Origin of the sequence: Marinomonas maritima, from assembly GCF_024435075.2 — a bacterium.
In the GTDB taxonomy this organism is placed as follows: domain Bacteria; phylum Pseudomonadota; class Gammaproteobacteria; order Pseudomonadales; family Marinomonadaceae; genus Marinomonas; species Marinomonas maritima.
Map to the genome: position 1 here is coordinate 1158872 of NZ_JAMZEG020000002.1, position 115343 is coordinate 1274214.

General features: G+C 42.9%; 108 protein-coding genes, 20 tRNA genes, 1 other RNA gene and 1 pseudogene (2 of these 130 running past the window's edge). 25 read left to right on the forward strand and 105 right to left on the reverse strand.

What is annotated here, in order from left to right:
* The 27 genes from M3I01_RS11390 to thrS form a co-directional block, all read right to left on the reverse strand.
* Nucleotides 1-1237, reverse strand: the 5' portion of a protein-coding gene (locus M3I01_RS11390) for an OmpP1/FadL family transporter (protein WP_255895996.1). It extends 68 nt beyond the left edge of the window; the window shows 1237 of its 1305 coding nt (coding positions 1-1237); it begins with the start codon at nt 1235-1237; its stop codon lies off the left edge, out of view.
* Between the two features lie 364 nt (nt 1238-1601).
* Nucleotides 1602-1678, reverse strand: a tRNA-Asp gene (locus tag M3I01_RS11395).
* Nucleotides 1679-1728: 50 nt separating this feature from the next.
* Nucleotides 1729-1804: transfer RNA gene (locus tag M3I01_RS11400), tRNA-Val, on the reverse strand.
* Between the two features lie 57 nt (nt 1805-1861).
* Nucleotides 1862-1938 (reverse strand) — tRNA-Asp (locus M3I01_RS11405).
* A 50-nt stretch (nt 1939-1988) separates the two neighbouring features.
* Nucleotides 1989-2064 (reverse strand) — tRNA-Val (locus M3I01_RS11410).
* A gap of 58 nt (nt 2065-2122) precedes the next feature.
* Nucleotides 2123-2199 (reverse strand) — tRNA-Asp (locus M3I01_RS11415).
* A 50-nt stretch (nt 2200-2249) separates the two neighbouring features.
* Nucleotides 2250-2325: transfer RNA gene (locus M3I01_RS11420), tRNA-Val, on the reverse strand.
* 51 nt (nt 2326-2376) lie between these two features.
* Nucleotides 2377-2450, reverse strand: a tRNA-Asp gene (locus tag M3I01_RS11425).
* Nucleotides 2451-2591: 141 nt separating this feature from the next.
* Nucleotides 2592-2668: transfer RNA gene (locus M3I01_RS11430), tRNA-Asp, on the reverse strand.
* Nucleotides 2669-2718: 50 nt separating this feature from the next.
* Nucleotides 2719-2794, reverse strand: a tRNA-Val gene (locus M3I01_RS11435).
* 57 nt (nt 2795-2851) lie between these two features.
* Nucleotides 2852-2928 (reverse strand) — tRNA-Asp (locus tag M3I01_RS11440).
* 50 nt (nt 2929-2978) lie between these two features.
* Nucleotides 2979-3054 (reverse strand) — tRNA-Val (locus M3I01_RS11445).
* A gap of 58 nt (nt 3055-3112) precedes the next feature.
* A tRNA-Asp gene (locus M3I01_RS11450) sits at nt 3113-3189 on the reverse strand.
* Nucleotides 3190-3239: 50 nt separating this feature from the next.
* Nucleotides 3240-3315, reverse strand: a tRNA-Val gene (locus M3I01_RS11455).
* Nucleotides 3316-3362: 47 nt separating this feature from the next.
* Nucleotides 3363-3438: transfer RNA gene (locus tag M3I01_RS11460), tRNA-Thr, on the reverse strand.
* Nucleotides 3439-3485: 47 nt separating this feature from the next.
* Nucleotides 3486-3561: transfer RNA gene (locus tag M3I01_RS11465), tRNA-Thr, on the reverse strand.
* 48 nt (nt 3562-3609) lie between these two features.
* Nucleotides 3610-3685, reverse strand: a tRNA-Thr gene (locus M3I01_RS11470).
* Between the two features lie 48 nt (nt 3686-3733).
* Nucleotides 3734-3809: transfer RNA gene (locus M3I01_RS11475), tRNA-Thr, on the reverse strand.
* A 53-nt stretch (nt 3810-3862) separates the two neighbouring features.
* Nucleotides 3863-3938 (reverse strand) — tRNA-Thr (locus M3I01_RS11480).
* Nucleotides 3939-3951: 13 nt separating this feature from the next.
* Nucleotides 3952-4028 (reverse strand) — tRNA-Pro (locus M3I01_RS11485).
* Between the two features lie 276 nt (nt 4029-4304).
* A complete protein-coding gene (locus M3I01_RS11490; protein WP_112139407.1) occupies nt 4305-4601 on the reverse strand; it encodes an integration host factor subunit alpha in 297 nt (98 codons plus the stop codon).
* A 4-nt stretch (nt 4602-4605) separates the two neighbouring features.
* Nucleotides 4606-6990 (reverse strand): phenylalanine--tRNA ligase subunit beta, encoded by a 2385-nt coding sequence (gene pheT / locus M3I01_RS11495; protein WP_275565077.1) that lies wholly within the window; start codon nt 6988-6990, stop codon nt 4606-4608.
* 22 nt (nt 6991-7012) lie between these two features.
* Nucleotides 7013-8008 carry a phenylalanine--tRNA ligase subunit alpha gene (gene pheS / locus M3I01_RS11500; protein WP_255895998.1) on the reverse strand — a complete coding sequence of 332 codons (996 nt, stop codon included), beginning with the start codon at nt 8006-8008 and terminating at the stop codon, nt 7013-7015.
* A 129-nt stretch (nt 8009-8137) separates the two neighbouring features.
* Complete coding sequence (gene rplT / locus M3I01_RS11505; protein ID WP_112139413.1) at nt 8138-8494, reverse strand: 50S ribosomal protein L20; 357 nt, start codon at nt 8492-8494, stop codon at nt 8138-8140.
* 46 nt (nt 8495-8540) lie between these two features.
* Nucleotides 8541-8735 carry a 50S ribosomal protein L35 gene (gene rpmI, locus M3I01_RS11510; RefSeq protein WP_255895999.1) on the reverse strand — a complete coding sequence of 65 codons (195 nt, stop codon included), beginning with the start codon at nt 8733-8735 and terminating at the stop codon, nt 8541-8543.
* 92 nt (nt 8736-8827) lie between these two features.
* Entirely contained in the window at nt 8828-9361 is a 534-nt protein-coding gene (gene infC / locus M3I01_RS11515) for a translation initiation factor IF-3 (protein WP_255896000.1), read from the reverse strand.
* Between the two features lie 8 nt (nt 9362-9369).
* Nucleotides 9370-11307 (reverse strand): threonine--tRNA ligase, encoded by a 1938-nt coding sequence (gene thrS / locus M3I01_RS11520; protein ID WP_255896001.1) that lies wholly within the window; start codon nt 11305-11307, stop codon nt 9370-9372.
* A gap of 240 nt (nt 11308-11547) precedes the next feature.
* Between thrS and M3I01_RS11525 the strand changes: the two genes are divergently transcribed.
* On the forward strand, nt 11548-12174 hold the full coding sequence (locus tag M3I01_RS11525) for an O-methyltransferase (RefSeq protein WP_255896002.1): 627 nt from the start codon (nt 11548-11550) through the stop codon (nt 12172-12174).
* Nucleotides 12175-12268: 94 nt separating this feature from the next.
* On the forward strand, nt 12269-12967 hold the full coding sequence (locus tag M3I01_RS11530) for a GIY-YIG nuclease family protein (RefSeq protein WP_275565078.1): 699 nt from the start codon (nt 12269-12271) through the stop codon (nt 12965-12967).
* Between the two features lie 83 nt (nt 12968-13050).
* On the opposite strand, the gene M3I01_RS11535 is transcribed toward M3I01_RS11530, so the two are convergent.
* The 4 genes from M3I01_RS11535 to ppiC form a co-directional block, all read right to left on the reverse strand.
* Nucleotides 13051-14397, reverse strand: coding sequence for a class II 3-deoxy-7-phosphoheptulonate synthase (locus tag M3I01_RS11535; protein ID WP_255896005.1), 1347 nt, complete (start codon nt 14395-14397; stop codon nt 13051-13053).
* 43 nt (nt 14398-14440) lie between these two features.
* Complete coding sequence (locus tag M3I01_RS11540; RefSeq protein WP_255896006.1) at nt 14441-15052, reverse strand: helix-turn-helix domain-containing protein; 612 nt, start codon at nt 15050-15052, stop codon at nt 14441-14443.
* A gap of 83 nt (nt 15053-15135) precedes the next feature.
* Nucleotides 15136-15564, reverse strand: a complete 429-nt coding sequence (locus M3I01_RS11545) for a TIGR01244 family sulfur transferase (protein ID WP_255896007.1) — start codon at nt 15562-15564, stop codon at nt 15136-15138.
* A 24-nt stretch (nt 15565-15588) separates the two neighbouring features.
* Entirely contained in the window at nt 15589-15867 is a 279-nt protein-coding gene (gene ppiC, locus M3I01_RS11550) for a peptidylprolyl isomerase PpiC (protein ID WP_112139429.1), read from the reverse strand.
* Between the two features lie 139 nt (nt 15868-16006).
* Here ppiC and M3I01_RS11555 point away from each other — a divergent pair, with 139 nt between their 5' ends.
* A complete protein-coding gene (locus tag M3I01_RS11555; protein WP_255896008.1) occupies nt 16007-16804 on the forward strand; it encodes a response regulator transcription factor in 798 nt (265 codons plus the stop codon).
* Between the two features lie 60 nt (nt 16805-16864).
* Here M3I01_RS11555 and mutT read toward each other — a convergent pair whose 3' ends face one another.
* The 33 genes from mutT to tsaE form a co-directional block, all read right to left on the reverse strand.
* Nucleotides 16865-17245, reverse strand: coding sequence for an 8-oxo-dGTP diphosphatase MutT (gene mutT / locus M3I01_RS11560; protein WP_255896137.1), 381 nt, complete (start codon nt 17243-17245; stop codon nt 16865-16867).
* Between the two features lie 5 nt (nt 17246-17250).
* Entirely contained in the window at nt 17251-18471 is a 1221-nt protein-coding gene (argJ, locus tag M3I01_RS11565; RefSeq protein ID WP_255896009.1) for a bifunctional glutamate N-acetyltransferase/amino-acid acetyltransferase ArgJ, read from the reverse strand.
* Nucleotides 18472-18486: 15 nt separating this feature from the next.
* Nucleotides 18487-21189 carry a preprotein translocase subunit SecA gene (gene secA, locus M3I01_RS11570; RefSeq protein WP_255896010.1) on the reverse strand — a complete coding sequence of 901 codons (2703 nt, stop codon included), beginning with the start codon at nt 21187-21189 and terminating at the stop codon, nt 18487-18489.
* A gap of 144 nt (nt 21190-21333) precedes the next feature.
* Nucleotides 21334-22251, reverse strand: a complete 918-nt coding sequence (lpxC, locus tag M3I01_RS11575) for a UDP-3-O-acyl-N-acetylglucosamine deacetylase (RefSeq protein ID WP_255896011.1) — start codon at nt 22249-22251, stop codon at nt 21334-21336.
* A 106-nt stretch (nt 22252-22357) separates the two neighbouring features.
* The gene (gene ftsZ / locus M3I01_RS11580) at nt 22358-23587 is read right to left on the reverse strand and encodes a cell division protein FtsZ (RefSeq protein ID WP_255896012.1); all 1230 of its coding nucleotides are present in this window, start codon (nt 23585-23587) and stop codon (nt 22358-22360) included.
* 39 nt (nt 23588-23626) lie between these two features.
* On the reverse strand, nt 23627-24898 hold the full coding sequence (ftsA, locus tag M3I01_RS11585; protein ID WP_112139441.1) for a cell division protein FtsA: 1272 nt from the start codon (nt 24896-24898) through the stop codon (nt 23627-23629).
* Between the two features lie 75 nt (nt 24899-24973).
* On the reverse strand, nt 24974-25648 hold the full coding sequence (locus tag M3I01_RS11590; RefSeq protein WP_275565079.1) for a cell division protein FtsQ/DivIB: 675 nt from the start codon (nt 25646-25648) through the stop codon (nt 24974-24976).
* 9 nt (nt 25649-25657) lie between these two features.
* The gene (locus M3I01_RS11595; protein ID WP_255896014.1) at nt 25658-26611 is read right to left on the reverse strand and encodes a D-alanine--D-alanine ligase; all 954 of its coding nucleotides are present in this window, start codon (nt 26609-26611) and stop codon (nt 25658-25660) included.
* 1 nt (nt 26612) lies between these two features.
* On the reverse strand, nt 26613-28034 hold the full coding sequence (gene murC, locus M3I01_RS11600) for a UDP-N-acetylmuramate--L-alanine ligase (protein WP_255896015.1): 1422 nt from the start codon (nt 28032-28034) through the stop codon (nt 26613-26615).
* Complete coding sequence (gene murG, locus M3I01_RS11605; RefSeq protein WP_255896016.1) at nt 28031-29104, reverse strand: undecaprenyldiphospho-muramoylpentapeptide beta-N-acetylglucosaminyltransferase; 1074 nt, start codon at nt 29102-29104, stop codon at nt 28031-28033. The genes murC and murG overlap by 4 nt, the downstream gene beginning before the upstream one ends.
* Nucleotides 29101-30300: a putative lipid II flippase FtsW gene (ftsW, locus tag M3I01_RS11610; protein WP_255896017.1), complete on the reverse strand. Its 1200-nt coding sequence runs from the start codon at nt 30298-30300 to the stop codon at nt 29101-29103. The genes murG and ftsW overlap by 4 nt, the downstream gene beginning before the upstream one ends.
* A complete protein-coding gene (gene murD, locus M3I01_RS11615) occupies nt 30297-31646 on the reverse strand; it encodes a UDP-N-acetylmuramoyl-L-alanine--D-glutamate ligase (RefSeq protein WP_275565080.1) in 1350 nt (449 codons plus the stop codon). The genes ftsW and murD overlap by 4 nt, the downstream gene beginning before the upstream one ends.
* Before the next feature lie 9 nt (nt 31647-31655).
* Entirely contained in the window at nt 31656-32738 is a 1083-nt protein-coding gene (mraY, locus tag M3I01_RS11620; RefSeq protein ID WP_176335095.1) for a phospho-N-acetylmuramoyl-pentapeptide-transferase, read from the reverse strand.
* Nucleotides 32739-32752: 14 nt separating this feature from the next.
* On the reverse strand, nt 32753-34099 hold the full coding sequence (locus M3I01_RS11625; RefSeq protein WP_275565081.1) for a UDP-N-acetylmuramoyl-tripeptide--D-alanyl-D-alanine ligase: 1347 nt from the start codon (nt 34097-34099) through the stop codon (nt 32753-32755).
* The gene (locus tag M3I01_RS11630; RefSeq protein WP_255896022.1) at nt 34089-35555 is read right to left on the reverse strand and encodes a UDP-N-acetylmuramoyl-L-alanyl-D-glutamate--2,6-diaminopimelate ligase; all 1467 of its coding nucleotides are present in this window, start codon (nt 35553-35555) and stop codon (nt 34089-34091) included. The genes M3I01_RS11625 and M3I01_RS11630 overlap by 11 nt, the downstream gene beginning before the upstream one ends.
* Nucleotides 35556-37319, reverse strand: a complete 1764-nt coding sequence (locus tag M3I01_RS11635; protein ID WP_255896023.1) for a peptidoglycan D,D-transpeptidase FtsI family protein — start codon at nt 37317-37319, stop codon at nt 35556-35558.
* Nucleotides 37316-37594 (reverse strand): cell division protein FtsL, encoded by a 279-nt coding sequence (gene ftsL / locus M3I01_RS11640; RefSeq protein WP_255896024.1) that lies wholly within the window; start codon nt 37592-37594, stop codon nt 37316-37318. Before ftsL ends, M3I01_RS11635 begins: the two co-directional genes overlap by 4 nt.
* Entirely contained in the window at nt 37587-38525 is a 939-nt protein-coding gene (gene rsmH, locus M3I01_RS11645) for a 16S rRNA (cytosine(1402)-N(4))-methyltransferase RsmH (protein ID WP_255896025.1), read from the reverse strand. Before rsmH ends, ftsL begins: the two co-directional genes overlap by 8 nt.
* Nucleotides 38522-38977: a division/cell wall cluster transcriptional repressor MraZ gene (mraZ, locus tag M3I01_RS11650; protein WP_112141695.1), complete on the reverse strand. Its 456-nt coding sequence runs from the start codon at nt 38975-38977 to the stop codon at nt 38522-38524. Before mraZ ends, rsmH begins: the two co-directional genes overlap by 4 nt.
* A gap of 263 nt (nt 38978-39240) precedes the next feature.
* Nucleotides 39241-39589: RNase P RNA component class A (rnpB, locus tag M3I01_RS11655), an RNA gene on the reverse strand.
* Nucleotides 39590-39666: 77 nt separating this feature from the next.
* On the reverse strand, nt 39667-40974 hold the full coding sequence (locus M3I01_RS11660) for a HAMP domain-containing sensor histidine kinase (protein ID WP_112139463.1): 1308 nt from the start codon (nt 40972-40974) through the stop codon (nt 39667-39669).
* Between the two features lie 15 nt (nt 40975-40989).
* Nucleotides 40990-41679, reverse strand: a complete 690-nt coding sequence (locus M3I01_RS11665; protein WP_255896028.1) for a response regulator transcription factor — start codon at nt 41677-41679, stop codon at nt 40990-40992.
* Between the two features lie 209 nt (nt 41680-41888).
* A complete protein-coding gene (locus M3I01_RS11670) occupies nt 41889-43187 on the reverse strand; it encodes an adenylosuccinate synthase (protein ID WP_255896139.1) in 1299 nt (432 codons plus the stop codon).
* A gap of 38 nt (nt 43188-43225) precedes the next feature.
* Nucleotides 43226-44401, reverse strand: a complete 1176-nt coding sequence (locus M3I01_RS11675) for an ATP phosphoribosyltransferase regulatory subunit (RefSeq protein ID WP_255896029.1) — start codon at nt 44399-44401, stop codon at nt 43226-43228.
* 12 nt (nt 44402-44413) lie between these two features.
* Nucleotides 44414-44611 (reverse strand): DUF2065 domain-containing protein, encoded by a 198-nt coding sequence (locus tag M3I01_RS11680; RefSeq protein WP_255896030.1) that lies wholly within the window; start codon nt 44609-44611, stop codon nt 44414-44416.
* A 115-nt stretch (nt 44612-44726) separates the two neighbouring features.
* Entirely contained in the window at nt 44727-45608 is an 882-nt protein-coding gene (gene hflC / locus M3I01_RS11685; protein WP_255896031.1) for a protease modulator HflC, read from the reverse strand.
* Nucleotides 45608-46855, reverse strand: a complete 1248-nt coding sequence (hflK, locus tag M3I01_RS11690) for an FtsH protease activity modulator HflK (protein WP_275565082.1) — start codon at nt 46853-46855, stop codon at nt 45608-45610. Before hflK ends, hflC begins: the two co-directional genes overlap by 1 nt.
* Before the next feature lie 40 nt (nt 46856-46895).
* Nucleotides 46896-48185, reverse strand: a complete 1290-nt coding sequence (hflX, locus tag M3I01_RS11695; protein ID WP_275565083.1) for a ribosome rescue GTPase HflX — start codon at nt 48183-48185, stop codon at nt 46896-46898.
* A 35-nt stretch (nt 48186-48220) separates the two neighbouring features.
* Nucleotides 48221-48466 (reverse strand): RNA chaperone Hfq, encoded by a 246-nt coding sequence (hfq, locus tag M3I01_RS11700; RefSeq protein ID WP_112139478.1) that lies wholly within the window; start codon nt 48464-48466, stop codon nt 48221-48223.
* A gap of 89 nt (nt 48467-48555) precedes the next feature.
* A complete protein-coding gene (gene miaA, locus M3I01_RS11705; protein WP_255896032.1) occupies nt 48556-49488 on the reverse strand; it encodes a tRNA (adenosine(37)-N6)-dimethylallyltransferase MiaA in 933 nt (310 codons plus the stop codon).
* Between the two features lies 1 nt (nt 49489).
* Nucleotides 49490-51400, reverse strand: a complete 1911-nt coding sequence (mutL, locus tag M3I01_RS11710) for a DNA mismatch repair endonuclease MutL (protein WP_255896034.1) — start codon at nt 51398-51400, stop codon at nt 49490-49492.
* A gap of 51 nt (nt 51401-51451) precedes the next feature.
* A complete protein-coding gene (locus M3I01_RS11715; protein ID WP_255896035.1) occupies nt 51452-52780 on the reverse strand; it encodes an N-acetylmuramoyl-L-alanine amidase in 1329 nt (442 codons plus the stop codon).
* Nucleotides 52781-52866: 86 nt separating this feature from the next.
* Complete coding sequence (gene tsaE, locus M3I01_RS11720) at nt 52867-53337, reverse strand: tRNA (adenosine(37)-N6)-threonylcarbamoyltransferase complex ATPase subunit type 1 TsaE (RefSeq protein WP_255896036.1); 471 nt, start codon at nt 53335-53337, stop codon at nt 52867-52869.
* A 148-nt stretch (nt 53338-53485) separates the two neighbouring features.
* Here tsaE and M3I01_RS11725 point away from each other — a divergent pair, with 148 nt between their 5' ends.
* Nucleotides 53486-54142: a sulfite exporter TauE/SafE family protein gene (locus tag M3I01_RS11725; protein ID WP_255896037.1), complete on the forward strand. Its 657-nt coding sequence runs from the start codon at nt 53486-53488 to the stop codon at nt 54140-54142.
* 150 nt (nt 54143-54292) lie between these two features.
* Here the strand turns inward: M3I01_RS11725 and orn are convergent, their stop codons facing one another.
* Nucleotides 54293-54850 (reverse strand): oligoribonuclease, encoded by a 558-nt coding sequence (orn, locus tag M3I01_RS11730; RefSeq protein WP_255896038.1) that lies wholly within the window; start codon nt 54848-54850, stop codon nt 54293-54295.
* A 74-nt stretch (nt 54851-54924) separates the two neighbouring features.
* On the opposite strand from orn, the gene rsgA reads away from it, so the two are divergent.
* Nucleotides 54925-55959 carry a small ribosomal subunit biogenesis GTPase RsgA gene (gene rsgA / locus M3I01_RS11735; RefSeq protein ID WP_255896039.1) on the forward strand — a complete coding sequence of 345 codons (1035 nt, stop codon included), beginning with the start codon at nt 54925-54927 and terminating at the stop codon, nt 55957-55959.
* On the opposite strand, the gene M3I01_RS11740 is transcribed toward rsgA, so the two are convergent.
* Together M3I01_RS11740 and motA are read right to left on the reverse strand one after the other, a co-directional pair.
* Nucleotides 55956-56864, reverse strand: a complete 909-nt coding sequence (locus M3I01_RS11740; protein ID WP_255896040.1) for an OmpA family protein — start codon at nt 56862-56864, stop codon at nt 55956-55958. The genes rsgA and M3I01_RS11740 overlap by 4 nt on opposite strands.
* 33 nt (nt 56865-56897) lie before the next feature.
* Nucleotides 56898-57752 (reverse strand): flagellar motor stator protein MotA, encoded by an 855-nt coding sequence (gene motA, locus M3I01_RS11745; protein WP_255896041.1) that lies wholly within the window; start codon nt 57750-57752, stop codon nt 56898-56900.
* 121 nt (nt 57753-57873) lie between these two features.
* Between motA and M3I01_RS11750 the strand changes: the two genes are divergently transcribed.
* The gene (locus M3I01_RS11750) at nt 57874-59358 is read left to right on the forward strand and encodes an HDOD domain-containing protein (RefSeq protein WP_255896042.1); all 1485 of its coding nucleotides are present in this window, start codon (nt 57874-57876) and stop codon (nt 59356-59358) included.
* Nucleotides 59359-59382: 24 nt separating this feature from the next.
* Nucleotides 59383-60243: an archaetidylserine decarboxylase gene (gene asd / locus M3I01_RS11755; protein ID WP_255896043.1), complete on the forward strand. Its 861-nt coding sequence runs from the start codon at nt 59383-59385 to the stop codon at nt 60241-60243.
* A gap of 80 nt (nt 60244-60323) precedes the next feature.
* Here asd and secF read toward each other — a convergent pair whose 3' ends face one another.
* From secF to queA, 5 genes are all read right to left on the reverse strand, one after another.
* Nucleotides 60324-61238, reverse strand: coding sequence for a protein translocase subunit SecF (secF, locus tag M3I01_RS11760; RefSeq protein WP_255896044.1), 915 nt, complete (start codon nt 61236-61238; stop codon nt 60324-60326).
* Between the two features lie 9 nt (nt 61239-61247).
* Nucleotides 61248-63098, reverse strand: a complete 1851-nt coding sequence (secD, locus tag M3I01_RS11765) for a protein translocase subunit SecD (RefSeq protein WP_275565084.1) — start codon at nt 63096-63098, stop codon at nt 61248-61250.
* Nucleotides 63099-63178: 80 nt separating this feature from the next.
* Complete coding sequence (gene yajC / locus M3I01_RS11770; protein WP_255896046.1) at nt 63179-63505, reverse strand: preprotein translocase subunit YajC; 327 nt, start codon at nt 63503-63505, stop codon at nt 63179-63181.
* Nucleotides 63506-63575: 70 nt separating this feature from the next.
* A complete protein-coding gene (gene tgt / locus M3I01_RS11775) occupies nt 63576-64694 on the reverse strand; it encodes a tRNA guanosine(34) transglycosylase Tgt (protein WP_449405572.1) in 1119 nt (372 codons plus the stop codon).
* 32 nt (nt 64695-64726) lie between these two features.
* Nucleotides 64727-65788, reverse strand: coding sequence for a tRNA preQ1(34) S-adenosylmethionine ribosyltransferase-isomerase QueA (gene queA / locus M3I01_RS11780; protein ID WP_275565085.1), 1062 nt, complete (start codon nt 65786-65788; stop codon nt 64727-64729).
* A 158-nt stretch (nt 65789-65946) separates the two neighbouring features.
* Between queA and M3I01_RS11785 the strand changes: the two genes are divergently transcribed.
* A tRNA-Leu gene (locus tag M3I01_RS11785) sits at nt 65947-66031 on the forward strand.
* A gap of 102 nt (nt 66032-66133) precedes the next feature.
* Nucleotides 66134-66340, forward strand: a complete 207-nt coding sequence (locus M3I01_RS11790) for a DUF2986 domain-containing protein (RefSeq protein ID WP_255896048.1) — start codon at nt 66134-66136, stop codon at nt 66338-66340.
* Between the two features lie 31 nt (nt 66341-66371).
* On the opposite strand, the gene M3I01_RS11795 is transcribed toward M3I01_RS11790, so the two are convergent.
* The 4 genes from M3I01_RS11795 to M3I01_RS11810 all read right to left on the reverse strand — a co-directional run bounded on the left by M3I01_RS11795 (nt 66372) and on the right by M3I01_RS11810 (nt 69328).
* On the reverse strand, nt 66372-66725 hold the full coding sequence (locus tag M3I01_RS11795) for a VOC family protein (protein ID WP_255896049.1): 354 nt from the start codon (nt 66723-66725) through the stop codon (nt 66372-66374).
* A 7-nt stretch (nt 66726-66732) separates the two neighbouring features.
* Entirely contained in the window at nt 66733-67620 is an 888-nt protein-coding gene (locus M3I01_RS11800; protein WP_255896050.1) for a DMT family transporter, read from the reverse strand.
* A gap of 127 nt (nt 67621-67747) precedes the next feature.
* Entirely contained in the window at nt 67748-68794 is a 1047-nt protein-coding gene (locus M3I01_RS11805; RefSeq protein ID WP_255896051.1) for an NAD(P)H-dependent flavin oxidoreductase, read from the reverse strand.
* Nucleotides 68795-68812: 18 nt separating this feature from the next.
* Complete coding sequence (locus M3I01_RS11810; RefSeq protein WP_255896052.1) at nt 68813-69328, reverse strand: NADPH-dependent FMN reductase; 516 nt, start codon at nt 69326-69328, stop codon at nt 68813-68815.
* 102 nt (nt 69329-69430) lie between these two features.
* Here M3I01_RS11810 and M3I01_RS11815 point away from each other — a divergent pair, with 102 nt between their 5' ends.
* Entirely contained in the window at nt 69431-69880 is a 450-nt protein-coding gene (locus tag M3I01_RS11815; RefSeq protein WP_255896053.1) for a GtrA family protein, read from the forward strand.
* Nucleotides 69881-69898: 18 nt separating this feature from the next.
* Here the strand turns inward: M3I01_RS11815 and M3I01_RS11820 are convergent, their stop codons facing one another.
* From M3I01_RS11820 to M3I01_RS11830, 3 genes are all read right to left on the reverse strand, one after another.
* The gene (locus M3I01_RS11820) at nt 69899-70906 is read right to left on the reverse strand and encodes a pirin family protein (RefSeq protein ID WP_255896054.1); all 1008 of its coding nucleotides are present in this window, start codon (nt 70904-70906) and stop codon (nt 69899-69901) included.
* 221 nt (nt 70907-71127) lie between these two features.
* On the reverse strand, nt 71128-72384 hold the full coding sequence (locus tag M3I01_RS11825) for a sensor histidine kinase (protein ID WP_255896055.1): 1257 nt from the start codon (nt 72382-72384) through the stop codon (nt 71128-71130).
* Nucleotides 72381-73061, reverse strand: a complete 681-nt coding sequence (locus M3I01_RS11830; RefSeq protein ID WP_275565086.1) for a response regulator transcription factor — start codon at nt 73059-73061, stop codon at nt 72381-72383. Before M3I01_RS11830 ends, M3I01_RS11825 begins: the two co-directional genes overlap by 4 nt.
* A 153-nt stretch (nt 73062-73214) precedes the next feature.
* Here M3I01_RS11830 and M3I01_RS11835 point away from each other — a divergent pair, with 153 nt between their 5' ends.
* Nucleotides 73215-74225 (forward strand): glycosyltransferase family 2 protein, encoded by a 1011-nt coding sequence (locus M3I01_RS11835; RefSeq protein WP_255896057.1) that lies wholly within the window; start codon nt 73215-73217, stop codon nt 74223-74225.
* On the forward strand, nt 74225-75652 hold the full coding sequence (locus M3I01_RS11840; protein ID WP_255896058.1) for an ArnT family glycosyltransferase: 1428 nt from the start codon (nt 74225-74227) through the stop codon (nt 75650-75652). The genes M3I01_RS11835 and M3I01_RS11840 overlap by 1 nt, the downstream gene beginning before the upstream one ends.
* 95 nt (nt 75653-75747) lie before the next feature.
* Here M3I01_RS11840 and gbdR read toward each other — a convergent pair whose 3' ends face one another.
* Complete coding sequence (gbdR, locus tag M3I01_RS11845; protein WP_275565087.1) at nt 75748-76866, reverse strand: choline metabolism transcriptional regulator GbdR; 1119 nt, start codon at nt 76864-76866, stop codon at nt 75748-75750.
* Between the two features lie 388 nt (nt 76867-77254).
* Complete coding sequence (locus tag M3I01_RS11850; RefSeq protein WP_255896059.1) at nt 77255-78382, reverse strand: hybrid-cluster NAD(P)-dependent oxidoreductase; 1128 nt, start codon at nt 78380-78382, stop codon at nt 77255-77257.
* Between the two features lie 295 nt (nt 78383-78677).
* On the opposite strand from M3I01_RS11850, the gene M3I01_RS11855 reads away from it, so the two are divergent.
* The 3 genes from M3I01_RS11855 (at nt 78678) to M3I01_RS11865 (ending at nt 81504) form a co-directional block, all read left to right on the forward strand.
* Complete coding sequence (locus M3I01_RS11855; RefSeq protein WP_255896060.1) at nt 78678-79952, forward strand: aromatic ring-hydroxylating oxygenase subunit alpha; 1275 nt, start codon at nt 78678-78680, stop codon at nt 79950-79952.
* A gap of 206 nt (nt 79953-80158) precedes the next feature.
* Entirely contained in the window at nt 80159-80692 is a 534-nt protein-coding gene (locus M3I01_RS11860; protein WP_255896061.1) for a YbhB/YbcL family Raf kinase inhibitor-like protein, read from the forward strand.
* Between the two features lie 32 nt (nt 80693-80724).
* Nucleotides 80725-81504: a helix-turn-helix transcriptional regulator gene (locus tag M3I01_RS11865; RefSeq protein ID WP_275565088.1), complete on the forward strand. Its 780-nt coding sequence runs from the start codon at nt 80725-80727 to the stop codon at nt 81502-81504.
* A 48-nt stretch (nt 81505-81552) separates the two neighbouring features.
* Here M3I01_RS11865 and pssA read toward each other — a convergent pair whose 3' ends face one another.
* Together pssA and M3I01_RS11875 are read right to left on the reverse strand one after the other, a co-directional pair.
* On the reverse strand, nt 81553-82890 hold the full coding sequence (pssA, locus tag M3I01_RS11870) for a CDP-diacylglycerol--serine O-phosphatidyltransferase (RefSeq protein WP_255896064.1): 1338 nt from the start codon (nt 82888-82890) through the stop codon (nt 81553-81555).
* A 151-nt stretch (nt 82891-83041) separates the two neighbouring features.
* Entirely contained in the window at nt 83042-83560 is a 519-nt protein-coding gene (locus M3I01_RS11875) for a cysteine hydrolase family protein (protein ID WP_255896065.1), read from the reverse strand.
* Between the two features lie 88 nt (nt 83561-83648).
* Here M3I01_RS11875 and M3I01_RS11880 point away from each other — a divergent pair, with 88 nt between their 5' ends.
* On the forward strand, nt 83649-84614 hold the full coding sequence (locus M3I01_RS11880) for a GlxA family transcriptional regulator (protein ID WP_255896066.1): 966 nt from the start codon (nt 83649-83651) through the stop codon (nt 84612-84614).
* On the opposite strand, the gene M3I01_RS11885 is transcribed toward M3I01_RS11880, so the two are convergent.
* Nucleotides 84611-85564 (reverse strand): LysR substrate-binding domain-containing protein, encoded by a 954-nt coding sequence (locus tag M3I01_RS11885; protein WP_255896067.1) that lies wholly within the window; start codon nt 85562-85564, stop codon nt 84611-84613. The genes M3I01_RS11880 and M3I01_RS11885 overlap by 4 nt on opposite strands.
* A gap of 130 nt (nt 85565-85694) precedes the next feature.
* On the opposite strand from M3I01_RS11885, the gene M3I01_RS11890 reads away from it, so the two are divergent.
* Entirely contained in the window at nt 85695-85937 is a 243-nt protein-coding gene (locus M3I01_RS11890; protein ID WP_255896068.1) for a DUF1127 domain-containing protein, read from the forward strand.
* A gap of 141 nt (nt 85938-86078) precedes the next feature.
* Here M3I01_RS11890 and M3I01_RS11895 read toward each other — a convergent pair whose 3' ends face one another.
* The 5 genes from M3I01_RS11895 to M3I01_RS11910 form a co-directional block, all read right to left on the reverse strand.
* The gene (locus M3I01_RS11895) at nt 86079-86582 is read right to left on the reverse strand and encodes a DinB family protein (protein WP_255896069.1); all 504 of its coding nucleotides are present in this window, start codon (nt 86580-86582) and stop codon (nt 86079-86081) included.
* 257 nt (nt 86583-86839) lie between these two features.
* A complete protein-coding gene (locus tag M3I01_RS18585; RefSeq protein WP_394358976.1) occupies nt 86840-87103 on the reverse strand; it encodes a type II toxin-antitoxin system RelE family toxin in 264 nt (87 codons plus the stop codon).
* The gene (locus M3I01_RS11900; protein ID WP_255896070.1) at nt 87090-87323 is read right to left on the reverse strand and encodes a ribbon-helix-helix domain-containing protein; all 234 of its coding nucleotides are present in this window, start codon (nt 87321-87323) and stop codon (nt 87090-87092) included. The genes M3I01_RS18585 and M3I01_RS11900 overlap by 14 nt, the downstream gene beginning before the upstream one ends.
* A gap of 116 nt (nt 87324-87439) precedes the next feature.
* A complete protein-coding gene (locus M3I01_RS11905; RefSeq protein WP_112139555.1) occupies nt 87440-87817 on the reverse strand; it encodes an MmcQ/YjbR family DNA-binding protein in 378 nt (125 codons plus the stop codon).
* A gap of 138 nt (nt 87818-87955) precedes the next feature.
* Nucleotides 87956-88198, reverse strand: a complete 243-nt coding sequence (locus M3I01_RS11910) for a MarR family winged helix-turn-helix transcriptional regulator (RefSeq protein WP_255896071.1) — start codon at nt 88196-88198, stop codon at nt 87956-87958.
* A 451-nt stretch (nt 88199-88649) separates the two neighbouring features.
* Between M3I01_RS11910 and M3I01_RS11915 the strand changes: the two genes are divergently transcribed.
* The 3 genes from M3I01_RS11915 to M3I01_RS11925 all read left to right on the forward strand — a co-directional run bounded on the left by M3I01_RS11915 (nt 88650) and on the right by M3I01_RS11925 (nt 91950).
* Complete coding sequence (locus tag M3I01_RS11915) at nt 88650-89423, forward strand: winged helix-turn-helix domain-containing protein (RefSeq protein ID WP_255896072.1); 774 nt, start codon at nt 88650-88652, stop codon at nt 89421-89423.
* On the forward strand, nt 89420-91009 hold the full coding sequence (locus M3I01_RS11920; RefSeq protein WP_255896073.1) for an ATP-binding protein: 1590 nt from the start codon (nt 89420-89422) through the stop codon (nt 91007-91009). The genes M3I01_RS11915 and M3I01_RS11920 overlap by 4 nt, the downstream gene beginning before the upstream one ends.
* A gap of 215 nt (nt 91010-91224) precedes the next feature.
* Nucleotides 91225-91950 (forward strand): hypothetical protein, encoded by a 726-nt coding sequence (locus M3I01_RS11925; RefSeq protein ID WP_255896074.1) that lies wholly within the window; start codon nt 91225-91227, stop codon nt 91948-91950.
* Nucleotides 91951-92217: 267 nt separating this feature from the next.
* Here the strand turns inward: M3I01_RS11925 and M3I01_RS11930 are convergent, their stop codons facing one another.
* Nucleotides 92218-93048, reverse strand: a complete 831-nt coding sequence (locus M3I01_RS11930) for a helix-turn-helix domain-containing protein (RefSeq protein WP_255896075.1) — start codon at nt 93046-93048, stop codon at nt 92218-92220.
* 210 nt (nt 93049-93258) lie between these two features.
* Between M3I01_RS11930 and M3I01_RS11935 the strand changes: the two genes are divergently transcribed.
* Nucleotides 93259-93744 (forward strand): YHS domain-containing (seleno)protein, encoded by a 486-nt coding sequence (locus M3I01_RS11935; RefSeq protein WP_255896076.1) that lies wholly within the window; start codon nt 93259-93261, stop codon nt 93742-93744.
* Between the two features lie 380 nt (nt 93745-94124).
* Here M3I01_RS11935 and M3I01_RS11940 read toward each other — a convergent pair whose 3' ends face one another.
* The 5 genes from M3I01_RS11940 to M3I01_RS11960 all read right to left on the reverse strand — a co-directional run bounded on the left by M3I01_RS11940 (nt 94125) and on the right by M3I01_RS11960 (nt 99030).
* Complete coding sequence (locus M3I01_RS11940) at nt 94125-94565, reverse strand: acetyltransferase (protein WP_255896077.1); 441 nt, start codon at nt 94563-94565, stop codon at nt 94125-94127.
* A 286-nt stretch (nt 94566-94851) separates the two neighbouring features.
* The gene (locus M3I01_RS11945; protein WP_255896078.1) at nt 94852-96474 is read right to left on the reverse strand and encodes an alpha/beta hydrolase; all 1623 of its coding nucleotides are present in this window, start codon (nt 96472-96474) and stop codon (nt 94852-94854) included.
* 154 nt (nt 96475-96628) lie between these two features.
* Entirely contained in the window at nt 96629-97504 is an 876-nt protein-coding gene (locus M3I01_RS11950; protein ID WP_255896079.1) for an MYG1 family protein, read from the reverse strand.
* Nucleotides 97505-97969: 465 nt separating this feature from the next.
* Nucleotides 97970-98656, reverse strand: a complete 687-nt coding sequence (locus M3I01_RS11955) for a hypothetical protein (protein WP_255896080.1) — start codon at nt 98654-98656, stop codon at nt 97970-97972.
* 50 nt (nt 98657-98706) lie between these two features.
* Nucleotides 98707-99030, reverse strand: a complete 324-nt coding sequence (locus M3I01_RS11960) for a hypothetical protein (RefSeq protein WP_255896081.1) — start codon at nt 99028-99030, stop codon at nt 98707-98709.
* Nucleotides 99031-99129: 99 nt separating this feature from the next.
* On the opposite strand from M3I01_RS11960, the gene M3I01_RS11965 reads away from it, so the two are divergent.
* Entirely contained in the window at nt 99130-100023 is an 894-nt protein-coding gene (locus M3I01_RS11965) for a LysR family transcriptional regulator (RefSeq protein WP_255896082.1), read from the forward strand.
* Nucleotides 100024-100552: 529 nt separating this feature from the next.
* Here the strand turns inward: M3I01_RS11965 and M3I01_RS11970 are convergent.
* Nucleotides 100553-101689 carry an alkene reductase gene (locus M3I01_RS11970; RefSeq protein ID WP_255896083.1) on the reverse strand — a complete coding sequence of 379 codons (1137 nt, stop codon included), beginning with the start codon at nt 101687-101689 and terminating at the stop codon, nt 100553-100555.
* 305 nt (nt 101690-101994) lie between these two features.
* On the opposite strand from M3I01_RS11970, the gene M3I01_RS11975 reads away from it, so the two are divergent.
* The 3 genes from M3I01_RS11975 (at nt 101995) to M3I01_RS11985 (ending at nt 104306) form a co-directional block, all read left to right on the forward strand.
* Nucleotides 101995-102921, forward strand: a complete 927-nt coding sequence (locus tag M3I01_RS11975) for a LysR family transcriptional regulator (protein ID WP_255896084.1) — start codon at nt 101995-101997, stop codon at nt 102919-102921.
* Nucleotides 102922-103117: 196 nt separating this feature from the next.
* The gene (locus tag M3I01_RS11980) at nt 103118-103690 is read left to right on the forward strand and encodes a Crp/Fnr family transcriptional regulator (protein WP_255896085.1); all 573 of its coding nucleotides are present in this window, start codon (nt 103118-103120) and stop codon (nt 103688-103690) included.
* Nucleotides 103691-103799: 109 nt separating this feature from the next.
* Complete coding sequence (locus M3I01_RS11985; protein ID WP_255896086.1) at nt 103800-104306, forward strand: YgjV family protein; 507 nt, start codon at nt 103800-103802, stop codon at nt 104304-104306.
* A gap of 20 nt (nt 104307-104326) precedes the next feature.
* Here the strand turns inward: M3I01_RS11985 and M3I01_RS18605 are convergent.
* The 9 genes and pseudogenes from M3I01_RS18605 to M3I01_RS12025 all read right to left on the reverse strand — a co-directional run.
* Nucleotides 104327-104464: pseudogene (locus tag M3I01_RS18605) on the reverse strand (IS30 family transposase); the annotation flags it as partial.
* 34 nt (nt 104465-104498) lie between these two features.
* Nucleotides 104499-105380 (reverse strand): xanthine dehydrogenase accessory protein XdhC, encoded by an 882-nt coding sequence (gene xdhC, locus M3I01_RS11990; protein WP_255896087.1) that lies wholly within the window; start codon nt 105378-105380, stop codon nt 104499-104501.
* Nucleotides 105377-107740, reverse strand: coding sequence for a xanthine dehydrogenase molybdopterin binding subunit (xdhB, locus tag M3I01_RS11995; protein ID WP_255896088.1), 2364 nt, complete (start codon nt 107738-107740; stop codon nt 105377-105379). Before xdhB ends, xdhC begins: the two co-directional genes overlap by 4 nt.
* The gene (gene xdhA, locus M3I01_RS12000; protein ID WP_275565089.1) at nt 107733-109268 is read right to left on the reverse strand and encodes a xanthine dehydrogenase small subunit; all 1536 of its coding nucleotides are present in this window, start codon (nt 109266-109268) and stop codon (nt 107733-107735) included. The genes xdhB and xdhA overlap by 8 nt, the downstream gene beginning before the upstream one ends.
* Nucleotides 109269-109775: 507 nt before the next feature.
* Nucleotides 109776-111536, reverse strand: coding sequence for an ABC transporter ATP-binding protein (locus M3I01_RS12005; RefSeq protein ID WP_275565090.1), 1761 nt, complete (start codon nt 111534-111536; stop codon nt 109776-109778).
* Nucleotides 111537-111538: 2 nt separating this feature from the next.
* The gene (locus M3I01_RS12010) at nt 111539-113314 is read right to left on the reverse strand and encodes an ABC transporter ATP-binding protein (protein WP_255896093.1); all 1776 of its coding nucleotides are present in this window, start codon (nt 113312-113314) and stop codon (nt 111539-111541) included.
* Complete coding sequence (locus tag M3I01_RS12015) at nt 113304-114332, reverse strand: siderophore ABC transporter substrate-binding protein (RefSeq protein WP_255896094.1); 1029 nt, start codon at nt 114330-114332, stop codon at nt 113304-113306. Before M3I01_RS12015 ends, M3I01_RS12010 begins: the two co-directional genes overlap by 11 nt.
* A complete protein-coding gene (locus tag M3I01_RS12020) occupies nt 114332-115105 on the reverse strand; it encodes an iron ABC transporter ATP-binding protein (RefSeq protein ID WP_255896095.1) in 774 nt (257 codons plus the stop codon). Before M3I01_RS12020 ends, M3I01_RS12015 begins: the two co-directional genes overlap by 1 nt.
* Nucleotides 115102-115343: the end of an iron chelate uptake ABC transporter family permease subunit gene (locus M3I01_RS12025; RefSeq protein WP_255896096.1), read on the reverse strand. 706 nt of this gene lie beyond the right edge of the window; 242 of the gene's 948 nt are visible here — the last part of the coding sequence; the start codon falls outside the window, past its right edge; it ends in the stop codon at nt 115102-115104. Before M3I01_RS12025 ends, M3I01_RS12020 begins: the two co-directional genes overlap by 4 nt.

Genomic DNA, 115343 nt, shown 5'->3' on the forward strand with positions numbered 1-115343 from the left:
CTCGACCCTTATCTTCAGTCAAGTTTGTACGATTTACGGACACATCCTCAATCATCACGTGAGTAAAGGCAAAGGTAGCAGATGTCATGTCATTGAAATCGTAAGTACCACCAACTGAGATCCATTTACGATCACCATCAGGCGTTCGAGCAGAACGATACTCATTTGTTACAGGTGAATTATCCATCGCCACACCTGTACGTAAGGTCAGCTTATCAGAGTAATCATAGGTCAAACCCGCTGAGTACATCCACTGATCTTCAAAGCCAAAGGTGAGCACTGAATTATCTTGATTGCTATCGAAGTCTATATTTAGGCCATCAAGAGAGCCCCAACCTGTTCTTATTGCCGATAGACCAAGAGTTAATTTAGGCGTTAAATCTTGCTCTAAACCTAAGGTAAGCACAGAAGGTAGCGTTACCGAATCACTTACATTCGCATCGACTAAACCTTTAGCGGTAGACAAGCCGGTAGAAACCCCCGTATATTTAACATCACCTTTAAAATCAAAATCCACTTCACTTCGATAACCCAAACCAATTCTAGTTCCTTTTTTAGGCTCCAGAGCAACACCTAAGCTGTAGCCATAACCAGTATCATCAGCTTCAATTCGGCCAATACCTTCTCCTCCTGCTAGCGCAACAGTAGACCCAACTCCAGATTCTAAAACAATCTCAGCTTTATGAACCTGCACACTAGCACCAACGGATACCCAATCATTCATACGGTGGGCTAACGAAAAGCTCAAAGCGATATCTTGTACAGCCGTTTCAGTTGCATGAAAACGTCCAGCCCAATCTTGACCATAATCACCTGACAAACCAAACGGAACATTCAATGAAATGCCCGCCACTGTCTTATCCGATAAAGGCTTAGCAAGATAAAAAGAAGGCACTAACGTATTATCAACAGAGTCGCTGTTTGTGGAAGATCCGGCTATAGATGATCCCCCAGCGGCAGTAGCATTATTGGCAGAAATATTTGTCACATCCATACTTGGCATGACATAAGCCCCCGACACAAAAACCGTTGTATCTTGGGCATTAACAAAGAGCGCAGGGTTCCAGAAACTGGCAGAGATATCTTCATTAGAAGCAGCTACACCCGCTAACGCTTTACCTGAGGCTGTCGCACTATGATCATTTAGAGCAAACCCCGCTGAATACGCGGAAGATGCAGCAGCCACAGAGGCGGCAACAAGGCTTGCTCTAAACAAGAATTTTGAGGAGGTAGTCATAATAAGCTCCGTTATTATTTTTATTGGGAATTTTATTTTCTATTATCAGATCAATTATACGCTTCTATTATAAAAGCCCATAACCTGATATTACCAGTAAGTATTTCTTCCGCAATACAATATTGAAAAAATATCACACTAATATGGATAAAAATCACAAAAAATAGCTTAAGAACAAAAAAGAGAAACCATTCAAGGTAAGGAAAACGAGGAAAATATAGAGCATAAATAATTTAAACGGTCTGAATAGAAGAATAGACCCTAAGGCAAAGAATTGATATATACGGAATGAATTGAACGAATGAAAGGCTTGTAAAACGGTACGCTTTGCCATTAAGCACATCACTATAAAAGCAACATGAAATGGCGGAATGGACGGGACTCGAACCCGCGACCCCCTGCGTGACAGGCAGGTATTCTAACCAACTGAACTACCACTCCAACACGATCTAGTTCTTTTGCTTGTTTGACCAAGCCCACTGTCTAGTAAGTGGTGGGTGTGGAGAGGTTCGAACTCCCGACATTCGCCTTGTAAGGGCGACGCTCTCCCAACTGAGCTACACACCCGTTTGTAAAACGGTAACGCTTTGCCATTGAGCACATTGCTATAAAAACAACATGAAATGGCGGAATGGACGGGACTCGAACCCGCGACCCCCTGCGTGACAGGCAGGTATTCTAACCAACTGAACTACCACTCCAACACAATCTAGTACTTTTGCTTGTTTGACCAAGCCCACTGTCTAGTTAGTGGTGGGTGTGGAGAGGTTCGAACTCCCGACATTCGCCTTGTAAGGGCGACGCTCTCCCAACTGAGCTACACACCCGCTTGTAAAAACGGTAACGCTTTGCCATTGAGCACATTGCTATAAAAACAACATGAAATGGCGGAATGGACGGGACTCGAACCCGCGACCCCCTGCGTGACAGGCAGGTATTCTAACCAACTGAACTACCACTCCAACACGATCTAGTACTTTTGCTTGTTTGACCAAGCCCACTGTCTAGTAAGTGGTGGGTGTGGAGAGGTTCGAACTCCCGACATTCGCCTTGTAAGGGCGACGCTCTCCCAACTGAGCTACACACCCGTTTGTAAAACGGTAACGCTTTGCCATTGAGCACATCACTATAAAAGCAACATGAAATGGCGGGACTCGACCCGCGACCCCCTGCGTGACAGGCAGGTATTCTAACCAACTGAACTACCACTCCAACACGATCTAGCTTGTTTGACCAAGCCCCTGTCTGCGTGATTCGCCTTGTAAGGGCGACGCTCTCCCAACTGAGCTACACACCCGTTTGTAAAACGGTAACGCTTTGCCATTGAGCACATCACTATAAAAGCAACATTAAATGGCGGAATGGACGGGACTCGAACCCGCGACCCCCTGCGTGACAGGCAGGTATTCTAACCAACTGAACTACCACTCCAACACGATCTAGTCCTTTTTCTTGTTTGACCAAGCCCACTGTCTAGTAAGTGGTGGGTGTGGAGAGGTTCGAACTCCCGACATTCGCCTTGTAAGGGCGACGCTCTCCCAACTGAGCTACACACCCGTTTGTAAAACGGTAACGCTTTGCCATTGAGCACATTGCTATAAAAACAACATGAAATGGCGGAATGGACGGGACTCGAACCCGCGACCCCCTGCGTGACAGGCAGGTATTCTAACCAACTGAACTACCACTCCAACACAATCTAGTACTTTTGCTTGTTTGACCAAGCCCACTGTCTAGTTAGTGGTGGGTGTGGAGAGGTTCGAACTCCCGACATTCGCCTTGTAAGGGCGACGCTCTCCCAACTGAGCTACACACCCGCTTGTAAAAACGGTAACGCTTTGCCATTGAGCACATTGCTATAAAAACAACATGAAATGGCGGAATGGACGGGACTCGAACCCGCGACCCCCTGCGTGACAGGCAGGTATTCTAACCAACTGAACTACCACTCCAACACGATCTAGTACTTTTGCTTGTTTGACCAAGCCCACTGTCTAGTAAGTGGTGGGTGTGGAGAGGTTCGAACTCCCGACATTCGCCTTGTAAGGGCGACGCTCTCCCAACTGAGCTACACACCCGCTTGTTACCTAACATCAATAAACACGTACTTTACTTAGTAAAGTCGTGGTGCCGCCACCAAGAGTCGAACTCGGGACCCTCTGATTACAAGTCAGATGCTCTACCAACTGAGCTATAGCGGCATTACATGACGCAGCTCACTTTTATATAAACTTCTTTTAAGAAGAAGTGGTGCCGCCACCAAGAGTCGAACTCGGGACCCTCTGATTACAAGTCAGATGCTCTACCAACTGAGCTATAGCGGCATTACATGACGCAGTTCACTTTTTATATAAACTTCTTTTAAAAAGAAGTGGTGCCGCCACCAAGAGTCGAACTCGGGACCCTCTGATTACAAGTCAGATGCTCTACCAACTGAGCTATAGCGGCATTACATGACGCAGTTCACTTTTTATATAAACTTCTTTTAAAAAGAAGTGGTGCCGCCACCAAGAGTCGAACTCGGGACCCTCTGATTACAAGTCAGATGCTCTACCAACTGAGCTATAGCGGCTTTAATAAAAGCAAAATCTTTTTTTATCCTACAAGAGGACTATGACCAAAAAATGGTGCCGCCACCAAGAGTCGAACTCGGGACCCTCTGATTACAAGTCAGATGCTCTACCAACTGAGCTATAGCGGCATTTCTCAAGTTTTGGTCGGGACGGCAGGATTTGAACCTGCGACCACTAACACCCCATGCTAGTGCGCTACCAGGCTGCGCTACGCCCCGATGCAGACAACAACTATGTCGCTGTCAGCGGGGGCGTATATTACTATAACGAATTGAAAAGGGAAGACTTTTATATATTTTTTTTTGATTTAATCACGCAATAACAATTAAATAGATACATCGCTTAAACATTGATCTAAGTATCATTCCTCTTAACTCTTCAATAGCAACGAGATAAGACACCCCACCAATCAAACCAATATAAAAAGCAGCATTAAAGGACAGCTAGACACAAAAAAACCATCCAAAATGGATGGTTTTTTAAAAAAAGAAAAACTATTCTTGCATATAGTCTTCTACTTTTGACTTAAGCTTTTGCCCTGGCCGAAAAGTAACTACCGTACGTGCAGTAATTGGGATCTCTTCTCCCGTTTTAGGGTTTCGACCTGGACGCTGACTTTTTTCACGCACTTCAAAATTTCCAAAGCCAGACAACTTAACTTGCTGCCGCTCTATTAGTGAATTACGTACGACATCAAAAAAATCTTCAACCAAGTCTTTTGCGTCTTTTTTACTCAGACCAATTGAATCCACTAAATTTTCAGCAAGGTCCGCTTTTGTCAACGACCCCATAAATCTACCCCCTTACAACGGCGCCCAACTGATCAAACAACGCCGCTACAGTTTGTTCGACAGAGTTGTTCACTTCTTCATCACTAAGAGTGTGTGAAGGATGCTGCCACGTCAAGCCCAAAGCGACACTTTTTTTCGATTCATCAATACCTTGGCCCTGATAAACATCAAACACCAAGACACTTTTAAGCGCATCACCTGCAGAACTCAAAATCACTTTTTCTAACTCACTTACAGCAACAGCACGATCAACCAACAAGGCCAAATCACGACGCACTTCAGGGAATTTAGAAACTGCTTTATATTCAGGTAAAGAAGCCTGCAGTACGGCCGACAAGGCAATGTCAAAAACATATAAAGGCTGATTAGCCCCTAATTCTTTAGACAACTGAGGATGCAGCTCACCTATTACACCAACAAACTCGCCATCAACAAAAATATCAGCTGAACGACCTGGATGAAGAAAAACACAACCAGACGGCTCGTAACTCGGCTTGCCACCATCATTCAACGCAAACAACGCTTCAACGTGTGACTTAAGGTCATAAAAATCAACCTTCTCACTATTATGATACCAAGCTTCAGCATCACGAGACCCTGCAATCAGACCAGAAATTTGCTGCTGCTGATCTAACTTATCTAAGGCATCTACAGAACCAATGAAACGACGCCCTGTCTCAAACAAACGCACACGAGACTGCTGACGATTTTGATTATGCAGATAAGCTCTTACCAACCCCGGCACCAAACTAGGACGCATAACGCCCATGTCAGCAGAAATCGGATTCGCCAGTGGCACAGGCTCTATCTCAGGCAAAAACTGCTTACTTAAGACTGGATCAATAAAACTGTATGTCACCGCCTCCTGATAACCCTGAGACACTAGAATGGATCGCAATACTTGAATTTGAGCTTTCGTCTCAGACAAAGGTGTAAAATCCACCGCCGCCTGAGGCATAGAAGATGGAAGATTATCATAGCCATAAATACGCGCCACTTCTTCGATCAAATCCGCTTCAATAGCAATATCAAAACGATGAGATGGCGCTCTGGTCAGCCAAGCCTCATCCGTTACCTCAATCATCTCCAAACCAAGACGAGTCAGAATATCCGTCACAAGGTCTTTATCAATCGACATAGCCAAATATTGATCGAGCTTCTTACGACGCAAAGCCACCACTGCCGCCTCTGGCAATGACGCTTCATTTAACGCATGAGTAATAGGACCAACTTGACCGCCTGCAATCTCAACAACCAATGCTGTCGCACGCTCAATCGCTCGCTCTTGTAGTGTTGCGTCGACACCGCGCTCAAATCGATGAGACGAATCGGTATGTAAACCATAAGAACGCGCCTTACCCGCCAAAGACAATGGTGTAAAGAAAGCACTCTCAAGAAAAATATCCTTCGTTTCTTCGTTAACCCCAGACCCTTCACCACCCATCACTCCAGCAATAGCTAGCGGTGTTTTTTCATCGGCGATAACCAAAGTGTCATTACGAAGCGTTACTTCCTGACCATCAAGCAAGACGATTTTTTCATCTTTATTGGCCATTCGAACAATAATTGAACCCGATAAATTTGCTAAGTCAAAGGCATGCATCGGCTGACCCAACTCAAGCATCACATAATTCGTTATATCTACAATTGGGTCTATAGAACGAATCCCACTACGACGAAGCTTCTCAACCATCCACAAAGGAGTCTTAGCTTTCACATCGACACCACGCACGACACGGCCTAAATAACGAGGGCAAGCATCCATCGCATCCACTCGTACGGGGAAAGCATCATCAATAGCGACATAAGCCGGGGCAACCTTAACAGGCGTCACATCAACCTTGTTTAAAACTCCCACTTCACGTGCCAAGCCAGCAACACTTAAACAGTCACTGCGATTAGGCGTTAAATCAACATCAATAATCTGATCATCAAGCCCTAAAAAAGCACGAAAATCTTCGCCAGCCTTTGCAGATGATGGTAATTCCATAATACCGTCATGGTCATCACTCAAACCCAACTCAGAGGCAGAGCACAACATACCAAACGATTCAACTTGACGAAGTTTGGCTTTTTTAATTTTGAAATCTGCGCCTAATACGGCACCGATTTTTGCAAAGGGGATCTTAATACCGGCACGCGCATTCGGTGCACCACAAACCACTTGAAAAACTTCTATGCCATCAGACACCTGACAAACTTGCAGTTTATCGGCATTTGGGTGAGGCTCAGCGCTGATAATCTCACCTACCACCACACCTAAAAACTCAGAGGCAACAGGTAAAACTTCATCTACTTCAAGGCCAGCCAGAGTAATTTGAGCCACCAAATCATCACTACTAATACTTGGATTGACCCACTCTCTTAACCAATTCTCACTAACTTTCATAAAAACATCCTAGGTCGAGGGGTTACTTGAACTGCTTAAGAAAACGCAAATCGTTCTCAAAGAACATACGCAAGTCTTCTACTTTATATCGCAACATAGCAAATCGCTCGACCCCCATACCAAAAGCAAAGCCCGTGTATTTCTCTGAGTCGATACCCGACATTTCTAGCACTTTAGGATGAACCATGCCGCACCCCAAGACCTCTAACCACGATTCTTCACCTTTACTGTTGGTGCGCATGATATCCACTTCAATAGAAGGTTCAGTAAATGGAAAATAACTAGGGCGGAAACGCACTTTCAAATCATCTTCAAAGAAGACATTCAAAAACTGCTGCAGGATACCTTTTAGATCAGCGAAAGAAATATTTTCGTCAATCAACAAACCTTCTACCTGATGAAACATTGGTGTATGCGTTTGATCTGAATCACAACGATAAACACGACCTGGACAGATAATTCTAATAGGAGGCTGGGTCGTTTCCATTGTGCGCACTTGAACAGGTGATGTATGCGTTCTTAATACTGTCGTTGGATTGAAGTAAAAAGTATCTTGCATAGCGCGCGCCGGATGATGCGCAGGAATATTCAAGGCTTCAAAGTTGTGATAATCATCTTCAATTTCTGGCCCTTCAGCCACATCAAAACCAATCCCCCGAAAAAAGGTTTCTATACGCTCCATCGTACGAGTCACGGGATGTAAACCACCCACCTCTTGACCCTTACCAGATAGAGAAACATCGATAGTCTCAGTCGCCAGCTTGGCATTCAAAGCGGCCTTAGCTAACGCGGCTTTGCGTTCGGTGATCTTTTCTTGAACTTGCCCTTTGGCTTCATTCACCAGCTGACCAAATTTTGGCCGATCCTCTGCAGAAACACTACCAAGCTGTTTCAACAAAGTGGTCAGAGCGCCCTTCTTTCCCAAATAATGCACACGTACATCATCCAGAGCGGACTCACTCTCAGACGCAGCCACTGCGCTAAGCGCATCAGCAAGAATCTGCTTTAGGTTCTCCATTTACACACTCCAAAAAATAAAATAGGGGAAGGACCGTTGGCCCTTCCCCTATCAAAGACTGCATTGAATCATTCGTTCTATTAAGACTATATCTTTCAAGACCGAATCACTCTAAGGCTACGTCAGAAATTAAGCCAAGCTTGCTTTCGCTTTTTCAACGATTGCAGCAAAAACTTCTTTCTCGTACACAGCTAGGTCAGCCAAAACCTTACGGTCAATTTCAATTGCAGCTTGTTTCAAGCCAGCAATGAAACGGCTGTAAGACAGACCATTGATACGTGCAGCAGCGTTAATACGAGCAATCCACAAAGCGCGGAATTGACGTTTACGCTGACGACGGTCACGGTACTGATACTGACCAGCTTTGATAACAGCTTGTTTTGCTACACGAAATACACGACTACGTGCACCGTAATAACCTTTAGCTTGCTTTAAAATCTTCTTGTGACGGCGACGAGCCTGAACACCACGTTTTACGCGAGGCATAATATAAACCTTATACTAATAAATTAATGAACTAAAAAATCTAGACCTAGATGTATGGCAACATGCGTACAATTAACGCTTTGTCACTTTGCGCAATCTTCTTCATAGTACGAAGATGACGCTTACGCTTAGTCGATTTCTTAGTCAAAATATGACTAGTATGAGACTGCTTATGCTTAAAACCATTCGCGGTACGTTTGAAGCGCTTAGCTGCGCCACTGTGTGACTTAATTTTGGACATGATAAAACCACTCTCGCATTCGTTAATGTTAGTGTAATTTCCTAAGAATACGATTCTTAAAACCTAAGTTTATAAAATCGCATTATTTAAAATCACTTCTTCTTTTTGGGGCCTAGCACCATAGTCAATTGACGACCTTCCATTTTCGCAGCTTGCTCTACTGCACCATACTCCTCTAAGTCTATAGCGACTCGATTCATAAGTTGCATACCAAGCTCCTGATGGGCCATTTCACGACCGCGGTATCTTAACGACACCTTGGCCTTATCCCCGCCTTCAAGGAAACGTATCAGGTTGCGGAGTTTTACCTGATAATCCCCTTCCTCCGTCCCTGGACGGAATTTCATTTCTTTAACCTGAATCTGCTTCGCATTTTTCTTTTGAGCCGCTTTCGCTTTCTTTAGCTCAAAAATATGCTTGCCGTAGTCCATGATTTTACAAACAATCGGATCTGAATCAGCAATTTGCACCAGGTCAAGCGTCGCATCTTGTGCTGCTTTAAGTGCCTCTTCAAGCGAGACAACGCCAACTTGTTCACCGTCGACAGCAATTAAGCGCACTTCGGTAGCTCGAATATTCTCGTTGATTAGAGGACGCTGCTTACTAGCGGTACGTCCACGATTCATATTACCTTTTATAGTACTATCTCCACTTCTTGTTTACGGCTACGGCGAGCAACTTCTTTTTGAAGCAAACCTTCAAAATCAGAAAGACTCATCACTCCAAGATCTTCACCAGCACGAGTTCGAACGGCAACTTGTTGCTGCTCAACCTCCTTATCTCCAACAACGATCATGTATGGGACTCGTTGAAGTGTATGCTCGCGAATTTTAAACCCGATCTTCTCGTTTCTCAAGTCAAGTTTTGCTCTAAAGCCATTTGAATTTAATCTTTTTGCCAAATCAGAACAATAGTCTGCTTGGCGATCTGTAATGTTCATGATAACAACTTGTTCGGGTGCAAGCCAGACAGGAAACGCACCTTCTGTCTCTTCAATCAAAATACCAATGAAACGCTCAAGTGAACCCACTATTGCTCGGTGCAACATAACTGGCGTTTGGCGCGAACCATCTTCTGAGACATATTGTGCACTCAAACGAGTCGGCATAGAAAAATCAACCTGAATGGTACCACACTGCCACACACGTCCAATGGCATCTTTCAAAGAAAACTCAATTTTAGGCCCATAAAATGCGCCTTCTCCTGGCAACTCTTCCCAGTCAAGCCCAGCCGAATCCAATGCATGAGCTAAGGCTTTTTCAGACTTATCCCATACTTCATCAGATCCAACCCGCTGCTCTGGACGAGTAGACAATCGATAAATAATATTATCAAAACCAAAGTCAGCATAAACCTCATGTAACAAATCAATAAACTCAGACACTTCTTGCTGAATCTGACCTTCTGTTACAAAAATATGACCATCGTCTTGTACAAAGTTACGAACCCGCATTATACCATGTAAAGCACCAGAAGGCTCATTACGGTGACAAGAGCCAAACTCTGCCATTCGAAACGGCAAATCACGGTAACTCTTCAACCCCTGGTTATAAACCTGAATGTGACACGGACAATTCATCGGTTTTACGGCATAATCACGATTTTCAGAATGCGTAGTAAACATATTCTCGTGATACTTACCCCAGTGCCCAGACTTTTCCCAAAGCACTCGGTCAACAATCTGCGGCGTTTTTACTTCTTGATAGTCATTATCAAGCTGCTTTTGCCGCATATATTGTTCAACAGCTTGATACAAGCGCCATCCCTTAGGATGCCAAAACACCATTCCAGGCGCTTCTTCTTGAAGATGAAAAAGATCTAACTTCTTACCTAATTTACGATGATCACGCTTTTCAGCCTCCTCAATACGAGTCAAATAGGCTTTCAATTCTTTTTTGTCATTCCAAGCTGTACCATAAATACGCTGTAGCATTTCATTATTGGAGTCACCGCGCCAATAAGCACCCGCCAACTTCGTCAACTTGAAATGACGCAATACACGAGTGTTTGGCACATGAGGACCACGACACATATCCATATATTCTTCGTGACGATATAAGCCAACCTCTTTTACAGACTGATCCATGCCGTCAATCAAGGCAACTTTATAGGTTTCTCCGCGATCAACGAATTGCTGACGAGCATCCGCAACTGGAGTCATTTTCTTTACAACATCGTAATCCGTTTTAACCAATTCACCCATACGCTTTTCAATGGCAGCTAAGTCGTCTGGCGTAAAAGGGCGCTCATAAGCGATATCGTAATAAAAACCCTCACCTATCACGGGCCCGATTGCCATTTCTGCGGTGGGATACAACTGCTTAACAGCGTGACCAACAAGATGCGCAAATGAATGGCGAATGATCTCGACACCATCGTCATCTTTTCCAGTAACGATGCTCAATTTGGCATCGTCTGAAATGAGCTCACAAGCATCGACCAGAATGCCATTTATACGACCAGCCACAGTCGCTTTTGCAAGACCAGGGCCGATATCCTCAGCCACCTGCATAACAGTTACTGGGTTTGAAAAAGAGCGTTGACTGCCATCAGGCAAAGTAATTACAGGCATTTTATTCCCCTATCGGAGTCAGTGGTGCTCCATACTAAAGAGCACATGTAAATTTCAGCGCATAAATTATCATTTTTCGATTATTCATGCGAATCTAATTTAAATAACGCTATTATTGTACGCACTATGGCTATTCGCAAAAATCAAGGCCTTTTTATCTCATTCAGCCATAGACATTCTCTGCATGCAGAGTAAAATTACCCTCTGTTTTGCATAGACTTCTATTTACTGAAAGGCCGTATGGATTCCAACAATCTTGATAACTACTGTATTGAGACCACTCAATCAGAACCCGACCTATTAATCGAACTGGTTGAAAAGACCTATTCGGACATGGGTTACCCTAATAAGTTATCGGGAAAAACCATTGGCCGTACGTTGAAGCTTCTAGCAAGGATCGCACAACCTAAACGAGCTCTCGAGATTGGCATGTTTACAGGCTATTCAGCACTATCAATAGCTGAAGGGATGCCAAATGACAGTGAGCTCATTTGTTGCGAAACAAACCCAAGAGCCATTGAGTTTGCTCAATCTTTTTTTGATCGCAGCGCACATGGCAAGAAAATCAAACCGATTTTTGGCCCTGCGCTAGATACGATCAAATCCCTTGAAGGGGAATTTGACTTTGTCTTTATTGATGCTGATAAACGCAATTACCTGAACTATTACGAAGCCGTTTTACCGCTTGTTAGATCTGGTGGCCTTATTATTATTGATAACTCCTTATGGCAAGGAAGAGTTCTAGCCCCAAAAGAAAACAGCGATATCGCTGTCAACCAAGTCAACCGCTTAATTGCGCAAGACAAACGAGTTGAGAATGTTCATCTGAATGTTCGCGACGGTCTTAACATCGTCGTAAAACACTAACCCTATTTCTTATAAGCCCCATTCGCCTTTGGGTCACCTCAGGCGAATGGGGCTTATGTGCTATTAAAAAGATATTACGCAAGAGGCAACGATTTTGGTCGTTTTTAAAATCACGAATAACATCTCTGGGAAGCACTATATTGGTACTTCTTTCAACAGCGGCTTCCAACGTTTTGAGCAATACATTGAAGCAACGAACGAAGGCCTAGATTTCCCCTTATACAATGACATTAGGGAAAGTGGTGTTGAAGCATTCACGGTTGAAGAGCTGTTTGAAACCAGCGACAAGCAAGAACTATATGAATTAGAAACAGACTATATTTCTATTTATAACGGCGAAAGCTTACGTGGCTACAAAATAGCCCAGACAGCTGAAAAAGCCGCCAACCTAAACACAGGTAAAAAAGCACTTTTTGATGCCAATGGCGTATCAACGGCAGAACAACCTAAAAAAACAAGAAAAGCCGCTGTTAAAAAGACCGTAGCGCTCCCAAAAAAAACACTTGAGCCAACACCAACCGCTCACGCCTTCTTTGGAGAGCTCATTGGTGAAGAAAGACTAGACACTCCTACTACTATAGTAACGGAGAAAAAAAAAGCACCAGCTCGAACAAAAAGCAAAGCTAGCACTCAAAAAATGCTGAATGAGGCTGAAAAAACATCAAAAAAAGAACGCGAAGATAAGCTAAAAGCTCAGCAACAGGCCGAGGCAGAAGAAATGGCTCTGATCATGGCAAAAATTGATGTCACCTCCAAATCAGCAACCTCTGCATTTCGCAGACGAAAAAGTTAAGTGATATAAGAGAAACAAAAAAACCAGTTGATTACTCAACTGGTTTTTTTATTTAAACACTTTAACGCCTTATCATAGCCTACCTATGACCTAGCCTTCTTAAGCGTCTCAGAGATCATAAAAGCCAACTCTAAAGATTGATCCGCATTCAGACGAGGATCACAATGAGTGTGGTAACGGTCCGCCAAATCAGCTTCCGTCACTTCAAAAGAACCACCAACACATTCTGTTACATTTTGACCAGTCATCTCAAAATGTACACCACCTGCATAGCTACCTTCTGCACTATGAACCTGAAAGAACTGCTGAACCTCTCTTAAGATGTCATCAACACGACGCGTTTTATAGCCCGTTGATGCCTTAACCGTGTTTCCATGCATTGGATCGCTACTCCAAACCACATTCTTGCCTTCTTTCTGAATGGCTTGAATCAGCTTAGGCATTCCGCTCTCAACTTTATCAGCGCCCATACGAACAATCACATTCAAACGGCCCGGCTCATTTTTAGGATTTAACACATCACACAAACGCACTAAATCTTCAGGATCCATTGATGGACCTGCTTTTACACCAATAGGATTTTGAACACCACGTAAGAATTCAACATGCGCCCCATCTAGCTGACGAGTACGATCACCAATCCAAAGCATATGCGCAGAACAATCAAACCAATCACCAGTCAAGCTATCCTGACGAGTAAGCGCCTGCTCATATGGCAACAGCAACGCCTCATGGGAGGTATAAAAGTCGGTTTCCTTTAACTGAGCCAAACCTGGACCAATGCCGCACGCCTCCATAAACTGCAAAGCATCATCAATTTTTCCAGCAACACTATGAAAACGACTGCCCGCAGGACTGACATTTAAAAAGTCCAAGTTCCATTGATGAACTTGGTGTAAATCAGCGAAACCACCTTGAGCAAACGCTCGAAGTAAATTCATCGTAGACGCACTTTGATTATAAACCTGTACCAAGCGCTCTGGATCAGGAACCCTAGCCTTCTCATTGAAATCGATACCATTAATAATATCACCGCGATAGCTCGGCAACTCAACACCATCGATCACCTCTAAGCCTGCAGATCTAGGTTTGGCAAATTGTCCAGCCATACGGCCAACCTTTACAACAGGACATTTTCCCGCATAAGTAAGGACAACCGCCATCTGCAACATAACCTTAAAGGTGTCACGAATATTATTAGCATGGAATTCAGCAAAACTTTCAGCACAATCACCACCTTGTAACAGAAATGATTGCCCATTAGCAACTTGAGCTAATGCCTTTTTAAGCTGACGAGCTTCACCTGCAAAAACAAGAGGAGGCATTTTTCCCAATGCAACCTCGACCTGAGCAAGATGCTCCGCACTAGGATAAACCGGCTGCTGAAGCGCCGTTTTTTCTTTCCAGCTTGTTAGTTCCCACTGTTTCATAATCTTCTACAACCTTTTTCTACAAATCATTTTTTAATATTTACTAACGAGCAACAACCCAAAGTATTTCAGCGTCTTTTACTGACAACGAAACAACCGCATGTCCCATAGTGGCGTCATAATATACACTATCACCCTCCCTCAGCTCTATCGGCTCATAAAGCTCAGTGAAAAAATTAATCTTACCCTGTAACACCAAGAGAAATTCCTCACCATCATGGCGAACCCATTCCTTAAACTCAGAAAAAGATCGAGCCCGAACTTTTGTTTTAAAGGGCACCATTTTTTTACGACTAATCGAATAATTTAAAAGTTCATGCTCATACGTAGCCGTAGGGTGAGGCTCTCCTTTTCCTTTATGAGTAATATCCCTCCTCCCCGCAATAGAGTGCTCACTCGCCTCAACAAAAAGCTGTGGTAAATCCATTTCCAACCCATTAATTAACTTTTGAACAATAGTAAAGCTTGGCGAAACCTGATCATTCTCAATTTTTGAAAGCGTTGAACGAGCAATACCTGTTCTTTTACCCACCTCCTCAAGCGTCCAGCCTTTCGCAAGACGGATTTCCTTTACACGCTTACCTAGCTCTAACGGCTCGACAAAGCGATCAGGGTCTGAAGCTGTGGCTGTTTCTAATGACGGACGGCTAACCATAATTCTCCAACACTACCTTTTAAAGAAAACACAACTAAAAAACGACAAACCAAATAGTAAGAAAACCCAATCGCCTAAGAATACTAACTTTTCAATAAAGGCTTCATGACCACTATACACCGAGAAAGATCAAAACCCTTTCCAGCAACTTGTGACATCAAGTCATTATAATCACCGCCTTTCCCGCTCTCCAACAACACCCACAAAACTGAGGATCGAGTTCCAGTCCTACAAAAAGCCAATGTTTTTTTATTCTCAGCCAGAGAATTACTTTGAAAATCAACCTGCTCTTGCGACAGCTTAGCCAAATCAATTGGATTATTTACATACTCCATTCCCAACGCTTCGGTTGCGTTACGAATACTTTCACCTAGTGGCTGATCATCCGACTCCGCTTCAGGACGATTATTAATAATCCTTTCAAACCCTTTCGATTTAAGAGCGGCAACTTCCTCTATAAGAAGCTGAGGAGCAACGAAATAAAACTCGTCGAGTTGAATTGGATGGCTCATAACTACTTACCCTTTGAAATTAATTTAAGAGCGGTATAACACCTTAATAAGATGAAAACCAAACTGTGTTTTTATCGGCCCCTGCACTTTAAATAAAGGCCCACCAAAGACAGCTTTGTCAAAGGCCGGCACCATATCACCCTTGCGAAACTCCCCAAGATCTCCACCTTTTTTACCCGAAGGACAGGTAGAAAATTGTTTAGCTAACTTATGGAAATCGGCCCCTTTATCCAACTTAACCTTTAAGGAATCCGCTTCTACCTTTGTTTTTACCAAAATATGACACGCACTTGCCGTCGACATCCGAACTCCTATTACTCAATTTAACTAGATAAAACATGTTAACCTATTTAGTATAATGGGATTAACTAAAAGCTATGATTAATCTTAAAAAAGTATCGGCGCAAAAGCAGTATCAACACCAATAATAGGCGACCTTAACATGAGCAATTATGCAGCAATCGGCGACCTCTCCTTTCTCCTTGTAGAACCTTCTGACACCCAAAAGAAAATCATCACTAAAGCCTTAGAAGAAGCAGGCATCAAACAAATTGAGTACGCGAATAACATTGAAGAAACCATGTCATCGCTATCTTCCTTTCCTCCAGACTTAGTTATTTCCTCAATGTATCTTCCTGACGGATCAGCTAATGATTTAATCGACAAAATTCGAAAAAGTGAAGAAACTGAAGGCCAGCATTTCATGCTAATTTCCAGCGAAAGAAACCGAGAACAACTAGAACATCTTAGGCAATCTGGCGTACTGGCCATATTACCAAAACCTTTCACTAAAAAAGATCTTGAACGCGCCATCCACGCAACTCTCGATCTCATTGTAGAGGAAGAGATTGACTTAGAAATGTTCGACCCAAGAACACTCCGTGTTTTAGTGACAGACGATAGCCGCATGGCGAGAAAGCACATTAGCAAAACACTTAACACAATGGGCATAGAAGACATTCAATTTGCTGAGAATGGCAAAGAAGCCATTGAATTACTTAACACAACAGAATTCGACCTTATTGTTACCGATTACAATATGCCAGAAATGGATGGCAGAGAGCTAACCGAGGCAGTTCGAAAAGACCCAGCATTAGCCCACATACCGATACTGATGGTCAGTTCAAACTCTGAAGATAGCCAACTATCAAATATCGCCCAAGAAGGAGTCGATGCTATTTGCGGAAAGCCTTTCGAGCCAGCTATCGTCAGGCAACTATTAGCAAAAATACTAAACTAAAGGCATAAAAAAAGAGCTTCAAAGGAAGCTCTTTTTAATATTAGGATATCAAAAATAAGTTCAGTAATGCGTCATTAACTCTACAACTATTTGCTTATTCGCTTCAGGAAAGCCATAAGACATCAAATCAGAAAAAGCGACCCAACGGACTTCTTGCCCTTCTTTACCAACTGGCTCACCATCAAACCCTGTAACCTTATAAAAGAATAATTCAACCAACTTATCGCCGTAATCATGAGAAATTGTTTTAAAAAAATCACACCCAGTTATAGAAATTCCACATTCTTCTTTTAACTCTCTTACCAAAGCCGTTTCTACAGATTCAGAAGCCTCACATTTTCCGCCAGGAAACTCCCACAAACCACCTTGATCCTGCTTAGAGTTCCTAAGAGCAACAAATACACTATTATCACGAAGGATAATACCAACAGCCACTTTCACTCGAATCAAGTACGATACTCCGCATTGATAGTGACGTATTCATGAGAAAAATCGGTTGTCCAGACAGTATCAGACGCCTCGCCCATTCCAAGATCAACACAAATGCGAATCTCTTGTGGCTTCATCGCCTGCTTACCATGCTCTTCAATATAATCAGGTGAGCGACAGCCATCGCGAGCAATTTCAAATCCATTAATATGCAGCTGAACTCGATCCACATCTAATCCACTAACACCAGCACGACCAACGACGGCCAAAATCCGCCCCCAGTTTGGATCTGATGCAAATAATGCGGTCTTAACTAATGGCGAATGCGCTATTTCAAAGGCTGTTTTTGTGGCGTCACTTTCGTTAACCGCACCAATAACCTCCACCGTAACAAACTTAGTAGCCCCTTCACCATCACGGACAATAGCATGAGCTAATTCTTGCATTACTTCAGTAAACGCCACAACAAAAGCTTGAGCCAGTGGCTGATCAATAGATGTGACAGCCGAATTACCAGCCATACCCGTCGCTACTGCAATACAAGAATCATTTGTTGAAGTATCACTGTCGACAGTAATGCGATTAAAGCTTTTATTCACAACACTTTTCAAAATTGCCTGGAGAACATCGACATTCATTGCAATATCGCTGCATACATAGCCCAGCATAGTCGCCATATTTGGACGAATCATGCCTGCACCTTTAGAAATACCAGCGATAGTATAAACTTTACCTTCAAATTCGAAGGTACGAATAGACCCTTTAGGTAAAGTATCGGTTGTCATAATACCAACACCCGCAGCATGCCAATTACTACCAGATAAATTAGCAAGGGCAGCAGGAATAGCTGCAATAATTTTGTCTACAGGCAAAGGCTCACCAATAACACCAGTAGAAAAAGGGAGTATAGACTCCACCCTAACATCCACCTGAGCAGCTAAAGCCTCACAAGACTTCAATGCAGCGACAAGACCAGATTTACCTGTACCAGCATTAGCGTTACCTGTATTGATCAGCAGATAACGACTACCAGCCAAACCTAAATGCTTTTGGCAAACACGAACAGGCGCTGCACAAAAAGCATTTTGAGTAAAAACACCCGCTACCGAAGCGCCTTCACATAACTCAAAGATGACAATATCTTTTTTATTAGGTTTTTTAACACCAGCTTCTGCAACACCTATTCTAACCCCTTTAATTTCTGGGATGAGAGGGAAATCGTGTAATCCTACCGCCATTTAAGCCTTCTCCAGTTAAATCAAACTACCGTGACATTGTTTATATTTTTTACCAGAGCCACACGGGCAAGGCTCGTTACGCCCTACCTTAGGTTGCTCTTGAGCTGAATTAGACTCAGAAGGTGTATCAGAAAGAGAATTCAAAGAATCATGAACCATGCTCACTGTCGTTTTTTCATCTTGCTGCCTACGAGACTCCTCTATTTTTTCAGCTTCTTCTGCAGACTGAACCTTTACGCGAGTAACAATTTGAATCACTTCAAATTTAATTTGCTCTAACAAGCCTTGAAATAACTCAAACGCTTCTCGCTTATATTCCTGCTTAGGGTTTTTTTGTGCATAACCACGTAAGTGAATACCCTGCCTAAGCATATCCATCGTCTGGAGATGCTCCTTCCAAAGCGTATCTAGAACCTGTAAAAGGACCTGTTTTTCAAAAGCTCTGAAAGGCTGGACACCAGCAATGGCTTCTTTCGCTTTATAATCATCAATAAAACTGTCAAGTATTTTTTGACGAAGTGGCTCTTCATAAAGTTTTTTATCTTCTTCTACCCATTTAGAAACTGGAAGTGTAAGGCCAAATTCATTACGAGCCTTCTCTTCTAATCCTTCAAGATCCCACATATCGAAGATACTTTGCGGAGGTATAAATTCATCAACGAGCCCTGTGACAACCACTTCCCTCATAGCAGAAATAGCGTCAGATAAATCATCAGAAACCATCATTTCAAAACGTTGACGATAAATAACCTGACGTTGATCATTTGCTACATCATCATACTCTAGCAACTGCTTACGAATATCAAAGTTACGACCCTCAACTTTCCGCTGAGCTTTTTCAATCGCATTTGAAACCATCTTGTGCTCGATAGCTTCGCCTTTCTCCATCCCAAGCGCCATCATCATTTTTTTAATGCGATCAGACATAAAAATTCGCATTAAGTTATCTTCTAATGACAAATAAAAGCGAGAAGATCCTACATCACCCTGACGACCAGCACGCCCGCGCAATTGGTTATCAATACGACGAGATTCATGCCGCTCAGTACCAATAATATGCAAACCACCTGCAGCCAAAACAGATTCGTTACGCAACTTCCAATCGGCTTTCAGAGCATCAATACTATCTTGACTAGCACCATCGCCTAGTTGAGCCAACTCAACTTGTAAATTACCACCCAGAACAATATCCGTACCACGGCCAGCCATATTTGTAGCAATAGTGACAGCACCAGGGCGACCTGCATCAGCAACCGTCTGAGCTTCACGCTCATGCTGTTTCGCATTAAGAACATTATGTTTAATATTTTTTTTAAGAAGATAATTCGACAAAAGCTCAGAATACTCAATAGACGCGGTGCCAACCAATACAGGGCGACCCTCTTTGACTATCTCTTCAATGTCCAACACAATTGCTTCGAACTTGTCTTCTGTTGACATGTAAATCAGATCATTAAAATCTTTACGCTGAACCTGACGATTCGTAGGAATAACAATAACGGTTAATCCGTAGATTTGCTGAAATTCAAACGCCTCAGTATCCGCAGTCCCTGTCATGCCAGAAAGTTTTTCATATAAACGGAAATAATTCTGGAAGGTAGTAGAGGCTAGGGTTTGGCTTTCTGCCTGAATCGTCATCCCTTCTTTTGCTTCTACAGCTTGATGAATACCTTCAGACCAACGACGACCAGCCATAGTTCGGCCAGTGTGCTCATCAACAATAACAACTTGGTCGTCCTGAATAACGTAATCTATATCTTTCTTAAAGATAACATGCGCTTTCAAACAAGCATGGACATGGTGCAATAGAGAAAGGTTACCTGCAGCATAAAGGCTTTCACCTTCACCAAGTAAACCTTGCTCTACTAACCAACCCTCAACAAAGGAGTGGCCATCTTCCGTCAGTTCAATACTTCGTTGCGATTCGTCAAAAATATAATGCCCTGTAGGCTCTTCACCTTCGCTCTCCTCTTGTTTAACTAGAAGAGGAGCAAGCATATTAATTTTACGATACTGCTCAGAACTATCTTCAACCGCACCAGATATGATAAGAGGCGTTCTAGCTTCATCTATGAGAATAGAATCGACCTCATCCACAACAGAGAAGTTTAAATCACGCTGCACACGATCCTCTAAACGAAAAACCATATTATCGCGAAGATAATCAAAACCAAATTCATTATTGGTTCCATAGGTGATATCACATAAATAGGCTGCTTTTTTCTCATCTCTATCTTGACCCGAGAAAACGACACCAACACTCATATCTAAGAATTCATAGAGAGGTCGCATCCAGTTAGCATCACGCTTAGCAAGGTAATCATTCACAGTAACAACGTGAACACCTTTTGATGACAGTGCATTTAAATAAACAGCAAGTGTGGCAACCAGCGTCTTACCCTCACCAGTACGCATTTCTGCAATTTTGCCTTCATTCAATACCATACCGCCGATAAGCTGAACGTCAAAATGACGCATCCCCATTACACGACGACTGCCTTCACGGACTACCGCAAACGCTTCAGACAAAATGGAGTCAAGCGATTCCCCTTTATCAAGACGGTCTCGAAACTCACTGGTTTTTGCAGATAAGTCATCATCCGAGAGCTTTTGAAGGGATTCTTCAAGTTGATTTATCTGTGTAACGACTTTTTTATATCGTTTCACTTCTCGGTCATTCTTTGTACCGACAATTTTTTTAATTACAGTTCCTAACATCTTGAACTCAACGTAGCCAATTAGTAATAAATAGAGTCTACCACGGTAATGTGTGACAAAACATGAAATATCAAGAACCTAAATGCAAAAAAAACCAGGCATATAGCCTGGTTTTTTAAAATACGATCAAGAATTAATCAGTTATTACACACCAACAAAAGCCGGTTCAACATAGGAGATTGGTGTTGTTTGCGCTTCATCTTCATAAACGACGTATTCCCAAGCATCCTGATGCTCAAGTAAAGCTAACAAAAGTTTATTATTTAACGCATGCCCGGATTTATACGCCTTATATTCTCCAATCAAACTATGACCAAGAAGATAAAGATCCCCAATCGCATCTAAAATTTTATGACGAACCAATTCATCTCGGTAACGTAATCCTTCATCATTCAACACACGGTAATCATCAAGAACAATAGCGTTCTCCATATTTGCACCGCGAGCAAGATTATTGTTCTTAAAGTACTCAAGATCTTTCATGAAGCCAAATGTTCTAGCACGACTAATTTCTTTTACAAAAGTTGTCGTCGAAAAATCAAATGATGTGCTCTGAACATCTTCACCAATAGCCGGATGCTGAAAGTCTATAGTGAAAGACAAGCGAAAGCCCGAGTGCGGCTCAAGAGAAGCAAATTTATCACCCTCATCAACTCGAATAGGCTTTTTAACTCGAATGAATTTTTTAGGTGCATTTTGAGCTTCAAGACCAGCCGACTGAAGAAGAAAAACAAAAGGACTAGCACTTCCATCCATAAGTGGAATTTCACTAGCACTCACTTCTACATAAGCATTGTCTACACCCAAACCAGCCATTGCAGATAACAAATGCTCTACGGTACTTACCTTCACATCACCCTGACATAAAGCCGTAGCAAAATTTGTTGACCCAACCGCTCGTGCATCACCATGAATCTCAACAACTGGATCCAAGTCTGTACGAACAAATACAATACCTGTGTTCACAGGTGCAGGTTTTAGTGTCAAATACACTTTTTCGCCAGAGTGTAAACCCACTCCAGTTGCTCGAATAATGTTTTTTAGTGTGTGTTGGCGTACCATTTTATTCCTACATTTTTATGACTAGACACTAATCTTTAAAAAATAGTATCAATAACACATTTTTTATACAATCCAATGCACTTACATTGCATCTTTCTTACTCAAACTAATCAGCTTGACGACGCAAAAACGCTGGAATGTCCAAATACGATAATTTATCGCCACTTGAAATAGAGCTTGAGTCAGCAGACCCATTCTTTTCATCCAAGTTTTTCTCTACCATGTCCACCTTCGTCTTCTGTGAAGGCTTTGGCACAGATTGAGCAACAGTCATTTTAGAATCACTACCTTCAACAACTTGCTCCACCTTAGCCATAACTGGTTGAGAAACAACAGATTCACCTACAGCAGACTTCATTTCAACTGCAGATCGACCTTCTAAACCAGTTGCAACCACCGTGACTCGCATTTCATCACCTACACTAGGATCAATTGCACAACCAATCACGACGGTAGCATCTTCCGATGCATATTCTTCAATAATGCCACCAACCTCTGTAAATTCAGACAAGCCAACTTCCTCGTTAGCTGTGATATTTACTAGCACACCTCGTGCGCCTCTAAGGTTGATATCTTCTAATAATGGATTATGTATTGCAGCCTCAGCCGCTACTCTTGCCCTATCCTCGCCAGACGCAGACCCTGTCCCCATCATCGCCATGCCCATTTCAGACATAACCGTTCTTACATCTGCAAAATCGACGTTAATCAAACCTGGGCGCATGATAAGGTCTGTAATACCCTGAACCGCATTAAACAAAACGTTATTCGCTTCGCCAAACGCTTTTAATAATGTAATATTTTTGCCTAACACAGGCAAAAGTCGTTCATTAGGGACAGTTATTAATGAGTCGACATTTTCACGCAACTCTCTGACACCCTCTTCAGCCACTCTAGCGCGACGACGACCTTCAAATGGAAAAGGCTTAGTAACAACAGCGACCGTCAAAATACCTAATTCACGAGCCACTTTTGCGATAACAGGTGCAGCACCCGTACCTGTTCCACCGCCCATACCAGCCGTGATAAAAACCATATCCGCACCAGTAAGTAACTGGGTGATTTTTTCTTGATCCTCTAAGGCTGAATCTCGCCCTACTTCTGGATTTGCTCCGGCACCCAACCCTTTAGTAATGGTTGAACCAAGCTGCAAAGAAACCCCAGTCTCGAATCCTATTAACGCTTTAGAGTCGGTATTGGCGCAAATAAACTCAACACCTTCCAATCGATTTTCAAGCATATGACGGACAGCATTACCGCCACCACCGCCAACACCTATAACTTTAATCACAGCATTATCTGATAAATTATCTTCGGCTAAATCAAAGACATTCATGGGCTTGTTGCTCCTCAATAAATTCACAATCAATTCTGACTATATATAACTTTGAAACCAGTGTTTTAATTTCTGCCACGCCTTCGTTGCACTGAAGGATGGTCCGATTTCTTTAGGAGCCAGAACTGATGATTCTCGTTTAGTTTGCGTCTTAGACATCATCCGTTTCGAGATTTCGGTTACTTCAGCCTCTTTACTACCATAAACCAATAATCCAACACTTGTTGAATATATAGGGTTATCGACAATGTCAGACATTCCTTTAGTACAATCTGGTAAAGATAATCGAACTGGCATCTGAAATACCTTCTCTGCCAACTCCGCCGCACCTTCCATAAGCGACGTACCTCCAGTAATTACAATACCTGCAGGGATACGCTCCGCATAACCACTGCGTCTTAATTCATCCAGAATTAAGCTGTAAATTTCTTCATATCTAGCTTCAACAACCTCTGTCAAAGCATGACGAGTTATCGATCTTGGTTGACGATCACCAACACTCGGCACTTGCAAAACCTGATCTGTAGATGCCATTGAAGACATCGCACAGGCATATTTCACTTTAATCTCTTCAGCATGCTGAGTTGGTGTACGCAAAGCCATCGAAATATCATTTGTTACCTGATCACCAGCCACAGGAACCACCGCAGTATGATGTAAGGCACCATCAATCCACACAGCAATATCAGACGTCCCTGCACCAATATCAATCAGACAAACACCTAAATCTTTTTCATCTTCACTCAACGATGACTCACTAGAAGCAAGCTGAGATAAAATGACGCCATCCACGCCTAGACCACAACGTTTGATGCACTTCTCTACATTCATTACGGCGTTCACAGCACCAGAAATCAAATGCACATTTGCTTCAAGTCTAACTCCAGACATACCAAGAGGGTCTTTAATACCTTCTTGAGAGTCTATATGGTACTCCTGAGGCAAAATGTGAAGCACTCGCTGATCAGAAGATATCGGTACCGCTTGTGCAGCATCGATAACTCGATCAATATCTTCTTTTTGCACTTCGCCATTTTTAACAGCGACAATACCATGAGAATTTAAGCTGCGAATGTGACTACCAGCCACACTGACATAGACAGAATGTATATTACAACCGGCCATCAATTCAGCCTCTTCAACTGCACGCTGAATGGACTGAACCGTTGATTCTATATTTATAACAACGCCGCGCTTCATTCCTTTTGAGCTATGAGAGCCTATACCGACAATTTCCAAACTACCGTCAGCCAGAACCTCACCAACTAAGCAGATAACTTTCGATGTGCCTACATCCAAACCGACTATCATTTCACCTTCCCGGCATTACGTGTTGTTATGACATAACCCTTATTGCTGTTTAAAAAAGCAACAAACAGGCCAATATCATTTATTTTTTTTCCAACCCACCGCCACCCCATGTGGATAGCGCGCATCGACTGATGTTATTTGGTCTATTCTACCCGATAAATCACTTTTATACACCGCTATAAAGCGTTGTAATCTCTCTAAAATCTCTTCTCTACCAAGCTTAACCTTGACGCCATTGGTGAAAACAATACTCCAAGCACCTCTTGGCTCTAATGTGAGAGTAGCAACACGCAGAGACGTAAATGCGAGCACCTGACTTACTAAGCCAAACTGCTCAAGAACCACATCACTCGAATCTTCAGGACCGTACAGCTTTGTAAGCGGCAATTCAGGGACCTCACGCGGCGTAATCACTACCGCAGAAGTGGATATCAATTGCCGATCCCCCCAGTATGCAAGAGGGGTATATTCATGAACAAGGATCTGCAACGTATTTGGCCAAACTTTACGAATTTCTGCGCTTGCCACCCATTCCGATGACAAAACAACGACTAATGAGTCGGATAGAGAAACACCCAGAAGACTCTGCCCAAGTAAAGAAGAAAAATCTGCCTGCAAATCATCTTCTACTGCATACTTAAAATCGCCTTTTATCTCGATTTTTTGAATAGCAAACCAAGTATCAGGCGAATCATTACTTTGAAAAGAGGCGACTAATATTAACAAGACAGCCCCGATTAACGCTGCCATCCTCATAAATCAATCACGCTCGACTTTACCCCAAGCATTTTGCGCAATCTTCTCCACAAGTGAAGCATAGTCAATCCCAACATAATTAGCTGCCATAGGCACTAAGCTATGGGATGTCATGCCTGGCGCAGTATTTACTTCTAACACCCAAAACACTCCAGCAGAGTCACGCATTACATCAACACGCCCCCAACCAGAACAACCTAACGAACGATAAGCATCAAGTGCCAACATTTGCAGCTCATTCTCATCATCTTCATTTAAACCGCAAGGCAACAGATATTCCGTATCATCCGCTACGTACTTCGCCTCATAGTCATAAAGTTTATGGTTAGGTGCAGGCTTTAGCCCTATAGGCGGATAGGCTACATCGTCGATGACCGTAATCGTAAACTCTGGTCCATCTACAAATTCTTCAACCAATATATCAGAATCATATTCAAGAGCTTTTGAAAGCGCCTCATCAAGTTCCGCTCGATTCATCGCCTTGTTAATCCCAATGGTAGAACCTTCTCTAGAAGGCTTAATAATCATTGGGTAAGACATCTTCTCCTCAATTACATCCGCATCCGCATAATCTACAAAAGATAAATAGGCTGGCGTGGATATTCCAATGCCATGCCAAAATCGCTTAGTTAAAACTTTATCCATCGCAAGACCACAGGCCAAAGGTGAACTGCCTGTATAAGGTTTACCCATCATCTCAAGTAAAGCCTGAACCCTGCCGTCTTCACCTTCACCGCCATGTAGCACAATGAAAGCAAGATCAAACTCAATCGTTTGCAATTGAACAATAGGATCTAACTCAGCATTAGGGCCATAAAGATCAAGCTCTACCACCTGAAAACCTTTAGAACGAAGTCCTTCTGCAACTAAAGGTCCGCTTTGCAGCGATACTTCACGCTCTGCTGAACGACCACCATAAATCACCGCAATCACGGATTCTTTTAGTCTCTTTAACATATCAAATCCCGCTCACTGATAAATTCTTAGATACCGTACCAATATCACCAGCACCCTGTGTAATAAATAAATCACCCTCACGCAAAACGTTACTTAGGATTGAGCGTAAATCTGTTTCGCTACCAACATGGATAGGATCAACATTCCCACGCTGGCGTATACTGCCGCACAAAGAGCGACTATCAGCGCCGTTGATGAGTGTTTCGCCTGCCGAATAAACATCCAGCAACAGTAAAACATCAACTTGGGATAGCACTCTTACAAAATCTTCATAAAGATCACGAGTTCGCGTGTAGCGATGTGGCTGATAAACCATCACTAAACGCTTCTCAGGCCAACCGGCTCGAATCGCTTTAATCGTGGCCAACACTTCACTTGGATGATGCCCATAATCATCAATAAACATCACATTTGAGCCATTAGGAAGCCCTAATGGTTTTTGCTCCTGGAAACGGCGCCCTACCCCTTCAAATCCCATAAGGCCAGCCTGAATAGCCGTTGCATCCACACCCAAGTCTGTCGCCACTGCAATCGTTGACAGTGCATTAAGCACATTATGGCGGCCAGGCATTGGCAATCGAATTTTCAGCGGCTCACCCTCTGGACGATGAGCCAAGAATTCACAATGGCGACCCGTTTGCACGATGTCAGTCGCGTAAAAATCTGCTTCTTGCTCAATACCGTACGTCAAAATAGGACGACTTAATAATGGCAGAATCTCTCGAACATTTTCATCATCTACACACATCACAGCCAAGCCATAAAAAGGTAAATTATGAACAAACTCAACAAAAGCATGCTTAACTTTTTCAAAATCACCGTCATAGGTATCCATATGATCCTGATCGATATTCGTCACGATGACCGTTTGTGGCTGCAAATGAAGAAAAGAAGCATCACTCTCATCCGCTTCGGCAACCAGATACGCACTGACGCCCAATTGCGCATTTGCGCCAGCACTGGTTAAACGCCCTCCAATTACAAATGTTGGAGCTTCGCCTGTCGCGGCCAATATAGACGCCATCAAACTGGTTGTCGTTGTTTTCCCATGCGTACCAGCCACCGCTATGCCGTGTCGGTAACGCATTAACTCTGCAAGCATTTCCGCTCTGCGAACGATTGGAATACGATGCTCTTTACCCCAAATTATCTCTGGGTTTTCAACATTAATTGCCGTTGAAACAACAATGACATGAGCGTCATATACGTTTTCTTCTAAATGCCCCAGATACACCTTTATGCCTAGCTCTTCCAGACGCTCTATTGTAGAAGAAGACTTAAGGTCCGACCCAGACACGCGATACCCTTGATTATGCAATACCTCTGCGATGCCACACATACCAACACCGCCGATACCAATAAAATGGATATTTTGAATACGACGCATAGTAGGAATATCGTACTGAACTTTATTATCAATCATGTTTTTATCAACCTTAAACAGCATGCAACGACGTCTTGCGTCGCATTTGGACGAGCAACGAGTTTCGCCTGCTCGCCCATTTTTAATAATGTCTCTTCACTTTCTACACATTTAGAAAGCAATGAGATAATTTTTTCATAGGTCAGCTGTGACTGCGGTAACAAATAGGCAGCCCCCACTTGCTCTAAATATCGCGCATTGGCAGTTTGATGATCATCTATTGCGTGCGGGTAAGGCACTAAAATTGAAGGCAATCCAGCGACTGCCAACTCACTCACCGTCATAGCCCCAGCGCGACACAAAACAACATCCGCCCAGTAATAAGCCTGATCCATATTCTCAAGATAAGCCTCAACCCGAGCGTCCACCTTTGCGGCTTTATATTGCCCAGAAACCTCTTTAAAATTACGCACCCCAGTTTGATGCCAAACATCCAAACGCTGAGCAGAAGGCCAGTTTAACAAAACTTGAGGGATAACATCATTAATCGCTTTCGCCCCCAAACTCCCGCCAACAACAAGTAAACGTAACGGTCGTGCTACGCTATTTCTCAGCATGCGAACTTGCTGCTCTAAAATATCACTTCGAATGGGGTTACCTACACTAATGGCGTTTGGAATTGCCCCATCAAAAGCCTGCAACTTAAGGTTAGCCACTCTAGATAACAATTTGTTAGTCGTACCAGCAACGGCATTTTGCTCATGTATCACCAAAGGAATGCCCAAAAGTCGAGCCGCGACACCGCCGGGACCAGCAACAAACCCACCCATCCCCAAAACAACGTCAGGTTTAACTTTCTGTAACACTGCAATTGCCTGACCAATGGCATGCAAAACTCTAAAAGGCGCAACCAATAGACCCAACACCCCTTTCCCTCTAACACCTTTAATCGACAAAGAATGCAAAGCAATATCATGATCAGCGACAAGCGCCTCTTCCATGCCACCTTTTGAGCCCAGCCACTGGACATCCATTCCTTTATCTTTAAAAGCCTGAGCGCAGGCCAGTGCAGGGTAGATATGTCCCCCTGTACCGCCAGCCATGATGATAATTTTTTTTACATCGCTCATTTATCGCTCTCTTTAACTTTCACTTCAGCTGATCCTATGGAATCGCAATCACTTTCAGCACGTCGATTTTCAACATCGACTCGCGCAATAACAAATAAACTCGCCAGCGTGATGATCAAGCTACTGCCACCATAACTAATCAAAGGAAGAGTCAATCCTTTGGTCGGCAAAAAGCCCGTATTAACACCAATATTGATGATAACCTGAGCCAAAATCAGAATAGAAAAACCGAAACACATATAAGCAGCAAATGGACGAGATAACGCCATAGCGTTATGACCAATTTTAAACGCCCGACTAACCATTAGGGCAAACAAAACAATCAGCAACAAACCGCCAAACATTCCAGTTTCTTCGACCCAAATAGAAAATACAAAATCGGTATGAGCCTCAGGTAAATAAGACAGTTTCTGCACACTGTTACCCAAACCCAAACCGAACCATTCCCCACGACCATAGGCAATCAAAGCCTGACTCAACTGATACCCTTCATTAAAAGGATCAGCCCACGGGTCAATAAAATTCATCAAACGCTTTAATCGATAGCTTTCCGAAATGGCAACAACCCCTAACATAGCAACCGCAGCGATCATCAAAAGCAAAAATTGATATAAAGGAGCGCCCCCTAAAAAAAGCAACACCATCACCGTACCAAGCAAAACAACAGAAGCACCAAAATCCGGTTCAAAAAGTAAAAACAACAGAAAAACACTACAAAGACAAAGAGGGAGAACAAAACCCACCCAACCCTCTCTCACTCGATCAGCTCTGCGCACCAAATAGCCGGAGACATAAACCACCATGCAAACCTTCGCTACTTCCGAAGCCTGAAGGTTAAATACCACCAAATTAATCCACCGACGACTGCCGTTTACACTTTTTCCAATGCCCGGAACCAGCACTAGAATCAGCAAAATCAACGACAACCCCATCATCAGAACCCCCCATTTTTGTAGCTGACTGGTGGGTAATGACAACAATAAAAAACCTGAGAGTAAACCTAAGACAAGATAAAAAGCTTGTCGGCCCATAAAGAAATAAGGGTGACCATGAAGGCTTTCTGAAATAGAAATAGACGCACTTGACACCATCACCATCCCCAGCGCCAAGATAGAGATAACAGAGGCAACAAAAAGAGTATCAATCCGGGCAAACTCCTGAAGAGACACTCGATCAAACACTTTAAACCATGTCATAACTCAGCAACCAAACGAGCAAAATGCTCACCTCGCACTTCGTAGCTTTTGTACATATCCAAACTCGCGCAAGCGGGTGAAAACAAAACGATCTCACCTTCTTTAGCATCTTGAGAAACACTTGATACAACCTGATCCAAAGAATCAAAACGCTTAACCTCAGTGCCTGACAACATTACCTCGGCGATACGGTCAGCATCCTTACCAAACAAATAAACGACTCTCACAAAATCGGTTACCGATTTCGTTAAAGGACTAAAGTCAGCACCCTTACCCTCTCCCCCAGCAATAAGAAGAATATTCTTTCTTACCACCGAACCTAAACCTTGAAGCGCCGCCAATGTAGCGCCCACATTAGTACCTTTTGAATCATTAATATACGTAACACTATGGAGGGTTCGAACCGTCTCACAACGGTGAGGCAAGCCGCCGAATTCTTTCAGCACATCCCCAACCGCATTCGACATAACATCCACCCCTAACAGCTCAAGCATCGCCAGCGAAGCCAGTACATTAGCGTGATTATGCGAACCTTTTAGGGCAATTTGAGACGTATGATAAAGTCGCTCAACTCCGCGACACAACCATGCTCCATCGCCATCTTTAAGCATACCAAACTCTTTTAAATCAGGACTTTTTGTCGTAAACGCTCGAACAGGGGTTGTATCCGCCAACAGTGGCGCCGTCAGGATATCTTGCTTATTACAAACAGCTGCTTTACAACCACGATAGACTCTTTGTTTTACACGCTGATATTCATAAAGATCCTCATATCGATCCATATGATCTTCAGACACATTGAGAAGACACGCTAAATCAGCCTGAAGTGAATGAGTTGTCTCAAGCTGAAAGCTAGATAACTCAAGCACATAATAATCCGTGTTAGGAGAAAGAAGATCTAAAGCAGGCGGCCCTAAATTACCACCAGCCTTGGCATTTTTACCGCAAGCCTGAAGCAACAAAGCAACTAACGTTGTTACCGTGCTCTTTGCATTGGACCCCGTGATAGCAACAAAAGGGGCATCCACATAATCACGAAATAAATCAATATCACCACGCATGAGCACACCACGAGCCGCTAAGCGCGCTAACACTGGCGTGCGCAATGCAATCCCCGGACTAACATACAGCTCAGTAACACCAAGTGTTTCAAGTACTGCCAGATCACCCGTAAAAATACGATCGTCAGGACAAAATTCTTTTGCTTGCTCTAAGCCTGGGGGATTTTCGCGAGAATCCACCACATAAAAATCAACACCTTTACTGGCTAAAAAACGTACGCAAGACAAGCCTGTCGCACCCAAGCCTACAACGGCTCTCACCCGGTCTGACCCGATTAACGACATGCAAAACTCCTAACGTACTTTTAAGGTGGCTAAGCCTACTAAAACAAGACACACAGTAATAATCCAAAAACGAACAATTACTTTAGGTTCAGCCCAGCCCTTTAACTCGAAATGATGATGAATCGGCGCCATCCTAAATATCCTGCGCTTTGTTAACTTATAAGAAGCAACCTGCAAAATCACAGACACCGTCTCCATCACAAAAACGCCGCCCATAATAAACAGTACCAGCTCTTGACGAACGATGACGGCAATAGTGCCCAACGCAGCACCTAAAGCCAATGAACCAACATCCCCCATGAATATTTGTGCAGGGTACGTGTTAAACCACAAGAAGCCTAATCCCGCCCCAGCCAATGCGGCACAAAAAACAAGCAACTCCCCAGAACCATGTACATAAGGGATTAATAAATAATCAGCAAAGCGGATATTCCCGGTAAGATAAGCAAACACACCCAGCGCACCACCAACCAAAACGGTCGGTAAAATAGCCAAACCATCCAGACCATCGGTTAAATTAACCGCATTACTTGTACCAACAATAACGAAATACGTTAGTACAATAAAAAACACACCCAAAGGAATAGCAACATCCTTAAATAAAGGCACAATCAACGCGGTTTCTGCTGGCGTACTGGCGGTGTAGTACAAATAAAATGCGGCCGCCAAACCAAATATACTTTGCCAAAAATATTTCCATCGACCAGGAAGACCGCGCGGATTTTTCTCAACCACTTTTCTATAATCATCCACCCAGCCTACAACACCAAATGCCAGCATAACCAACAAAACTACCCATACATATTGGTTACGTAGATCCCCCCATAGAAGAGTACTGACAGTGATTGAAAAAATAATTAGCGCCCCTCCCATCGTAGGTGTACCTGCTTTTGCTAAATGAGTCTGAGGCCCATCACTACGAACCGACTGACCAATTTGTAGACGCTGCAACAAGCGAATCACTTTATTACCAATCAAAAGCGAAATGGCCAGCGCGGTAAGAACCCCCAGAATGGCGCGAAGAGACAAGTAGTTGAATACTGTAAAAAATGTATGGTATTTACTTAAATAAGCCGTTAGCAGAAGTAACATTGGTAAGGAATATCCTAATTATTTAATGCTTCAATGACATTTTCCATTTTAGCCGAACGAGAACCCTTCACTAAAATGGCATGTTTTTTATCGAGTTGGCGAACTACCGTCGCCGCCTCGTCATGTGTATTACAAAATATGGCTTTACCCCCCTTACTTCTAAAGGCAATACCGGCAACAGCGGCTATCGGCCCGACACAAATCAAACACGATATACCTTTATTCTTAGCATATAACCCTAGTCCGCGGTGAATCTCATATTGTTGATCTCCGAGCTCACCCAAAGCGCCTAAAATCAACCATGTTTCATCTACTGATTGCATTGCAAGAACATCAATAGCCGCCTCAACAGACGTTGGGCTGGCATTGTAACAATCATTAATTAATAGAGCTCCATTTTTTGTTTTAAGGCGCTCTAGTCGGCCCGAAACAAGCACAGGTGTCGCCAAGGCACCAACCGCGAATTTAAAATCTATTCCTATTACTAACATAGCCAAAACCACAGCCATACCATTCGCTATTTGGTGCAGACCCGCCCCTGCAATAAAAACAGGCAATACTTCGCCATGATAATGGAATGTCGCCTCACTAAACTCTGCACTTAAGCTAACGTCAGAAGCATAAAGACTTGCCGCCGCAGTAAAGCCAAACGAATAAATTGTACGGCCCGCAGCCAAGCCACACCAATAATCAAAATAATCGTCATCCGAATTAAGAATAATCGCCGCCTCAGGTGAAGATCCTGAAATCAACTCGCCTTTTTCTTTTGCAATACCTTCAAGACTACCCAACCCTTCAAAATGACTACCATTTGCATTAGTCAATATAACAACATCAGGCACCGCGATTTTCGCTAATAGCGCTATCTCACCAGAAAAACTGGTACCGGCCTCAATCACAGCAACATCATGCTCCTCTTCCAACTCAAGCAATGTTTGCGGTAGCCCTATCTGATTATTTAAATTGGCGCGTGTTTTTAACACACTTCTACCCACCAATGACTGCGCCAGCCAATCCTTTACAGTTGTTTTACCATTACTTCCAGTAATACAGACAACAGGCCCTTTAAACGCCCCTCTAATCAGACGAGCAATAGCTCCGTAAGCCAATTTTGTATTGGGAACCTTTACATACGCAGGCACATCAAGAGCTTGCTCAGAGACCACGCCAACAGCACCCTCCCGAACCGCTTGTGCCACATAATCATGCCCATCAAAACGATCGCCTTTTAAGGCAACAAAAACACAACCACTGACTATTTTTCGCGTATCCGTCACAACAGCACTGGCAGTATGATCTAAACCGATCAACTCTCCACCGCAAGCCAGTGCGATATCCGAAAGAGCAAGATTAATTAACATAAGACTTCACCGCTTTCAGCGCCTCTTCTTTATCATCAAAATGATGTTTTATACCCTGAATATCTTGGTAAGACTCATGACCTTTTCCAGCAATAAGAACCACATCATTTGGTGTCGCTGATAAAATAGCATTGGCAATGGCAACACGACGATCCGGCTCTACACTAAACAATTCATCATCATGTGTTTGCACCAAAGCATCCAGAAAAATTTGTTCTATTGATTCTGTTCGCGGGTTATCCGACGTCAACCATACATAGTCTGCATTTTGCAGAGCTGCAGCCATCATCAAAGGCCGCTTACCTCGATCCCTATCACCGCCACAACCAAAAACACAAATCAAGCGTCCACTGCAGTGCTCTTTCAATGCCTGCAAAGCGACCTTTAACGCCTCTGACGTATGAGCAAAATCCACAACAATAAGCGGAGCATTAAGCTCTTGCACCTTATCCATACGGCCAGGTGCACCACGTAAAGCAGACACCCCCCTTACTAACGCACCTTTATCATCTGCAATACGCCACATACTTGCTAATGCAGCCAACGAATTCTGAACATTAAAACGCCCTAACAATGGTAAAAAAACGGCATCTTCACCTTCAGGGTGACACAAAATAAAACGACACCCTGTCGGTTCTAATATCAAATCTTTAACATAAAAATCTGCTCTTGAATTTTGCTCACTATAATAATGAGAGTCTGAATCCTTTGCCGCTTCTGCCATAAAAGACGCATAGCTATCGTCGAGACAAAACACAGAATTTGACACACTTTTAAACGCAAACAAACGCTGCTTTGCCAACGCATAAGCCGTCATATCGCCATGATAATCAAGATGGTCACGGGAAAGATTAGAAAAGACAGCTGTCTGAAAAGGCACACCATCAACCCGCCCTTGATCCAATGCATGTGAAGATGCTTCAAATGCAACAAGATCTACACCAGAGCCCGCCATCGCCATTAAAGTAAGGTGTAAGGATAATATATCTGGGGTCGTCTGCTTGGCTTCCGACAAATCGTTTAATGGACCGATACCAAACGTCCCCACTAAACCACTATTTAAACCAATAAACTGCGCCAACTGAGCAATGTAAAAACAAATCGATGACTTACCATTGGTTCCAGTAACAGCGACAATATGTTTCGGCATATGACCAAAATAACTCTGTAAGCAAGCCACTAAAAGTTCAGTCGGATTATCAACAGAGATAAGCTCAATATCATCGCGCCTCAAACACAACCCTGCTGGAACAATAGCCACTTTACAGCCTAATGAAACCACACTGTCCAAATAGTCCCAGCCATTTGTCGCAACCCCTGGTAAAGCGAAAAAAACACACTGTGGGTCTGCCTTTCGACTGTCCGTTTCTACATGGGTATAAATAGCAGAATGCGAGCTATCCCCTAAAGAATAGCCCGCCAAATTTAGTAATTGAATATGAGTCAGTTGTGCCATCTAGCCACCCTGCACCACTTGATAAGGAACCTTTTTAGGCTCTAATCGAACTTCCCTAAGACCCTCAGGTAAGTCAGGGTAAATATTCAGTGTCGTTAACGCGCCCTCCATTACACGCGAGAAAACAGGTGCTGCCACTTCACCACCGTAGTATTCACGCCCCTTGGGATCATTAATCATCACCACCATTGCTAATCTAGGATTAGAAGCAGGCGCCACACCGGCAAACAAAGCAATATATTGATCGTATTCATAACCTTTAGAACCGACTTTATGAACTGTCCCCGTTTTACCAGCAACTCGATAGCCAGGAATTTGAGCGGCCTTACCAGAACCTCGCTGCACAACGCTTTCCATCATTTTAATGACATCTTGAGCAATTTTATGCGGAATAACCTGCTTACCGTCAGCGGGAATGTCTTGTTTAAAGATTGTCACAGGAACGCGGTAACCACCATTAGCTAATGTCATGTACGCTTGCGCCAACTGTAGAGTAGACACAGACAAGCCATAACCATAGGCTAACGTCGCAATTTCTGACGGGTGCCATTTAGGGTGCGACGGAAGAACACCGGAAGCCTCTCCAGGAAAACCAATACCGACTTGCGACCCTATACCGAGCTCATAATCCATGTTCCATATTGCATCTTGGGGAAGCGATAAGGCGATTTTTGATGCCCCCACATTGCTCGACTTAATCAGTAATTTTTCAAAATCAATCACACCATAATTAGCGGCATCACGAATGGTAAAACGACCAAAACGCAAATAACCAGGTGACGTATCAATCGTTGTCTCGGTCGTATATTGCCCAGACATGAGTGCAGCAGAAATAGTAAAAGGCTTCATTGTTGAGCCAGGCTCAAACAAATCAATCACTGCGCGATTACGCAGCTCTTCATATTCTAATTTAGAACGATCATTTGGGTTATACGATGGCTGATTGACCATCGCCAGAATTTCACCCGTTTTAACGTCTAGGATAACCGCCGACGCCGACGTAGCTCGATGCTCGGTAACCGCCGCCTTTAGCTCTCGATACGCTAAGTATTGCAACCTAAGATCTATACTTAACTCAATATTTTCACCTGGATGCTCGGCCTGTTCCACACCAACACCACGAATAATATTCCCTCTGAGATCTTTCACATAACTACGTCGCCCAGGTTGGCCTTCTAGTGCTTGATCATAGGCAAGCTCGATACCCTCTTGCCCTTTATCATCGATATTAGTAAAACCAACAACATGTGAAGCGACTTCTGCAGCTGGATAATAACGTTTATACTCTTTGGTCTTACTCACACCAACAACATTAGCCGCCATAATAGCGTCGGCTTCATTAGGTGGAATTTGACGCTTCAAATACATGAAAGAACGACTTTTATTAGCCTCAAACTTTTCTTGCAGCCACGCTCGACCAACACCCAGAACCCCCGCAAGGCGTTTAATTTCTTGCTCAGGCCCAATATTTAAAGAAGGATCTCTTTGGATTTTCCATAACGCCTTTGGATTAGCTATGATAGTCCAAGTTGGCGTACTAACAGCCAGCGGCTCCCCACGCCTATCCAAAATCATCCCTCGGGTAGCAGGTATAGACTCCGTTCTTACTGCCCGTATTTCGCCTTGATTCTGCAAAAAAGCTTTATCTACAACTGTTAAATAAAACAGTCGTCCGCCAGCAACAAGAAACAACAGCAAAGCAATGCCGCACACAAATCTAAAGCGCCATTTTCCTGGGGTGTGGACACGATTTTCAATATTCATGGCTTCACTATTATCAATTCATCCTGAGATGGTGTGTGCATTTTTAAATCCTTTATCGCCGCTTGTTCCAAGCGGCTGGGTTGAGTTAACGCACTCTGTTCAAGCAGCAACTGCCCCCATTTCACTTCATAATCCACTTCATCCTGCCTCAGCGTTTGAAGATAAGAGAAGCTCTTTCTAAAATCGTAAACTTGTGTGACAACAGCGATTGATACCATGGCCAATATCAAAACACCGATAGCAAATACCACCAGTGCAACATTCGCCTTAATCACTTACGCGCTCCAAAACCCGTAACACAGCACTACGAGATCTCACATTCTCACTCACTTCAGAAAGAGATGGCTTAATCGCTTTACCTACCGTCTTAAACTTAATATCAAGATGTGCATTACGAATTGGCAAATGCCTTGGTAGCTCTGGCCCTTTCGCTTGCAACTTCATAAACCGCTTAACAATACGATCTTCAAGAGAATGAAAACTGATAACCGCCAATCGACCGCCTACTTTCAACGCTTTCGTCGCGGCTTCAAGCCCAATTTCTAAATCACCAAGCTCGTTATTAATGTAAATTCGAATACCTTGAAATGCCCGAGTAGCAGGGTTTTTTCCTTTTTCCCACGCAGGGTTTGCTTCGGCAATAATTTTTGACAATTGGAGTGTTGTTAGAATTGGCGTATGAGAGCGGTATTCACAAATAGCTTTTGCAATGCGACGAGAGAATCGCTCTTCGCCATACTGATACATAACATCCGCCATGTCTTTTTCTCTAACGGTCGCAATCCATTGAGCAGCACTAATACCCTTATCAGGATTCATCCGCATATCAAGCGGACCGTCATTCATAAAGCTAAACCCACGTTCAGCATCATCAATCTGAGGTGATGAAACACCTAAATCCATCATCACGCCATCTACTTTGTCGACACCAAATACGTCTGAAATATGCGTCGCCATATTGGCAAAACTGTCTTGGACAATTGAAAAGCGTGAATCTTCTTGCTGCAATAGTTCACCATGGCGAATCGCCATTGGGTCTTTATCAAAACCAAGCAGGCGACCCGCCTCTAATCGCTCTAAAACCAAACGAGCATGCCCGCCACGACCAAAGGTCCCATCTACGTAAAGACCATTCTTGTCGGTTACCAGCATATCGACGGATTCATCGAGCATGACGCTTATGTGTTCTGCCATCGTCTTTGTCATAAAGAAATATCCATCATGGTTTCAGTTTGTAGGTCCTCAAGCGCATCTTGGGACAAATAATCTTCGCGCTGAGCCTCCCATTCTTCCTGGCTCCAAATTTCTAATTTTTTACCTTGACCAAGAATGGTTAATTTTTTATCTAAACGAGCAAACTCGCGCAACGGCGCAGGCAATAAAATCCGACCCGCTTTATCAACGTCTAAATCGGTTGCATGCCCTACTAAAAGGCGCTGGAGACGCCTAGCCTGCGGTTGAAAAGAAGGCAACTTGTCTAATTTTTGTTGAATCAACTCCCATTCGGACAAGGGGTACAACAGTAAGCATCGAGAAACAGGATCTATGGTGACAACCACACCATCTTCGTCATATTGAGCAAGATCATCGCGCAAGCGTGCTGGAAGCGACATTCGCCCCTTTACATCCACACTGACTTGATGAATTCCTCTAAACACGCCCACATCCCACTTATCGACACTTTATCCCACAATTTAACACTTTTTCTCTAAAATAGTAAAAAAATATTGATTAAAGATAAAAATACAAAAAAATAGGCACAAAAAAACCGCTCATTAAAGCGGCATTTGATCAAAATATAAGCAGAACAGAGGGAATGGAACAGCAACAAAACTAAAAAATTCACGTGCACAAAAAAGCCAAGAACATTGAGGCTCTTTAGCAATTAAGTTTTACATGAAAAATTAACAAAGAAAGGAAAAATGCAAGTTGGCCGATAAGCCGGGTTCTGTCGTGGACAGTCATTCATCTAATACGTACATCACTGCACGTCTTTAGCAACCTACCCGAACTCAGCGCGGGTCACGCCAAAGAGTTCCTATTTGGTCTTGCTTCAAGTGGGGTTTACCTTGCCACGAACTGTTGCCAGTCGCGCGGTGCGCTCTTACCGCACCATTTCAACCTTACCGGCAGTAAACTGCTTAGGCGGTGTATTTTCTGCTGCACTTTCCGTAGGCTCACGCCCCCCAGGCGTTACCTGGCACTTTACCCTGCGAAGCCCGGACTTTCCTCCCCCCAATAAATTGAGCGGCGACTGCCTAGCCAACTTGCGAGGCGCATATTACTTACCTAAAGAAACAATAACAAGGGCTTTTTCAAGAGTAAAAATAAATAAGAGCCAGAAGCCTCAAGCCAACGGTAACTGAAAGCACACCTCCAACCCCCCTTCTTCTCGATTACGAGCTGTTATCTGACCTTTATGTGCGCGAATAATGCGCTGGGAAATCGTAAGACCAACACCAAAGCCACCACTATTCGCCCCCCTTGCCTCAGAAGAGCGATAAAAGGCATGAAAAATTTTCTCTAGCTTATCATCAGATACACCAGGGCCATTATCACGAACATAGATGAAGGCGAATCCAGATTTTTCTTGCGTTTCCACTTCAATAACGCCACCACCACCCGCATAAAAACAAGCATTACGTAACACATTCTCGATAGCGTGTCGTAACTGAAGCGGGTCACCTAATATGGTTTTTGGCACACGACCTGACTTAGAAACAGAAATACCTTTAAGCTGACTTTCAAAACTTACGTCATCAACAATTTCCCCGAGCCATTCCTGCAAATTCATCTCTTCTTTTATAAGAGAAGCAGCCTCTAGTCGACTCAAAGTAAGCACCTGACCAATCAACTCATCAAGTTCATGAAGCTCTGTACGAATACGACACAAATAACCTTTTTGAGATTCCATGCCGTACTTATCTTCCGCTATGGTTAGCGCCACTTCAATCCTTGCTAACGGAGTCCTTAGCTCATGAGACACATCCCGCATCAAACGTTCTTTAGACGATAGAAGCGTCTCTATTCTGACCGCCATTTCATTAAACTCTCGCGCCAATTTACCAACTGCGTCATTTCTTCGGACTAATTTATTTTCAACCCTAGCCGTCATATCCCCTTGCCCGAAAGACCTAGCAACTCTCTGTAACTTCAACAAAGGACCTAACAACCAATAAGCCAATACACCACTAGACACAAGCAACCCAAGCAAAGAAAAACCCACTACAGCGCCAGGCGCCAGTGAATCAATCTCGGGATTCGGTTTAAAAATCAGCAGATATTGAACATTATTTCCACCAATCACCTGAATAAATTGACTATGTAAAAAATCAGCGGCAGGCCGGCTGGTTACACTCGGAGTATTCTGCTCCCTAAAATTACGAGGCAAAGATTTAAGAAGAGGACGACCATTTTCTTGGTATAGATAAATAGTTCCCGACAACCTCTTCTCTGCTTTTTTAGTCTCTTCTTGCAACGAAGTAATACCAAATTTTTCATATCCAGCCACTAACTGCACACCAACATCACCCAGTAGATCAGCTGACACTTGGTTACGCTTCTGGATAAACTGAACCATCCCTAAACCAATACTAACCACAACAATATTGGACAGTAGCACTACCAGAAACACACGCAGAAAAGTATTTTTCATAAAAAACTAAGCACCTTACTCATTCGACACAAAAATATAGCCTACACCACGCACCGTCTTGATTCGAGGATCTCCGTTTTCTAAATTACCAATTTTCTTACGCAAATTACTGATGTGCATATCCAAACTACGGTCATACATAGTTAACTTACGACCAAGTGCTTTTTCTGAAAGTTCCTGCTTAGTCAATACTTGCCCAGGCGCCATTAACATGCATTCCAGTAAGGTGTACTCAGACGTTGTTAACTCAACCAGATCGTCCTCCAAATAAACCGTACGATCTTTTCGACGCAACAACACACCAGAAAGCTCTATGTCTGCCGTTGGGTCATCTTCACGCTCTTGGCTCGCTCTGCGCAAAATTGCTTTAATTCGAGCCAATAATTCTCGCGGATTAAAAGGTTTAGACAAATAGTCATCCGCCCCCATTTCCAATCCAAGTATACGATCAATATCGTCACCTTTTGCCGTTAACATAATAACTGGCACCGCGCTTTTATTACGGATTTGTTTTAAAGTCTCAAAGCCATCCAATTCTGGCATCATGACATCGAGAATAATAATATCTGGCATATTCGCGGCCATAAGCTCTAATGCCTCACGACCATTCCAAGCATGCGCTACCTCATAACCCTCACCGTCAAAGTATTCTTTAATCAAATCCGATAAACGAGCATCATCATCAGCAAGCAATAACTTAACCATAAATATTCCCTCTCATTTTTTCATTATTTAGCAGGCAGTTACATTGCCATAAATTCAATTGTAAATATTACCTTAGCGCCAGACAAACACCTTCCCCTCTTTTCACTCTATTTACAAAGAATACTAATATGATGAACTTAGCTATCTAGAAAAACAAAAAAAGCCGCAAAATGCGACTTTTTTAAAAAACGAAACCTGCAATACAAATCCTACTGTTTAAAAGGATCACGAATTACAATGGTCTCATTACGGTCTGGTCCAGTAGAGATAATATCAACCGGAACACCTACTTGCTCTTCTAAAAAGCGAATATAGTCTTGCGCATTTTTTGGTAAAGCGTCAAAGTTTTCGGCACCAACTGTCGACTCTGTCCAACCTGGCATCTCAACATAAACAGGCTTAGCTTGTTCATAACCTTCGCTATCAACTAAAGTCCCAGTCACAGGAGTACCGTCTGCATTTGCATAAGATACGCAAATTTTAATAACAGAAGAACCATCCAACACATCAAGCTTAGTCAAACACATACCGGAGACTGAGTTAATCTGAACAGCATGACGTAAAGCCACGGCATCAAACCAACCGCAACGACGCGAACGACCAGTTGTCGCACCAAATTCATGACCACGCACGCCTAAACGCTCACCGTCTTCATCAAACAATTCCGTAGGAAAAGGACCAGAACCAACGCGAGTAGTGTAGGCTTTCGTAATGCCAAGAACATAATCTAGATACAATGGTCCAAAACCAGTACCCGCAGGTGCACCACCCGCCGTCGTATTTGATGACGTAACGTATGGGTAAGTACCGTGATCAACATCCAACAATGAACCCTGAGCACCTTCGAACATGATGTTCGCACCCGCTTTACGCAAGTCATGTAGCAAAGTAATAGTATCAGCCACCATCGGGCGTAGAAACTCAGCCATTTCTAAGCCTTCCGCATAAACCTCATCAAAGGAAATCGGATCCACTTTATGGTATTGAGTTAGTACGAAGTTATAATATTCAAGTACTTCTTTAAGCTTGGTGGCAAAACGCTCAGAATCCAATAGGTCTCCAACACGTATAGCACGACGCGCTACCTTATCTTCGTACGCAGGCCCAATACCACGACCCGTTGTTCCAATTTTTTTCTCGCCCTTGGCAAGCTCTCGAGCCTGATCAATCGCAATATGATAAGGAAGAATCAAAGGACATGCTGCACTAATTTTCAAACGATCTACAGCAGGAACACCTTGCTCCAAAAGCTCAAGCACTTCCGTTTTCAACGCCGCTGGGGACAACACCACACCATTACCAATGATACATTGAACACCTTCACGCAAAATACCAGAAGGTATCAAGTGCAAAACTGTTTTCTTACCATCAATAACTAAGGTATGGCCCGCATTATGACCACCTTGAAAACGCACAACAGCAGCAACATCTTCAGTAAGTAGGTCTACAACCTTACCTTTACCTTCATCACCCCATTGAGTGCCTAGAATAACAACATTTTTACCCATAATTTCAGGTCTCATTTAGATAGTTCTTAAAGAAAAGTCTAGTTTTGAACCGGCATCAACTGCCAAGCATCATCAACAAAATCCAGCTTAAAATCAGCATCTCCAGCGTAAAGATTATCCAAAACCTCTACTACTCGGTACCCTTCAGCACGCAAAGAATTCGCTTTCTTCCAAAGCGCATCACTTGAGCAAATTGGCGACAAAACAGTTTTTGGCTTTTTAACAACAACATCCGTTAAAGAAACCAAGGCTTTTACATCCGTACTAAAACCTGTTGCGGGTCGAGAACGACCAAATACTTGCCCAATATTATTATAACGACCACCGCGAGCGATCGCATTACCATGACCGGGAACATAAGCCGCAAAAACAACACCAGTATGATAGCTATAAGAAACCAAGTCACTCAAATCAAAATGCAATCCAACAGTAGGAAAACGCTGACAGATAGACTCACTTATTTCTTGCAACAAGACAATCGCATCACGAATCGACTCATTTACACCACCAAACAACTCAGTAGCGCTCAGCAACACCTCTTTACCACCACATAAACGCGGCAAACCAACTAACCACTGCTTTTCAAGGTTACCCAAACTAAGCCCTTCAACATATCGATCTAGTTCAGGCAAATCTTTTGCTTTATACAATTCAATTAGCTTGCCTTTCTGATCAGCATTAAGGTCGCATGCAGCAAGAACACCACTAACAACATCAACATGCCCTAGATCAAGAACAACATTAGACAAGCCAGCGGCTGATAAAGTCTGCAACATCAAAGACAACACTTCGATATCACTTTCCACTCCACCATGACCATAAATTTCTGCCCCTAACTGAATAGGGCTACGAGTTCCATCCAAACCTGCAGGCATTGTTCTCAAAACACTGCCACAATAACTCAAACGCTGAACACCATTATCTTTAAGGCAATGCGCATCTATACGCGCAACTTGCGATGTGAAATCGGCGCGAATACCTAGAAGTCGACCTGATAATTGGTCAATAACTTTAAATGTTTCAATTTCTAGGTCTGAGCCGGCACCCGTAAGAAGGGAATCCAGATACTCTAAAAGAGGAGGTATTACTAGGTGATATCCCCAGCTTTCATGGAGATTAAGCAGCGTTCTTCTAAGGTGTTCAATTTTAGCGGCTTGTTCAGGCAACGCCTCATCAACTCCCTCAGGAAGTAACCAGCGATCTGCTAATGACATTAAATTACCCTCTTAGCTTCGTGTCAGCAAAAGAAGCATTAATCCAAGAAACATACTAACCGCCCCCAGAATGCGTAAATTCGAATCTGAGCTCGCGATTGCTTTTACCATTATTTCCCGCCAAAAATTCGGGGCAAGAAAAGGCAAAACACCCTCGACGATCAATAAAAGGCTGACGCCAACGAGCAGCGACTGCAACAATTCCTGCATAGATTCTCTTTATTTTGATCATTAAAAAACCGGGCTTAGCCCGGCTTCTGTAATAGTACCATGTTTCCCATTTTAACAAATAGGCTTCATATACGATTATTGATGAATATCCACTCTATTTAGTGAAACCACCAGTAGAGCTATTCAAATACTTAAAGAACTCACTGTCTGGCTCAAGGACAAACAAATCGCTACTACCGTTAAAGCTCTCACGATAAGCCTGAAGACTACGATAGAATTCGTAAAACTCAGGATCTTGAGTGTAAACCTTAGAGTAAATAGCTGCCGCTTTAGCATCACCATCACCACGGATCATCTCCGCATCACGCTGCGCTTCGGCTTCCAAAACAACTTGTTGGCGATCTGCGTCGGCACGAATACCCTCAGCAAGCTCCAAACCTTTCGATCTGTGCTCACGAGCTTCACGCTCACGCTCAGTACGCATACGAGCGTAAACAGATTCACTTACATCTGGCGGTAGATCAATGCGCTTAACTCGGATATCTACTATAGAAATACCCAACTCATTCTGAGCAACTTCATTCAGGTCATCACGCAATCCAGTCATCAACTGGTCACGCTGCCCTGAAACAACTTCATGCATCGTTCGTTCGCCAAACTTATTTCGCAAACCAGTGTCCACTCGCGAAGATAAAATTCGATTAGCAATAATCTCATCACCAGAAGTGGCCTGATAAAACTTAGTAACTGAATCGATTTTCCACTTCACATAAGAATCAACGACAACCGCTTTTTTCTCCAACGTCAAATAACGCTGAGGACGAGAGTCCATTGTCAAAATTCGAGCATCAAAAATCTTAACTTCATTTACAATTGGAAGCTTAAAATGAAGACCAGGCTTTACATCGCCTCGCACAATCTCACCAAATTTAAGCACCACTGCGCGCTCTGTTTCATTTACGACAAAAAGCGTTTGAGAAGCAACCAACATGCCGAGAAGAACCACAAATAAAACTGAAAAAGAAAAGCCTTTCATTAGTTTCTGCCCTCTCTACGAACGGTTGAATTCTGACGTTTACGTATTTCATCAAGAACTTGATCTGTCAACGCCCCAATATTTCCTGAACTTGCAGAACCCGAACCTTTAGATGACTCTGTACGCTGCTTCATTAACTGATCCAAAGGCAAATACATCATGTTATTTCCACCTTGAGTGTCAACAACAACTTTATTCACATCTTTATAGACCGACTCCATCGTTTCAATATACAAACGACGACGAGTAACGTCTGGCGCTTTAGTATACTCGCGATATAAACGATCAAAACGATCAGCTTGACCACTAGCCCGAGCAACTATCTCAGAGCGATAAGCCTCAGCCTCTTCTCTAATACGCTGTGCACGGCCTCGAGCTTCAGGAATAATACCATTAGCATAAGACTCGGCTTCATTACGTACTCGCAACTCATCTTCTTTCGCCTTGATAACATCGTCAAACGCCTCTTGCACCTGATTCGGCGCCTGAGTATTTTCGACGTTAACCTTCGAAATCAATAAACCAGTTCCATAAGCATTACTGTAATCTTGAATACGAATTTTAACTTCTGCCGCCAGTAACTCTCGACCTTCTGTCAAAATCTGATCCATTTCAGAACTACCTACCACATGACGAAGCGCACTTTCTGTCACTTGAGCAAGAGATTCTTCAGGACTACGAACATTAAGCAAGAAATCCTTTGGATTTTGAACGGAGTATTGAACCGAAACACCCACCTCAACGATCGCATCATCAACGGTCAGCATCAATGCCTTATGGTCATGAGAACGAACCTTCGTCACATTAACCTTAGTAACAGAATCAATCATAGACGGATTCCAATGCAAACCAGGCATAACAGTTGAGTGATATTCTCCTAAACGAAGCACAACCCCCCTTTCCTGCTGATCTACCTGATAGACACCAGTTGCACCCCATAACCCCAACACAGCAAGCAAAACAACAGCAATTAAGCCGCCACCAAACTTACCAGACATACCGGAGTCGCCACCGTTATTGGAGCCGCCAGACTTGCGGGATTTTTTAACACCCAACATATCCATCAATTTACGAAAAGCCTCATCCAAGTCTGGAGGACCTTGCTCTTTCCCTCCAGGCTTACGACCCCAAGGGTCATTATTGGCATCTTTTTCACGATCTCCATCTGGGCGCCCAGCACCATTATTACGGTTTTTATCTGGATTCCATGGGTCATTGTCGTTATTACCCGGTTCATTCCAGGCCATACTACGTCTCCACTTTATTTTAATGATAATTCTGTACAGCTTACACGGCTTCGATCTGATCCTCAGACATGCCCGCGCGAGCCAAAATCTGCAAATAGTCTTTTTTAGGCAACTTCACATCAAGAACAAATCGGCCAGCTTCATCAAAACGCTCTGACTTTACAGCCCCATGTTCGAACAACATCGCCCTTAAACGCCCATATTTACTGGACAAACAAAGCGTTTCACTAAAAACATCTACCCCTAACAGCTCAGCGATTGCCTGCTTAAGCAGATCAATACCTTGACCATCACGAGCAGACAACCAAACTCGCAAAGGGTTCCCCTCTGCGTCTCTGTCTATTCGAGGCTCAGCCATTGGCAATGCGTCTATTTTGTTAAATACTATTAAGGTTGGCACCTCATCGGCACCAATTTCTGCCAACACAGTATCAACATGTGCCATATTCTGATCACGATAAACATCAGCAGCATCCACTATATGCAACAATAAATCCGCCTCAGATGACTCTTTTAAAGTCGCCTGAAACGCCTTAATTAATCTATGTGGTAGCTGACGAATAAACCCGACGGTATCCGCCAAGACAATCGAACCAATCTGCTCAACATCCAAACGCCTCAAAGTAGGGTCAAGCGTGGCAAACAACTGATCCGCCGCAAACACATCCGCACCTGTCGCTCGATTGAATAATGTGGACTTACCTGCGTTGGTATAACCAACCAAAGAAACTGTTGGCACAGAAGACCGATCACGCGATCGACGATTTTGATCACGCTGAGAATCCACTTTACTCAATCTTTTTTGGATTGCCTTGATACGCTCTCGTAACAAGCGGCGATCTGTTTCAAGTTGGGTTTCACCCGGACCACGCATGCCTATGCCGCCCTTCTGGCGCTCTAGGTGAGTCCAACCACGAATAAGACGAGTTGAAGTATGCTGCAATTGAGCAAGCTCTACCTGCAGCTTACCTTCGTGTGTTCGTGCGCGCTGAGCAAAAATGTCTAAAATTAGCCCAGTGCGATCAAGCACCCGACATTGTAAAGCACTTTCTAAATTACGCTCTTGGGAGGGAGACAAAGCATGATCAAAAAGAACGACTTGCGCCTCTTCTCGGTCTACAATATCTTTTATTTCAGCCAACTTGCCAGTACCAATAAAGTATCTCGCATCAGGCCGCTGACGAGATCCTGTAACAACCGCTACAGGATCTGCGCCAGCAGAAATAGCTAACTCAACGAATTCTTCTGGCCCATAAGATTCATTTTTATCATTAAAATCTATATGGACCAATACCGCTATTTCACCACTATCTGGTCGTTCAAAAAACAATCTGGTATTCCTCTGTCTGCCGTATTATAGACAAACTATTCAGCAGCATCTTCCGGCTGATCAGGAGACGGGATGCGGATAGTACGAGAAGGCACAACCGTAGAAATGGCATGTTTATAAACCATTTGACTAACGGTATTTTTTAACAAAATCACAAACTGATCGAATGATTCGATTTGACCTTGAAGTTTAATTCCATTTACAAGAAAGATAGACACTGGCACTCTTTCTTTACGTAGAATATTTAGATAAGGGTCTTGTAATGATTGCCCTTTTGACATTGGAATCTCCTTAAGTAAGCGTAAAATATAAAATTAAATATTGATAAAACAATACTGTAGATACTACACCAAATCTTTATCCATTTCCCCTATATAATCCTGCTTTCAATATAATTCAAGGTCTCGGTCAAAAGATCTTTTGACAAACTGTCAAAAATCATCAAATCATCCCAACCTCTCAACCAAGTAAGCTGCCTTTTAGCCAATTGACGAGAAGCAACAACACCTTTAAAGATAGCATCATCTAGCAAATCGTCACCGTCTAAATATTGCCATAGCTGCCGATAACCAACACAACGCATAGAAGGCATATCAATTGACAAGTCACCACGCTTATATAAGCCCTCCACTTCAGCCAAAAAGCCCTGATCCATCATGTCATAAAAACGCTGCTCAATTCGAGCGTGCAACACACTTCGCTCTTTTGGCATCACCGCCAGATTAATCATATCAAAAGGCAAAGAAACAGCCTCTTGCTGAGCCCAGAATTGGGTCATGGTTTTACCTGTTAATCGATACACTTCAATAGCGCGCTGTAAACGCTGCGGATCATTGGGATGGATGCGAGACGCAGCCTCTGGGTCGATCACTTGTAATTCCTCATGCAAGGCGACCCAACCTTTTTCAGCCGCCTCAGTTTCAATCACAGCTCGAAGCTCCGCATTGGCCTGTGGCATTTCAGCCAAGCCTTTTTGCAAAGCATTGAAGTACATCATAGTCCCCCCTACCAAAAGCGGGGTCTTACCTTTCGCCAAAATGTCTTGAGACTGCTCAACCGCATCAAATACAAAATCTGCTGCCGAGTAAGATTCAAGCGGATCGATAATATCGATCAACCGATGAGGCGCCCTTGCTAACAATTTCGCATCAGGCTTTGCCGTCCCAATATCCATACCTTTGTAAACAAGAGCAGAATCAACACTGATAATTTCAAAACCATGGTGCTCAGCCAACTCAACTGCTAGCCCAGTTTTCCCAGAAGCCGTTGGCCCCATCAAACAAACAACATGTGGCTTTGCCATTTTAACGCCCCCTCAAAAAGAGTTTATCTAAGTCAGACATACTCAAGTGCGCCCAAGTCGGTCGACCATGATTACACTGCCCACTTCGCTCTGTTATTTCCATATCACGAAGAAGACTATTCATCTCTGCAATTGTTAATTTACGATTCGCTCGAATCGCACCATGACAAGCCATGGACGCCATCAGTTCATTCGCACGCGATTCCATTAGATCCGATATACCATTTGCCGATAAATCACTAATCACATCACGAACCAGTCCTTCAACATCACCTCGAATCAGTATAACGGGAACTTCTCGAACCATGGCACTTTCTAGCCCAGTTCTTTCCACACGAAACCCAAACGCCTCAAAAACAGCACCACTTTCCTCAACCAAATCCGCTTCACTTTGCGACACGGCGATATTAATAGGCACCAGCAAAGGCTGTGACGAAATGGTTTTTTGATAAAAAGCCGTTTTCATTCTTTCATAAACAATACGCTCATGGGCGGCATGCATGTCAACTAGAATAAGACCTTGCTCGCTCTCGGAAAGAATATACACGCCATGCAGCTGAGCAACAGCGAAGCCTAAGGGAGGCACCGCCTGATAATCAACATCTCGTCCAAAAGCAGAGACATCACTTTGCCCAAGTAAACTTGAGGGAGCAACCTCTCTCACCTCTCCTGTTTCAGGGTCAACCGTCTCAGTTTGTGACGTGTATTCCTGAGCATAACCAGAAAGACGACGCATCCCATCAAGCTGACCACGAACATCTGAAGAGCTTGGCGAGCTTGACGCTGACCTCATCCAATCCATTCCAGAAGAAGCAGGACGATTTGACAACTGTAAAGCAGACTGCTCTGTAATTTCCGACTCATTCGATGATGTCTCTTGCATTCCAGTAGGCGCCGCATCCGATTCAGGCCTTACATCTGCAATAGCTTTATGTATCCGACTGAACAAAAAATCATGAACCAAACGTCCATCACGAAACCGCACCTCATGTTTTGTTGGGTGCACGTTTACATCAACAGTGGAAGGATCCAGCTCAAGATACAGAACAAAAGTAGGGTGACGGCCATTGTATAAAACATCGCGATACGCTTGACGAACAGCATGTGCTACCAATTTATCCTTAACCACTCGGCCATTCACAAAAAAGTACTGTAGATCCGCCTGAGACCGAGAAAAAGTGGGCAAACCGATCCATCCCCACAAGCGCAACCCCGCAGCTTCGACATCCAGCGTCAACGAGTTTTCTATGAACTTTTTACCCAACAAGGTCGCTAGCCGGTGTTCAGCATGAAGCTGATCCGTTACTGGGCGAAGATCATAAACTTGCTTACCGTTGTGACTTAAACGAAAGCCTGTCTCATAGCGACTGAGCGCCAACCTTTTCACCACCTCTTCAAGATGGGCAAATTCTGTTTTCTCTGTGCGCAGAAACTTTCGACGAGCGGGTGTATTAAAGAACAAATCACGTACATCGATAGTTGTACCTTGTGGATGCGAAGCCGGGCGTACAGCTGTTGCCATATCCTTCCCTTCCGCCTCGACTCGCCAAGCCTCTGACTCATCTTCAGCCTGAGAGGTAAGGTGCATTCTGGAAACAGAGCTAATACTCGCTAACGCCTCACCACGAAACCCTAGAGTACGAACGGCCTCTAAGTCATCCAACGTTATGATTTTACTCGTTGCATGACGACTCAAGGCTAAGGACAAATCATCCTTCATAATTCCCGTGCCGTTGTCCCGTATTTTTATACGCCTAACACCACCCTGCTCCACATCAATATCAAGCTGAGAAGCACCAGCATCTAGGCTATTTTCAAGCAGCTCTTTCACAACGGAAGCTGGACGCTCAACCACCTCACCTGCAGCAATCTGGTTGGCTAAACGTGGTGACAAAAGATTAATTCTTTGCATGAGCAACCTTTGATTAATACTTTTAATTAATAACAAGAGGAAATGGAATTCCTATCCAGCGGGGATGACTAGCTTCTGACCAATCCAAATAACATCGTTTTTCAGATCATTCGCTTGTCGTATAACAGCGAGGGACACCTGATTACTCCGCGCTATTTCAGAAAGCGTATCGCCTTTCTCAACGATATAAACAGAGTCAGTATGATTACCTTTTTTCCAAGCAACCAAGGTCCCATCAGGCGCATTCTTCGTAAAATATTCAACCACACCTGTGGCAATAGAGGCGGCTAACTTAACCCGATACGCTCTGCTAGAAAGATTTTTTGCCTCTGTTTTGTTTGACACAAAACCCGTCTCGATCAATATCGATGGTATATCAGGTGACTTTAGTACTACAAAACCAGCTTGCTGCACACTGCCCTTATGCAACACCGCGACTCCTTCCATTTCACTCAAAACACTTTTACCGATATTAAGACTCATTTGGATCGTCGAATTCATCGACATATCCAATAATACTTCCGCCAACAACTGATCCTTATCATCTAACGAAATACCACCAACCAGATCTGCAGAATTTTCTTGCTGAGCCAACCAACGCCCCATCTCGGAACTCTTACCACTAAGAGAAAGCGCCCATACAGAAGCACCACGAGCGCTCGACTTAGTAAAAGCATCCGCATGAATCGAAATCATCAAATCGGCATTTGCGTCACGCGCCACGCGCGAACGGTCACGAAGAGGAAGGTAAGTATCCGTCGAGCGAGTCAATACCGCTTTAAAGCCCTCTACCGCATTGATTCGGCTCGCTAACTCCTTGCCAATCGACAAGACAATATCCTTCTCTCGAACTTTGTATTGCCCCAAAGCCCCTGGATCCTTACCGCCATGCCCTGGATCTATTGCGATGACGATATTACGTTTTTCTTTTGACAGGTTTGCCAAACTTTTTACTATTGTGGCAGGCTTATGGACACCATATTCAAGTTCAACCAGAATCCGTGGACCATAAGTACCATTTGCCGCTAGAACAGTGCTTTTTGCCCTGACCTTCTGAGCCAAATCAAGCACAAAGCGCACCCCACTATCACGCTTAGCGTAGCGTACTCGCATCAACACATCAGAGGATAGAGCAGACAAGCCGTTTACGACGGCTGTATCTAACACAACACCGCTAATATCTAAAACAATGCGCTCAGGGTTTGATAAAGGGAATATTCGATGCTCTGAAACATCAGAAAGCTCAAATACCAAACGCGTCACCCCTTCCTGTTGAGCGACACGTATATCTCGAACCTCGGCGGCAAAAAGCCCCAAAGACGCGACAGACAGAATTAAATTAATAAAAACAAAAAGACAAATGTGAAATTTAGTATGCATATCAGACAGCTAGCTAGTATATCTGACACACTATAACTGCTGATTAAATGGATCTCAATCTTACTTATAGTAAAGACTTCTATACATCAAGAAGTTATGACCTCTTGTAAAATTTTTAGAGCAGCCAAACCTTTTTCTGTTTGCGCCTCTAAAGAGACATGACGACCCTGACGAATCAGACCCAAAGAGACCACCAAGTCCGCCTTTGGCAACGCCCCACGCCCCATTTCCGCCCACTCAATCAGGCACAAACCACTTTCAGTGAAGTAATCCCGAATCCCCATAAACTCAAGCTCTTCTGCGTCGCTAACGCGATACAAATCAAAATGATAAACCTCCAAACCGGGCAACTCATATGGCTCAACAATGGTGTAAGTTGGACTTTTCACTGGTCCTTCATAGCCTAGACCTCGCAGCACCCCTCTCACCAGCGTGGTTTTTCCCATCCCAAGATCACCCTCTAGATAAACCACCCCACCCATTTTCAATGCAGATGAAATAACCTCTCCTAGGCTCTCCATCGCCACCTCACCGTAAACATCTTTTTCTATTCGCATTACTTATTAATCCTCTCTACACCCAAAAAGAGCAAACACAAAAAACTCACGCAATTCTAATACAGAAGGCTTTTGAAACAAGCACCAATACCCCATAATCAGTAAGCTAACAACATTAACAGCATTAACAGCACAACGAAGGACATTTATGGATTGGCTTCTCATTTCACTCATTGCCATTGCCGTATTTATTACAGGCATTTCTAAAGGAGGATTTTCTGGCGCATTCGGTATTATGGCTGTACCACTCATATCCCTTCAAACCTCTCCCATCTTTGCTGCCGCCATCATGCTTCCCATCTTGTGTATTATGGACATATTTGCCGTACAAAAGTTCTGGGGGAAATGGAGTAACGAACAACTCATTAAATGCATTCCAGCGGCTATCGTCGGGGTTATTATTGGAGGATTAACCGCATCATGGTTTTCGTCTGAGTGGCTAAAAATAATGGTGGGGATTATTGCAGTAGGATTTGTTCTAAATTCATGGCCAAGAAAAAATAGCACACCTCAACCAAAACCACTTAGTACCATAGCTGGAAAGCTCTGGTGCGCTCTTGGTGGCCTCACCAGCTTTATCGCCCATGCTGGCGGCCCACCAATGAGCGTTTATTTACTTAGAGCAAATCTTGATAAAACGCAGTATGTCGCTACCGCAGCAGTGATATTTACAGCAATTAACTATGTGAAACTCATTCCGTATAGCATGCTTGGGCAACTAATACACTTCAAACATACTTCTGTCTCTTTGCTTTACCCCTATTGCTTACCTAGGCGTTCAACTCGGCGCTTGGTTGCACTATAAAATATCAACCGCGCTATTTTTTAAATTCATGTATGGTTTTCTTTTCCTAACAGGAATCAAGCTAATCTGGGACGGAGCCTCTGCGATTATTTAATGAGCTTTAACCTCAAAAGCTCATTAAATACCTTTTAGATTCTTCGGCAATGGAATTTATACCTTATCGTCCAAACCAAACATGGTTCGACGATAATGCTGAAGCTCACCAATAGATTCTAGAATATCATCCATCGCTAGATGCGAGCCTGATTTTTTAAACCCTTCTAACGCCTCTGGCTTCCAGCGCTTTGCCAATTCCTTCACCGTACTCACGTCAAGATAGCGGTAGTGAAAAAATCTTTCTAGAGCTGGCATGTAACGGTATAAAAAACGACGATCTTGACCAACACTGTTACCACAAATAGGTGAAGCTCCAGCGGGAACGTATTGCGCTAAAAACTGAATGGTTTCAGACTCTGCCTGCTTCATACTGATCGTAGAAGACAACACTCTCGCCGTTAGACCAGAATCGCCGTGATGCTGTGTACACCATTCATCCATTGCATCCATCACCGACTTTTCCTGATGTATTGCAAGGCTCGGCCCCTTAGCTAACACATTTAAATGCTTGTCAGTCACCACTGTCGCAATTTCAATAATGGTATCACTCTCTGGATCTAACCCTGTCATTTCAAGATCAATCCATACTAAATTCTCTTCATTTAAGCTCATAACCTTCCAAGTCCTTTATTATCAATGCCAAGCATTATACTCTATGCGCCTTACTATATGATCAGACGAGCCTAATGTCGAAGCGAAAACTTACCAAACAACAAACTTGGCGAATTGAAAGAATTCACAAGGAACGCGTAGAACGCACCCAAAAACGCGGCGATATCGCTGAAGAGCTCCTTCAGTCATCTGATCTTGGGCCCGAAACCGAAGGAATGATCATTTCCCACTTCGGCACACAAGTCGAAGTCGAAGGCACGCAAGAGCCCTTTATTGGTATTTCCACGCGCTGTAATTTACGCGCCAATTTAGGCCAACTCGTTACAGGCGATAAAGTTGTCTGGCGTCCCAAGCAAAATGAAGGCGGCGTTGTTGTCGCCACCACACCAAGACACACCTCATTGTCTCGTCCAGACATGCATGGAAGGTTGAAACCCGTTGCGGCCAATATTGATCACATTGTCGTCGTGATTGCCGCGGAACCTGTCGCTCATGCAAATTTAATTGACCGTTACTTAGTTGCCGCTGAAACCGTCGGTATTCCTCCAGTGATACTACTTAACAAGTGCGACCTAATAGACGACAGCAATCAAGCCAGCTTAGATAATCTCTTAAAGACATACGAAGACCTAAATTACAAAATAATCAGAACATCTATCAAACATCAAGAAGGCATGGAATCGCTTTACAGTTTCTTGCAAGATAAAACCAGCGTATTTGTCGGGCAATCTGGTGTCGGTAAATCCTCTCTTATTGGTACGATACTTCCCGATATAGACATCACCGTCGGTGAACTCTCCCAAAAACGAAAAAAAGGCGTGCACACCACAACCACAGCCCGTCTATTCCACATGCCAAAAGGCGGAGATCTTATTGATTCTCCGGGAATACGTGAATTTGGCTTATGGCATATCTCTGAGGAAGAGCTTTTGAATGGTTTTATCGAATTTCAACCACATATTGGCTATTGCCGATTCCGTGATTGTGCTCACGAAAAAGAGCCAGGGTGCGCAATTCTTGAAGCGTTAGAAAAAGGTGATATAACAGAACACCGCTTCCAAAGCTTCTTAAGAATTAAACAGTCTATTCGGGAAAATCATGCCTTTTAGAAAATTGCTTCAGGGGGCAACTGTAAATCAGATTGCTGGACAGGGTTTCCAAAATTACGGAGATTTTGATCCAGCATTTTCTTATAAGCTTCATCTGTCAATAAAGTAATACTGATTCGCCTATTTTCAGCGCTGCCTGTATCAAATCGATTGTAAGGTATCGTGTCTGATAAACCTATTACTTGAGCAATACGTCCATTTTCAACACCACCCTCTTCCAGTATACGACGCGCAGCGTTCGCTCGTAACGCTGATAAATCCCAATTATCTAACCTGCCTGAACCACTAAATCTTGATGAGTCTGTGTGCCCCGTAATCACAATCGGATTGGCTACCTTATTAAAGATGGAAGACATGCTAAGCAAAGTATTTTCAATATCCGGCATCATTCGGGCACTACCGCGCTCAAACATAGGCTCATCAGGGTCGTCCAATAATGTGATCCGAACGCCAATAGGTGTTACCTCAATACGCAAATTTTGCTGCTCAGAAAGTAGAATATTCATTCTTCCCATCTCTTTTTGCACCATATCGTTAATGCTTTTTGCATCCGCTGAATCAGGGCCATTCCCAGCACGCATCTCTCTTGACTCGACATCAGTACTGCCAGACTCAGGAAGCTGCAAATCCAATTTTTTTTCCGTACTTTTTGCTGGGCTCCCACCAAGATCGATAGGATTGGCACTATAACCTGCCACAGAAGTCCCCATTGGATCTTGAAAATACCCCTCAATACTGGCCAGCTCCTCTGGCGTGGCAACACTTAATATCCATAAAACCAAAAAGAGAGCCATCATAGCCAAAGCAAAGTCTGCCAAAGCTATTTTCCAAGCACCACCATGGTGTGCAATTTTTTTGATTTTCTTAACCCGCCGAATAACCAGACCATTGGAACCTAAAGCCATCTAACACTCTCCAAAACTTGCTATAAGCCCATATTAGCGGTATTGCTTAAGATCATCTGACAATTCAATAAAGCTTGGACGCATATCAGGAGGCAGCAACTTACGCCCCGTCTCAACCGCTACAGGCGGTGCGTAACCAGACACAACCGAATTCAAACACGCTTTAATACATAAATACGCTTTTAACTCATGAGCTCCCAGACTTTCCAAATGCGAAGCCGCCGGCCCAGCAAACCCATAACCAAAAAAGATACCCAAAAACGTCCCAACCAATGCCGCCGCTACATGTGAACCAATCTCTTCTAATGGGCCACCTATCGACCCCATAGTAATAACAATACCAAGCACCGCCGCAACAATACCAAATCCAGGCAAAGCCTCCGCCACACGATTCAATGCATGACTAGGAGCAATAAGCTCTTCTTGAATCTGCTCGATTTCATTGTCCATAATGGCGTCTATTTCATAAGCAGGTAGACCCGTTAACGTAAAGATCCGATAATTGTCAGTTAAAAAGTCCACCACCTCATGATCACGCACTACATCAGGAAAACGATTAAACAGCTCACTGGTAAAAGGAGACTCAATATCCTCCTCAATAGACAAAAATCCCTCTTGACGGCTTTTTTGAAAAAGACAGTACATCAAACCTAATAACTGAAGATAAAAACGCTTATTATGACGGCTCCCAGAAAAAATCTGAGGCAGCATAGTGAATACTTTTTTCTGAACAATAAGTGGGTTCGCTACCATGAAGGCGCCCAATGCCGCTCCACAAATAATAATCACTTCAAAAGGCTGCCATAACGCCAACATATTGCCGTGAGATGCCAAATAACCCGATACAACACTAACAATAACAACCAGTACGCCAGCTAACGCAAACATATTCTCTTCCTTAATACTGACAAAGTATGCTCTCACCTCAATATACAGTATGATTAATGAGATAAAAATATAAGAGCACTTTACACACACATAAACAACCGAGTCACTAATGTAACCAGCTATGAAAGACAAGTCACCTTCTGGCCTAAATGAATGGCTTCATTTCCTTAAAAGTAAAAAATTTCCGGTTAAGGCCGTCAATTTATCTCGCCTTAAAACCCAAATAAAAAGAACAGAAGACACGCTTGATGGCATGCAAGCCAACATAGCATCAGATCCACTATTAGCTTTCGCCATTCTTAACGAAGCAAATCGAATCATTCCAAATAAAAACAGCGAAATAAAAACACCTTTCCATGCTGCCGCTATGGTCGGAATGAATGGTATAGCCAAGCTGTTTCCTCAATTCGCCCCATACGACATTAAAACAACACAACAAATACCCCATGTAGCCGCTTTTTTAAGCGAAATACAAACCAGCTACGAAGCAGCAACCATAGCAAGACATTGGGCAATCGAAAAATTAACCAGTCATGAAGATGATATCTTTTGGATAACACTCTTTCGTGATGCTGCAAGATGGCTATTGTGGTTCTACGCCTACCCAACCATGATGTCCATTAGGCAAAAAATCAAACAAGGCGAAAAAGCCAGCCAAGCAGAGCTAAGCACTTTAGGGTGTCGAATTGATGAGCTCACAGTGCATCTTTGCTCTCATTGGGGCACACCACAAAAAGTCATTGACTCTTTTCTAACCAAACACATACCCAACGCAAGAGAAATGCAAGCCTTAGCACATTTGGCCCACCATCCAGACGAACTGCCAGGCTTTACCGAAGACAAAAGACTCACCATTTTAATCAACAACCCGCTTATTTTTTCTTATTGCGCAAACAAAGTTGCCCATGAAGCCAGCTTGATGCGATGGGATTCTAAAAATCTGCCTTTCTTTTACCGTGTCGTCGCGACAGTCATGCATCGCCGTCTTGGAGAAGTCATTCATACCGCTCACTTAGCAAGCACCGAAGCAGCAACTTTGTACAATAACGGTGGAAAAATCTCTCTTGCACAACAACTCCTTGACCCCAACCTATTCACCGGCAAAAACACACTCAACCAAAAAACAAAAGTCGCGTTATCTCCTATTTCAGCACTAAAAAAAGCACTCAGTCAAAAAGGCGATATAGACACAAAACAGAAGGCAAACCTTGCTCTAAAAACAATCAAGCAAGCCATACCAAACGCACAACACAGCATTATTTTTAAGCATTCAAACAACAAAGTGTCTCCGATGTATCAATCTGGCTATAACATAGAAACAATTAAAGCTATCCTATGGAACTCACCATCAAGCGTGTTTGAAAAACTATCCAAAAAACGCTCAGCAAGCCACTTGTCCGGACAAAAGCTAGACAATCTATTAAAAGATTTACCGCATACAGCTGACCAAATAATTGACACTAACAGCCACCTTATTCTTGCCTCTACACAGACATCAAAAAGTGAAATGACAATATTTTGGCTAGAAACGCGCACAGAATTCGATGAGAAAGATTACAAAAATCTTAAACAAATCGTGTCTTTAATCAGCCACAGCACACCATAAATTCAATAACTTAGGATAAATACCGTGACTAAAGATCAATTTTTTGCCTTTGCGCAACATATCACTCCGCAAAAAACATTGTCTCGCACCATTGGCCGCATTGCAGAATGCGAAAATACTTGGGTAAAAAACACCTTTATCAGCCAATTCATCAAAAAATACCAAGTAGACATGTCAGAAGCAGTTAATAGCGATCCTTTGTCTTACCGCAACTTTAACGACTTCTTTACCCGAGCCATTCGCTCAGAGCTGCGCCCAATATGCGAGCAGAAAAATGGGATTGTCTGCCCTGCCGATGGTGCAGTCAGCCAACTTGGCGAAATAGAACACGGCACCTTACTACAAGCCAAAGGACACACCTACAGCCTGACCAGCCTCTTGGGTGGCGACGCTTCACTATCCAACCAATTCCTTGGGGGCTCTTTCGCAACCGTTTATCTCTCTCCAAAAGATTACCATCGTGTGCACATGCCACTTACTGGCAAACTGACGAAAATGATCCATATACCAGGCAAGCTGTTCTCAGTGAACAAAGTGACTGCTGAACAAATCCCAAGTGTCTTTGCTCGTAACGAGCGCACGGTTTGTATTTTCGAAACGGAAGCCGGCCCAATGGCAGTAATATTGGTGGGCGCCATGATCGTAGCCAGCATAGAAACCATATGGGCAGGACAAGTTACACCATTCAACAAAAATGTGGTGACTTGGGATTACAGCGAACTTAATAACATTAACATCAAGAAAGGCGAGGAAATGGGACGCTTCAAGCTTGGCTCTACTGCCATCGTCTTATTTGGTAAAGGCGCCGTCAACTGGGAGGAGTCCATACAAGCAGAAACACCTACTAAGATGGGTATGCATTTTGGGCAAATCAACGAGAAGTAAACACCAAACAAGCTCCCAATAAAAAAGCCTGCTTCATATGAAGCAGGCTTTTTTGCGTTCGAAGAGCTCACAACACTAGATTATGGCAAGTCGTCTTCTAGCTCTTCTTTTGGTGCTGGAACGAGGTCTTCTCGCCTCACATCCAACGCAAGCAATAAGTTTGCCGCCACAAAAACAGAAGAGTAAGTACCAACAACTATCCCTACTAACAAAGCCATAGAGAAGTTATGTATCGCTTCACCACCCGCCACAAACAATACAACCAACACAAACAAGGTCGTTAAAGACGTAATTAAAGTACGACCCAGCGTTTGGTTAATCGATTCGTTGACAAGGTCATACGGCTCAGTATCCCGCATGATACGGAAGTTTTCGCGAATACGGTCACACACAACGATAGTATCGTTAAGCGAATACCCAACGACGGCCAATAATGCAGCCAATACCGTCAAATCAAACTCCACCTCAAATATCGAGAAAAAGCCCAAAGTGATAATAACATCGTGAACAAGCGCCGCTACAGAGGCAAGCGAAAACTTAAACTGAAATCTCACAGCAACGTAAATCATGACGACAGCCAAGGCGAGCAACATACCTAAGCCACCTTGCTCACGTAACTCCTCACCTACTTGAGCGCCAACAAACTCAGACCGCTGAAGCAAAACCTTATTCGCCCCATCACCCTGAAGTGTAGACAACACCTCATCACCCAGTGTTGGCGTATAAGAGTTAGCCATACGAACCACAACATCGGTTGACGAACCAAAGTTCTGCACAACCACATCGCCATAGCCATTTCTGTCTAACAACTCACGAACATCATCTAAGTTAGGAGCCTCATCATAAGTCACCTCAACCAAGGTGCCGCCCGTAAAGTCCAAGCCGAATTGCAACCCCTTAGTCGCTAAAGAACCAAGAGAAATTAGGATCAACGTAATCGATAAAATAGCCACGATTTTACGCATTGCCATAAATGGAATATTTGTCACTTTCATGGCGCTCTCCTAAATATACAGTTTCTTATTTTTACGGCCGCCATACACAAGATTTACCTGCGCACGAGTCACAACAATCGCCGTAAACATCGAAGTAAGAATACCAAGCGACAACGTCACCGCGAAGCCTTTCACTGGCCCCGTACCCACTGCAAACAAAATAACAGCAACCAGCAATGTTGTGATATTAGCGTCTAAAATGGTTGTAAATGCACGATTAAACCCAGAATGTATCGCTTGCTGATTCGGCACACCGCTTGCCAATTCCTCTTTTATTCTTGAGAAAATCAGCACGTTTGCATCTACCGCCATTCCCATCGTTAATACAATACCGGCAATGCCTGGCAGAGTTAACGTCGCAGAAAGCAAAGACATACACGCCATCAGCAATATAATATTTAAGGCCAACGAGACATTGGCAAAAATACCAAATACCTTGTAATAAACCAGCATAAACAACATCACAACCAATAAGCCGATTTGAGCAGAGCTAACACCAAGTTGTATGTTTTCCGCCCCTAAACTAGGCCCAATAGTACGCTCTTCGACAAAATAAATTGGCGCAGCCAAAGCACCAGCTCGAAGTAAAAGAGCCAACTCAGAAGATTCACGCGGACTGTCCAAACCAGTAATTCGGAATGAGTTGCCCAAAGTTGTTTGAATCGTCGCGAGAGAAATAATACTTTTCTCACTGTAACTTCTACGCACCTCTTCCATTTTGCCGTCTTTCTCAATAAAACGACTACGAGACTTATGCTCAATAAACACAACCCCCATATTACGACCAACAGCGGAACGAGTTACCTTACTCATTTGCTTGCCGCCTTTGGAATCCAAGCTGATGTTAACCTGAGGCTGGCCATTTTCATCAAAAGACGAACTCGCATCGGAAACGCTGTCACCCGTAATAATTAGATCACGCTCTAAGCGCGCCGTACGACCACTACCATCACGAAACGTCAGAGTCTCTATATCCGACCCTTTATCATCCAAACCCGCTTCTAAATGGAACTCTAGATTAGCGGTCGCACCGATGATACGCTTTGCCGCCGCCGTATCCTGCACACCGGGTAACTCAACAACGATACGATTACTGCCCTGACGCTGCACCAATGGCTCAGCCACGCCCAACTCATTTACACGGTTACGTAAAGTCGTTAAATTTTGCTGTAAAGCATAGGATTCAATTTCTTTCTTCGACGCTTCGGTAAAACTAACATCTAAGAAGAATTCAGTTTCATCTTGATGAGTAGCATAGCGATAGTCAGGAAATTCATCTTTCAATAAATCTTCCGCCAACGACAAATCAGCCTCTTGCAAGAAACGAATAGAAAGCACACCGCCTTCAATATCAACACTGCGATAACGCACTCGACTCTTACGCAGCAACGCCTTCATTTCACTTGCACTAACTTCAAGCTTTTGCTTAAGAGCCGCCGGGGTATCCACCTCTAACAAGAAATGCACACCACCGCGAAGATCCAAACCTAACTTAGCAGGACCAGCCCCTAAAGAGGATAGCCAGTCCGGTGTAGTAGGAACAAGGTTCAATGCTGTTACAAAGTCATCACCCAATGCTGCCGCCACGACAGGCTTGGCAGCAAGTTGGTCCTCACCACTATTAAAGCGCAAGGTACCGCCAGCAGAGGTAAGCTCTGCTTCTTTTAATTCTATATTTGCTTTTGAAAGCGCACTTGTCGCTCTCAGCAATGCTTGCTCATCAACAACAGAAGTCGCTTTTTGGGTAGACAGTTGTAGCGCTGGATCATCCGGATAAAGATTTGGGAAGGCATAGAGTAGCCCCAAAGCCAAAACAAGAAGAATTAGCAAATACTTCCACAAGGGGTACTTGTTAAGCATGAAAAATCCTTTACACCTAAAAAATTTGAATGGATCGATAAAAAAGAAAAGCGCCTAGAGAAGGCGCTTTTCTAAGAAAGTTAAATAGACTTTAACGTTCCTTTAGGCAATACAGCAGCAACAGAAGATTTTTGAAATTTCATTTCAACACCTTCAGCAACTTCAAGTACTACGTAGTTATCATCTACTTTAGATACTTTACCCAATACACCACCGCCAGTTACTACTTCAGTACCTTTAGTCAAAGATGCGATCAAGTTTTTATGCTCTTTCGCACGCTTTGCCTGTGGGCGCCACATAAGGAAGTAAAAAATAACGACAAAACCCGCAAGCAATACAAGGTTAAAAATACCCCCATCTGCCGCCATTCCGCCTTCAGCATACGCTGGTGAGATCAATGAGATCATGTGTTAACTCTCCAATGGTTTATGAAACTGTTGCGATCCTTTTATCTAAAGAATCTGCATAATTTGTTTATTATTCACTCAAAGCTGGCACATCTAAGCCACGCTTTGCATAGAACTCATTAACAAAGGCGTCAAATCTACCTTCATCTAGAGCCAGACGCAATCCCGCCATGAGAGTTTGGTAATAACGTAAGTTATGAATGGTATTTAATTGAGCCCCTACCATTTCTTTACACTTATCCAAGTGATGTAAATAAGACCGAGAAAAGTTTTTACAAGTGTAACAATCACATTCTTTGTCTAATGGCCCGATATCTTCACGATACTGAGCATTACGAATACGGACCACGCCATCCGAGGTAAACAGATGACCGTTACGCGCATTACGGGTTGGCATGACACAGTCGAACATATCAACGCCACGACGAACGCCTTCTACCAAATCTTCTGGCTTGCCGACACCCATCAAATAACGAGGCTTATCCGCTGGCATTTTAGGGGTAACAAAATCCAACACCTTCATCATTTCTTCTTTTGGCTCACCCACTGACAAACCGCCAATAGCGTAACCATCAAAGCCAATATCAACAAGACCTTCTAAAGATTCTTCGCGCAAGTTTTCGTACATGCTGCCCTGAATGATACCAAACAACGCAGAAGGACTATCTCCGTGTTCGTCTTTAGAACGCTGAGCCCATCGTAAGCTTCTACGCATCGATGTCGCTGCTACGTCAGTTGTTGCAGGGTGTGGGGTACATTCATCAAAAATCATCACGACATCAGAACCAAGATCTTTTTGAACTTGCATCGATATCTCAGGACTCAAAAACACTTTCGATCCGTTAATCGGAGAACGAAAACTCACACCTTCTTCGGTGATTTTACGCATTTCGCCCAATGAAAAAACCTGAAAACCACCAGAGTCGGTCAAAATTGGTTTTTTCCATTGAGTAAAATCATGCAAGTCACCATGAGCTTTTACCACGTCCGTTCCCGGACGAAGCCATAAATGAAACGTGTTACCCAAAATGATGTCCGCACCAATTTCTTCGATGTCTTTGGTCAACATCCCTTTTACTGTGCCGTAAGTCCCTACCGGCATAAACGCTGGCGTTTCAACCTTACCTCGAGGAAAAGTCAGCGTCGCACGACGTGCCTTTCCTGACGTGGTATGAAGATCAAAATCCATAAAACATTCTGGACGCTTATCAGACATTCGTCTTATTCCTCACTTTGCGGGCCTGAAGCCTGCGCATTTCGTGTAATAAACATGGCATCGCCATAACTAAAAAATCGATATTTCTGCTCTACTGCCGCTTGATACGCCGACATAACGTGATCGTACCCAGCAAAGGCGCTAATCAACATAATGAGCGTAGACTCAGGCAAGTGAAAATTCGTCACCAAAGCATCCACCGTCTTAAACTCATAACCCGGGTAGATAAAAATACTGGTATCGCCCTGCATTGGCGCGATCTCACCACTTTGGCTCGCCGATTCAAGACTGCGAACACTGGTTGTCCCCACTGCAATCACTCGACCACCACGGGCTTTCGCGGCCTTCACTTGCTCAACCACACTGAGCTCAACTTCAACATACTCCGCGTGCATAATGTGGTCTTTTACATTATCCACTTTCATTGGCTGAAAAGTTCCTGCACCCACATGCAAGGTGACAAACGCCGTTTCTATCCCTTTTGCCTTCAGCTTTTCTAACAATTCGTCATCAAAATGCAAACCCGCCGTTGGGGCTGCAACTGCACCGGGCTTTTGGTTATAAACGGTTTGATAGCGTTCCTGATCACTGTCTTCATCAGGACGCTCAATATAAGGTGGCAGCGGCATGTGACCAACGCGAGACAACACGTCAAGCACTGGCTCATTAAAGGCAAGATGAAACAAAGCACCAGAGCGACCCAACATAGTCACTTCAATCTGCTCACCTTTATCCTGCCCTAAAATCAGCTTGCTGTTTTCCTTTGGCGACTTACTAGCGCGAATATGTGCCAACGCTTCGTTCGTACCAATTACCCGCTCTACCAATACCTCAATTTTTCCGCCAGATTCTTTTTGCCCAAACACACGAGCAGGAATCACTCGAGTATTGTTGAACACCATCAAATCACCCGGTTGAACTAAGTCCAACACATCAGGAAATTGACAATGAACCACCTCGCCACTGGGGCCATCAAGGTGCAACAACCGACTGGCTGTCCTATCCGATGTTGGATAGTTTGCAATCAATGAATCAGGTAAATCAAAGTGATAATCGGAAACGAGCATGATAGGGAACACTACCTAGAAAAAACGACCCGGCATTTTATCGAAAAATCACGTAAAAGGGTACTTCCAAGCGACATCATATTAAAAAGATAAAAATAATTCCCATATCCATTGACTTATTTCATAAATAGCATAAGATACGCCTCACCTTTTTCAAGGCCAGTGTGGTGGAATTGGTAGACACGACGGATTCAAAATCCGTTGCCTTCGGGTGTGGCGGTTCGAGTCCGCCTACTGGTACCAACATAAAAAGCCCTGATCGTTGATCAGGGTTTTTTTTTGATTCCTTGAATGCCATTCTTGAGCAATGCCACTAAACAACAGAATCATTTAGGAACGAATCAAATGAACCGCCGTAAAAAAATCAAAGACATATACGACAAACGAATGAAACAAGCTAACTTAAAAGTTAACCCTAAAAAGGCGAAACCTAAGTACATTTCTAAAGCCGAACGCGAAAGAATAGCAGCGGAAGCCGCAACACAAACAACAGACATTGAGACGATTGAAGCAACCACGACTACCGAAGAACAAGTAAAAAAAGACGCTTAATATAGCTGACCCGCTAATTAGAATGACTTAATTAGCTCAGCTCGCCCCACACTGCCCACTCATTGCCACATGGGTCTAAAAAGTGGAACCTGCGGCCACCAGGGAACTCAAAGATTTCTTGCTCTATCGTGCCACCTGCTAACAACACCCTATTGAGGGCGCCTTCTAAATCATTACTAAACAATATCACCAACGCAGCACCACTTTGTGGTCGCGAACAAAAGTCAGCTTGAAAAAAACCACCATCTAATCCTGCATTTTCAAATGCAGCGTACTCAGAACCATAATCTTTAAAACCCCAGCCGAATACTTGACTGAAAAATGCTTTATTTAATGCCAAATCACGCGCAGGCAATTCTACATAATTGATTTTATTCGACTCCATATTTCCCTCACTTTATTGTCGATGTCACCACAAGAACCACACTAATAACAATCATAGCGCCACCAATCCATTGTTGCTTAGTCATTTTTTCAGCGAAACGTACTTTTGAATAATACAATGTCCCTACAATTTCAATCTGCCCAAGCGTCTTTACCAAGGCCGGGTTCACCAACGCAAAACCCGTAAACCAGCCGATGGAGCCCAAAGCGCTCAACACACCAACTTTACAGCTCAACATCAATTCATATCGAAAAGGCGCTAAAACGTCTTTGCTTTTAACCATCTGAATACTACACAAAATAATGGATTGCAAAGCCAAAACATACCAAAGCGTGACGCCAGCACTTGTAATAAGAGAGCCAGATAGTGCATGGCTTGCAATGGAAGCTGTGACCGACGAGATAGCAAAGCACAAGCCACTACCAAGTCCAAATAGCAAAGAAGCGTCTTTATGAACTTGCCTAATATTTTTCCATTTCACGCTCATGACAACCGCACCCAACACCCCAAATGCAATTCCCAACCAAGCCCCAAACGTCAACGTATAGTGAAGCAGAGGCAAACCAATTAAAGCCGCTAACACCGCTTCAGTTTTAGATAGCAAAGTCCCCAAAGCAAAACTACTGGACTGAAAAGCTCGCAACATGAAGTAAGTCGCCATGACTTGCGCGATGGCACAAATAGTGGCGGCTACCCAAAAAGCAAGATTTTTTTCGACAGACACCCAACCGAATAACTGCCAACAAAACACAAGATACACACTCACCAAGGGCAAACCGAACAAAGAGCGAGATAGGGTCGCATGTAAAAAGCCGGTTTCACGAGCGAGCGTGTTTTGATAAGCCGTTCGCATAGACTGGCATCCAGCAGCAAACAACGTAATAAAGATCCACATACCAAAACACCTTCAATGGAGATAAGAAAGCGTTAGCATGCGACGACAAGCAGTATTTGTAAAAGGAATAAAACTTATGTTTCGAATTCTTATTTGGAATACTAGAAGATCCGTTAAGAGATTTATTCTACATATTTTTAACCAGCTGTTGCGTCAACTCAAAAGCCGAAATTTCCTGACAAGTAGACGCATTTTGACCACTCCACAATGAAGAGAAGTCACCCGAACCTTGCTTTTCTGCAAGACTTTTCAGTTGTGCCATTTCTATCGAAGCATGAGGAAATGCAGGCACAACATCGCTCATATAACCAAGCTCCTCCATAATGCGATTAGATATACCTCGCGCCGGCTTTCCCGTAAACACATTGGTCAGTGCTGTGTGGTTGGCTTTTTTACTTTTTAACGCTGCACGATGAAACTGCGAAGTATTCACTTCATGACACAATAAATAAGCCGTTCCTACTTGCACCGCTGACGCACCCAATGCCAAGGCAGCATCAATACTACGGGTATCACAAATGCCACCCGCAGCAATCACGGGAATTCGGACTCTATCGACGATTTGAGGCAACAACGAAGACAAGCCCATTTGCGTAGAAATATCGTTGGAAAGAAACATACCACGATGTCCACCAGCCTCAAGTCCTTGTGCAATAATGCCATCAACACCCATTTCTTCTAGCCAAATCGCTTCTTCTATCGTTGTTGCAGACGAAAGAATTTTACAACCCCAGCGCTTAATTCGTTTTAATAGCGTTTTTTCAGGCAATCCAAAATGAAAGCTGATAACAGGCGGTGCAAAACCTTCAATAACATCAGCAATATCATGATTAAAAGGCACACGGGAGGCGCTTTTTACACTAGCGTCATAGGCTCCAGAGAATTCATCAAAATAAGGCTTCAACCGCTCTCGCCATTGCTGATGTTTACTTTCGCTATACTCCACAGCGTCATGACAGAAAAAATTAAGATTAAAAGGGCCTGCTGTCCCTTTTTTAATCAAAGAAACCTGATGAGCAATCTCATCCACACCTAACATGGCACAAGGCAAGGACCCCAAGCCGCCAGCCTTAGACACAGCAATGGCCAAAGCGCTATCTTGAACACCAGCCATTGGCGCTTGAATTATGGGAAATGTCGTCCCCAACCAGTCATACGAATAAGATTGCTTCATCACGATATCCTTTCTTGATTAAAACTTAGCAACGATGTCCAACAAAGCCTGTTTAATAGAAGCGTCGGCAATCTCGCCATCAATCATTACGTCATAGAAACTAGGCACACTCAAGCTGCCAATAATATTTCCCTTAAAAAACGGCATGCTGTTAACGGCTTGAGCCAATACACTGCTCGCACCGCCAGGGCCAGGTGACGTCGAAAGAACGGCTATGGGCTTATTTTGATAAACCGCTTTTTCAATACGTGACGCCCAATCAAAAATATTTTTATACGCCGCAGAATAAGACCCATTGTGCTCAGCGAATGAAACAACAATCACATCTGTTTGCGCAATAGCATCGACAAAGGCTTGCGCCTGAACGGGAACACCCATGCTCTTTTCTATGTCTTCACTAAAAATAGGCATATCAAAATCATTAAGATCAAGTACCGTAATCTCTGCACCTGCCACTAAATTCGCCGTATAACTTGCCAAAGCTTTGTTGATGGACTGTCGGCTTGAGCTGGCTCCGAATGCGAGTATTTTCATATTATATTCTCTCTATTTTATGAACGATCAAATTGACAATTCAACATGAAATCCAATGCGTGTTTCACTTTTTTTTGATGCGCTAGCTCATAGAATGACATTATGAACTTACTTTTGAAACATACTTTTATACGCTTTGCTATTGTGGGTGGGGTTGGCTTTTTAGTCGACCTTACTAGCATGCTGCTACTTTCAATTTGGCTACCTCACCTATTTGCGCGAGGCATTGCTTTTTGGATTGCTGGCACTTCTAACTGGTGGTGGAATCGTCACATCACCTTTATTGATGCACAAAACATCAAACATAAAAAAGCCGCCGCACTACAATGGATGCAATTTCTCGGCAGCTCTATGGTGGCCTTTATTCCTAATTGGGGTTGCTATCTTTTCTTGTTAGCGCACCCACCCGCTATACCCAATCCTACATTCATATTGCTATGGCCTTATCTTGCCATGGCGCCCGGTGTATTGGCGGGGATGATGTTGAACTATATTTTTTCTCGCTTTTGGATTTTCTCATCTAAAAGCCGACCCAAAGAAAGATCTATCTAGTGGAGCAAATGCGCCTGCTTATTTCGCTTGCTCATCCGCGTATTTAGCAAAGCGTCCTTTCGATTTATCATGCACTTGGTCATGACGAGGCCAAGGCCAGCCACCAAATTGAGTCCGCTGATAATCATTAAACGCCTGCTGTAGCTCTGCTTTCGTATTCATAACAAACGGCCCATGTTTTTCAACATGTTCAGCGATGGGGCGACCTTGTAACATCAAAAAACGCGCTACTTTGCCAATATTTTTTATGACAACAGCCGCATCACTTTTCAGAACAAAGGCTTCGTTGACCGATCCCTCTACGCCATCCAGCTCAACACTGTCGCCTTCAAAAAAATACAAGGTGCGACTCAAATTTGACACCGCAGCCGGCAATGTCCATTCTGCATTTTCTGGTAAATCGATTAACCAAATGGCAACATGATTTTTGTCATCTGCTGCCCATGAATTTGGTGGACAAGGCGCAGGCGCAATATCATTCAACGACCCAGCAACGACTTTAATCGCAACCTCGTTCCCATTACTGTCTAACGCTTTGACCACTGGCGTATCTTCATTCCACAACATCGTAAAATGTGGCGGTACCATTTTGTTTTTACTTGGCAGGTTTAACCAAATTTGAAAAAGCTCTAGCGGGTTAGCGTCATTTTCATTCAACAAAGGGAACATCTCTGAATGCTGAACACCTTCTCCCGCCGTCATCCATTGAGTATCACCTTCACCATAACGACCCGATGCCCCCATAGAATCAGCGTGGTCAACCAAACCTTCATTGACAATAGTGATTGTTTCAAAACCACGATGCGGGTGCGCTGGAAAACCCGGAACTTTCTTACCGTGGTACATACGCCAACCATCCATACCGGCGAAGTCCTGACCCAACGCACGACCGACTAAAGACTCGGCAGGCCCCATGTCAGCATTGGCTTTAGGGTATTTATCATTATGAAATGCACAGAATAAAAATGGATCGAACGTCGGCCAGAACATGTCTAGTGGCAAACGTTTTAAAATAGAAGCGCTCATTTGTATCTCCAACATAAAGTGGCAGTAGCAATGCAAACATCATAGCACCATCAAGCCAATTTAATTGATGCGGATTTTGAATCTAACTCATCTACTTTTCTAATGATTTTTTAATAAAGAAAGTGGTGGAAAAAGCAATTAAAAAGGCCAATACAATACTGGCCTTCACATAACCTTTTAGATCGCATTGCGCTTTATTTAGACAGAAAACACCATTTCATTTAGACAGGAAACACCACTTTGGAAGTGCACCCTGCGCCATCATTGTCTGACAAAATAAATTCACAGCGGTATTTTTCACAAATATCACGAACGATCATTAACCCCAGCCCATAACTTTCACCACCAGGCTTCCCACTTAAACCACAACCGGTATCCACCACACTGATAGTGTTATCAGACACTACGATATTGACGCTACCCTCATCTGTACAAGACAGTGCATTTTTTAATAAATTGCCAACCAAAATATGCAACGTAGGAATAGGCAACTTGGTTATCATATGCCCATCATAAACAACATTCACCGACACTGACTTACCAGCAAGGTAACCTGAATGCGCTTGACAAATACTCTCCAACTCACTCACTTCAACAGTACGGTTCGGCGTTAACGATAAGTCTTCATCGCGCGTTAACGACAATAAGGTGGTGATGTAATCTTCCATTTCCTGACACGCCTGATTCATCCTTAAACGCTGGCGCTCTAAAAACACTTTCGAGTCTGATTTACCAAGCAGCGTCACCGCCCCCTTCATCACCATAAGCGGTGTACGCAGTTCATGACTTGCGTAACGATTAAATGCCCGTTCTCGCTCTATCAAAGCGCTGATTTGATCTTGATAACTATTAAGACGCTCGACCAATTGATGAATTTCTCTTGTCGCAGCGCCTTCCGGCAGTTCAATCGCCGATATGTTGGTTGGGCTCCTTTCTCCAAGGCTGGCTGATAACCGAGCAAGCGGTTTCGTCAGTCGATCAGATATCCGCATCACCACCCATAAACTCACTGCCAATAACAACAGGGACAATAAAAGTTGGGTACTTTGCGTTTCGAACATTTGCTCTTCACTGATTTCGTAAATTTCATCATAGTGAATCAGGTACAGGTCTTTTTGTTCGCCATTCAGTATGAACTTTGAACGCATAGCAAACATTTCAAAGTACGTATCGGAGCCTTCATCTAACTCAAAAGGCTTATTGTCTGTCATGCTGGAATCTAAAATAATGCCAGAAGGCAGGTTTTCTTTACCTACATACGCCTCGGAAAAAGGTGGCACTGATACATGGGTCAGATCAGAGCCTTCCAATAAACGAATGGCCGTATCTTTGTCTTTTAACATGCGATTTTCAGCGTAGATCATTTCAATGTCTTCAATCAGAGATTCAAACATAGAAAAATGAAAAGCAATAATGGCAAACGCCACAATCGAAAAATAGGTAAACGTCAGTTGTTTTGCAGTTTTAGTCCGTTTCATTCTTCACCTTCAGCAATGAGGCGATAGCCGACCTTGGATACCGTCTTCAAGTACGCGTGCTCAAAAGGTCGATCAATTAAGCTTCGCAATTGATAAATATGACTTCTTAATACTTTACCGTCTGGCTCTTCATCCCCCCACAAGGCATCACAAATTTCATCTTTTGAGACCACATCAGGCGCTTTCTGCATCAAACATCTTAGAATCGTATATTGCGATGGGTTCAGCGAGTATCGGCCACCTTCACGCTGTAAGACGCGCGTATTCATATCCAACACAAGACTTCCAAATGTCATGGTGCGATTCGCCACACCCCCTTTTCGCCGCCTGACCAAAGCCTGCAGGCGCGAATCTAGAATTTCCAAATCAAAAGGTTTAACTAAATAATCGTCAGCCAAATGAGCAAAACCCGACAAAATATCGTCTTTGGTGTCCCTTGCTGTCAGCATTAAAATCGGCGTATCAATACCGTCATCACGCAACGACTTACATACCGTCAAACCGTCCATCTTAGGCAGCATCACGTCTAAAATAATGGCGTCATAATGCTCCGACCTCGCCAATTCATAGCCTTGTAAACCATTGCTTGCGTAATCCAAGACATACCCTTTGATTTCAAAATAATCAAAGATCACCCCGGCGATGTCTTTATGGTCTTCTACCAAGAGTAATTTCATAGTCGTTTCTACCGTGTAAAAAAACAGAAAGTTAAAGTGGCTCTAATGGGACACATTGTCACATAAATACATGAAAAAAAAGTGAATCACCTTTTTGCGACGCCTCTCTCTTTATTATGCATTCATCAACTTTATCCTTGTTAGGAGAGACCAATGAGCGCCATTTCATACAGACACTATGCGCAACCAAAAATTGAAGTGAAAAAGCAAGCTTTGGTGACTGTCATTATCCCTTTTCTAAATGAAGCGGATGTCCTTGCAGTGTGCCACCAAAGAGTGTGCGAAGCGCTAAATACACTTCATCAACACTGCGAAATTCTCTATATCGATGATGGCAGTCAAGACGACAGTTGGACATTGGTCAGTCAGTTCCAACACCCATTGCATCAAGTCCGTTGTTTACGCCTAAGCCGTAATTTCGGCAAAGAAGCCGCCATGAGCGCGGGCATGAAAGCCGCATCAGGACGCTGTGTTATTTTGCTCGATGCGGACTTACAAGATCCACCGGAATACATTCCTGAGATGGTAAAAGCATGGCAAAACGGCGCCCAAGTCGTTGAAATGCAACGCCGCGAGCGTCACGGAGAGAGCTGGTTAAAACGCACCACAGCACATTGCTTTTATCGCTTTATGTCACAAATGAGCGACTACCCGATTACCGAGAATGTCGGGGACTTTCGTTTAATGGATCAAAAAGTGGTTAACGTGATCAATACACTGCCAGAACGAACTCGTTTTATGAAAGGCTTGTTAGCGTGGCCGGGGTTTACTCGAACCATTCTTTCATTTGACCGAGATGCTCGACTGGCAGGCAACACCAAATGGAATTACCCAAAACTCATACACTTGGCATTAGAAGGCATTACGTCATTCAGTACCAAGCCTTTGCGCTGGGCAACAACAGCAGGCGCAATAACGTCCTTCATTGCCTTCACCATGGCCATCGTCATTTTCACCAAAACCCTTGTTTGGGGTGACCCAGTCGCCGGCTACCCTTCCACGATTTTAATCGTCTTATTTTTAGGCGGAATACAGCTTTTATCCATTGGCGTACTTGGCGAATACGTTGGTCGTTTGTTCATTGAATCAAAGCAAAGGCCTTTATACGTATTAATGGAAGACGCCATGACAAAACCCACTTTTCAATACTCGGGCCCTGAATAATGAATAAAACATCCCTTATGCTGCCTTCCGTTAAGACATTACTGACCTTACTCGTCAGCTGCTTAGCATTACGCTTTATTTCTTTGTCACTGTACCCATTGATGGACACCACCGAAGCGAGATACGGCGAAATGGCTCGAATCATGTTTGAGACAGGTAACTGGATCACGCCTATGTTCGACTATAACGTGCCGTTTTGGGGAAAGCCGCCTATTTTCACCTGGCTAAGCAGTTTAGGATTCAGCCTCTTTGGCGTGAATGAATTTGCCGCACGCGTACCGCACCTCATCATTGGTGCAGGTGTGGTTTGGTTGGTTTACACACTGGCAAAGGATCATTTCCAATCCTCCGCAATGGGATTATTTTCAGCCAGCATTTTAGCGTCCACCGTCTCTTTCATTATATTGAGCGGCGCCGTCATGACAGACACCGCTTTGACCTTTTCCATCGCGTTAAGCATGATCAGTTTTTGGCAAGCATGGAACAACAAAGGCAAGCTGTGGGGTTATTTGTTTTTCGTCGGATTAGCATTAGGAATGATGTCAAAAGGGCCACTGGCGATCGTTTTGATTGGTATTAGCTTAACCGTTTGGATACTTCCAAATGGACGTTGGAAAAAACTATGGCACACGCTCCCTTGGGCTTATGGCACATTGATTTTTCTCGCGATTGCCATGCCTTGGTATGCCATTGCAGAATACAAAACACCTGGATTTCTAGATTACTTTATCATCGGTGAGCACATCAAACGCTTCATCGTTAGCGGTTGGCAAGGTGACTTATATGGCAGCGCTCATGAAAGAGCGCGCGGAACCATTTGGGTGTACGCGTTTATTTCCATGCTTCCTTGGAGCCCTCTGCTGATATGGCAATGGTTTCGCTCTATAAAAGAAGACAAAGACACAGAAGAAAGCGCCGATGGTTTTGGTAGTTTCCTCCTATTATGGATGCTGGCGCCTATGTTGCTGTTCAGTTTCTCTGGTAACATTTTAGCAAGCTACGTTATGCCAGCACTGCCTGCAACAGCACTATTGTTGGCTCACCTGCACAACCAAAGACCATTACCAACGTGGTTATACAAAATCGGTTTCATTACACCTCTTTTGCTCATTATTATGGTGAGTGTGTTGCACTTTGATTTAGTTCCAAAGCGCTCAGAAGACAAAATACTGGCCATTTGGAAACAACAGCCGGAAGCCACAGAAAGTGATTTGTTTTACCTGCATAAACGCCCCTTTTCTGGCCAATATTATTCATCAGGAAAAGCAAAACAACGCTCGACAAAATTGGATGCGTGGTTACCATCACAAACCAAGGCCTTCTTTATTGTTCAGTCTACAAATGACCATACGGCCTACTCCGGTTGGTCATGCGACGTAAGAGAAGAAGCGAAAAAAGAAACATTGTTGTTTTGCCAACATAACTAAGTGTTTTTTAAAATGCCAAAGATTGTAGATAAAAAAAAGGGCCTTAAAAAAGCCCTTCTTTTACTGTCTAAGCATTACTGATAGACAATCAATTTTTATAACACAACAACAGAACCATAACTCGGTTCAGTGTGGGAATGGCTCAATGCGTCTTGGGAGTGCGGCATATACACAATCGGAGGAGTTTCACCCACCATTACGACAGCAACCATCTCTTCCGCTTTCCAAGCGGTTTTTCGTTCGTCACGAGGCGACACACCAATATGCTTGCGATAACAGCGACTAAAGTGCGGCGTAGAAATAAACCCACACGCCATCGAGATTTCGACAATAGACATATTGGACTGCTTAAGTAACTTACGCGCTCTTTCCAGTCTCAAACGTAAATAATATCGTGAAGGTGAACAATCCAAATGACGATGAAACATACGCTCAATTTGACGACGAGAAACATCAACAAAAGTAGCTAATTCATCCAGCTCAATAGGTTCTTCTAGGTTATTTTCCATCAATTCGATCACATCGACCAGTTTTGGCGTGCACATACCAATACTATTGAATTGACGCATCGGCATACGCTGCTGATCCGATTCATTACGGATGCGATCACAAATAAACATATCGGAAATAGCGTTGGATAATTTAGGACCGTGCTGCTTGGTCATCATGTTTAAAAACATGTCCATCGGCGCACTGCCGCCGGATGAGGTAAGGCGGTCTTTATCAATAGAAAACAGCTTATTATTACAGTTCACTTTAGGAAAGGTTTCTTGCAAGGCGGTTAGGCATTCCCAATGCACACTGCATTGATAACCATTTAACAAGCCTGCGTAGGCCAGTACGTAAGCACCGGTACAAATCCCTCCAAGTCGCACGCCTTTACGGGATTGCCTCATCAACCAAGAGACCTGTTTCGCATTAAACGTACGAGTTATGTCGACACCACCCGCCACAATAATCAGGTCAAAGCCTGTACTGTCTTCCATAGAGAAGTCGGGTGTTAAACTCAAACCATCGCTGGCCATTACAGGTTGGCCATTTTCAGAAATCAAACTCCAACTATAGAGTTCTTCTGCAGACAGCTGGTTGGCCATACGCAGTGGTTCAATCGAAGAGGCTAATGAGATCATCGTAAAATGATCAAGCAACAAAAAACCTACTTTTGTGGTGCTTTTAGCATCAAAAGCCAGGGTAGAACCACTTGCAGTTACCATATTAATGCCCTCATATGTGTGCTTTCATTATCACAGGCAAAATTTAGACCATGTTTAAACGAACACTTTTTTATTTTTAAGGAAACTCAAAACTATAGGTATTACATTCTTCATCCAAGCGCTACAACTGAAGTGTTATGTTTCACAATAAATATAACCTCATAACACTTGGTGGAACTAGCACATAAAAACACAATACCATGCACTAATATAGACCAAGATTGCGCTTTTATTGAACGCTTATTTAATAAAAAACCAATAAGTCCTTTCACACCACATTACGAACGAAGTAAAAACAGACAAGAATTCGGCACTTACAAGCTATAAATAAGCAATTCGAGTCTATTTTCCATATTAGTCTGGCAAATTTCGTCGCCGTCTAAAAGTCTTAATATTCCAACACAACGTCAGACTTAGGCACGGTACAACACGATAAAACATAACCAGCTTCAATGTCTTCCTCAGTAATCCCACCGTTATGATCCATCTGTGTTTGACCTTCTTTTACTAGCACTTTACACGTGCCGCAAATCCCCATACCACAAGCTTTTGGAATCATTAAATCCAACTTCGCAGCGGCATTATGCAAGGTCTCTCCTGCCATCACTTGAATACTTTTACCACTGTTCAAAAAATCAATTCTAAGCAAGTCTTCTTGATTAACCGCGTCAGCTTCCGCTTGCGCAACTTCCGCTTGTTCCTTCGCATCTTCTACCGCAGCCGCTGGCGTCTCACCAAAGGACTCTTCATGATAATGCGACATATCAAACCCTCTCGCCATGAGAAGGTTTTTAACTGCTTTCATGTAAGGCGCGGGACCACAACAAAAAATCTCTCTTTCCATAAAGTCTGGTGAAATCATTTCCAACTTAGATTCATCCAGATAGCCTCGATACCCCTGCCAAGGCAAACCGTTTTCCATTCGCTCAACAATTAAATACAGCCCGAAGTTATCCAAACGTGCCGCCATGTGATCCAACTCACGCGGATAAATCACATCACGAGGCGAACGAGCACTGTGTATGAACGTAATATCCACTTCAGCATTCGTATCAAATAACCAACGAGACATCGACATCAAGGGGGTAATACCCACACCACCAGACAGAAACAGTACCTTCTCGGCAGGAAAGTCGATGCAATTAAATTGTCCTACTGGCCCATACACAGCAAGCTCAGCGCCTATTGCCATGTTGTCATGCAGCCAATTCGACACTTCCCCACCCGGTACACGCTTAACGGTAATAGAAAAACTGTAAGGCACAGAGGGCGAGCTAGATATGGTATAAGACCGCATCACCTGCTGGCCTTCAATCTCCAACTCCAAAGTGACAAACTGACCCGGTTTAAAGAAGAACATCACGGGTTGCTGTGCCATAAAACAAAAAGTTTTCACGTCCCACGTTTCATGAATCACTTTCACACAACGTACGTTATGACGACCGTTTACCCAAGTCTGTGTATTAACGGGGGCAAAGTAGTCGGAGTTAGCACCGGTTGAAGTTGAATCAGTCATATTGAAGTCTCTCAATTAAAGTAGTTATTGCACCGTATTTGCGCCATTTTGGATCCAGTTGATCAATGCAAGTTAACTCTGAGCGACAATTTATTGCTCATGGCAGTCAAGCCTAGAGAATTCAAGCGATTACGAGTCGATTTATGTATCACCGCGTGTCGTGAATGGTCATTATCGGCCTATCTTTTTAAGCGACTATAAGCTCGTACTACTAAGGTTCAAATAACCAAAGCCAGTACGATGAAAACGCGGCAAGACCAGTCCATCAATCTTTTTGTCAGTAAGGCCCAGAAAGATGAATCAACACGATCTACTCAATGCACGCCACACCTCAATAGGTGAAGCGAAAACCGCCATGGCTGACTTGCTAGAAAAACGTTCTAGCAACTATTCACTTGATGCGGCACTTTATAACGACCCACACATGTTCAGAGTCGACATGGAAGAAGTCTTTCAAAAAGAATGGCTTTTTGTTGGCATGACCAGTGAAATCCCAAAAAAAGGCGATTACCTCACGGTAGAAATTGGGCAAAACCCCGTTTTAGTGGTGCGTGATGCAGAAGGCAACATCAACGCCTTTCATAACACCTGCTCTCATCGTGGATCGGTTATTTGTACCGAACACAGAGGCAAAGTCGCTAATCTAGTTTGCCCTTATCACCAGTGGACATATGACTTAAAAGGTAATCTGCTGTTCGCTGGCACAGAAATGAACAAAGATTTCAACTTGAAAGAACATGGCTTGAGATCCGCTTTTTGCAAATCGGCTGGTGGGTTTATTTTTGTTTGTTTAGGCAAAACGGCACCAGAAGATGAGTTCGATGAGTTTCTAGAAACATTAGAAGCCTATATGGAACCTTATGATGTTGAAAATACCAAATTAGCCATTGAATCTACCATGTACGAACGTGCTAACTGGAAATTGGTGCTAGAAAACAATCGTGAATGTTACCACTGTTCGGCCAGCCACCCAGAGCTACTCAATACATTATTGGAATGGGACGACACGGACGACCCGCGCGCACCACAAGACTTCCACGATCATTACGCAGCGCAATCAGCTCAATGGGATGCAGAAGGCATTCCACACAAACTTCGCAGCTTCGGTTCAGTACAGCGCAATCGCATCGTGCGCATGCCCTTGAAAAAAGGCACCAAGGTCATGACCATTGATGGCGCAGAAGCCAGCAAGAAAATGCTTGGGCGTATCAAAAATCATGAACTGGGCTCAATGCGAATTTTGCATCTACCGAACTCTTGGAACCACATGCAATCGGACCACTTTATTGTCTTTCGAGTGTTGCCTGTTTCCGCTCAAGAAAGCATTGTCACCACTAAATGGTTCGTGCATAAAGACGCGGTAGAAGGTGTCGACTATGATCCGGAGAACCTACGTAAAGTATGGGATGCCACCAACGAGCAAGACAAGGTACTCGGTGAACGCAACCAGCTTGGTATCAACTCAATCGGCTACCGTCCAGGACCGTACTCAGAAACCTTTGAATTTGGTGTGATCAACTTTTTAAATTGGTATTCGAATACCGTGCAAAAAAACATAAAAGCCAAATAGCTCAACTCCGATTGGGTATAAAAAAAGCGAACTCTATATTAGAGTTCGCTTTTTTGTTAGATTCCCTTCAATAATACAGATAGTATCAAAAATCGAACAATAAAATTCATTATTGATACCAACTGTCAAGATACACTATTGCCTCGTCATTACTATAGAACGTGATTACTTAAATCATTTTTATAGTTACCAATGAGGACTTTGATATGAAAGCAATACAAATACTGGCCCTAACAGCAAGTACGATTGTCTCCGCAAACAGCGTTGGTTTTGAACTAACCAGTACAGATATACAAGAAGGCCAAAAGATGGCAAAAACATTTGAATTTTCAGGTTTTGGCTGTGATGGTGAAAACGTATCACCGCAACTAACTTGGTCCAATATTCCAGCGGGCACAAAAAGTTTTGCAATCACGGCATACGATCCTGATGCACCGACAGGCAGTGGTTGGTGGCACTGGGTAAGTTTTAATATTCCCGCTAACATTGCGTCATTTGAGCGTGGTGCAGATCTTCAATCAATGGGCGCTACAGAATTAGCCTCTGATTATGGCAGCATTGGTTTTGGTGGCGCCTGTCCGCCTGTAGGACATGGTATGCATCGCTATCAGTTTACTGTTTGGGCATTACCTGTAGAGAAGCTAGACTTAAACGATAAAGTTTCAGCGGCAATAGCAGGTTACACTTTAAATAGTATGGCCATTGATACGGCCAAACTGACAGCCACCTACAACCGCTAATACTGGCCAACCGATACAATCTAAGGGAAAGAATGGCAAACGCAATTCAGATTAACCGCATGTATAATCGGCACACTCAACGATTACGTAACGTTGCCATTCATTCCCCTAGTATTTTTTGGATTCAATCTGGACATAAACAATTGTTTTGGCAAGACAGTGAATTGACACTGAATTCATCAAATTTATTACTGACTCGCGCACATCAAACACTTACATTTGAAAATAAACCGGAGCGATCACGATTTGCAACCATACAGTTTAGCTTCAACTTAGTGCCCCCTGAAACAATGCTAACGTTAAGTGTCACCATTGAAAACAGCACTTACTTTCCGCTTTATAACCCATCAAAAAGTCTCTTTAAAACCCTAGACGTTTTTTCAAAGCTCCATTGGGACGAACTAAGCGACAACACTCAAGAACTTTGGCTTTATGGGTTCTATCAACAGCTGGCTGAAGAAGGAAGGCTACACCACCTCTTCTCAAGCCACACAACATCTTTTAGTCAAAAGCTCAGTGAATACTTAACCCAAGAGCCGGGACAGGATTATCAATTAAATGAGGTAGCAGACTACTTCTCCATCAGTAGGGCAACGCTCATTCGCCGTTTGAAAAAAGAAAACACACAATTCAGAGAAATTTTGACTCAGGTAAGAATGAATCATGCGCTCAACCTGATGCAACAAGGAAATAGCCAGCAAGTAGACATAGCGCTACGGTGCGGCTATCAATCGCAAGAGCGATTTAGCCAACGCTTTAACCAACGATTTGGCATTAGCCCAAAACAATATTTCAAAACATTAGTGAAATAGAATCACAGAGTATCAGTTCACTTGCCTAACTCACGAGTCAGTCGATGTTTATAAAATCCGTTTTAGTAATCGATCCGCTCTAATTCGTATCACTCTTTTTAATAATTTCTGAACCTTTAAAGGATAATCTTGCAATACGTCAAGCTCGCTAGAAGAAGCAATACGTTGTGTATGCTCAAAAATGTTATCAAACTCGGCTGTAAATTTGGCGTCTAAGTGTTTATTTGGATCATCAATCAACAAGCCATTTTCTAAATCCAGTGCCCATGCTCTTGGATTCACATTATTTCCGGTTAACAGCATCCTACGATGGTCTACCCACAGCCCTTTCAAGTGATAACTGTTGCTATCGTGTTTCCATAAGTGCACCGATAATCGACCTAAAGCGGCGTAACCTTCATTAAACACAAAAAACTTACGTAGGTTCATTTCATACAAATAAGGCAAACCACCAATCGCCTTTACCGGCTTATCAGGTGGAAGGTAAAAATCATTCGCCGTTTTGTCACCCACAATAATTTTGACGTTAACGCCGCGCTTCATCGCTCGCTTCACTTCTCTTAACACCACTTTAGGAAAATTGAAGTAAGGCGTACACAATATGATGTCTTCTTTTGCCGATGCCAACATGGCCGTAATTTGTTGGTTAAGAAGATTTTGTCGTTTACCAATGCCAACCAAAGGCGTCACCGCCACATGCTGGTGATCAACAAACTGATGTTCAACATGATAAGACGCTTTGGCCAATGACGCTCGAAACTGTCGAATGGCGGGTTTTAATTCTTTTGTCGTAGGGAGATTCGTCTGAGACAAATTCTGTACGGCAGAATGGTGGATCATACTGTCGCATATAAATTCAGTCATGCTGTTAGCCAGTTCGGTATGCCTAATAACATGGTAACGATCGAACCGATAGCGATCCTGATAATGAAGATAAATATTGTTTAAACTGGCGCCGCTGTAAATCACTGTATCGTCGATGATAAATCCCTTCAAATGCAGCACACCAAAGACTTCACGGTTACGGACAGGAACCCCATAAACAGGAATCGAATGAGTGTATTTTTGGGCAAAATCTTGATACATAGCGGCATTGCCTGCGCTTTTTTCCGCGCCAATCAAGCCACGCTGAGCTCGATGCCAGTCCACACAAATGGCAATATCTAAATGAGGGTTACGCTGCTTAGCTTCATAGGCTGCCGTAAGCACTTCTCTTCCAGCCTCATCATCTTCAAGATAAAGTGAGACTAAATAGATTCTTACTGTCGCATTGTTAATCGCTTTTAGGAGAGATTCACGAAAATTAAGAGCGGATTGAAGAACATGAAATTGGTCTGGGTCAATCGCAAAAGTAGGCAATGAACCGAATGATTGTTTGATGGGCATAATACAAAAGTGCACCTTATTTTTAACTAACGACAGACTGTAACAAATTCGCCGTTTTTTATCCTATAAAAGAATCTCCTACCTTTAACTATTTTATAACAAAGAGCAGAACTAACATCATAGCCCCGCTCTTTATATTAAGGTCTCTAGACTAAAAAGACGCTTTTATTGAAACACACGGCACACGGTTAGAGATTGCATTTAGAGCAATCAAATGCAGCATTTCTTCCCGAGTTGTGCAGGCCTCGCCTATCACTTTTACATCGCACTCTTCAGCCGCTTTTGAAATCGCCGTATGCGTGACACAGTTTTGCGTCATCATGCCGCATAAGAGTAATCGCTCTACCTTTAACGATGACAAAACAGCGTTAAGTTCCGTCTGCTCAAAAGCATCGGCAAAGTGCTTCACGACAACGGTCGCATTGGGCGCTAACGCGAGAATTTGCGGATGAATCTCAACGCCCATTGTTCCAGGATTGAAAAATGGTGACATTCCCTGCGAAGTATCGGCAACATGTTGAATGAATATAATCGGCATGTCATTCGCTTGCGCGAGCGTTATCACCTTCAAAATATTGTCCAAAATTTCTTGCGTATTCCACAGAGGAAAAAGCCCATCTTCAAAATAATCGTTTTGTGGGTCAATCACTAATAAGGCCGTGCGTTTCATTATTTTCTCCTTCGGTAAGATGAAAATACATTATGTTCATAAAAACACTTCCAGCTAAGTGGCAAATTTGCCATATTAGAGTCCTATAGTGACAAATTTGAAATCTTCTATGATTACCTATCAATTCGCCATCATTCAATACCCAAATAGCCTACTTTCTGCCGTGCATGGCTTTGACGAAATGTTCTCTCTGACCAATCGATTATGTCTCGAATCTTCGCTACCAATTAGAATCGACACCGACATACTGACTTTAGACGCACTAAATAGCGGCAAGCATTACCACGCCGTTTTGATCCCGCCCAGTATGGAAAAAAGCGTATACGAATCCGACTGCCCTATTCTGATAAATTGGTTAAACGTACAACATAAGAATGGAGCGATCCTGTCTAGCGCCTGCGCTGGCGCATTCTTTCTCGCCGCCACCAACGCTGCACAACATCGGTGTTTAACAACCCATTGGGGATTAGCGGAAACCTTCAAACAGCGCTTCCCTAAGCAAGCACTAGATGCGTCGAAAATTTTAATCGATCAAGGCGATATAATCAGCGCTGGCGGCATGATGTCTTGGATGGACTTGGGGGTGGCGCTCATCCAGCGCTTTACTCAAGCCAGCATTGTGCGGCAACTCGGAAAAACATTAGTTATGGACACTGGAATAAGAGAGCAAAGCTATTACCAACAATTTATGCCACGATTTAACCACGGCGACAAAGCCATATTAGCGGTACAACATTATTTACAACGTCACTTTTCACACACTAATCGCATCAGCGAGCTTGCCAACATTGCGCACCTAACGCCTCGCACCTTCTTGCGTCGGTTCCATAAGTACACTAACTGGAAGCCCTCCGACTACATGCAGAGACTTCGTATACAAGCGGTGTGTAATGACCTAGAAGAAACAACGCTGCCGTTCGAAAGCATCGCCCTAAACGTTGGCTATGACGATGCAGGTAGCTGCCGAAAGACCTTTAGAAAAATAATGGGGCTGACACCCAGCGAATTCCGAAAACGCTTTGCGTCTTCATCAGGAATAGGCAAAGAAACCTAAACGATCACCTCTTCCATCTCAGGATTATTCTTTAAATACGCTTGCCATGAGGAATCGACCTCTTTCACTTCGCGCTCAATCCATTGTTTAAAGGCTTTCACTTTTTGGTATTTGAAATGAGGAGACGGGGCCACAAGATAAAAATCGTATTGTGACTTCATATAAATGGGCAACGGACAAATCAACTGACCCTTTTCTATCAGCTCGTACACCAAGCCATAACGCATCATGGCAAGCCCTTGTTGAGACAACAGTGCTTCAACCAACGACGTCGAATCCGCCACATGCAAATGCGATTTCATCGGCATATCGTAAAGGTCTAAAAACCGCTGTAACACTGGCCACACATGCTGCACATCAGGTCCTGTATCCGTAATGATAGGAATATTCATTAATTGCTCTTTCACTGATTCATTCATATTGATCAAAGATGGATGGCAAACGAGCACCAAATATTCCTTAAACAAAAGCTGCGACTGCAACCCTGTGTACTGCCCTCGTCCCAAGCGAATGCACACATCTAAATCACTGTCGATAAAGGTCGATAACCCAATACTTGGGCTAAGCCGAAGGTTTATGTTTGGCTCTAGTGCCTGAAAACGTCCCAACCTTGAGACCAGCCAGCGACTCGAAAAAGACGGCACAGAACTGATCACCAAGGTATTGGGATTAGGGTCTTCGGTTACACCTTTCACTCCGTCTTCTAATAATGCAAACGCCTTCTCCACGTACTCGAACAAATATTGTCCTTCCGACGTCAACACCACTTGGCGAGTGTGTCGCTCAAACAGTTCTACTCCTAGCGATTGCTCCAAGGTTTTAATTTGCTGACTCACCGCCGCTTGCGTCACAAAAAGATGCTCCGCCGCCTGCTTAAAACTTAAGCTTTGTGCAGCATAACGAAACGCTTGCAGTGATTTCAGTGGCGGCAAAAGACGATTAGAAGACATTAATAGCACCTTTCATAAATAAGATTTTCTTAACCATAAAACACTTTTTCTCGTTTGTCGCACCGCAATTAAAAGCCGATTATTTGTACATAAAGCAAACAAACCAATTAACAGAGAAAAGGATAACACCATGAAAAACTGCACTTCAGAAGAAATAAACAACCTCGAAAACAGCCAAATTGAAATAGCTAACAACTGTAAAAACGCATTAGCTAAACTAAAAACAAACACATGGAAACAACGCCTAGCCAAAATAGCTCATAACTGGCGTACAAGAAGTAGATTGAGCCGCCTAGACGACGCACAACTCAAAGACATCGGCCTAACCGCCGCAGACGTGGATCATGAAGTGAATAAGTCTCTGTGGAAGTGATTATTGGAGAATGTGTGATAAACAAGGGCACTTTGGGGAGTGTCCTTGTTACGCTTAATGTTGTTTGTAAAAAAAACTAATCACTCGATATGACTAGCTTCTAGCAGCGGCTGATTTGATATTCCCACTCTTAGTCATTTATTAGATGTTAGTTCCTGATCTTCTTGAAGGCTCCGCTTGATGCAGATATCGCGTAAATGTGTCTTTTGGGCGCTCTAAACTATTTACAGCCAACGTTCTAGATGCCATACCTCGATGATTACTACCATGAGTTAGTAAATGGATCAGTATTTCTTCGACTGACAACTGACCTGTATCGCCATCGACAAACTTAAATGAAACAATCCTTTTTAGTTCTTGCTCAGATGCTGATTCAGCATAATGAACTAACCAAGAGTCATTTTGGTTCATAGTTTCGCGTAGCTCCAATAACGCTGGAGTCTCCATCGTATTATCGCCACTATAATTTTCAGGCTCTCCTAAAATTCGGCTGATAAAGAGACTATCAACAACCGTTGTATGATTTAAGATTCTGATAAAAAATGTACCGTCACTTTCTGGAAGTTTTGAAAACTGCTGCTCTCCTAGGTCAAGCAACTCATTATTTGCCCACTTTTTGTATTGAAACGCCTTAGCAAACTGCATTTTTTCTCCATTTATATTATTTGAAATCTGCCAAAATTGACCAGCACCTAACTATTAAGGGTTATACGGTGGAGTCGCCTAGGTTGCCTAGAGAATATGCGAATAAGTCCCTGTCATGAGACAATCATGCTTTAAGCCTTCGAGTCTCGAACAATGCCTGATTACGGTCGTGTCTCCCTCATGCAGACCTACGGGTGAGTTGGTACAAAAGGTATTTTGGTGGTTGATGTCGAGCAAAGTGAACGCCAAGAGCGAGACTAATTGTTTTTATACACTGAAGATCTATGTGCGACTTTAATCACATTTATGATCAATACATCGTCCCTTATCTCATAGATGATCCGATATAAACCTTGCCTTACACGATAGTTATCTAAACCCGATAGCTTGATGCAACCTTCTGCTCTTGGATTGTCTGCAAGACTTTCGATCTTTTGAAGTATTTTGGGTACGTCTTTTTTAGGAATATTCTTAAAATCTTTGCCTACTGACTTCTTAAAAGAAATTTTATATTGTGCCATTAGCTTTCAGCTCATTTAGAAAGACTTCATAAGTCACTTCTGGCTCATTTACTCGTTCTGATATGGCAGCAAGGTCTTCTTGATCTTCTCTCATAAGCAAACGGACTGCTTCATCAATTAGCTCAGAAATAGAAACATCGGATGATGCCGCCCGCATTTTTAGCGCTTGATGGATAGCGGGTTCAAAGTAGACAGTTGAACGTTTTGATAAATTACTCATGTTGCACCTCGACGATTATTTTGGAGTTCTAACATTGTAGCGCCATAGCGTTAAAACATCAAAACTCAACAACGTCTGATTACGGTTGTACCCTTTTTAAAACGGTAGGCAAAACACTATTCTGCTGACAAATTCTGATTCAATCCCAATTCCTTTTGTTTTTTCTTCGTCAAACCCAGCGACACAATGCGATAGGATTCTTGAAAATAATACGTTAACTCTTCATCCAAATCCGCCGAGCCATCAAACTGCTGTATCCACTTCATACCGCGTGACGCGAGATAAGGCGCTGGTCGATAACCCTCTTTATTTCTTAAAAAATCGTAGTTCAGCTCCGATGTTTTAAACGTAAACGCAGGCACCTTGTCTTTGCTCCAGCCGCCTACAGCAAACACTTTACCGCCCACCTTCCAGACTTGAGCACCTCCCCACTGAACAACTGACGTCGTCGCAGGCAAAGCGCCACAGAACTGATTAAATTCATCGTAGGTCATTAGCGTATCCACCTAAGTCATTTGAAGTTAGCGCGAAGCTCTAAATTTAACTATCAACATTGTGTGATCTATTTATCACGCGCTTTGTCTAACACGGCTCTCAGTTTACGTAAAAAAGGTAACGCTGCCTGAGCATCCTCATAAGCCAAATTGAGGGATAATACTGGCCATATCTGGGGCGATATCTTGTATCGCTCGATTACGCACAACTTGACCAGAGTCTGTTAAACGCACCAACTTACCTCGCCCATCATCAGGGTTAGATTCCATTCGGATTAAGCCTCGTTTCTCAAGGTCGGCCAAAGTATGCAACATACTGGTTTTCGGAACTTGAAAAGCACGGGCCAAGTCCATTGGTTTTTTTTGCAACAGATGCAGCATATCCCAAACGACCTAGCATTTGAATGGTTTCTCCCTCGTCGTAACGGCAACGGTTTTGCTCATATCATAAGGCTCTTTGGTCGAACGACGCCCAAGGATATAAGCAAATAATGGGGCTGCCATTTTTTGTCTGCGACAAAACGTACTCGCGCAATAGGCAAACTCCCCAACACCTCTGGAGACTCACCTTTAGGAAACAAATCGCCTTGGCTCAGAATATTGATCCACCTGATTCCATGGCATCAAAGCATCATGAGGAGTACGAGTCAGAGAAAATACCGTACCGCCAATACCTGCTGCCGCGACAACAACCCTAGCAATCGGGTATCACAACCCTAACCACACACTTCAGTCTGTTTTACCGTCTCAAACCGTCACAAATATAACCTCGTATTCACTCAACATTCATGGCACTATTTTTATAATCAACACCCATAACGTAAGGATTTATATGGGTAATTACCTATTAAATGGCAAAAAACTGATTTTGGTAGAAGATGACGTTGAACTGGCCTCTCTGGTTCAAGAGTTTTTACATAAAAATGGTTATCTTGTCGAAGTAGTCACAAACGGTATTGAAGCGACTCGTCAGATTATAGAGCAGCAGCCTGATTTGGTTATTTTAGACATCATGCTACCTGGCCTATCAGGCATGGATGTCTGCCGAATAGTAAGACCCGCTTATAGTGGCCTCATTCTAATGCTAACTTCGCTTGATGAAGACATGGATCAAATGCTGGGGTTAGAGCTTGGTGCCGATGACTATGTGATTAAACCAGTGAAACCACGCCTGTTACTTTCTCGCATCAAAGCGCTATTAAGGCGGGGAGAATCTAGCCATGCCTCATTTCCTTCACTGCCGTCTGTTAATAACCAGACAATCAGCACCTTGAGCACCTTGAGCACATTAGAAATTGCCCCTCATAAGAGGAGTGTTTCTATCAATCAACAGGATATTTCACTGACCACTGCAGAGTATGATCTTTTAAATCTATTAATTAATAACGCTGGAAAGATTGTTACGCGAGAAACCATTTTGCAAAGTCTTAGAGGATTTGAATACGACGGAATAGACCGATCAATTGATCGTCGAATATCTCGCCTTAGAAAAAAGCTCAATGACGACCCTATTAATCCAAAAATCATTAAAACCATTCGAAGTAAAGGCTATCTACTCTGCGCTTCCATTGAGAAAACACTAGAAAACGAGTCAGTTAAAACATGATTAAGCTATTTATAAGAATCTGGATCCTTGTCTTCCTGCCATTATTTTATTTAATTTACATCACCGCCTACAACCCTATCCATGCCGTTAACGATGCGGCCCGATTCGAGAGAATTACAGCGAGTTTTAAAGGCACGCTTTTCCTTATTGAGGAGCGTTTAAAAGACATCCCTCAATCCGAATGGCAGCAGGAATTTCCTACCATTGCAGACCAATTTAGCTACGAATTAACCTTAATATCGGCCCAGGACAAGATTGATTATTATGGGGACTTGGATCAACTTCCAGCGAAAGAGTTCGTTGTTTACAGCGACCATAATGGTGCGGATGCCATTATAAAGCGTGTTTTTGACAGCCCTTTTTTTATTCACATGATGCTAGGAGAAACGCAAGAACGAAGAATGAGCAACCTCAGCAAAGGAACCATTCAGTTAATAATACAAAATCTACAACATACACCTCAATCGCAATGGCAGGCTAAGTTAAAGCAACTACAACCCGAATTTGGCTTCGACTTAACCCTTGTCGCACGACAATCATTAGATATTAACGTCATCAAGCTCGCGCAATTCGATCGTACTGGCATGACTTGGCTTATTAATGAAGATAATGAAACAGAAATTTATCAAGCGACTGAAAACAAAAACCTTGTTCTTAAAATTGGTCCAATTCCCGTACCCGGTGCAACACTCATGGTGTTTCTGACGATGATTGTGGTATTTGTCACCGTGGTCTCTTTGGGCATTTTAATCTTTGTTTTTCCACTCTGGCGAGACTTAACCAAATTGTCCAACACAGCGTCGCTATTCGGTTCAGGCTATCTCGACCAACGTGCCGCCATTGGCCGATTTTCGTCTATCTCTAGACTTGCTAAAGCCTTTAATGCAATGGCAGAACGCATAGAAAAAATGGTTAGAAGCCAACGGGAACTTACTAATGCCATAGCCCACGATTTACGCACCCCGCTGTCTAGGCTCAGCTTTGCCTTTGAAATGCTGGACTCTATCGAAGCGTCTGATGACGAAAAAGAACGCTATAAAAAAAGCATCGCATCTGGCATCACAACATTAGATTACTTAATTAATCAGATACTAATGTTGTCCCGCTACAGTCGCGCAACAGACATTACTCACTTTGGACATTGTGTCCTTGCTCAACAAATACGCAATGAAATTAGCCTACTGCAAACCGAACACAGCAAGATTGTATTTGAGTTAGGCATTTCACCCGAGCTACAAGATAAAAGTCTTTTTATTGACCAAAGAGCGATGCTGCGAGCCTTAAACAATTTGGTTTCAAATGCACTAATTTATACTGATCACACTATTCGCATTAATTTTGTCCAATTTAATCATGAATACTGCTTATCAGTTGAAGACGATGGTGAAGGTATCGCAGAAGAAGACAGAGACAAGGTGTTTATTCCTTTTAAACAACTAGATAATGAGCATAGGGAAGCGTCCAAAGGCCATGGATTAGGACTGGCCATTGTCCAGCAAATTGCGGAATGGCACTCTGGCTACGCATTAGTAAATACGTCCAAGCTAGGTGGTGCCCACTTTGAAATACGCTGGCCAGTAAAATAACCCAAGAACACATAAACAGAGAGGGAAGGCACTGACGTTTTCCTCTCGAATCACTCCAGCCTTATGCACTTAGTTTCTTCACACCACCCATTCATAAAAAATAGACTGTCACACTTCGTCCAAAAAGTGCCACATACTTTTTCCATGCGCCTCCTCATAATCACAATGGTTCAACTCATGTAAGCAAACTTTCACTTTCATTCAAGGAAAAGACCATGACAGTAATATCAAAAGAAAACCGCTATTTGAGCTTAAAACTCGCTACATTATTCATTTCTTCTGTGGTGCTCAGCCAGCAAGCCTTTGCGTATGAACCCAGCCATTCCGGCGGAATAAGCATAGGAACCATGGGACTAGGAATAAGTGCGAGTAATACAACCCAACTACACCTTATTCGAGGTGATAGCATTCAGTGGCGAGCGGCTGTCAGTGGTTTTGATGCCGATGACGAATTCAGTGTAAGCATTGCAGGTACTGACTATGATGCTACCGATTACTCAAGGTACTCCATTCAAGGTGGTATTGATTGGTATCCGATACAGTCATCTGGATGGGGGAATGATGTCTTTCTTTCCGGTGGTTTAATCTACCAGAACTATTCAGCGAACTACTCTGCAAACAACAAAAAAGCCTATACCGTTGGCTCGACAACAGTAAACCCTGGGGATTTAGACTCATTTACAGCAGACGTAAAACGCTCCGAAATCGTTCCTTACGTTAGCTTAGGTTGGGGAAACAAAATTGAGAAAACACCAGGCTTCGACTTTAGCGCTGAAGTAGGTGTCATTTTTTCCTCTGATGATCCAAAGGTAAAACTGAAAGCTCAAGGTTCTAATAACAACGTAACGGCATCCGACCTAACAAAAGAAAAACAAAACATCCAAGACGATCTTGGTGGCGCCTCTGCTTTTGCAAACATAACCGTCGCCTATCACTTCTAAATTTGGTCAGTTATTAAGGCAGGCAATACTATATTTTGGCAATGTCTGCCTTATTTTTCTAAATGAGCTGTTCGTCATTTTTCCCATACTCTCTGCTGAATAATCACATTGGATAAAGGCTTAAAAAATGGTTAATGCCCATATTTATCCAACCCCCTGACTATCGATTTCTAAGTAATTCTCGCCATTTCAAAACAATCCCCTACAACAAAATTGATTGAATTCATCATAGGTCATATTTTAGTGCTCTTATCTGCTTTCATGACCTTAGCTCTCGTGGAACTTCTGCAACCACTCTTTTGGTGATAAACCCGTTTTCTTACGAAAGACTCTAGCCAGTACAGAACCGTGTTCATAGCCGACTTTGTTTGCCACTAGGTTGACTGGTTTGTCTTGTATTAACAGTTGCTGCGCCATAGAAATGCGTAAATCGGTTAAAAAATCGTTGGGCGTTTGCCCTACTGTTTCACGAAAAAGTTCCGCAAACTTAGACCGAGACATGGCCGCATTTTCTGCCATTAACTCTAATGTCCACGCGTCTTCTGGTGCTTCTTGCAATTTGACTAATGTCGGCGCTAAAGCAGGATGACTTAAACCCGCCAACATGCCTTGTATCACCAAACCTTCTTCTGACAGTTTGCGTAGCATTTGAATTAATAAGATATCGCACATTTTGCCAACGATGCTTTTTTGTCCAAGCCCCGTCACACCGATTTCACGGAACATCCAAGCAACCGTATTCGCCATCGGCCCGTCTTCTAAATTTAGATAAACCAATTTCGGCAAGCTAGATACCAATTGTTTTTGCTCTAACGCCGTAAAGTTAATCGCGGCACAAATTAATTCTGCGCCATCCGTTTCATCGGCAATGACTTGATGTGTTGTCGCAAACGGCAACAGAATAACTGCAGGTTGGTCAAACAGCATTTTATGACCAGAATCACTCAAGACAGTTAGCTTGCCAGAACGAAGGTAATGTAAATGGCCGCCCTTTTCTACTTCTAATGAGCCCAGTGTTTTTCCACCACAAAAACTCCCACTAAAAATAACCTCAGACTGAATCGAAAAGTTATCAATAATATTTTGTAATTTGTTCACGAACACCTACTTAATTTGCCGATTTGGACGATTGGTTTCATTTTATGGATATTTCGGTGCCTTTCATGATCAAGAAATAAATAGACTAATCCCATTCACTTAAGAGACTTAGTTAGTAAGCACGACAAGCCATAAGTTCAACGGCTTTTCGCTAACGCCTCTTAACGTGTAGGTTTTAACAATTTATTGAAAACAACGAAAGGTAAAATTATGAACACTTCTAACTTGATCAGAAACACAGTTGCAGCAACGGTTTTTTTTGCTAGCGCAGCAAGCTTTGCCGCAGACATCGATGCAAACGCAGACGCAAATGATTTGGCGATTAAAGGCTACGACACCGTTGCTTACTTCACCATGAGCAAACCAGTATTGGGCAGCGCAGAATTCACCTCAAACTATAAAAACTCGACGTACCGTTTTGTTTCAGCAAAGCACCGCGACCTATTCAATTCAGATAAAACAAAATACGCACCTCAGTACGGAGGCTTCTGTGCAATGGGCGTCGCGATGAACTTGAAGTTTGATACGGACCCAACAGCATGGAAAATTGCCGATGGTAAATTGTATTTAAACCTAAACAAAGACGTACAAAAAGCCTGGTTAAGGGACGTACCTGGCAACCTAATCACGTCAGAAAAAAACTGGCCTGAACTAAAAGGTTTAACACCTGAAGAAGCTAAAGCGAAAAACGGCTAATCCGCATTAATGATTGATCATTTTGATGAAATTAGTGTCTCTCCCCCTGAGGCACTGGTTTTTTTGCTTTTTATACTCTGGTGAAAAAGAGAAAACCACCTGAGGTCCAGTGATCTAAAATGCAAACAAAAGAAGCCGTTAGTTGATATGTTGTTCCATTGGATAAAAAATATGTGCAAGGGGAGCATGGTTATTTATTGCTGGTAGTGCTCAACTAATTATTAAACCGTTAATTAAATTAACGAGTTTAATTCATGTGGGTAACGTAGTGTTTACTAATAAAAGCGGGAGTGATTGTCTCGTTAAGAGGTAAAAAACGTTAAATTTAATAGCAACCCACAGTCGTGAAAAACTATTTTTAGTCCTGCTAGACTAACTTATTATATGCATTTTAACGCCATGTGTAACAGCGGGAAAGGGTTACCTTGACCATCTAAAGGTGATCGATCCAGCACTTTAAAACCTAAATGTTTATAAAAGCCAATAGCCTCTGGATTTTGTTCATTCACATCAACTTTATTGGCAGATTGATGCTCAATTGCATTTTTTAACAGAAGAGAACCAACGCCATTATTACGAAAATCGGGTGATATAAACAACATTTCTACATTGCCCTCTGCGACACCAATGAAACCAATAATATTGCCGTTATCACTTTTAGCAACCCTTAGATCAACAGCCTCAAAGTAATGTTCTAATATGAGAGGTTTTAACGTTTTTATATTTTCTTCTGGTAAAAAATCATGCGTAGCTCGAACAGATTTATCCCAAATTTCAATTAAATCTAAATAATCAGATTTTGATGCATTATTGATTTCCATGTCAAACCTCATGAAAAAAAATACCCAATTAAGGGTGAAAATATTGTTAATAATTTAAAAATAAAGAGTTAAAAAAACTATTTATTCATGTTCAAACGACTTTTTATATACTAAGGATTATCGTAATAACCACCAGCTCGGTGTCTAAAAAATACATTACAGTTATCAAGCTAAGTTTTTAATGATTCTTTGCTTAAAGCGTAAATATCAGAAAGCTGGAAAGTCATCAATAAAAACAAGATGATTGATAAATATTTCATGCAATCCTGTAGGCGTAACACCGCATTCAGCGGCTTATCTGCTGTAGTTTTTTGTTAGATTGATCTTCCAAAAAACTATTCACTACTTGAGGATACTCACGCATAAATTTTATAAAGTCTCTTTCCGCATTTTGAGTTACTGGCATTTTTCCTTGAATAGCTTGAATGAAATTCGCTTGCTGGTGATTAATAGGTTTTATTGTCTCATTAACTAACATAACAATGTATTTTCCTGCATAGCGGATCAAATGCTGGCTAAGAGGACTATAATCATCTGTTAGTTTCACATCGAAACCACCATTATTAAGTAATTTCATGTGTAATTCTGGAAAAATATTTTTTACGCCTGCCATATTTTCCAGCAGATGATGAATCATTTCTTTATTTTCTAAGATACCAACATGACTGCTGTTAAAACCGAACTGGTTATAAGATTGTCTTTGTGCTTCTGGATTCAATTGGCTTAAGAGTGGTACAACGCCATCGCTGTTTTCACCCAGTTTTAACACACTGGAATTATTATAGGCATAAAATAGTTGGTGATTGACAAACTCAGGCAATGGTTTTCTATAAAGTTCTTTTATAAATTGACTAGTTGGATTTAAGTCTTTCCATGATGGTAATACGATTAAGCCATGCTTCTCACCTAAAGCCGCAGAAGGGTGACCTCCGAATGGAGTTGCTATACTAACAAATAATTTAACTTTATTTTCTGTCGCCCTTCCTTGGTATTTGTTAAATGCTTCTCGAGCGATAAGCCCGCCCATACTATGAGCGACTACAATCATAGGCATATCCATCATAGGAACGACGGCCCCCGAAAGAAAAATATTGTAAAAAAGATCTGCTAACTGATCTAGATCACCACCAGAGGGGTAATAGAAAAACCAAGCCTTATAACGATCTTTATCCATGCTTTCAAGAATCGTTTTAAATTCTTTCGAACTACCACCAATCCCATGTATAAAAATAACGGGGATTTTATGCGCTACGTCTTCTTTCAGGGCATAAAACATGGTTGGCGCATATTCTAAAAAAGAAGCAGGGTCGTACATACCCATAGTCGAAATATTCACATTAAATATTGGGTCATCTAGGCTACGAATAGTTCCAGTTGGATAATATAGGGACTGCTCTATTTCCATACTGTCAGGTACCAAAATAGTTTCAGCCCAAGTTAACCTTGAGCTTGCTGTTATTTCGATATTCACATCCTTAACAATTTTTTCTGGAAAACGAGTCGTATTTAAAAAAAGCTCCCTCTTGCCTACTATTTCAGATTGTTGAAACTCCCTATCTTTATTTATGTCTGCGTACATCAGTAAAGTATAATTTCCTTCAGGAAGGTTTAAACCATAATGCGTCCCTGTTCCTTTAAAGAACATTGTGTCAACTCGTTCATACTTTTTGAATCGACTGGAATAGGCGGCGATAGCCATAGATACATTTGAGTAGTCATTTGATTGAGAAATTGACTTACCCATAATGAAAAAAGTTTCTTGGTCTAGCATGTGTTTTAAGTTAACTTGGCTGGGGTCAGCATTTTGAAGTTTTTTATATTCCGTCTGGATAGCAGAATATTTCATATAAGAACATGACGTCAGCATAAAAGATAAAAAAACAATTATAATATTAATTCTTTTAATCAAACCATATACTCCGAATCATTCAATGCTTCCCTAAGCAACCACATTACAACACTAAATTTATGAAACCAAGGCGTAAAAGACCAATATCATTAATAATGATATCGGTCTTAAATTTGATTTTTATACAATAACGCTCACTTTCTATTCTAAACGTCTAATAATCCAACGCCATCTGTGCCATCTTCATTGTATTTTCAAACGACGCACAGCCAGCGATAAACAAGCCGTTATGACAGAACATGGCGTCATCTAATCCAGTAACATCTTGTAATTCTTTATCAGACAACCCAGCCCACGGCTGTGGTAGTTTTTTACGGTCTTCAAATGAGCCTAATTCGACTGGCACGGTTTGTATACGCCATTGCCCTGTTTGCGACGGATATACCATAAACAATGCGTCTTGCGATAATTTAAGCACGGTGGTTTTCCATGGCGTGTATTGTTCTAACACAATCACTCTTGGATCAATGGCTTTTTCTATGGCGCTTGCTACGATTGTTTTTGCGCTAACACCACCACTTGCTGACGCAATGAATCGAGTTAATATGCGTGATGCAAATGCAACGGCTTCATCAAAACACGCATCAAAATCGCCTTCTTCTTGCCATGTAGGATTAAACATTGAGATGGTTTGACTAAGGCTAATGCCTGTTGCTACACCTTCTACATGTCCACAATCTATTGCGTCGATGGTCGATACTAAATTTTTATCTAGTGAGTTGGCTACCTCTTGATTGCCTGCGCATATTTCGAGACCGTATTTTTGCCAAATTAACCCAAATGATGAAAACGGAATACCGTTTTCTCGTGCGCCTGCGCCACCTTTCTGATGATGATCAAATCGGCCTTTTTCTGGGTCGTATATTCCACCTACGTCTAACACTATGTCGGCTTTGGCCATTACGTCTAAATCACGTGTGCGTATTAATTCTACAGATGGAAAAATGGTTTTAAGTGCCGCGACACTAAATACGTCGTCTGCGTGAAAGTTTCCGTTGTGCGTTGCGATTATTTGAGTTTGTTGGGACATTCTATAGTCTCTTTTATTGGTATTGCACTTAACAGCACACACGTATTAAGGGGCGCGATACTACTGAGCTTTAAGGGTGAGTAAAACCGTCATTTTACAGTATCAATGACGAACTTGAACCCTTCAGGTAAAACTAAATACGTCCCTCACTAACCAGAACGTTCTGTTTTTGATGAAGAACTCACGTGATGCAAACCCTGTTTTCATCAACCCAATAAGAGATGATCATTATTCCCAGAAAATCACGCACTCTTCCTATTACGAATTCTCATTTTCTCACTTCCATTTATGTTTTAACGGCAACCCTCACGAATTATCAATCTTTACGATCCAATAACGGGCTTACAGGTTATTAATAATGAAGCGTATAAAAAATACCACGAGAACATGATATCTATACTTCATTGCTTTGGTGGGAGCGTTGATTGTAAGTGGCGTCTTTCAACCTATTTCAGTCATTACCATTTATTTAGTTGACTCGCCGTAAGCCGCAAATTTATCGCGGGAAAAAAACAGAATTTGGGTTATCCAATACAAGATGGTGAGCAGTATGAGCAGTGTCGGTACCGCTACGATGAATAACAGTTGCTCTTCCTGCATGTTCTTAACATTAGCCCCCATCATTTTCACGATTTTGTCGGTGAATGCTAATGCCGTCCATATCAGTGAAAAGCCAATGCGCCAGACATGTCGAATAATGCGTTGAGTACCTGAAAGACCTAAACAGTAAAGGTTGCGGATATCCCCCAGAGCACACAGAATCGCTAAACCACCCCAAATCAAATAGGCAAAAGGCGTCTCAACCTCTTGCCAACCCATACTGATAAAAAATGCAGTAATGGCGAAACCGACAATCCATATCAAAGCAGTTACTTCCAGGAAGCCAGTTTCATACTTTTTATGATGCACCGTTAACCAGGCGGTAAATACGGTATACAGGACGATTGCACCCAACATCATGTCACCGATGGAGTTTTTGAGGTAAGCGGCTACAATACCCGAAATCAGCATGACCATCATGAATACAGTAAAATAGGAGCCTGCTTTTCTATGTAATGCGCTGCCTTTCTTGGCGAACATGGCAACAACAGCGCTCACCAAAACGAGCGTTCCCGCGGGGGCATGTATTGCCCAAATAATGATGTCTTTCATGGGTAAAGCCTCGGTTAAACACTTGCTAAAAACGGAATGATTAAAGTTGATTAACGGCCATTCAATTTTTTGACCGCCAAATACCCGTATTGCGAATTGCTGTGTTCTTTAGCAAGGTACTCATAAAGGGTGTTAGCTGTCTCGATCTCCCCCATCTCCTCGTAGGTCATTGCTTTTAAGTAAGTCAATTCCGCTTTCGTTTCAGCCGACATTGTCTCTGCATTCTCTGCCTGTGAAATTAATTCCAATGTGCGATCGTATTGCTGACGATCATAGTGTTTATATGCTTCAGAAATGGAGGCTGTTTGAATCAAACTCGAACATGCGCCGAGCAACAGTGTTGCTACTAGCAGTGCGATAGTAGGTAGTTTCATATCTATCAATCCCGTTAACGTAATTTAATCTCGACAACTCTACCAATACATTAATGAAATCAATACAATGAAATATTGACCTCAGGTATACATATTTGTATGGATTGGAAATCAATAACATTCGACTGGAACCGTGCTCGGGCTTTTTTGGTAACGGCAGAGGAAGGCTCTTTGGCTGCAGCCGCTCGATCAATGGGAATGACACAGCCTACCTTAGGACGACAGGTCGCGGCGCTAGAAAGCGAAATTGGATTTGATCTATTTACCAGGCGAGGTCGAGGCTTGGAACTAACGCCTAATGGCGTCAAATTACTAGAACATGTGCGGCTGATGGGTCATGCCGCCAACCAGTTTTCTTTATCCGCTTCGGGTAAATCAGATACCATCGAGGGTGACGTAAGCATCACCGCTTCCGAGCTTTTTTCTACATTCATGCTGCCACCCATGATCAAGGCTTTACGAGAATTAGAACCTGGCATTGAGATCAAAATATATTCAACTAACGAAGAACGTGATCTTAATCGAAGAGAGGCTGATATTGCTATCCGGAGTGTTCGTCCAACACAGCCAGAATTGATTGCAAAAAAGCTGTGCAGTGTTCGAGGTCATCTCTACGCCGCCAAAAGCTATCTGCAGCAACTAAATAATCCTCCATCAATCGATGAGTTAAACAAGGCTAATTTTATTGACACTGAGAGCTCTGGCCGTCTTATGGCGTTGCTTAATTCTCAGGGCCTTTCTCTAAGTAAACAAAATTTTCCAGTGCTTTCAAACAGTCATATTGTTCAGTGGGAATTGGTTAAACGAGGTGTGGCAATTTGTGCCACTATAGAAGCAATAGGAGATAACGAGCCGCTTGTTGAACGTGTCGTCATCTCCGATCTCCCCTTGATTACCATAGACTTATGGTTAGTTACTCACAATGAATTGCGTACCAATCGGCGAATCAGACGCATTTTTGATTTTTTGGTATCGGAATTAGCTGATTATTAGCACCAACTAAAAACGCCCACCGTGCTTATATGTTATAGCCACTTGGCTCTTATAAGGTTCAAATATGTACGATCCAATACAAGACGGAATCGGAAAAAATATACTTTCGGTAAGTTAAAAAGAAGAAAATCCTCCAAAAAAATTTTCTACCATGTCAGTAAAGTAGGTGGAAAAGTGATTAATTCTAAAATGTCGATTGGAGAATTTGGCTGGTCAGTGTATGTATGGATACGGAAGGTAATATGTTTGGGCTCAGCTCAATGAAATAACACTCAAACTCATTGGTAAAATACTCATAATTCATCTTAAGACGAATTATGAGTATCCTGATATAGATTTTAATAAAGATATAACGAGCACCTTCTTTGCCTTGCTAATTTATGCCGCCATCCTTGCTCAACACAATACTGTAGACCTTCAATATGGTATCGCTCTTTAAATTTAAACCTTAGTTTGAGCATCATAAATGCGGTTAACTCTCAAAAACACAAATTACAACAGTTTATAAAGCTTTGAAAAGCCTAGCATTTTATTTTGTGTCACCATTATTTAACTCATGTGTGATAAGGCCTGAATAACTTGGATAGTCAGTATAACCGCGCTCATCACCACCAAATAATGTTGACTGATCAGTAATTTCATTCAAAGAAAGTTCATATTTAAAGCGATCAGGTAAATCAGGATTAGCTAAGAATTTTCTTCCATAAGCGATAAAGTCGACCAAACCTGAATCAATTAGTTCTGTGCCTGTTTTTGCAGTGTAGTTACCCGCAACAACGATGCTGCCATTGAAGTTTTCACGTAATTCGTGTCTAAACTTATCGCTTACTACTGGTGCATCATCCCAATCTGCCTCAGATAGATGTATATAAGCTATCCCCATATCATTAAATTTTTTACTCGCAAGTAAAATAGCATCAATTGCTTCAGCATCGTCCATACCACGTTGTGTAATAAAAGGCGCTAGCCGAATACCTACCTTATTTGCACCAATTTCGTCACTTACCGCTCCGATAACATCAAAAACAAACCGTAATCTATTAGTGATTGAGCCACCGTACTCGTCCGTACGCTTATTTGAGCTACGACGTAAAAACTGATCAATTAAATAACCATTTCCACCATGAATCTCAATGCCATCAAACCCAGCTTCGATGGCATTTTTTGCAGCACGACGATAATCAAGGACAATGTTATTAATGTCTTCTATTGATAAAGCACGTGGCACGGGACAATCGACCATTCGCCCAATACCATCTTCGCCAACAACCCATACTTGTGCGTCTGGCGCAATTGCAGAGGGCGCTACAGGTAGACCATCAACATGAAATGAGGCATGTGACATTCGCCCAACATGCCATAATTGAGAAACAATATGACCGCCAGCCTTGTGAACGGCTTGAGTCACCTTTTTCCAGCCAACGACTTGTTCGGCTGTGAACATACCGGGAGTAAATGAATATCCTTTTCCTTGAGGTGATATTTGTGTGGCTTCTGTAATAATGAAACCTGCGCTAGCACGTTGTGCGTAATATTCAGCCATTAATTCCGTTGGAATATCACCTGGTTGAGCAGTGCGTGAGCGTGTCATTGGCGCCAGTACAATACGATTATTCGCTTCAAATGTGCCTAATTTCTTTGTGTTAAATAACATTGAGTTTTTCATAATCTCTGTATTCCTAAAATTCAAGGCTCTCGTTAACGTTATGTTCATTTTTTGCTGTGTGTATTGTCTATACACATGAAAAGAAAGGCTTTTTTCCACCTGTAAACTAATGTTTTTTATCTAAAAACATTCATTACGGTGAGGCTACGGTAAACACCAAAAACTAATGAATGCTCACTTTTGTCGCTTTTTTTTCATTCTACGCTTCAACAAAATAATAGGTCTTGCTCATGGTAAGAACAATTGGCACAATTACTAAAACACTATTCCGAAAAACGGAATAATAAGAAACGAAATAGGATAATATGGACAAACTCGGTGATATCGACCTTTTTGTAAGAGTCATAAAAAATCAAGGCCTAGCAGCTGCCGGTAGAGAAGTTGGGCTTTCGCCCGCACGAGTGACCGCGCGAATAAACGGATTAGAAGAAAGATATGGCGTTCGGCTTTTAAATAGAACAACACGACAGATTTCTCTTACTAATGAAGGTAGTCAGTTTTATACTTCTTGCGAACGTATTTTAGCGGAAGTAGAACAAGCTGAAACATCATTACAAACGGGTCAAACAAGTTTTAGCGGTACACTACGAATCACAGCGCCATCCGATCTAGGACAACAACACATCGCTCCTGTGTTATCAAAATTTGTCGACAAACATCCAAACATCACACCTTATCTCTATCTTTCTGATAGTGTTACAGACATAGTTAGTGATGGATTTGATTTAGGTATCCGATTTGGAACTCTAGAAGATAGTACGTTAATAGCACGTAAATTGACGAGCAATCGCCGAGTATTATGTGCTTCCCCCGAATACCTTAAACGTAAAGGCACACCTAACACCCCCGAAGCACTAGCGCAGCATGATTGCTTAACAATGGTACGTATGACTGAACCGCTGACTACTTGGCATTTCCAAAGCACTGATGACAAAAGGTCTATTTCAATCAAAGCGGCTAGATCTTCCAATGATGGCGCTTTGATTAGACGCTGGGCTATTGAAGGAGCTGGTATTGCATTAAAGTCATACTGGGACATCGCAGAGGACCTAAAAGCTAAACGCTTAGTCACAATTATGGATAACTACAAACATGACTTTAGTCGTACAGGAACGTCTATCGGTGCAGATCTACATGCTATTTATCCGAATAAAAAATTCATTTCCCAGCGTACGATCGCATTTATTAATGCTTTGAAGGAACACTTTATTTCAGAAACCATACCTACATAAACGGCGTGAAATAACACCATTACATTCAAAATGAGTTTTAGTGTAATGAAAAATAATAATTATAAATTAACCTCAAGCCTGTGATATTAATGGTTTCTATGCTGCTTTATCATTTACCATCAATAAAAATGATAAAAAATATACCTGTTGACTTTAAAAACCATAACACACATTAATTCTTAATCAGTCATAGCCTATGAATCCAATACATTTAAAATCGATTATAAAATTCTTCAAGAGCCTAAGCATTGAAGATGATATTATTACTGAAGCATCAAAAGAATTCAAATTAATAAAAATAAAACCTAACACTGTATTATTAAATCAAGGGGATCAGCATAAATATGGTTATTTCATATCATCTGGAATATTAAGATCCTCTTATCATTCAGACATAGGGGGTGAATACTCTAAAGAGTATTATTTTAAAAATGAAATGGCTTTTTTGTACTCTTCTTGGCTAAACAAATCACCAGCCACATATCAAATTAGTGCTTTAAACCATTCAGAATTAATTAGAGTGCCATTACATTTACTGGACTTAAAAGAATGGTTACCTGCAAAAATAGCATTACTTCAACAGCAGTTACTTTATAAAGAAGATAAAGAAATTTTTTTACTTTTAAAAACACCAGAAGAACGATATTTGCACTTACTTGAACATTCCCCTGAATGGACATCTAGCCTTAACAACATTCAATTGGCTACTTACATCGGCATTAATCCTATTAGTTTATCTAGGATTAAAAATCGGATTAAAATGCGTTAGAAAATTCGATATAGCTACTAATATTTTAAAACATTAACTTAAGTTAATGTTTTAAAAATATTTATCCTTACAATAATTTTCATTATTTTTTCAAATACGGAAAATGAAAATGTCAGCCTTTCTTATCTCACAGATTTTAATTGCTATTGCAATATTGTTTGACTTAATCTCGTTTCAATTTAAAGAACGAAAAAAAATAGTTGGGTGCTTATGCATCGCTGGAACCCTAATTTCTGTTCATTTTATTTTACTCCAGCAGTACACTTCATCAGGGCTAATGGCACTGGCTGTCATTCGTTATTTTTTAAGTATGTTCACAACATCTAAATCAGTAATGTCAATTTTTATTATTTTTTCTTTATTCTTCACTGCTTTTACATACACTGGGTTAGCTAGTCTAATCAGTTGTATAGGAGCAGTAATGCAAACAATAGCTGCATTTTGCCAGCACGATAAAAAATTACGAAAGTTAATGATTATTGGCACCAGCTTTTGGCTATTAAACAATTATCTCGTTGGCTCTCCCGCTGCTGTAGCCATGGAAATATTATTTATTGCTAGTAACTTAATCGGTTACTATCGATTTCATATAAAGCCTGATTTAAAATCACACTAAAAAATATGCATAAATAATTCCTAGATCGCAACAATAAGTGACACACGCTTATTTAATAATACTTCAATTGGAGTGAGATAGTTTAGCGATTTTCTAGGTCTAAAATTGATTAACATTTGCGTGTCCGCAACGTCCTGTTCGGTGAGCTGAACTATGGCGACCTCTTCAGAAAGCGTCATTTTCGCCAACTCACTAAAACACTGAGTCTTCTTTCACATCACTCAAGACTTGATTAATTTCTTTCCAAGTCAGTCCACTGCTCTCTCTCTTATCCACTTTAAACTCTGCTTGTGTGAGCTGAATAATCTGAGCCGAGATTGATATAGCAATTTCAAACGGTTTTTTGCCTTCAATTTCTGGCAGTCCAACAGGACAATGAACCGATTCAATTTCCGTTGGACTAAACGAGGCACTGACAAGGCGTTTTCTAAAACGAAGCGCTTTGGTTTTCGAGCCGATTAAGCCGATGAATCGGCAATCTTTTCTATCCAATAGCGCTTCCACCAGTTGATAGTCCAACGCGTGGTCGTGCGTCATGACCAAGGTGATTTCGTTATGACTCATGTGGTCGATGTGATCCAACATAGACGCATAAAGAAATGGGGTAACGTTGCTTGGCAAGCCTTTAATCGTTTGGTCTTGAGCAAGATTCTCGCGACTATCGACCCATGAAATTTTCGCCTGCATGTTGCCCAATACATTGACTAAGGTTGTTGCCACGTGCCCCATACCAAAAATGGTGATTCTGGTGGCAGGTTCTGGAAAATATTCCAACAACACACTCACGGCGCCGCCGCAACATTGGTTGGTTTTCGCAGCAAGCGGAAAGTTTTCCAACACATGAGAAGCGCCAGTATGGTCACTATTCAACATGTCGCGGGCCTTTTGACAGACAGCGTATTCCAGTTGGCCGCCGCCGATCGTGTCAAAGCTGTGATCCGCGGTGATGATCATCTTGCTGGACGATTCACGCGGTGCGGAGCCTTGCGTTCCAATCACGGTCGCAATCACCCACGCTTGGCCCGTTTTTTCGACTTCGGCCAAGGCCTGTATCCAACTCATTGAAGACATCATAGGGTTTTTTCCTCGTTCTTCCCTTGCCCTTTTAAAGCGCTATTTTGCTTAAACGCTTCTGCGTCTTGCATACCGTAGAACACCGCCTCTGGGGTGGCTGGCACTGCCAAAGGGGGCGAAAACTGATAACCACACACAGACGCACACGCGTCTTTCAACGCACACCAAACAGAAATACCGAGCATCAATGGCGGTTCGCCAACGGCTTTAGAACGGTACACCGATTCTTCACTGTTAGCGCGGTCGAACAGTTTAATATTGAATTTTTCTGGTACATCTGCAGAGGTGGGAATTTTGTAGTTCGCAGGGCTGTTTGTTGTAATGCGGCCTTTTTCATCCCAGCTGAGTTCTTCCGTTGTCAGCCAACCCATGCCTTGTACAAACGCGCCTTCGATTTGACCAATGTCGATGTCGGCATTTATGGAATCACCTACGTCGTGCAAAATGTCGACTTGCGTCACCTTGTATTCGCCAGTGAAGGTATCAACAATCACTTCTGACACGGCCGCGCCATTGGAAAAATACAAGAAGGGTCGACCTTTCGCAGCTTTTCTGTCGTAACCAATTTTCGGTGTTTTGTAGAAGCCAGTCGACGACAAAGACACGCGATTCATGTACGCGAGTTTGATGAACTCAGGGAAACTCATTGTTTCAATTCCCAAAATCACTTGGTCATTAGCAATCGCAAAGTCATCGGCAGCGATACTAAAATGTTCCATGGCGAATTCTTGCAAGTGCCCTTTTATCGTCACCACCGCGTCCAATGCCGCCATACCGTTCAAGTCTGTGCCTGCGGATGCAGCGGTTGGCGACGCGTTCGGCACTTTGTCCGTTCGAGTCGAGCTGACATTGACACGTTGATAATCTATTCCAAAGGTCTTGGCGACAATTTGCGCGACTTTAGTGTACAAGCCTTGGCCCATTTCCGTTCCACCGTGACTAATGTGAACACTGCCATCGGTGTAAACATGAACCAACGCGCCACCTTGGTTTAGGTGTTTTGACGTGAACGAAATACCAAATTTAACCGGCGTCAGCGCCAAACCTTTTTTAAGAAAAGGGCTTTGCTTGTTAAATTCACGAATCGCTTCGCGGCGAGCTCGATAATCAGAACTTTCTTCCAACTCTTCGATCAAGGTCAATAACACATTTTCTTCAACGTTTTGTCCGTAAGGGGTTTTCGTTTTGCCTTCTTGATAACAATTCAGTTTACGAACATCGAGGGCGTCTTTACCGACCGTACAGGCAATTTCTTCGATGACGGCTTCGGCCAATAACACGCCTTTTGGTCCGCCAAAACCACGGAATGCCGTGTTCGATACCGTATGGGTTTTGCCTCGATAACCGCTGATGCGCGCGTTCGGTAAGAAGTAAGCATTATCGGCATGGAACATGGCCCTGTCGACCACGCCATCGGACAAATCGGCCGTACAACCGCACTTGCCTACCATGTCATATTCGGCGCTGATGATCTCGCCTTCTGCCGAGAAACCCACTTCGTAACGGTTCCAGAAATCGTGACGCTTACCGGTTTGCACCATGTCATCTTGGCGCGGCATGCGGTACTTAACGGGGCAACGGTTACGAATCGCTAACACCGCCGCCATGCAACCTAATACCGCCGCTTGAGATTCTTTACCGCCAAAGCCGCCGCCCATGCGTCGCACTTCAACCAGCACTTGAGCGACGGACACGCCGAGCACTTTCGCCACCAATTTTTGTACTTCGGCAGGATGCTGAGACGAGGCATAAACCAAAACGCCACCATCTTCGTGTGGCACCGCGACACTAATTTGGCCTTCTAAATAAAAGTGCTCTTGGCCTTTGATGTAAATATCCGATTTTATTTTATGAGCCGCCGTCGCCATTGCGGCTTTTGCGTCACCACATTGAATCGTGTGGGTTGGTAAAACGAACTCTTGGCGTTCGAGAGATTCCTTCGGATGCAGTGTGCTGATTCTTGGTTTATAGACGATTTCCGCCAGCTCAACCGCTTGTTTGGCGGCACGTAAACTGGTCGCCGCCACCGCAAAAATAGACTGACCGATGAAATGAACAAAGTTCCCAGCCAACAACAAATCGCCACTCAGTACCGGCGACACATCGACGTCACCAGGAATGTCAGACTGAACGATCACATCGACCACACCAGGATACGCGCGCACTTTGTCTAGATTAATGCTGACAATGTCCGCGTGCGCTTCGGTCGATTTACCTGTCGCAACGTGTAATTCATTTGGCCATTCAGGCATGTCATCAATGTAAATCGCTTGCCCTGTAACGTGTTTAACAGCGGACTCATGCATGGGTAGCTTGTCATTCTTAAAACTCGTTACTAAGTCATTCGGTAGTTTACGCATGCGTTGCTCCTTTGTGTCCTACGATCTCATGCCCCAAAGACAAAACGGATTCCGACAGTGCATGGCCCGAAAATGTCACAATCGCTTGGCCGTTTAGCTCCAACCATGCTTTTTTGATCAAATTACACGCCATATCGAGTCGATAACGGGAGCTGGCTCGCATGTCGCTTAATGGCGTCAATTCGCGTCTTAGATTCTCAATGGCTTGTGTTAACGCTTGTTCGTCGTTAATGCTTGTGCCAACCAAAGACTGTTCTGCTGTTATCGCGCGAATTGGCGTTGCTGCCATGCCGCCAAAAGCAAATCGAACGTCACTGATTTTGTCATCGCTCAATTCAAAACGTACGGCCAACATCACACTGGAAATATCGTCTTCCATACGTTTGGAGACTTTATAGAAACGATGGAAAGCATCGAGCTTGATCAAATCAATCGTGAAGGATTCGATCAGTTCGTCTTTTGCTAGCAGAGTCATTTTATAGCCTTGGTAGAAATCATTAATATTCACGACTCGTTTGTTACCGTCGGTTTTGACCAATTGTATGTCAGCATCAAACGCCAATAGCAGCGGTGGTAGATCGGCAATCGGCGAGGCATTGGCCACATTGCCGCCTATGGTGCCACGGTTACGAATTTGTCGAGAGGCAATGCGGCTTAACACGTTATAAATATGTGGATAACGTGTTTTACTAAAATACTCCAGTTCGCTGTATGTCACTGATGCGCCCAAGGTTAACGTGTTGCCATTATCTTGGATCTGTTTTAATTCAGCGACATGCGACACATCGATCAAAGTGCCAAAATCATGGAAACGCTGAGTATTTTCCAGCATCAAATCCGTGCCACCAGCAATCATCACCGCGTCTGCATGAGCGGTTTTTGCTTCAAGCAATTCCGCTAATGTAGTTGGCTGAAAATAAGAGACGTGACCCTGCGATTCAAAACCGCCCGTTTCTTTTAAAGCCGACAACTGAGACTTGATACTGTCGTTTTGACTCATCAGTTCGACAAACTGCGTGTCTTCCGCGGTTCTCACCATATCTAATCCCGCCTCGATAATCGGGCGATAACCAGTACAACGACACAAGTTTCCGGAAATAGCATCGCACACAGACTCGCGGTCTATGGCTTTATCAGAAGATTGGCTGTTTTCATAAAGACCCGCGAGGGATAACACAATGCCAGGTGTACAAAAACCACATTGAGAACCGTGATGCTCCACCATCGCCTGTTGAGCTGGATGCAGTTCACCGCTCGCCTCCCCCCCAAATTCAGATAAATACTCGACAGAAACAACGTGCTTACCAGCAAGAGATTGAACCGGCGTAATACAAGAGTTAAAAGTCGAATATTTAAGCTCGCCGCCATCTAATGCGCCAACTAGGAGCGTGCATGCACCACAATCACCAGACGCACAACCTTCTTTTGTCCCTGTTAATCCTCGTTTTTCTCGTAGATATCGTAATGCTGTAAAGTCGCTAGGGAGCGTGTTGTCGTCGATGAGCTTGTCATTCAAGAGGAATTTCAAAGCACTCTCCTTTATTAAATTTATGTCTAAAGTAATAGTTGAAACCCAAAAACCTGACCGATTGTACAATATTTTTAATTAGAGACTAAAAGCGCCTCACAAACAACCCAATCTGAAGGCACTCAGTCCATAATAACGCCTTCCCTTTACTTTAATGTAGAAGGCTAGGATACACTTAGCCACAACCTATCTTGAGTCGGTGGTTTAAGATGGCATTAGTAAAGAATGAGCTAGAAGTCATTACTGTAAGAGAAAATTTAAATACTGAGAGTCGTGAAGCATCTGATTTATAGGTAGGGTTTGGATGGCAGAATGTATCTTGCCAGCAAGTTTCGAAACCTCGAAAGGTTAGTTTGTTCAAAAGTTACTAAGCAAACCTAAAAGTTTACCTAGTAACTAAAAGAACAAGAAAACAATCCATTGTATTCACACCTTGAGCTGATAAGAGCATCTGCTCAACTTGGTCTCATTCCCCTGCACTTTAGACTTATATTCAGAGGTAATGGTTTATAGTTTTCCCAATTTCCATCTTTTAACTTTGTTACGTTGTGCAAGGAAGTGCGCATACAGACCACCGGAGATGGACAATTGATCATGTGACCCTTTTTCTTTTATACAACCACGCTCAAGAATGACAATTTGATCCGCCATTTCTATCGTCGATAACTGATGTGTAATAACAATTAACGTTCGTTTTCCACGCAATCGTGCAAATGTTTGAGTGATAACAGCCTGATTTTCAGTGTCTAACGCCGCGGTTGCCTCATCAATTAATAAAATAGGTGCATCTTTCATTAACGCTCGTGCAATGGATATACGTTGGCGTTCTCCGCCAGATAAACGTGCTCCGCCTTCTCCTACCAATGTATCCACCCCTTGCGGTAGACGCCCAATTATTTCTGTGACGCCAGAAAGTCGAGCGACTTCGCGTATTTCTGCATCGCTGGCGTCCGGCTTACCAATACGAATATTGTCGGCTATGCTGCTTTGGAAAAGATAAGGCGTTTGAAACACTTGGCTGATTTTTTCATTCAACTGCTCATGAGACATTTGCCGTAAATCCACACCACCCATCGTGATGCTTCCTTCGGTTACATCAGAAAACCGCGTAATCAATGACAATAAGGTGCTTTTTCCTGAGCCAGAACGACCAATCAGTGCCGTCATGCTGCCAGGTGTAATACTCAGGTTTACGTCACGAATAACATGACGCTTATTGTCTGGGTAAGCAAAACCAACGCCATTTAGTGACAAAGTATTATCTTGTGCAAACTTAGGGTTTTCAGGTTCAGGCAATGGCTCTATGTCAAAAATATCCTGCACTTCTTTTAGCTGATTACGAGCGCCTCGAATCGCTTCTGCATAACCGACTACATCCAATAATGGCTCAACAAACCGATTCACAAGCAATAAAGATATAATGATACTAATCAAGGTATCTGAGTTGTTTGTATCGGTCGGAATAACGCCTATAGAGTTATTCAGTGATAACAACGCCGTAATCATCAGAGTGGCGAAAATCGCCTGCACCATCCAAGCATTCAATATCACAGATATTACTGATAGTAAGATAAGCCGCTTGCTAGATTTTTTTTGCGAATCAAATGCTTGCTCCAGAAAATGCGTACTTTTTCCCTCACCATTAAATGCTCGTAATACAGATTGCGCCTGTGAAAATTCAATAATTCTCTGGCTCGTTTCAGCGGTATTACGATGAAACTCTTGATCTACGCGCTGGCCTAAACGTGCAGCTATGATAAAAACAGCCCCCATTAAAGGAATCGACAGTAAGGCAATCAACCCCATTTTCCAGTTAATCGTAAATAGACTTAACACAATAATTAAAGGCGTCATGGCACTACTAAACACAGGCGTGAAAACGTGTGCTGGAAGTTGTGCTATTGCCATCACCCCTTGAAAAATCACATGACTTAGTCGAGCAGTATTATTCGAATTAAACCAACCGACAGGTAATTGTGATATATGATTACCTAAACGATGACGACCGCCTTGCAAGATAGCGATACCGACTTCTATGCCTGCTTTTTCTACCCTTAACCGCAAGCGCCAGCACACTAAAACACCCGTTAACAAAACCACCAGCCAAATAACCGTATTGCTTATATCGCCAACCAACAAGTAACGAAGTAAAGGCACCAATGAGATGATGGTCAACCCGCTGAGTAACCCATAAATAACGGCCATAGAAACATAGCGACGAAATTTAGGCGCATCTTCACCTAGTAATTGGAGTAATGTTTTCAACATAATCAAAACGCCTCCAAAGGGTGTTCTTGATAATTTCCTAGCGTCCATAATTGTGCATAGCGCCCCTTCATTGCTAGTAGGCTTTCATGCTTTCCTTGCTCACTTATCTCGCCATTTTCGAGAACAATAATCTGATCTGCGGTCATAACGGTATCCAATTTATGAGCAATAATAAGAACAGTACGTCCTTGCGAAAATCTTAAAAGAGACTCTTGAATAACGACTTCGTTTTCTGAATCGGTCGATGCCGTGGCTTCATCAAGTACCAATATTGGAGGGTCTAATAAGATAGCGCGAGCAATACTGACGCGCTGCTGCTCTCCACCTGAAAGGCTTATGTCTTCGCCAATAATCGAGTCATAGCCTTTGGGTAAATCCATGATGCGCTGGTGAATATTCGCGGCGCGCGCCGCATCTTCAATCTCATGCCTAGTCGCTGACGGACGACCCAAAGCAATATTGTCATGCAGGCTGGCGTGAATAAGACGAACTTCTTGTAATACGAAACCAATACGTCGATACAGCTCAGTGGTTTCTATGTCTCTTAAATCAACACCACCAAGGGCAATAGAGCCCTCGGTCGGATCAAAAAAGCGTAATATTAATCGAGCCAAGGTGGATTTTCCCGAACCTGAAGCACCAACAATAGCGGTGACGGTATTTGGCGCGAGCGTCAAATTAATATTACTCAATACGGTATTTTGATCATCATAGGCATAACTAAGATTATTGATGCAAATACGATTATCAACAATGTGGCGACTTTTGCCTTCTGCTGGTTGTGTAAGGACGGGGCTGTCTAATAACGCCTGCAAACGATCCGCAGCTGCCGTAGCGTGAGTCAAACTATGAGTGCTAAAACTTAATAACATCAAGGGAGATGAAATACCCGGTGCCACAAGAATAAAAGGAAGCACATCGATTGGTACAATCCAATCTAAGCTCACAAATAGAGTGCCAAATATTAGTACCATACCCAAAACAGCTATTGGTGCGATAACTGCATTAGCATTGGCCAAAGGCGCCACCAAGGGGCGGGTAAAATTCAAGAAGCCTTGGAGAAAGCCATCTACCGCCTCATGATATCCCTTGTGGGCTTTACCACTCGCGGCGAAGGTTTTAACGACAGGAATCCCACTAATAAACTCGGCGATGGCGTTGTTTATCAACGCTTGCCCTGACATAAAGCCTTTCATTCGATCTTCACTAATGGCTTTTTTGGCAGCACCAAAAATCAAGTAAAAACAAGGAAATGGAATCAAAGAGACAATCGCCATACGCCAATCCATTACAAACAAATAAATGGCTGAGAGCGAAATCACGCCATAACAACGACCTCTAGTCGTATAGTAATGAGCCGTTAATTCATGCAATGAGCCAATGTCATCTTGCATCGCTTGTTTGACATCGCCTGACGCACGATTAGTAAACCACCCTAATGGTACTTTCGTAAGGCGCTGCATCACCGATAACCTCAAATCATGCGTAATTTGATTGTCCGCAAGGTGCGCAAGCAGCTCACTCATCGCAACCAAGAGAACACCAATAATAAGGCCGGCTAAACTGACTCCTGCAACCCACCAAATTTCTGTCTGTAAATCTGTCTGAGAAAAAATGGCCGTGGTGCCAATGCCACCCATTAAAAGCTTAGCTATATAAGCAATACCAGCCAATGGCACAATGGTCAGCATGGAACCGAGACAAGCCAAGATCATCACGAAAATTAGTTGCCCTTTTATAGGACATAATAACCGATCAACAGGGTTATTATTCGCCATTGCGATATCCCTTCAGCACATCGTCAATGATGATTTCGAGAGCACTCACACCAGCGCCAACGATGTACCATGCTTCAGAATCCACAAAGATCACTCGATTATTTTTCCAAGCATTGGTTTGGCGAAGCAAGGGGTTTTCCATGTTTTCTCTATTGAGTCCAGACTGCCGCTCCATTACCGCGGTTCGGTCCAAAACATAAATAATGTCAGGGTTATTTTCATAGATAAATTCACTGGAAATAGGCTGACCATGCAAGCCTGCTTCGATTGGGGAATGAATGGACTGGACACCTAATGCCTCGAAGACAAAACCATAGCGGGATTTTTCGCCTAAGAAACGATACGCGCCATTATTATGGATCACTATCATGGCTTTTTCTGGACGATTTTGAATAATAGTTTGGGCATTTGCCACTTTAGCGTCTAATTCAGCGGCTTTACTGTTAGCAAGTGTCTCTTTGCCAAAAATTGCACCCAGCGTCAATAAATGATCTCTTACGATATCAAAGTGATCACTGCCGCTATCTTTATAATTCACATCAAAATAGAGGGTTGGAGCTAATTCTGACAACTGTTCATAGTGACTAGCATGAAGCGGTGAAATCAACACAAGATCTGGTTTAAGAGAATAAACACGTTCCATATTAGGTTGTACTATCGCGCCAAGATCCATTATTTCTGGATCATTGGCGTACTCTGATAAGTATTCAGGAACAAAATCTTTAGGCATGCCCGCAATTGAGACGCCCAACACATCGAGTAAATCAACGTCATTCATACCAAGCGCAGCCACTCGTTGAGGACGATGCGCTATCACTGCTGAACCCAACCTATGTTCTATGGTAATTGGCTTGAAATCATCTTGAGATGACTGAGTGATACCCGTATCAGATGTTTCATTTTCTTGCTGATTACAACCGTATAACAATACCGTCGATATAAAGAAAAAGGCCATTGTTAAACCGTGTTTACTGATGCTTTTTTTAGAGATAAATCGATTTTTGGCGAAAATATTCATTAACACTCCTCCTGTGGATTAAAGTAATTGCATACGATTCCACGTTTACTTTGTAATATTTCAAACTCTATTTCATACAGTGCTTTTAAGCCTTCTTCTGTCACCATATCTTTTACAGGGCCTGAGTCATGGACAGCACCAGACTTCATAGCAACAATGTGATCGGAATAATTGGCGGCGAAATTGATATCGTGTATGACTAAAATAACCGTACGTTTTTTCTCATCACACAAACGACGAAGGGCGCGCATTATTTGAACCGCGTGCTTCATATCTAAATTATTTAACGGCTCATCAAGCAGTAAATACTCAGTTTGCTGAGCAATGGTCATTGCCAAAAAGGCCATCTGACGCTGCCCTCCGCTAAGTTCATCAATATAAGACTGCCGTAATGGTTCAAGTGACAGAAAAGCAAGCGCGTCATTAATAGCCTGATAATCTTCTTTAGTAAGTGAGCCTCGGCTATAAGGGAAACGCCCAAACGCCACTAGTTCTTCGACGGTTAAGCGCATCGTGAAATCTTGAGACTGACGCAATATCGCGACATTCTTAGCAAACACGCTGATAGGAATGTCCTTTATGTTTTGATCATCAAGAAATATCTCTCCAGAATCTGCTTTCAATAAACGACCCATCATCATTAATAGCGTTGTTTTTCCTGCGCCATTGGGGCCAATAAGCGACGTAAGCTGACCCTTAGGAAAACTTGTGCTCACATCATTTAGAACGGTCTTCTTTCCATAGGATTTATGAATATTATTAATGTGGATCACGAAGCCCTCCTTGGGCGTATAACCAACACAAGAAAGTAAATCCCGCACATCAAATTGACCAAAATACCCACCGTTGTTTTGTAATTAAATAGGTGCTCAACCATGATTTGAGCGAGAAGAAAAGCGGCAATAGCAATCGCGCAGCCAGTCGGTAGCGTCAGGCGATGTTTCGGTGAACGTGCGATCATATAGGCGGTATTGGCAACAAAAATCCCCATAAAAGCAGTTGGTCCAAGCA

Bases quoted from the DNA above. Each gene is read 5' to 3' on its own strand.
- M3I01_RS11490 (WP_112139407.1), bottom strand. From the start codon at position 4,601: ATGGGGTCGTTGACAAAAGCGGACCTTGCTGAAAATTTAGTGGATTCA.
- pheT (WP_275565077.1), bottom strand. From the start codon at position 6,990: ATGAAAGTTAGTGAGAATTGGTTAAGAGAGTGGGTCAATCCAAGTATT.
- pheS (WP_255895998.1), bottom strand. From the start codon at position 8,008: ATGGAGAACCTAAAGCAGATTCTTGCTGATGCGCTTAGCGCAGTGGCT.
- rplT (WP_112139413.1), bottom strand. From the start codon at position 8,494: ATGCCTCGCGTAAAACGTGGTGTTCAGGCTCGTCGCCGTCACAAGAAG.
- rpmI (WP_255895999.1), bottom strand. From the start codon at position 8,735: ATGTCCAAAATTAAGTCACACAGTGGCGCAGCTAAGCGCTTCAAACGT.
- infC (WP_255896000.1), bottom strand. From the start codon at position 9,361: ATGAATCGTGGACGTACCGCTAGTAAGCAGCGTCCTCTAATCAACGAG.
- thrS (WP_255896001.1), bottom strand. From the start codon at position 11,307: ATGCCTGTAATTACTTTGCCTGATGGCAGTCAACGCTCTTTTTCAAAC.
- M3I01_RS11525 (WP_255896002.1), top strand. From the start codon at position 11,548: ATGGATTCCAACAATCTTGATAACTACTGTATTGAGACCACTCAATCA.
- M3I01_RS11535 (WP_255896005.1), bottom strand. From the start codon at position 14,397: ATGAAACAGTGGGAACTAACAAGCTGGAAAGAAAAAACGGCGCTTCAG.
- M3I01_RS11540 (WP_255896006.1), bottom strand. From the start codon at position 15,052: ATGGTTAGCCGTCCGTCATTAGAAACAGCCACAGCTTCAGACCCTGAT.
- M3I01_RS11545 (WP_255896007.1), bottom strand. From the start codon at position 15,564: ATGAGCCATCCAATTCAACTCGACGAGTTTTATTTCGTTGCTCCTCAG.
- ppiC (WP_112139429.1), bottom strand. From the start codon at position 15,867: ATGTCGACGGCAAGTGCGTGTCATATTTTGGTAAAAACAAAGGTAGAA.
- M3I01_RS11555 (WP_255896008.1), top strand. From the start codon at position 16,007: ATGAGCAATTATGCAGCAATCGGCGACCTCTCCTTTCTCCTTGTAGAA.
- argJ (WP_255896009.1), bottom strand. From the start codon at position 18,471: ATGGCGGTAGGATTACACGATTTCCCTCTCATCCCAGAAATTAAAGGG.
- secA (WP_255896010.1), bottom strand. From the start codon at position 21,189: ATGTTAGGAACTGTAATTAAAAAAATTGTCGGTACAAAGAATGACCGA.
- lpxC (WP_255896011.1), bottom strand. From the start codon at position 22,251: ATGGTACGCCAACACACACTAAAAAACATTATTCGAGCAACTGGAGTG.
- ftsZ (WP_255896012.1), bottom strand. From the start codon at position 23,587: ATGAATGTCTTTGATTTAGCCGAAGATAATTTATCAGATAATGCTGTG.
- ftsA (WP_112139441.1), bottom strand. From the start codon at position 24,898: ATGATAGTCGGTTTGGATGTAGGCACATCGAAAGTTATCTGCTTAGTT.
- M3I01_RS11590 (WP_275565079.1), bottom strand. From the start codon at position 25,648: ATGGCAGCGTTAATCGGGGCTGTCTTGTTAATATTAGTCGCCTCTTTT.
- M3I01_RS11595 (WP_255896014.1), bottom strand. From the start codon at position 26,611: ATGTTAAAGAGACTAAAAGAATCCGTGATTGCGGTGATTTATGGTGGT.
- murC (WP_255896015.1), bottom strand. From the start codon at position 28,034: ATGATTGATAATAAAGTTCAGTACGATATTCCTACTATGCGTCGTATT.
- murG (WP_255896016.1), bottom strand. From the start codon at position 29,104: ATGAGCGATGTAAAAAAAATTATCATCATGGCTGGCGGTACAGGGGGA.
- ftsW (WP_255896017.1), bottom strand. From the start codon at position 30,300: ATGACATGGTTTAAAGTGTTTGATCGAGTGTCTCTTCAGGAGTTTGCC.
- murD (WP_275565080.1), bottom strand. From the start codon at position 31,646: ATGTCGTTAATCGGGTCAGACCGGGTGAGAGCCGTTGTAGGCTTGGGT.
- mraY (WP_176335095.1), bottom strand. From the start codon at position 32,738: ATGTTACTTCTGCTAACGGCTTATTTAAGTAAATACCATACATTTTTT.
- M3I01_RS11625 (WP_275565081.1), bottom strand. From the start codon at position 34,099: ATGTTAATTAATCTTGCTCTTTCGGATATCGCACTGGCTTGCGGTGGA.
- M3I01_RS11630 (WP_255896022.1), bottom strand. From the start codon at position 35,555: ATGGCACAACTGACTCATATTCAATTACTAAATTTGGCGGGCTATTCT.
- M3I01_RS11635 (WP_255896023.1), bottom strand. From the start codon at position 37,319: ATGAATATTGAAAATCGTGTCCACACCCCAGGAAAATGGCGCTTTAGA.
- rsmH (WP_255896025.1), bottom strand. From the start codon at position 38,525: ATGACAAAGACGATGGCAGAACACATAAGCGTCATGCTCGATGAATCC.
- M3I01_RS11660 (WP_112139463.1), bottom strand. From the start codon at position 40,974: ATGAAAAATACTTTTCTGCGTGTGTTTCTGGTAGTGCTACTGTCCAAT.
- M3I01_RS11665 (WP_255896028.1), bottom strand. From the start codon at position 41,679: ATGGTTAAGTTATTGCTTGCTGATGATGATGCTCGTTTATCGGATTTG.
- M3I01_RS11670 (WP_255896139.1), bottom strand. From the start codon at position 43,187: ATGGGTAAAAATGTTGTTATTCTAGGCACTCAATGGGGTGATGAAGGT.
- M3I01_RS11675 (WP_255896029.1), bottom strand. From the start codon at position 44,401: ATGTCATTAGCAGATCGCTGGTTACTTCCTGAGGGAGTTGATGAGGCG.
- M3I01_RS11680 (WP_255896030.1), bottom strand. From the start codon at position 44,611: ATGCAGGAATTGTTGCAGTCGCTGCTCGTTGGCGTCAGCCTTTTATTG.
- hflC (WP_255896031.1), bottom strand. From the start codon at position 45,608: ATGAAAGGCTTTTCTTTTTCAGTTTTATTTGTGGTTCTTCTCGGCATG.
- hflK (WP_275565082.1), bottom strand. From the start codon at position 46,855: ATGGCCTGGAATGAACCGGGTAATAACGACAATGACCCATGGAATCCA.
- hfq (WP_112139478.1), bottom strand. From the start codon at position 48,466: ATGTCAAAAGGGCAATCATTACAAGACCCTTATCTAAATATTCTACGT.
- miaA (WP_255896032.1), bottom strand. From the start codon at position 49,488: ATGGCAAAGCCACATGTTGTTTGTTTGATGGGGCCAACGGCTTCTGGG.
- mutL (WP_255896034.1), bottom strand. From the start codon at position 51,400: ATGCAAAGAATTAATCTTTTGTCACCACGTTTAGCCAACCAGATTGCT.
- M3I01_RS11715 (WP_255896035.1), bottom strand. From the start codon at position 52,780: ATGCATACTAAATTTCACATTTGTCTTTTTGTTTTTATTAATTTAATT.
- tsaE (WP_255896036.1), bottom strand. From the start codon at position 53,337: ATGCGAATAGAAAAAGATGTTTACGGTGAGGTGGCGATGGAGAGCCTA.
- M3I01_RS11725 (WP_255896037.1), top strand. From the start codon at position 53,486: ATGGATTGGCTTCTCATTTCACTCATTGCCATTGCCGTATTTATTACA.
- orn (WP_255896038.1), bottom strand. From the start codon at position 54,850: ATGAGCTTAAATGAAGAGAATTTAGTATGGATTGATCTTGAAATGACA.
- rsgA (WP_255896039.1), top strand. From the start codon at position 54,925: ATGTCGAAGCGAAAACTTACCAAACAACAAACTTGGCGAATTGAAAGA.
- M3I01_RS11740 (WP_255896040.1), bottom strand. From the start codon at position 56,864: ATGGCTTTAGGTTCCAATGGTCTGGTTATTCGGCGGGTTAAGAAAATC.
- motA (WP_255896041.1), bottom strand. From the start codon at position 57,752: ATGTTTGCGTTAGCTGGCGTACTGGTTGTTATTGTTAGTGTTGTATCG.
- M3I01_RS11750 (WP_255896042.1), top strand. From the start codon at position 57,874: ATGAAAGACAAGTCACCTTCTGGCCTAAATGAATGGCTTCATTTCCTT.
- secF (WP_255896044.1), bottom strand. From the start codon at position 61,238: ATGAAAGTGACAAATATTCCATTTATGGCAATGCGTAAAATCGTGGCT.
- secD (WP_275565084.1), bottom strand. From the start codon at position 63,098: ATGCTTAACAAGTACCCCTTGTGGAAGTATTTGCTAATTCTTCTTGTT.
- yajC (WP_255896046.1), bottom strand. From the start codon at position 63,505: ATGATCTCATTGATCTCACCAGCGTATGCTGAAGGCGGAATGGCGGCA.
- tgt (WP_449405572.1), bottom strand. From the start codon at position 64,694: ATGGATTTTGATCTTCATACCACGTCAGGAAAGGCACGTCGTGCGACG.
- queA (WP_275565085.1), bottom strand. From the start codon at position 65,788: ATGCTCGTTTCCGATTATCACTTTGATTTACCTGATTCATTGATTGCA.
- M3I01_RS11790 (WP_255896048.1), top strand. From the start codon at position 66,134: ATGAACCGCCGTAAAAAAATCAAAGACATATACGACAAACGAATGAAA.
- M3I01_RS11795 (WP_255896049.1), bottom strand. From the start codon at position 66,725: ATGGAGTCGAATAAAATCAATTATGTAGAATTGCCTGCGCGTGATTTG.
- M3I01_RS11800 (WP_255896050.1), bottom strand. From the start codon at position 67,620: ATGTGGATCTTTATTACGTTGTTTGCTGCTGGATGCCAGTCTATGCGA.
- M3I01_RS11805 (WP_255896051.1), bottom strand. From the start codon at position 68,794: ATGAAGCAATCTTATTCGTATGACTGGTTGGGGACGACATTTCCCATA.
- M3I01_RS11810 (WP_255896052.1), bottom strand. From the start codon at position 69,328: ATGAAAATACTCGCATTCGGAGCCAGCTCAAGCCGACAGTCCATCAAC.
- M3I01_RS11815 (WP_255896053.1), top strand. From the start codon at position 69,431: ATGAACTTACTTTTGAAACATACTTTTATACGCTTTGCTATTGTGGGT.
- M3I01_RS11820 (WP_255896054.1), bottom strand. From the start codon at position 70,906: ATGAGCGCTTCTATTTTAAAACGTTTGCCACTAGACATGTTCTGGCCG.
- M3I01_RS11825 (WP_255896055.1), bottom strand. From the start codon at position 72,384: ATGAAACGGACTAAAACTGCAAAACAACTGACGTTTACCTATTTTTCG.
- M3I01_RS11830 (WP_275565086.1), bottom strand. From the start codon at position 73,061: ATGAAATTACTCTTGGTAGAAGACCATAAAGACATCGCCGGGGTGATC.
- M3I01_RS11835 (WP_255896057.1), top strand. From the start codon at position 73,215: ATGAGCGCCATTTCATACAGACACTATGCGCAACCAAAAATTGAAGTG.
- M3I01_RS11840 (WP_255896058.1), top strand. From the start codon at position 74,225: ATGAATAAAACATCCCTTATGCTGCCTTCCGTTAAGACATTACTGACC.
- gbdR (WP_275565087.1), bottom strand. From the start codon at position 76,866: ATGGTAACTGCAAGTGGTTCTACCCTGGCTTTTGATGCTAAAAGCACC.
- M3I01_RS11850 (WP_255896059.1), bottom strand. From the start codon at position 78,382: ATGACTGATTCAACTTCAACCGGTGCTAACTCCGACTACTTTGCCCCC.
- M3I01_RS11855 (WP_255896060.1), top strand. From the start codon at position 78,678: ATGAATCAACACGATCTACTCAATGCACGCCACACCTCAATAGGTGAA.
- M3I01_RS11860 (WP_255896061.1), top strand. From the start codon at position 80,159: ATGAAAGCAATACAAATACTGGCCCTAACAGCAAGTACGATTGTCTCC.
- M3I01_RS11865 (WP_275565088.1), top strand. From the start codon at position 80,725: ATGGCAAACGCAATTCAGATTAACCGCATGTATAATCGGCACACTCAA.
- pssA (WP_255896064.1), bottom strand. From the start codon at position 82,890: ATGCCCATCAAACAATCATTCGGTTCATTGCCTACTTTTGCGATTGAC.
- M3I01_RS11875 (WP_255896065.1), bottom strand. From the start codon at position 83,560: ATGAAACGCACGGCCTTATTAGTGATTGACCCACAAAACGATTATTTT.
- M3I01_RS11885 (WP_255896067.1), bottom strand. From the start codon at position 85,564: ATGTCTTCTAATCGTCTTTTGCCGCCACTGAAATCACTGCAAGCGTTT.
- M3I01_RS11890 (WP_255896068.1), top strand. From the start codon at position 85,695: ATGAAAAACTGCACTTCAGAAGAAATAAACAACCTCGAAAACAGCCAA.
- M3I01_RS11895 (WP_255896069.1), bottom strand. From the start codon at position 86,582: ATGCAGTTTGCTAAGGCGTTTCAATACAAAAAGTGGGCAAATAATGAG.
- M3I01_RS18585 (WP_394358976.1), bottom strand. From the start codon at position 87,103: ATGGCACAATATAAAATTTCTTTTAAGAAGTCAGTAGGCAAAGATTTT.
- M3I01_RS11900 (WP_255896070.1), bottom strand. From the start codon at position 87,323: ATGAGTAATTTATCAAAACGTTCAACTGTCTACTTTGAACCCGCTATC.
- M3I01_RS11905 (WP_112139555.1), bottom strand. From the start codon at position 87,817: ATGACCTACGATGAATTTAATCAGTTCTGTGGCGCTTTGCCTGCGACG.
- M3I01_RS11910 (WP_255896071.1), bottom strand. From the start codon at position 88,198: ATGCTGCATCTGTTGCAAAAAAAACCAATGGACTTGGCCCGTGCTTTT.
- M3I01_RS11915 (WP_255896072.1), top strand. From the start codon at position 88,650: ATGGGTAATTACCTATTAAATGGCAAAAAACTGATTTTGGTAGAAGAT.
- M3I01_RS11920 (WP_255896073.1), top strand. From the start codon at position 89,420: ATGATTAAGCTATTTATAAGAATCTGGATCCTTGTCTTCCTGCCATTA.
- M3I01_RS11925 (WP_255896074.1), top strand. From the start codon at position 91,225: ATGACAGTAATATCAAAAGAAAACCGCTATTTGAGCTTAAAACTCGCT.
- M3I01_RS11935 (WP_255896076.1), top strand. From the start codon at position 93,259: ATGAACACTTCTAACTTGATCAGAAACACAGTTGCAGCAACGGTTTTT.
- M3I01_RS11940 (WP_255896077.1), bottom strand. From the start codon at position 94,565: ATGGAAATCAATAATGCATCAAAATCTGATTATTTAGATTTAATTGAA.
- M3I01_RS11950 (WP_255896079.1), bottom strand. From the start codon at position 97,504: ATGTCCCAACAAACTCAAATAATCGCAACGCACAACGGAAACTTTCAC.
- M3I01_RS11955 (WP_255896080.1), bottom strand. From the start codon at position 98,656: ATGAAAGACATCATTATTTGGGCAATACATGCCCCCGCGGGAACGCTC.
- M3I01_RS11960 (WP_255896081.1), bottom strand. From the start codon at position 99,030: ATGAAACTACCTACTATCGCACTGCTAGTAGCAACACTGTTGCTCGGC.
- M3I01_RS11965 (WP_255896082.1), top strand. From the start codon at position 99,130: ATGGATTGGAAATCAATAACATTCGACTGGAACCGTGCTCGGGCTTTT.
- M3I01_RS11970 (WP_255896083.1), bottom strand. From the start codon at position 101,689: ATGAAAAACTCAATGTTATTTAACACAAAGAAATTAGGCACATTTGAA.
- M3I01_RS11975 (WP_255896084.1), top strand. From the start codon at position 101,995: ATGGACAAACTCGGTGATATCGACCTTTTTGTAAGAGTCATAAAAAAT.
- M3I01_RS11980 (WP_255896085.1), top strand. From the start codon at position 103,118: ATGAATCCAATACATTTAAAATCGATTATAAAATTCTTCAAGAGCCTA.
- M3I01_RS11985 (WP_255896086.1), top strand. From the start codon at position 103,800: ATGTCAGCCTTTCTTATCTCACAGATTTTAATTGCTATTGCAATATTG.
- xdhC (WP_255896087.1), bottom strand. From the start codon at position 105,380: ATGATGTCTTCAATGAGTTGGATACAGGCCTTGGCCGAAGTCGAAAAA.
- xdhB (WP_255896088.1), bottom strand. From the start codon at position 107,740: ATGCGTAAACTACCGAATGACTTAGTAACGAGTTTTAAGAATGACAAG.
- M3I01_RS12005 (WP_275565090.1), bottom strand. From the start codon at position 111,536: ATGTTGAAAACATTACTCCAATTACTAGGTGAAGATGCGCCTAAATTT.
- M3I01_RS12010 (WP_255896093.1), bottom strand. From the start codon at position 113,314: ATGGCGAATAATAACCCTGTTGATCGGTTATTATGTCCTATAAAAGGG.
- M3I01_RS12015 (WP_255896094.1), bottom strand. From the start codon at position 114,332: ATGAATATTTTCGCCAAAAATCGATTTATCTCTAAAAAAAGCATCAGT.